Annotated in this window: 100 protein-coding genes, 22 tRNA genes and 5 pseudogenes (2 of these 127 running past the window's edge); 67 read left to right on the top strand and 60 right to left on the bottom strand. The window is 43.4% G+C overall.

The annotated features are described in order from the left end of the window. Nucleotides 1-315, bottom strand: the beginning of a protein-coding gene (locus tag AM1_RS37445) for a sensor histidine kinase (RefSeq protein ID WP_012160983.1). Its footprint begins 1,260 nt before the window's first position; only the first 315 of its 1,575 coding nucleotides appear in the window; it begins with the start codon at nt 313-315; the stop codon falls past the left edge of the window. Between the two features lie 45 nt (nt 316-360). Between AM1_RS37445 and AM1_RS01250 the strand changes: the two genes are divergently transcribed. The 35 genes from AM1_RS01250 (at nt 361) to AM1_RS01420 (ending at nt 15,272) form a co-directional block, all read left to right on the top strand. Continuing rightward, on the top strand, nt 361-729 hold the full coding sequence (locus AM1_RS01250; RefSeq protein ID WP_041658596.1) for a hypothetical protein: 369 nt from the start codon (nt 361-363) through the stop codon (nt 727-729). A 77-nt stretch (nt 730-806) separates the two neighbouring features. Next, a complete protein-coding gene (locus tag AM1_RS01255; RefSeq protein ID WP_012160984.1) occupies nt 807-1,325 on the top strand; it encodes an HNH endonuclease in 519 nt (172 codons plus the stop codon). Nucleotides 1,326-1,383: 58 nt separating this feature from the next. Next, nucleotides 1,384-1,767, top strand: a complete 384-nt coding sequence (locus tag AM1_RS01260) for an alr0857 family protein (RefSeq protein ID WP_012160985.1) — start codon at nt 1,384-1,386, stop codon at nt 1,765-1,767. A 203-nt stretch (nt 1,768-1,970) separates the two neighbouring features. Further along, entirely contained in the window at nt 1,971-2,711 is a 741-nt protein-coding gene (locus tag AM1_RS01265; RefSeq protein ID WP_012160986.1) for a hypothetical protein, read from the top strand. Between the two features lie 313 nt (nt 2,712-3,024). Next, nucleotides 3,025-3,099 (top strand) — tRNA-Asp (locus tag AM1_RS01270). An 85-nt stretch (nt 3,100-3,184) separates the two neighbouring features. Next, nucleotides 3,185-3,260, top strand: a tRNA-Cys gene (locus AM1_RS01275). A gap of 6 nt (nt 3,261-3,266) precedes the next feature. Next, nucleotides 3,267-3,337 (top strand) — tRNA-Trp (locus AM1_RS01280). 33 nt (nt 3,338-3,370) lie between these two features. Further along, a tRNA-Glu gene (locus AM1_RS01285) sits at nt 3,371-3,447 on the top strand. A 5-nt stretch (nt 3,448-3,452) separates the two neighbouring features. Next, nucleotides 3,453-3,537 (top strand) — tRNA-Tyr (locus AM1_RS01290). Between the two features lie 53 nt (nt 3,538-3,590). Next, nucleotides 3,591-3,676, top strand: a tRNA-Ser gene (locus AM1_RS01295). Between the two features lie 4 nt (nt 3,677-3,680). Beyond that, nucleotides 3,681-3,754, top strand: a tRNA-Arg gene (locus AM1_RS01300). Nucleotides 3,755-3,781: 27 nt separating this feature from the next. Beyond that, a tRNA-Phe gene (locus AM1_RS01305) sits at nt 3,782-3,854 on the top strand. A gap of 6 nt (nt 3,855-3,860) precedes the next feature. Continuing rightward, nucleotides 3,861-3,936: transfer RNA gene (locus AM1_RS01310), tRNA-Asn, on the top strand. Nucleotides 3,937-3,942: 6 nt separating this feature from the next. Next, nucleotides 3,943-4,014: transfer RNA gene (locus AM1_RS01315), tRNA-Gln, on the top strand. An 11-nt stretch (nt 4,015-4,025) separates the two neighbouring features. Next, nucleotides 4,026-4,097, top strand: a tRNA-Gln gene (locus AM1_RS01320). Between the two features lie 56 nt (nt 4,098-4,153). Then, a tRNA-Leu gene (locus AM1_RS01325) sits at nt 4,154-4,227 on the top strand. A gap of 81 nt (nt 4,228-4,308) precedes the next feature. Beyond that, nucleotides 4,309-4,382, top strand: a tRNA-Leu gene (locus AM1_RS01330). A 37-nt stretch (nt 4,383-4,419) separates the two neighbouring features. Continuing rightward, a tRNA-Leu gene (locus tag AM1_RS01335) sits at nt 4,420-4,493 on the top strand. A gap of 4 nt (nt 4,494-4,497) precedes the next feature. Then, a tRNA-Leu gene (locus AM1_RS01340) sits at nt 4,498-4,575 on the top strand. Nucleotides 4,576-4,580: 5 nt separating this feature from the next. Then, nucleotides 4,581-4,654: transfer RNA gene (locus AM1_RS01345), tRNA-Pro, on the top strand. Nucleotides 4,655-5,179: 525 nt separating this feature from the next. Next, nucleotides 5,180-5,252, top strand: a tRNA-Lys gene (locus AM1_RS01355). Between the two features lie 304 nt (nt 5,253-5,556). Further along, a complete protein-coding gene (locus tag AM1_RS01360; protein WP_012160989.1) occupies nt 5,557-6,177 on the top strand; it encodes a hypothetical protein in 621 nt (206 codons plus the stop codon). Nucleotides 6,178-6,420: 243 nt separating this feature from the next. Continuing rightward, nucleotides 6,421-7,722 (top strand): RNA ligase family protein, encoded by a 1,302-nt coding sequence (locus AM1_RS01365; RefSeq protein ID WP_012160990.1) that lies wholly within the window; start codon nt 6,421-6,423, stop codon nt 7,720-7,722. A gap of 110 nt (nt 7,723-7,832) precedes the next feature. Continuing rightward, nucleotides 7,833-8,255, top strand: coding sequence for a hypothetical protein (locus AM1_RS01370; RefSeq protein ID WP_041658601.1), 423 nt, complete (start codon nt 7,833-7,835; stop codon nt 8,253-8,255). 101 nt (nt 8,256-8,356) lie between these two features. Beyond that, nucleotides 8,357-8,433 (top strand) — tRNA-Met (locus tag AM1_RS40760). Between the two features lie 8 nt (nt 8,434-8,441). Further along, nucleotides 8,442-8,514 (top strand) — tRNA-Thr (locus AM1_RS01375). 65 nt (nt 8,515-8,579) lie between these two features. Continuing rightward, entirely contained in the window at nt 8,580-9,095 is a 516-nt protein-coding gene (locus AM1_RS01380; protein ID WP_012160993.1) for an O-acetyl-ADP-ribose deacetylase, read from the top strand. A gap of 224 nt (nt 9,096-9,319) precedes the next feature. Next, a tRNA-Val gene (locus tag AM1_RS01385) sits at nt 9,320-9,393 on the top strand. Nucleotides 9,394-9,493: 100 nt separating this feature from the next. After that, nucleotides 9,494-9,569, top strand: a tRNA-Arg gene (locus tag AM1_RS01390). A 105-nt stretch (nt 9,570-9,674) separates the two neighbouring features. Beyond that, nucleotides 9,675-9,752 (top strand) — tRNA-His (locus AM1_RS01395). 1,209 nt (nt 9,753-10,961) lie between these two features. Then, nucleotides 10,962-11,309 carry a hypothetical protein gene (locus AM1_RS01400; RefSeq protein WP_049783673.1) on the top strand — a complete coding sequence of 116 codons (348 nt, stop codon included), beginning with the start codon at nt 10,962-10,964 and terminating at the stop codon, nt 11,307-11,309. A 65-nt stretch (nt 11,310-11,374) separates the two neighbouring features. After that, nucleotides 11,375-11,575: a hypothetical protein gene (locus tag AM1_RS01405; protein WP_041660705.1), complete on the top strand. Its 201-nt coding sequence runs from the start codon at nt 11,375-11,377 to the stop codon at nt 11,573-11,575. A gap of 452 nt (nt 11,576-12,027) precedes the next feature. Beyond that, nucleotides 12,028-12,768 (top strand): hypothetical protein, encoded by a 741-nt coding sequence (locus AM1_RS01410; protein WP_012160997.1) that lies wholly within the window; start codon nt 12,028-12,030, stop codon nt 12,766-12,768. 38 nt (nt 12,769-12,806) lie between these two features. Next, entirely contained in the window at nt 12,807-13,487 is a 681-nt protein-coding gene (nfi, locus tag AM1_RS01415) for a deoxyribonuclease V (protein WP_012160998.1), read from the top strand. 357 nt (nt 13,488-13,844) lie between these two features. Next, complete coding sequence (locus tag AM1_RS01420; RefSeq protein WP_012160999.1) at nt 13,845-15,272, top strand: vWA domain-containing protein; 1,428 nt, start codon at nt 13,845-13,847, stop codon at nt 15,270-15,272. Between the two features lie 114 nt (nt 15,273-15,386). On the opposite strand, the gene AM1_RS01425 is transcribed toward AM1_RS01420, so the two are convergent. Beyond that, the gene (locus AM1_RS01425) at nt 15,387-15,956 is read right to left on the bottom strand and encodes a Uma2 family endonuclease (protein ID WP_012161000.1); all 570 of its coding nucleotides are present in this window, start codon (nt 15,954-15,956) and stop codon (nt 15,387-15,389) included. An 84-nt stretch (nt 15,957-16,040) separates the two neighbouring features. On the opposite strand from AM1_RS01425, the gene AM1_RS01430 reads away from it, so the two are divergent. From AM1_RS01430 to AM1_RS01440, 3 genes are all read left to right on the top strand, one after another. Then, a complete protein-coding gene (locus AM1_RS01430; RefSeq protein WP_012161001.1) occupies nt 16,041-16,886 on the top strand; it encodes a hypothetical protein in 846 nt (281 codons plus the stop codon). Next, nucleotides 16,879-17,514, top strand: coding sequence for a HesA/MoeB/ThiF family protein (locus tag AM1_RS01435; RefSeq protein ID WP_012161002.1), 636 nt, complete (start codon nt 16,879-16,881; stop codon nt 17,512-17,514). The genes AM1_RS01430 and AM1_RS01435 overlap by 8 nt, the downstream gene beginning before the upstream one ends. Before the next feature lie 155 nt (nt 17,515-17,669). Next, nucleotides 17,670-18,746 carry a beta-N-acetylglucosaminidase domain-containing protein gene (locus AM1_RS01440; protein WP_012161003.1) on the top strand — a complete coding sequence of 359 codons (1,077 nt, stop codon included), beginning with the start codon at nt 17,670-17,672 and terminating at the stop codon, nt 18,744-18,746. Nucleotides 18,747-18,872: 126 nt separating this feature from the next. Here AM1_RS01440 and ppk2 read toward each other — a convergent pair whose 3' ends face one another. Together ppk2 and AM1_RS01450 are read right to left on the bottom strand one after the other, a co-directional pair. After that, nucleotides 18,873-19,832, bottom strand: coding sequence for a polyphosphate kinase 2 (gene ppk2 / locus AM1_RS01445; protein ID WP_012161004.1), 960 nt, complete (start codon nt 19,830-19,832; stop codon nt 18,873-18,875). A gap of 141 nt (nt 19,833-19,973) precedes the next feature. Next, nucleotides 19,974-22,148: a glutamine synthetase III family protein gene (locus AM1_RS01450; RefSeq protein WP_012161005.1), complete on the bottom strand. Its 2,175-nt coding sequence runs from the start codon at nt 22,146-22,148 to the stop codon at nt 19,974-19,976. Between the two features lie 475 nt (nt 22,149-22,623). Here AM1_RS01450 and AM1_RS01455 point away from each other — a divergent pair, with 475 nt between their 5' ends. Continuing rightward, entirely contained in the window at nt 22,624-23,553 is a 930-nt protein-coding gene (locus tag AM1_RS01455) for an FTR1 family iron permease (protein ID WP_012161007.1), read from the top strand. On the opposite strand, the gene AM1_RS01460 is transcribed toward AM1_RS01455, so the two are convergent. Continuing rightward, the gene (locus tag AM1_RS01460; protein ID WP_238549137.1) at nt 23,548-24,330 is read right to left on the bottom strand and encodes a M23 family metallopeptidase; all 783 of its coding nucleotides are present in this window, start codon (nt 24,328-24,330) and stop codon (nt 23,548-23,550) included. The two genes, AM1_RS01455 and AM1_RS01460, sit on opposite strands and share 6 nt — an antisense overlap. A 1,163-nt stretch (nt 24,331-25,493) precedes the next feature. Between AM1_RS01460 and AM1_RS01470 the strand changes: the two genes are divergently transcribed. The 7 genes and pseudogenes from AM1_RS01470 to AM1_RS01495 all read left to right on the top strand — a co-directional run bounded on the left by AM1_RS01470 (nt 25,494) and on the right by AM1_RS01495 (nt 30,644). After that, the gene (locus AM1_RS01470) at nt 25,494-27,395 is read left to right on the top strand and encodes an SUMF1/EgtB/PvdO family nonheme iron enzyme (RefSeq protein WP_012161010.1); all 1,902 of its coding nucleotides are present in this window, start codon (nt 25,494-25,496) and stop codon (nt 27,393-27,395) included. 71 nt (nt 27,396-27,466) lie between these two features. Then, on the top strand, nt 27,467-27,805 hold the full coding sequence (gene avd, locus AM1_RS01475) for a diversity-generating retroelement protein Avd (protein ID WP_012161011.1): 339 nt from the start codon (nt 27,467-27,469) through the stop codon (nt 27,803-27,805). A 4-nt stretch (nt 27,806-27,809) separates the two neighbouring features. After that, on the top strand, nt 27,810-28,031 hold the full coding sequence (locus tag AM1_RS01480; protein WP_012161012.1) for a hypothetical protein: 222 nt from the start codon (nt 27,810-27,812) through the stop codon (nt 28,029-28,031). 59 nt (nt 28,032-28,090) lie between these two features. Further along, nucleotides 28,091-29,020: an IS5-like element ISAcma6 family transposase gene (locus AM1_RS01485; protein WP_012161013.1), complete on the top strand. Its 930-nt coding sequence runs from the start codon at nt 28,091-28,093 to the stop codon at nt 29,018-29,020. A 55-nt stretch (nt 29,021-29,075) separates the two neighbouring features. Further along, nucleotides 29,076-29,936 (top strand): annotated as a pseudogene (locus AM1_RS42970) (RNA-directed DNA polymerase); the annotation flags it as partial. After that, complete coding sequence (locus AM1_RS44190; protein ID WP_148215647.1) at nt 29,875-30,102, top strand: formylglycine-generating enzyme family protein; 228 nt, start codon at nt 29,875-29,877, stop codon at nt 30,100-30,102. The pseudogene AM1_RS42970 and the gene AM1_RS44190, both read left to right, overlap by 62 nt. A gap of 152 nt (nt 30,103-30,254) precedes the next feature. Further along, on the top strand, nt 30,255-30,644 hold the full coding sequence (locus AM1_RS01495; RefSeq protein WP_012161015.1) for a Pepco domain-containing protein: 390 nt from the start codon (nt 30,255-30,257) through the stop codon (nt 30,642-30,644). Nucleotides 30,645-30,898: 254 nt separating this feature from the next. Here the strand turns inward: AM1_RS01495 and AM1_RS01500 are convergent, their stop codons facing one another. The 5 genes and pseudogenes from AM1_RS01500 to AM1_RS39550 form a co-directional block, all read right to left on the bottom strand. After that, on the bottom strand, nt 30,899-31,738 hold the full coding sequence (locus AM1_RS01500) for a hypothetical protein (RefSeq protein ID WP_012161016.1): 840 nt from the start codon (nt 31,736-31,738) through the stop codon (nt 30,899-30,901). A gap of 124 nt (nt 31,739-31,862) precedes the next feature. Next, on the bottom strand, nt 31,863-32,429 hold the full coding sequence (locus AM1_RS01505; protein WP_012161017.1) for a hypothetical protein: 567 nt from the start codon (nt 32,427-32,429) through the stop codon (nt 31,863-31,865). Nucleotides 32,430-32,561: 132 nt separating this feature from the next. Further along, nucleotides 32,562-32,822, bottom strand: coding sequence for a MoaD/ThiS family protein (locus tag AM1_RS01510; RefSeq protein ID WP_041658633.1), 261 nt, complete (start codon nt 32,820-32,822; stop codon nt 32,562-32,564). 2 nt (nt 32,823-32,824) lie between these two features. After that, entirely contained in the window at nt 32,825-33,553 is a 729-nt protein-coding gene (cysH, locus tag AM1_RS01515; RefSeq protein WP_012161019.1) for a phosphoadenosine phosphosulfate reductase, read from the bottom strand. A gap of 243 nt (nt 33,554-33,796) precedes the next feature. Beyond that, nucleotides 33,797-34,231: pseudogene (locus AM1_RS39550) on the bottom strand (transposase); the annotation flags it as partial. Between AM1_RS39550 and AM1_RS01530 the strand changes: the two are divergent. Continuing rightward, a protein-coding gene (locus AM1_RS01530; RefSeq protein WP_076611737.1) for an IS630-like element ISAcma25 family transposase occupies nt 34,232-35,105 on the top strand; the annotation gives its coding sequence in 2 pieces (ribosomal slippage) (nt 34,232-34,561 and nt 34,563-35,105; 873 coding nt in all). Between the two features lie 13 nt (nt 35,106-35,118). On the opposite strand, the pseudogene AM1_RS01535 reads toward AM1_RS01530, so the two are convergent. From AM1_RS01535 to AM1_RS01545, 3 genes and pseudogenes are all read right to left on the bottom strand, one after another. After that, nucleotides 35,119-35,851: pseudogene (locus AM1_RS01535) on the bottom strand (IS630-like element ISAcma32 family transposase); the annotation flags it as partial. Between the two features lie 106 nt (nt 35,852-35,957). After that, nucleotides 35,958-37,652: a DUF3352 domain-containing protein gene (locus AM1_RS01540; RefSeq protein WP_012161025.1), complete on the bottom strand. Its 1,695-nt coding sequence runs from the start codon at nt 37,650-37,652 to the stop codon at nt 35,958-35,960. Between the two features lie 229 nt (nt 37,653-37,881). Continuing rightward, nucleotides 37,882-38,085 carry a DUF2811 domain-containing protein gene (locus tag AM1_RS01545; RefSeq protein WP_012161026.1) on the bottom strand — a complete coding sequence of 68 codons (204 nt, stop codon included), beginning with the start codon at nt 38,083-38,085 and terminating at the stop codon, nt 37,882-37,884. 555 nt (nt 38,086-38,640) lie between these two features. On the opposite strand from AM1_RS01545, the gene AM1_RS01550 reads away from it, so the two are divergent. After that, a complete protein-coding gene (locus AM1_RS01550) occupies nt 38,641-39,750 on the top strand; it encodes a PstS family phosphate ABC transporter substrate-binding protein (protein WP_148215648.1) in 1,110 nt (369 codons plus the stop codon). 9 nt (nt 39,751-39,759) lie between these two features. On the opposite strand, the gene AM1_RS01555 is transcribed toward AM1_RS01550, so the two are convergent. From AM1_RS01555 to gntT, 3 genes are all read right to left on the bottom strand, one after another. Further along, on the bottom strand, nt 39,760-40,857 hold the full coding sequence (locus AM1_RS01555; RefSeq protein WP_012161029.1) for a calcium/sodium antiporter: 1,098 nt from the start codon (nt 40,855-40,857) through the stop codon (nt 39,760-39,762). A 315-nt stretch (nt 40,858-41,172) separates the two neighbouring features. Then, nucleotides 41,173-41,970 carry a phytanoyl-CoA dioxygenase family protein gene (locus tag AM1_RS01560; protein WP_012161030.1) on the bottom strand — a complete coding sequence of 266 codons (798 nt, stop codon included), beginning with the start codon at nt 41,968-41,970 and terminating at the stop codon, nt 41,173-41,175. Between the two features lie 570 nt (nt 41,971-42,540). Then, complete coding sequence (gene gntT / locus AM1_RS01565) at nt 42,541-43,890, bottom strand: guanitoxin biosynthesis MATE family efflux transporter GntT (protein WP_012161031.1); 1,350 nt, start codon at nt 43,888-43,890, stop codon at nt 42,541-42,543. A 380-nt stretch (nt 43,891-44,270) separates the two neighbouring features. Between gntT and AM1_RS01570 the strand changes: the two genes are divergently transcribed. Further along, a complete protein-coding gene (locus AM1_RS01570; RefSeq protein WP_012161033.1) occupies nt 44,271-46,454 on the top strand; it encodes a PhoX family protein in 2,184 nt (727 codons plus the stop codon). 70 nt (nt 46,455-46,524) lie between these two features. Here the strand turns inward: AM1_RS01570 and glsA are convergent, their stop codons facing one another. From glsA to AM1_RS01690, 27 genes and pseudogenes are all read right to left on the bottom strand, one after another. After that, nucleotides 46,525-47,490 carry a glutaminase A gene (glsA, locus tag AM1_RS01575; protein WP_012161034.1) on the bottom strand — a complete coding sequence of 322 codons (966 nt, stop codon included), beginning with the start codon at nt 47,488-47,490 and terminating at the stop codon, nt 46,525-46,527. 350 nt (nt 47,491-47,840) lie between these two features. Continuing rightward, nucleotides 47,841-48,671, bottom strand: a complete 831-nt coding sequence (locus AM1_RS01580) for a class I SAM-dependent methyltransferase (RefSeq protein ID WP_041658654.1) — start codon at nt 48,669-48,671, stop codon at nt 47,841-47,843. A gap of 60 nt (nt 48,672-48,731) precedes the next feature. Further along, entirely contained in the window at nt 48,732-49,523 is a 792-nt protein-coding gene (locus AM1_RS01585; RefSeq protein ID WP_012161036.1) for a class I SAM-dependent methyltransferase, read from the bottom strand. 16 nt (nt 49,524-49,539) lie between these two features. Next, entirely contained in the window at nt 49,540-49,989 is a 450-nt protein-coding gene (locus AM1_RS01590) for a hypothetical protein (RefSeq protein ID WP_012161037.1), read from the bottom strand. 560 nt (nt 49,990-50,549) lie between these two features. Further along, a pseudogene (locus tag AM1_RS40775) lies at nt 50,550-50,681 on the bottom strand (IS1 family transposase); the annotation flags it as partial. A gap of 407 nt (nt 50,682-51,088) precedes the next feature. Continuing rightward, nucleotides 51,089-51,523: pseudogene (tnpA, locus tag AM1_RS01595) on the bottom strand (IS200/IS605 family transposase). 203 nt (nt 51,524-51,726) lie between these two features. Further along, nucleotides 51,727-52,671 carry a class I SAM-dependent methyltransferase gene (locus tag AM1_RS01600; protein ID WP_012161038.1) on the bottom strand — a complete coding sequence of 315 codons (945 nt, stop codon included), beginning with the start codon at nt 52,669-52,671 and terminating at the stop codon, nt 51,727-51,729. A gap of 455 nt (nt 52,672-53,126) precedes the next feature. Beyond that, the gene (locus tag AM1_RS01605) at nt 53,127-54,074 is read right to left on the bottom strand and encodes a phytanoyl-CoA dioxygenase family protein (RefSeq protein WP_012161039.1); all 948 of its coding nucleotides are present in this window, start codon (nt 54,072-54,074) and stop codon (nt 53,127-53,129) included. Nucleotides 54,075-55,012: 938 nt separating this feature from the next. Continuing rightward, nucleotides 55,013-55,879, bottom strand: coding sequence for a glycosyltransferase family 2 protein (locus tag AM1_RS01610; RefSeq protein ID WP_012161041.1), 867 nt, complete (start codon nt 55,877-55,879; stop codon nt 55,013-55,015). Nucleotides 55,880-55,884: 5 nt separating this feature from the next. Then, entirely contained in the window at nt 55,885-56,448 is a 564-nt protein-coding gene (locus AM1_RS38365; RefSeq protein WP_071819922.1) for an LbetaH domain-containing protein, read from the bottom strand. A 102-nt stretch (nt 56,449-56,550) separates the two neighbouring features. Next, nucleotides 56,551-56,964, bottom strand: a complete 414-nt coding sequence (locus AM1_RS01615; protein ID WP_083776677.1) for a class I SAM-dependent methyltransferase — start codon at nt 56,962-56,964, stop codon at nt 56,551-56,553. Nucleotides 56,965-56,981: 17 nt separating this feature from the next. Continuing rightward, nucleotides 56,982-57,446 (bottom strand): class I SAM-dependent methyltransferase, encoded by a 465-nt coding sequence (locus AM1_RS01620; protein ID WP_148215649.1) that lies wholly within the window; start codon nt 57,444-57,446, stop codon nt 56,982-56,984. Between the two features lie 203 nt (nt 57,447-57,649). Beyond that, a complete protein-coding gene (locus AM1_RS01625) occupies nt 57,650-58,855 on the bottom strand; it encodes a glycosyltransferase (protein ID WP_012161044.1) in 1,206 nt (401 codons plus the stop codon). A 42-nt stretch (nt 58,856-58,897) separates the two neighbouring features. Continuing rightward, entirely contained in the window at nt 58,898-60,667 is a 1,770-nt protein-coding gene (locus AM1_RS01630) for an asparagine synthetase B family protein (RefSeq protein ID WP_071819923.1), read from the bottom strand. Nucleotides 60,668-60,672: 5 nt separating this feature from the next. Further along, nucleotides 60,673-61,794 carry a glycosyltransferase family 4 protein gene (locus AM1_RS01635; protein ID WP_187152917.1) on the bottom strand — a complete coding sequence of 374 codons (1,122 nt, stop codon included), beginning with the start codon at nt 61,792-61,794 and terminating at the stop codon, nt 60,673-60,675. 66 nt (nt 61,795-61,860) lie between these two features. Then, a complete protein-coding gene (locus AM1_RS01640) occupies nt 61,861-62,799 on the bottom strand; it encodes a glycosyltransferase family 4 protein (protein ID WP_041658685.1) in 939 nt (312 codons plus the stop codon). 1 nt (nt 62,800) lies between these two features. Further along, nucleotides 62,801-63,049 (bottom strand): hypothetical protein, encoded by a 249-nt coding sequence (locus AM1_RS41965; protein WP_041658687.1) that lies wholly within the window; start codon nt 63,047-63,049, stop codon nt 62,801-62,803. Next, entirely contained in the window at nt 63,046-64,059 is a 1,014-nt protein-coding gene (locus AM1_RS01650; RefSeq protein ID WP_012161049.1) for a CgeB family protein, read from the bottom strand. The genes AM1_RS41965 and AM1_RS01650 overlap by 4 nt, the downstream gene beginning before the upstream one ends. Before the next feature lie 6 nt (nt 64,060-64,065). After that, on the bottom strand, nt 64,066-65,628 hold the full coding sequence (locus AM1_RS01655) for a hypothetical protein (RefSeq protein WP_012161050.1): 1,563 nt from the start codon (nt 65,626-65,628) through the stop codon (nt 64,066-64,068). A gap of 16 nt (nt 65,629-65,644) precedes the next feature. Then, a complete protein-coding gene (locus AM1_RS01660; RefSeq protein WP_012161051.1) occupies nt 65,645-66,811 on the bottom strand; it encodes a glycosyltransferase family 4 protein in 1,167 nt (388 codons plus the stop codon). Nucleotides 66,812-66,851: 40 nt separating this feature from the next. Beyond that, nucleotides 66,852-67,694: a sulfotransferase family 2 domain-containing protein gene (locus tag AM1_RS01665; RefSeq protein ID WP_012161052.1), complete on the bottom strand. Its 843-nt coding sequence runs from the start codon at nt 67,692-67,694 to the stop codon at nt 66,852-66,854. Between the two features lie 121 nt (nt 67,695-67,815). Further along, nucleotides 67,816-69,612, bottom strand: a complete 1,797-nt coding sequence (locus tag AM1_RS01670; protein ID WP_012161053.1) for an ABC transporter ATP-binding protein — start codon at nt 69,610-69,612, stop codon at nt 67,816-67,818. A gap of 157 nt (nt 69,613-69,769) precedes the next feature. After that, nucleotides 69,770-71,071, bottom strand: coding sequence for a WcaI family glycosyltransferase (locus tag AM1_RS01675; RefSeq protein WP_041658691.1), 1,302 nt, complete (start codon nt 71,069-71,071; stop codon nt 69,770-69,772). A gap of 546 nt (nt 71,072-71,617) precedes the next feature. Then, nucleotides 71,618-72,790, bottom strand: a complete 1,173-nt coding sequence (locus AM1_RS01680) for a nucleotidyltransferase domain-containing protein (RefSeq protein ID WP_012161055.1) — start codon at nt 72,788-72,790, stop codon at nt 71,618-71,620. Nucleotides 72,791-72,840: 50 nt separating this feature from the next. Further along, nucleotides 72,841-73,725 carry a hypothetical protein gene (locus tag AM1_RS01685; protein ID WP_012161056.1) on the bottom strand — a complete coding sequence of 295 codons (885 nt, stop codon included), beginning with the start codon at nt 73,723-73,725 and terminating at the stop codon, nt 72,841-72,843. A gap of 81 nt (nt 73,726-73,806) precedes the next feature. After that, on the bottom strand, nt 73,807-73,971 hold the full coding sequence (locus AM1_RS41970) for a hypothetical protein (RefSeq protein WP_012161057.1): 165 nt from the start codon (nt 73,969-73,971) through the stop codon (nt 73,807-73,809). 200 nt (nt 73,972-74,171) lie between these two features. Beyond that, the gene (locus AM1_RS01690; RefSeq protein ID WP_049783675.1) at nt 74,172-76,349 is read right to left on the bottom strand and encodes a GumC family protein; all 2,178 of its coding nucleotides are present in this window, start codon (nt 76,347-76,349) and stop codon (nt 74,172-74,174) included. 1,807 nt (nt 76,350-78,156) lie between these two features. Between AM1_RS01690 and AM1_RS01695 the strand changes: the two genes are divergently transcribed. Both AM1_RS01695 and AM1_RS01700 read left to right on the top strand, forming a co-directional pair. Continuing rightward, entirely contained in the window at nt 78,157-79,128 is a 972-nt protein-coding gene (locus tag AM1_RS01695; RefSeq protein ID WP_012161060.1) for an NAD-dependent epimerase, read from the top strand. Nucleotides 79,129-79,504: 376 nt separating this feature from the next. Then, a complete protein-coding gene (locus tag AM1_RS01700) occupies nt 79,505-79,876 on the top strand; it encodes a response regulator transcription factor (protein ID WP_012161061.1) in 372 nt (123 codons plus the stop codon). Nucleotides 79,877-79,880: 4 nt separating this feature from the next. Here AM1_RS01700 and AM1_RS01705 read toward each other — a convergent pair whose 3' ends face one another. The 3 genes from AM1_RS01705 to AM1_RS01715 form a co-directional block, all read right to left on the bottom strand. Continuing rightward, nucleotides 79,881-82,061 (bottom strand): PAS domain S-box protein, encoded by a 2,181-nt coding sequence (locus AM1_RS01705; RefSeq protein ID WP_012161062.1) that lies wholly within the window; start codon nt 82,059-82,061, stop codon nt 79,881-79,883. Between the two features lie 141 nt (nt 82,062-82,202). After that, nucleotides 82,203-82,643 (bottom strand): PIN domain-containing protein, encoded by a 441-nt coding sequence (locus AM1_RS01710; protein ID WP_202947641.1) that lies wholly within the window; start codon nt 82,641-82,643, stop codon nt 82,203-82,205. A 23-nt stretch (nt 82,644-82,666) separates the two neighbouring features. Continuing rightward, a complete protein-coding gene (locus AM1_RS01715; protein WP_041658694.1) occupies nt 82,667-83,068 on the bottom strand; it encodes a hypothetical protein in 402 nt (133 codons plus the stop codon). A gap of 198 nt (nt 83,069-83,266) precedes the next feature. Between AM1_RS01715 and AM1_RS01720 the strand changes: the two genes are divergently transcribed. From AM1_RS01720 to AM1_RS42815, 3 genes are all read left to right on the top strand, one after another. Beyond that, nucleotides 83,267-83,845 carry a hypothetical protein gene (locus tag AM1_RS01720; protein ID WP_012161065.1) on the top strand — a complete coding sequence of 193 codons (579 nt, stop codon included), beginning with the start codon at nt 83,267-83,269 and terminating at the stop codon, nt 83,843-83,845. Nucleotides 83,846-83,914: 69 nt separating this feature from the next. Then, a complete protein-coding gene (locus AM1_RS01725; RefSeq protein WP_012161066.1) occupies nt 83,915-85,096 on the top strand; it encodes a GNAT family N-acetyltransferase in 1,182 nt (393 codons plus the stop codon). 275 nt (nt 85,097-85,371) lie between these two features. After that, a complete protein-coding gene (locus tag AM1_RS42815) occupies nt 85,372-85,515 on the top strand; it encodes an SEC-C metal-binding domain-containing protein (protein ID WP_012161067.1) in 144 nt (47 codons plus the stop codon). Between the two features lie 25 nt (nt 85,516-85,540). On the opposite strand, the gene AM1_RS01730 is transcribed toward AM1_RS42815, so the two are convergent. From AM1_RS01730 to AM1_RS01765, 8 genes are all read right to left on the bottom strand, one after another. Continuing rightward, nucleotides 85,541-86,602 carry an acyl-CoA dehydrogenase family protein gene (locus AM1_RS01730; protein ID WP_012161068.1) on the bottom strand — a complete coding sequence of 354 codons (1,062 nt, stop codon included), beginning with the start codon at nt 86,600-86,602 and terminating at the stop codon, nt 85,541-85,543. Between the two features lie 91 nt (nt 86,603-86,693). Further along, entirely contained in the window at nt 86,694-89,396 is a 2,703-nt protein-coding gene (clpB, locus tag AM1_RS01735) for an ATP-dependent chaperone ClpB (RefSeq protein WP_012161069.1), read from the bottom strand. Between the two features lie 158 nt (nt 89,397-89,554). Next, nucleotides 89,555-90,118 carry a dTDP-4-dehydrorhamnose 3,5-epimerase gene (rfbC, locus tag AM1_RS01740; protein ID WP_012161070.1) on the bottom strand — a complete coding sequence of 188 codons (564 nt, stop codon included), beginning with the start codon at nt 90,116-90,118 and terminating at the stop codon, nt 89,555-89,557. After that, nucleotides 90,115-90,996 carry a glucose-1-phosphate thymidylyltransferase RfbA gene (rfbA, locus tag AM1_RS01745; protein WP_012161071.1) on the bottom strand — a complete coding sequence of 294 codons (882 nt, stop codon included), beginning with the start codon at nt 90,994-90,996 and terminating at the stop codon, nt 90,115-90,117. The genes rfbC and rfbA overlap by 4 nt, the downstream gene beginning before the upstream one ends. 89 nt (nt 90,997-91,085) lie before the next feature. Beyond that, nucleotides 91,086-92,153 carry a dTDP-glucose 4,6-dehydratase gene (gene rfbB / locus AM1_RS01750; protein ID WP_012161072.1) on the bottom strand — a complete coding sequence of 356 codons (1,068 nt, stop codon included), beginning with the start codon at nt 92,151-92,153 and terminating at the stop codon, nt 91,086-91,088. A gap of 42 nt (nt 92,154-92,195) precedes the next feature. Next, on the bottom strand, nt 92,196-92,813 hold the full coding sequence (gene cysC, locus AM1_RS01755; RefSeq protein WP_012161073.1) for an adenylyl-sulfate kinase: 618 nt from the start codon (nt 92,811-92,813) through the stop codon (nt 92,196-92,198). Between the two features lie 14 nt (nt 92,814-92,827). After that, nucleotides 92,828-95,056 (bottom strand): GumC family protein, encoded by a 2,229-nt coding sequence (locus AM1_RS01760; protein ID WP_148215650.1) that lies wholly within the window; start codon nt 95,054-95,056, stop codon nt 92,828-92,830. Between the two features lie 221 nt (nt 95,057-95,277). Beyond that, a complete protein-coding gene (locus tag AM1_RS01765) occupies nt 95,278-96,195 on the bottom strand; it encodes a DNA-methyltransferase (protein ID WP_049783813.1) in 918 nt (305 codons plus the stop codon). Nucleotides 96,196-96,321: 126 nt separating this feature from the next. Between AM1_RS01765 and pyrE the strand changes: the two genes are divergently transcribed. The 6 genes from pyrE to AM1_RS01790 all read left to right on the top strand — a co-directional run bounded on the left by pyrE (nt 96,322) and on the right by AM1_RS01790 (nt 101,143). After that, nucleotides 96,322-96,840 (top strand): orotate phosphoribosyltransferase, encoded by a 519-nt coding sequence (gene pyrE, locus AM1_RS01770; protein WP_041658699.1) that lies wholly within the window; start codon nt 96,322-96,324, stop codon nt 96,838-96,840. A 40-nt stretch (nt 96,841-96,880) separates the two neighbouring features. Continuing rightward, nucleotides 96,881-97,057 carry a hypothetical protein gene (locus AM1_RS41975; RefSeq protein WP_012161077.1) on the top strand — a complete coding sequence of 59 codons (177 nt, stop codon included), beginning with the start codon at nt 96,881-96,883 and terminating at the stop codon, nt 97,055-97,057. Continuing rightward, nucleotides 96,999-97,814: a DNA/RNA non-specific endonuclease gene (locus AM1_RS01775; protein ID WP_012161078.1), complete on the top strand. Its 816-nt coding sequence runs from the start codon at nt 96,999-97,001 to the stop codon at nt 97,812-97,814. Before AM1_RS41975 ends, AM1_RS01775 begins: the two co-directional genes overlap by 59 nt. Before the next feature lie 170 nt (nt 97,815-97,984). Beyond that, the gene (gene lysA, locus AM1_RS01780; RefSeq protein WP_012161079.1) at nt 97,985-99,367 is read left to right on the top strand and encodes a diaminopimelate decarboxylase; all 1,383 of its coding nucleotides are present in this window, start codon (nt 97,985-97,987) and stop codon (nt 99,365-99,367) included. A 112-nt stretch (nt 99,368-99,479) separates the two neighbouring features. Then, complete coding sequence (gene cdaA / locus AM1_RS01785) at nt 99,480-100,394, top strand: diadenylate cyclase CdaA (protein WP_012161080.1); 915 nt, start codon at nt 99,480-99,482, stop codon at nt 100,392-100,394. Beyond that, nucleotides 100,391-101,143 (top strand): isoprenyl transferase, encoded by a 753-nt coding sequence (locus AM1_RS01790; protein ID WP_010473380.1) that lies wholly within the window; start codon nt 100,391-100,393, stop codon nt 101,141-101,143. Before cdaA ends, AM1_RS01790 begins: the two co-directional genes overlap by 4 nt. Nucleotides 101,144-101,313: 170 nt before the next feature. Here the strand turns inward: AM1_RS01790 and AM1_RS01795 are convergent, their stop codons facing one another. The 5 genes from AM1_RS01795 to AM1_RS01815 form a co-directional block, all read right to left on the bottom strand. Next, the gene (locus AM1_RS01795) at nt 101,314-101,595 is read right to left on the bottom strand and encodes a DUF3143 domain-containing protein (RefSeq protein WP_010473382.1); all 282 of its coding nucleotides are present in this window, start codon (nt 101,593-101,595) and stop codon (nt 101,314-101,316) included. A gap of 337 nt (nt 101,596-101,932) precedes the next feature. Further along, a complete protein-coding gene (locus AM1_RS01800; RefSeq protein ID WP_148215651.1) occupies nt 101,933-102,370 on the bottom strand; it encodes a J domain-containing protein in 438 nt (145 codons plus the stop codon). A gap of 190 nt (nt 102,371-102,560) precedes the next feature. Further along, a complete protein-coding gene (locus AM1_RS01805; protein WP_010473386.1) occupies nt 102,561-103,781 on the bottom strand; it encodes a type II secretion system F family protein in 1,221 nt (406 codons plus the stop codon). Nucleotides 103,782-103,838: 57 nt separating this feature from the next. Next, the gene (locus AM1_RS01810; RefSeq protein WP_012161082.1) at nt 103,839-104,960 is read right to left on the bottom strand and encodes a type IV pilus twitching motility protein PilT; all 1,122 of its coding nucleotides are present in this window, start codon (nt 104,958-104,960) and stop codon (nt 103,839-103,841) included. 78 nt (nt 104,961-105,038) lie between these two features. Continuing rightward, nucleotides 105,039-107,045 (bottom strand): GspE/PulE family protein, encoded by a 2,007-nt coding sequence (locus AM1_RS01815; protein ID WP_012161083.1) that lies wholly within the window; start codon nt 107,043-107,045, stop codon nt 105,039-105,041. Between the two features lie 620 nt (nt 107,046-107,665). Here AM1_RS01815 and grpE point away from each other — a divergent pair. From grpE to rsgA, 5 genes are all read left to right on the top strand, one after another. Continuing rightward, nucleotides 107,666-108,454, top strand: coding sequence for a nucleotide exchange factor GrpE (grpE, locus tag AM1_RS01820; RefSeq protein ID WP_012161085.1), 789 nt, complete (start codon nt 107,666-107,668; stop codon nt 108,452-108,454). Nucleotides 108,455-108,617: 163 nt separating this feature from the next. After that, on the top strand, nt 108,618-110,606 hold the full coding sequence (gene dnaK / locus AM1_RS01825; protein ID WP_012161086.1) for a molecular chaperone DnaK: 1,989 nt from the start codon (nt 108,618-108,620) through the stop codon (nt 110,604-110,606). Nucleotides 110,607-110,655: 49 nt separating this feature from the next. Next, the gene (gene dnaJ, locus AM1_RS01830; RefSeq protein WP_012161087.1) at nt 110,656-111,780 is read left to right on the top strand and encodes a molecular chaperone DnaJ; all 1,125 of its coding nucleotides are present in this window, start codon (nt 110,656-110,658) and stop codon (nt 111,778-111,780) included. Further along, the gene (locus AM1_RS01835; RefSeq protein WP_041658726.1) at nt 111,777-112,037 is read left to right on the top strand and encodes a sulfurtransferase TusA family protein; all 261 of its coding nucleotides are present in this window, start codon (nt 111,777-111,779) and stop codon (nt 112,035-112,037) included. The genes dnaJ and AM1_RS01835 overlap by 4 nt, the downstream gene beginning before the upstream one ends. Then, nucleotides 112,034-113,119 carry a small ribosomal subunit biogenesis GTPase RsgA gene (gene rsgA / locus AM1_RS01840; protein WP_012161089.1) on the top strand — a complete coding sequence of 362 codons (1,086 nt, stop codon included), beginning with the start codon at nt 112,034-112,036 and terminating at the stop codon, nt 113,117-113,119. Before AM1_RS01835 ends, rsgA begins: the two co-directional genes overlap by 4 nt. Nucleotides 113,120-113,129: 10 nt before the next feature. Here the strand turns inward: rsgA and AM1_RS01845 are convergent, their stop codons facing one another. Beyond that, nucleotides 113,130-113,687: an SRPBCC family protein gene (locus AM1_RS01845; RefSeq protein ID WP_012161090.1), complete on the bottom strand. Its 558-nt coding sequence runs from the start codon at nt 113,685-113,687 to the stop codon at nt 113,130-113,132. Between the two features lie 145 nt (nt 113,688-113,832). Between AM1_RS01845 and AM1_RS01850 the strand changes: the two genes are divergently transcribed. Together AM1_RS01850 and psb32 are read left to right on the top strand one after the other, a co-directional pair. Beyond that, on the top strand, nt 113,833-114,534 hold the full coding sequence (locus AM1_RS01850) for an HAD family hydrolase (RefSeq protein ID WP_012161091.1): 702 nt from the start codon (nt 113,833-113,835) through the stop codon (nt 114,532-114,534). A gap of 198 nt (nt 114,535-114,732) precedes the next feature. Beyond that, nucleotides 114,733-115,343, top strand: the 5' portion of a protein-coding gene (gene psb32, locus AM1_RS01855; protein ID WP_012161092.1) for a photosystem II repair protein Psb32. It continues 109 nt past the right edge of the window; only the first 611 of its 720 coding nucleotides appear in the window; it begins with the start codon at nt 114,733-114,735; the stop codon falls past the right edge of the window.

The raw sequence follows: 115,343 nt of genomic DNA on the forward strand, positions 1-115,343 counted from the left end.
GGAAGCTTCATCGACAATGGCAACAAAGGAACTACCTTCGGTTTGCATGACTTGGGTAACGGCGGGTAAGTCGTCGGCCTGTTCTAAAGGCAAGGTCGGTAGCGGAGCCATTACGGATTGGACGGGGGTGATGGACAAATCAAGTTGGGTGGCTAGGGTGGTTACTAGGGTGCGATCGCAAACCACCCCCACAGGAATTTGATCTTCAACCACCACTAAGTAGTTGGCTTCCGCTTGATATAAAATTGCCACCGCATCTGCTACAGAAGTATCTGGCTGAGTGACTAAAGGCTCACGAATCATCACTTGCTTCATTGGAATACGTCAATACCATGTGCCATCTAGCTTTGTCTAAATGCGATGCCAAAGGCAATCCGCATCGATACTAGCGTGAATCACAAGGCCAAGGCTTCCTTTTCTCCACCAAAAATAGAAAATTTTGCCAAAACCCTTGACGAAGCCAAAAACCTGTGCGAGATTTGGTACTACAAACGTAGTATTTCATCCGCTTTGGATCGAAACCTTCAAATGAAACGCAGACAAACCTCAGCCAACCTCCATCGTCCGTCGCAACGACCCGTTGTTGACGTAGCGATGCAATTTGGCTTTGAGGCCTTGACAAGAATAGTCTGCAGTCTCTCCGAAGGCAAAAATTGGGAAACCATTTTAGGTGGACTATATCCAGATCCAATCATCCAGAGCGGCAGGTGCGCCCAGGCACCGACATAACAGCAAGCCTTACCCAAACTTTGCTGAACCCCCGCTCTGACACCCAGAGCGGGGGTTCTTTTATTGAGGAGTGATCCATGACCGTTATCCAACCTATTCTCCAAAACACCGTGGTCGTCTTTTCTAAGGCCTACTTGCCGTTGGCCCGGATCAATATCAAGCGGGCCATTGTGCTTCTGATCACGGGTCAAGCGGAATCTCTCGATTTTGGCAATACCCAGGTATGGGAAGTGCGATCGCCCAATCAAGTCTTGCGGGTATCAGAGCATATCCGCTTGTTGATGGGCAACCCAGAGCGGATGTGGAAAATACCTCCCGTTAACCGCCGCGAGGTCCTCAAACGCGATCAGCACCGCTGCCAATACTGCGGTAGCCATCGCCGACTGACGTTGGATCACGTGATTCCCCGATCAAAAGGGGGATTGCACACTTGGGATAACGTGGTTGCTGCCTGTGAGCCTTGTAATTCCACCAAAAGCGACCGAACGCCCACCCAAGCAGGGATGACGTTACAGTCCAAACCCAAGGCACCGATCCATCCGGCTGTGGCCTTTGCCGACCAGTTTTGGAAAAGCCAAGAAAACCTAACCCATTAAGGGCTGGGCCGTCCCAGTTCTCCGACTTTAACTCAGAAATTTTTGGAGACAGTCCACCATGCTGAAACTGATCTATACCGAATTGGGACTGCATATGGAATATGTAGGGGATTCCCTAGAAACCGTTGTGTCTCAACATGTTGTGCTTACCGTTCGTACTAGCCAAACCCTCCATTTAGAACTGGGGCAGGCCTCATTCTTACTCCCAGTGTTGACCCCTGGCTTAGGGGCTTTAGAAACGGCACTTCGCCAATATGACCAAACCCTAGAAATCACTCGTGTGGATGCGGAATATGTCGAAGTTTGCCTCGCTGGGACCTGGATAGCCCAAACGGCCCAAGCCCATGAGGGGATGTTCTTAGCCGCCTATGACTATGAGACTGAGTTAATTCTTCGTCGTCTCTGGCAAGCTTCTGATCAGGCCCTAACCTCTGTTGTTTAGTAAGCAAGTGCAAAACTCATAACAGTTTTGCACTTGTCCCCATTCCCTAATTTCAGGAAGAGGGTTCCAAATCCTTTTGGAAATATTTAAAAAGGTTATTACGGCTCTTCTTGCTAAATTCAATACCTGGAATTTCTGCAATTAGTGCATATAGAAGAAAGCATAAATCTTGTAAGCCTTCTAGTCATTCTCTATCAACTGATATGCGTCGAATTATTGGACTTGCAATTCTAGAAGATGAAGTAATTATTACTTCTGGATTACAGCCTCCTCTGCATCGAGAGCGATCGTTCTATTCTCACCAAGGGACTAGCTACTGGTCTTACTTTCGTGCAGTTGTGAAGCGACCTCGCCTGCCAGGTTTATTCCTGCTCTCTCCTAGAATAGTGGCCGTCAGCGACATCCGTTATCACGATTCTCCCTTCAGCCACCTATCTCTAGAAACGTCCTCATCACTCACTACTATTGATCCTGGCATCATCATTACAGCTGGCTGTGGTGTGGATATTGGCCAAGAACAGCGTACTTTATTCCTGGTTATATGTAGGAATCGGATTAAATTTTTTATCCACTTCTGTGGAGGTCTATTTCACCCGATCACCCTAGAACTAAAACAACGGGGGAAGTCTCTGGCTGGTCGATTGAGGAATCTCTTACAGGAACTCCATTTCTCAGAGTTACCAACTTCCCTCTCTCTCTCTTCCAACTTTAATTGGTCTCAGCAAGAGCTATCGAGACTTGAGCGTAGTTGGAAGAAACCTATCTCACAGGAGGTTCATATTGTGAATGCTCAAATGGACAACCACCTTCAAGAAATATCGAAGGATATTTCTGAAGACTTTAATTTCGTGATCCATCAAAATTACTACACTGTTTATGAGCAGGGATTGCAAGTACTTTGCACTGATACATCCTTGACTCAGCTCATAAGAATCGCGAGTTGAAGATAGATTTCCCTCTTTTTTCCTATAGTTCTTTACTGCCAGAGTTACTCCTTTTCCTGGGTAATTGCCGTATTGAATTAAGTGCCATTACTTTTACCTTGATATTTGTGATTTAGATATCCAAATCATTCTTTGTTGAAGTGTCTAGCACCACGAAATAAGTATTTCAGTTCATTTTGAAAAAGACAAAAAAACTTGTAGTATGCTCTTGACATTTTTGTAGTATATTTGTAGTATTAATGTAGTGCAGTTGAAACGAGCTTCTACAGCCAATCAACTTCTGAACCTTGAAAACTGAATATTTGCCACATTTGGGGGTGTAGCTCAGTCGGTCTAGAGCAGTCGCCTGTCGAGCGAAAGGTCGCGGGTTCAAATCCCGTCTCCCCCGTATAGTCTCGTGGACGATTAGATAAGTCGCTTTGGTTCTCAGTCAAGGAGAAGCGGGTGCAACTCCCGTCGAGACTTCTTTACCTGTCCAGGTCGCCAAGGGGTCGAAGGCGTCGGTCTGCAAAATCGATATCGTGGGTTCAACTCCCACCCTGGACTCCAACCCTTGCGGGGATGGTGTAATGGCAACACCTCAGTCTCCAAAGCTGATGTTCTGGGTTCAAATCCTAGTCTCCGCGTTTCCTGAATCCAACGGTTCAGGCAAATACCAAAGTGGTGTACGCAAATGGTTTAAGCGACTTGATTTTCAACCAAGTGATTGCGGGTTCAAATCCCGTCACCACTCCCAAACATAGGTCGGCTCGCCTACTGGCGTGGGCAACTGCCTGTAAAGCAGCCGCTTAATGCGTTGCAGGTTCAATTCCTGCCCGGCCTACCAATCTGTATTACAAGTTGGCAGTTTGTAGTATTTATCACTCAGCAATAGCTTTTGGAGAGGTGGCTGAGTGGGGAAAAGCGCTCCCCTGCTAAGGGAGTACGGTTTCTGACCGTTGCAGGTTCAAATCCTGTCCTCTCCGTTTTGAGAACGTGGTGTAACTGGATAACATCTCAGGCTACGAACTTGAAGATTGAGGGTTCAAGTCCTTCCGTTCTCGCTTTAGACAACCTATAGGTTGTCTTATCCCCCGGTAGCTCAGAGGTAGTAGCGCTTGTCTGAAGAGCAAGAGGTCGCCAGCTCAAAACTGGTTCGGGGGGCTTTGTTGCCCTGTAGCTCAGTGGTAGTAGCGGTCGCCTGTTAAGCGAACGGTCGCAGGTTCAATCCCTGCCGGGGCAGCCAATTCTTTGCCGAGTGGACGAATAGCAAGTCGCCTGACTCTGAATCAGGAGGTTGTAGGTGCGAATCCTACCTCGGCATCTGTCTGACCTTGTCCTGTGGTGTAACTGGCAACATTTCGCTCTTTGAAAGCGAAGTCCTAGGTTCGAATCCTGGCGGGACAGTTGGAGGCCGTTGAAACAAAACCTATCGCCTGGGTCTATTCACGCCTCCTTTTCCTACTCCTGTGGCGCAATTGGCAGACGCAACTGTCTTAAACACAGTTTGTTGTGGGTTCGACTCCCACCAGGAGTATAGGAGTTTAGAGTTCAGAATTGAGGTACTTCCTAAAGAGGAGCTTCACTGACAGAGTTACATCTTGAAAGTCGCTTTTTTACTCCTGTAGCCCAATGGGAAGAGGCGCTGGTTTCAAACTCCAGAGGTTGTGGGTTCGACTCCCACCAGGAGTACTGGATTCAACTAAAAAAACTCCGAACTCTTTTATTCACTCCTGTAGCCCAACTGGAAGAGGCGCTGGTCTTAGAAACCAGAGGTTGTGGGTTCGACTCCCACCAGGAGTATTGTGCTCCCGTGGCGAAATTGGCAAACGCCTCTGTTTGAGAGACAGAGTTTTTACAGGTTCAACTCCTGTCGGGAGTACCAGGTATCCGGGTGTAGCGCAGTTTGGTAGCGCGCCTGGTTTGGGACCAGGATGTCGCAGGTTCAAATCCTGCCACTCGGACTGAGCCCCTAACTGATCGTGGAGGGGCCTTCCTCTCCATCGATCAGTTAGGGACTAAAAATAACTGTTAGCTTTTGATTTTTCTTGGATCTGCCATCGAAAGCACGGTTTCCCTTCTTCTCCAGGTTCGGGATATTCATAAATTTGAGTCAAGAAAAAACAAGAGCCAATAGCTCTTAAATGGGCCGGAATAATTTGAGTTGGGATCTCTAGCTGCCTACGAAACTGAAGAGACTTCAGGCGTGTAAAACTTCCATTTAGATGAAAGTCAATACGTACAGGTTCAGTATCCACAAGTACTTTTCTTTTCACCATTTAATAAGATGTTCCTGATGACTCAAAGCCTTCAATTCGATTATATCTATCGGAAAAAGAAAAATATTGAAGTTCAATATTTCTAAATGCAAGGTTGGTAAAATTTATGGGCCGTTGGCAGAGCGGATATGCAGCCGCCTTTTAAGCGGATAGATCTAGGTAGCTCCTTCGGAGCCGCTTCGCGTACATCCCCTAGGCGGCCCACTTCTCGGGTTGTTAGCTCAGTTGGTAGAGCAGCCGCCTCTTAAGCGGAAGCGCGTAGGTTCGAAGCCTACACAGCCCATCATCCCCATCGAGATGAGTATTCCTGATTGCTGATATTTCATTGAGACTATGTGTAAAAGGAGATATAAGATGACTAAATTAATTTTGAGAATTCAAGAGGTGGACATAAGCTTGGAACCCACACATCAGGATTCCGTCACAGGAAAATGCCAGAAATAAGGATTTTCGCTTTCCAATTTATGGCTGCATATAGCAACTGATTTCAGCTTGTCCAATATTTTACTGATACGGGCAATACTTCTAATAAGGCTTCAATCATCTGATCCTCTATCCGTTAATTCATATTTCTCTGATCCATATCTATGAAGATCAAAACAATTTCCATCTTGGCATTGCTGATGATTGGAATGACGGTTAATATGCCGAGCATCGCCCAGTATTCTAGAACAAGATATGGTGTGGACGTTGAACTATATACCTTCGTTGATTCTTATAATCCAAGGCAAAATCAAGAATCTGGTGATATCGAAATAAAAATCACGAATAAAACAGATAAGAAAATCGAGTTGCCAAGCCAATATGATGGTTCTGCTATTAGCTTATTTGCTCTTCAAGAGACTGAAGACCCCCGAGCTAGAGTAATGGATCAACATCTAATCGTAAGGAATGCTACCAGCCGCCCGAAAAAAAAGTTTTTGTCTCCAGGGGAAACCTACTCATATGGCAAGCTGCCTTTAAACAGGATATTCGATAAAGAAATAATCGGAAGTGAAGGGAAGTACTATTGGAACTGGCTTTTACATGCTCCGCCAAAGGCAACACCCATCTATGACAATAAATGGGAGTTTGAGGCAGATAAATTGGTTGATACAGTCGTTCTTTGGGCAGAAGTCAAGATTGGCGATCAAATTACACGATCTACCCCGAAAATCATCAGTATTCAGAATCAAGAGTTCAATGAACCTGAAGTAGAAGCTGATTAATAGACTATTTCCTTTTGCTCCTAGAAAAACCCATAAATATCATAATCTTCCTGGTTATTTCGACACCTTCTGCTGTCAATTTTTACTTAAAGAGACTGAAATTTTTATCTAGTTCAGGATAGTTTTTTTATCAAATCGTGGATTTAGGATAGTTCAAATCTACGTATTTTATATTCCTCACCGGAGTGAATATATCGTTACTTCCAAGTTTTCGTTCATATTGCAAGTCAAAGGAGGTGTGAAATGACTGTCATTGTGATGGAAGTGATTAAGGTTGCGCGGCATCCCAATGCTGACTCGCTTAATGTGTACGAGATGCAAGTACCTGGCCACCCTTCTGTGCAGGTGATAGGAAATTTGGAGCGGATTTATGGGGTTGGTGAACATGTCCTGGTTGCCCAGGTCAATTCTGTTCTCAAAGACGGCACCAAAATCAAAGCAACCAAATTGCGTGGCATCATCTCCTACGGGATGGCACTGGAGAAAACGGAATTACCGGTTGGTGAAGATGTATCTCAAACCTATTGCCAGCAGTCCGTTGTGCAGTCGGTACAAATGCAGCGATGGCCCAGTGTGGAACTCCTGCATAATGTTCGTCGGAGTTTAATGGCCCTGGAAGCCACTCCAATGGTAACCTATCGAGCAAAAATCAAACTGGATGGAACCAATGCCGGGGTGCAAATCTTCTCAGATGGCCGCGTGGCAGCCCAAAGCCGTTCCCAAATCATCACACCTGATGATGACAATATGGGATTTGCCCAATGGGTCAGTCAACAGATGGATTACTTTGCTCCGTTGGCGGGTCACGAACACATCACAATCTTTGGAGAATGGTGTGGTCGGGGGATTCAGAAGCGGACTTCTATTTCCAAAATCGATCGCAGAATCTTTACGGTGTTTGCGGTCCAGTATGGCGGAGTAGAAAATGAAGTCGCCAAGCTGGAAATCGATCCAGATAAGATATCCCAGCTACTCCCATCTCACCCGGACATTTTTGTCCTGCCGTTTATGGGAGAGCCATTGACCTTGGATTTTGGCAACCGAGACCAATTGGAATCCGTCGCCAATGCCATCAACCAGCTCGTCTCCGAAGTTGAGCAAATTGACCCTTGGGTTAAAGCCACTTTCGGGATTGAAGGGTTGGGAGAAGGGTTGGTTCTCTATCCCCAAACCCAAACTCGAGTTGATCGACTGACATACCCTGAGCTGATGTTTAAGGCGAAAGGCGAAAAGCATCAGGTAGTCAAAACCAAACAGCCCGTGCAGCTAGACCCTGAATTCGTTAAGAGTATTGATGAATTTGTAGCGTTGATGGTAACTCCTGCTCGACTGGAGCAAGGGTTATCTGAGAGCTGCCAGGGGCCATTGGAGATGAAGCAGTTGGGGGGCTTCCTGAAGTGGCTAGCTCAGGATGTGCAAAAAGAAAGCGAAGCTGAATTAGAAGCAGCCAAACTTTCTTGGAAGGATGTCAATAAAGCGGTTACCCATTCTGGGAAGTCTTGGTTTCGCGATCGCATCCTCTCCCTCACTGACATTGCGCAGTAAATGGGTGGTCACTGTTCGCTTCTGTGGGAGTTTAACAGTGGCCACCGCCCAACCTCGATTGCCTGGTGAACACCAGCTCAGAATTGCTTGCGAGTCAAAATGGAAGTCTTATGGTCAAATCCAGTACGAGTTCAATCGCCCAAGAATTTTGTGATTGCACGCTACCTAAATCAGCGTGGACTCATAAAGCTCACCTACGGGTCGGACTCTGGCATCTGATGAGCTACTCTCCACCAACGGCGTTGAATCTAATGCGGGAGCGAATTCAAAGGTACAACATTGTCTGCGGTGTAGTGAATTCTGAGACATCGGGCTATCACGAAACCATCACACAGTTTTATCTGAAAGTGATTGTTTACTTCCTTGAACAGCACGATGTTTCCCAATCTATCGACCAACTGGCTGAGTCTTTGATACAGGCTTGGGGCAATCGCAATCTCCCCTTGAGTTACTACTCCAAGGATCGGTTGATGTCGAAGGAGGCCAGGCAACATTGGGTGGAGCCAGATTTGGCTCGAATGCCTGGAGCATAAGTTCAGAGGTGATGAGTTGCGATCGCAACTCATCACCCATACCCTGAAACAACTCCAAAATTTGCAACCACTCAAGAACAATGCAGTATCCCAACCCTCATAGCGGAGATGGAGCAAGAGGGGCTCGGCAGTTTCATACGCTGCACATCCGTGAGTGCAACTCTCACCTCCGCTACCAAATCTTGAGCTGGTGTAGCTCAATGGCCAGAGCAATTGTCCTGTAAACAATAGGCTGCAGGTTCGACTCCTGTCACCAGCTTGTCCCATTATTTAGGTACAGAACGATGATTCTTCTCACTAGGCGATTCCGAAAGGAGCGAATCCATGGATACCCGAACCGAAATAGTCCAAACTGATATCACAACCCTAAAGGTAGATGCAATCGTCAATGCGGCGAATGAGTCCTTACTCGGCGGGGGTGGCGTCGACGGAGCGATTCATCGTACAGCCGGCCCCCAACTCCTAGCAGAATGCCGAACCCTTAAAGGCTGTAAAACGGGCCATGCCAAACTCACAAAAGGATATCAACTTCCAGCTAAGTATGTCATTCACACTGTTGGTCCGATTTGGCGAGGCGGGGGAGCCAATGAAGCGATTTTATTGCAAGCCTGCTATCAACGCAGTTTAGCGTTAGCCGTTGACAATGGGATTCAAACCATAGCCTTTCCTGCCATTAGTTGCGGAGTCTATGGATATCCGATAGATCAAGCCTGTCAAATCGCCTTTGAAACGACCCTCAATTTCTTGCAGATGAATCAATCCATAACCCAGGTTATCTTTGCCTGCTTTGGCGACTTGATTTATCACACCTACCTAAAAATAGGGGAGCAGGTGAATTAATAGGTGCAAAATTAGTAAGGTCCACAAAACTTAGGTGCATAAAACCTAACGGATATAAACTCTTGCTGATATGGTGTGCCAGCATGAGAGGCTTCCAACCTCTTGATGCGAAGAGACGCTTTGCGAACAAATCTCGTTATCCGCTTTGGGCGAGTGTGATGTAGCAGTAGCATCTGGCGGTGCCAACGCCAGCGCGTGAGTGCGAATCTCACCACTCGCTTTGTGGTCCTGTAACTCAGCCTGGGAGAGTGCCTTTCTTACAAAAAGGTGGCCGTAGGTTCGAATCCTACCGGGACCATCAGTGGGGGATAGCTCTGGTGAGCGGCTTCGCCTTATAAGCGAGGGGACCAGATTAGTCTAGACGGCTGGGATCATAACCCAGATCCCCTACCAAACCTGGGAGTGTCGCCTAAGGGATGGGGCACCGATCTTCTAAATCGGTCTGTGTAGGTTCGAATCCTACCACTCCTGCCAAATGAGTCTGTAGCTTAATTAGAAAGCATCAGCCTTGCAAGCAGAAAGATGTCAGTATCTCCTATCGGAGACGCTATGCGCACAAATCTGAACAGAATCAACTATGTTGGCCGAATCCAAAGCGGACGAGGAGCTAGATTGTGATCCTAGTGTTAGCGGGTTCAAGTCCCGTCGGCCACCCCAATTCACACCTTATGGAAGGTGCCGCCGAATGGTCGGCAACTGGTCTTGAAAATCAGGGTACGGTTCGCTGTAGGGGTTCGATTCCTCCACCTTCCTTTCTCTTCCCATATGGTGTTGTCGAAGAGCGGATAAAGATTAGCTCTATACCAAGAATTCCACCAGAAGGGTTCGGTCCGCTGTAGGGGTAATTCCTTAGGAAATGCTATGCGAGCGCTTAGTGAGGATTATTTTGGTCCAGCTCTACTCAATGACGGGATGTCTTAAAATTTTGCAATGCCCTAAAAGCTTTGGAAAAAAAGTGTTTTAGGAGGCTTATGATAGGCAATTTATCCCTAGACTGACCAACTCTCAAGAACCCGTAGAATCTATGTCCGCAGGACTTACAGCGATAGGGGTGAATGTTAAAAAGTAAAAGCACCTTTTCATGGAATCCTCTAAGGCGAGAATGTATGAGATAACGGCTCTTACATCTGCGACAACTTTTAGCCACGGCTTTTACTTTGCTTCCTAGGACTGAGCTTTATCTACAGATATCCTGGCCTATTTCAATAAAAAATGTAGTGATTTTTGAGACAATCTTGCATGTTTAATCGATGATTTTTTGATTCAATCATATTGTTTAAACTCACTAATAAGTTTTATATATATAGGTCGATTTATTTTTTTAGAATTTTAAATACGGTCAGAGACCCCAGAGGTTCAGTTTCCACTGAAAATTAATTTCTCTCTTATCGATATATATTTCGCCTTTACTAGAGGCTTAAAACCAGTTCGAATAAATAGTAAATAAGCAAAACTCGTATTAAATATTACTTCACTTGAAGCCTGAAAACTCTGTCTGGCATGGCTTACAGACACATTTAACTGCAAGGCTTCAGATCAGGAAAATTATCCGATTGAACACACTAAAACTCATGTGGATGAAGCATTCTCAAGGAAATACTCCCAGGTGAATATGCCCATTCAGAAAGGTAATATAATCACAGCTTGCAGCATATACTACAAGCATGCTACAACTAATTTAACGCGCGTTTGCAAGGGTTAAAACGATGAGTGATAAAGGTACATCTGAAGTCATTTACTAGCAGAAAGGTTCGTATATCTGCCTCTCTGTATGCACTAAGGGCTTCTATTTAATTAAATCCCTCCTCTCTCTAGCATTCACAAGCTTTATTAACTGAAACGTTGGCAATACCACATCTCAATAAGATGAAAAATACCGTCATCGCAATGTATCGACCAACGGGGCCTGAAGAATTGAAGTTGCTCAAAGATGCTAATTTTCGTCGCTGGCCGCCAAGGCTACCGGAGCAACCCATCTTTTATCCAGTCACAAACGAGCAATACGCGATTGATATTGCCACCCGATGGAATATCAAAGCGAGTGGAGTTGGGTACGTCACTCGGTTCAGCGTCAAAAAATCTTTTATGGACAACTATGACATCCAGAAAGTTGGGGGTGCCCACCACACAGAATGGTGGATTCCCGCAGAAAAACTAGAAGAGCTGAACGACAATATCGTCGGCGAAATTGAGGTGATTGGGGAGTATCGCTAACCTCAGTCCATAGCTCTGGTCTCAACAACAATAGAACTCCATACATCATGATTCAGGAGGTCAAAATGGTGCATATTCGGTTTGAAGGGCGATCTTATGATATCGCTGAACAACATTTAGGAATTCAAGGGGGGATGGGTGACCGCATCATTAAAGCGCATGTAGCCCGCCACCTAGAAGTCCCCGTTAACCGTCTCGATACCTACGTGGTTGATCATCGTCCAAATGGAGATGTGATTGTCCGCCCCGAGGCCGTTTACGGATAAATAACTCCCGTGCCCCAATCGAGAAAGCTTACACACGAATAACGGTCCTAAGGTAGCAATGTGCGAGCGATCGCACTAGCGAAGCATCCAATATCTCTCGCAGATAGAAGATGCGGGCCCACTGCCAAGGTTGATTTGGTAAGAGCGGCCGTAAGTTGATGAACTGCTTTCTAAACTTGCACGGAAGTATTGTTATTGCCCAAAACTCGCGTTCGCACCCTAACGAAAAAAGCATACATACTCGCCAAATGGTAAGGCACTTGATTTGTAGATCAAGCACATACAGGTTCAACTCCTGTGTATGACACAACCGCTTTCTTGACTTGTGCGAAGCGCTATTTTTAACGCAATAGCGTTCTGGATTTCTGGTATTGGCAACGTTCGTTCCCCTCCACTCCCCATTTCTGAGGGGAGTGTCGCCAAAACATTTACAGATTATCTAGAACCACACTATGAGCGAACATCGATTAAGCGAAATCACCATTGAACGACCTCGTGGGGGAATGAGGCGTAGCCTCAGAAAGGTCAAGGGAGCAAGAAAACAGTTAGATCGCCTCACTGAAGTGGCTACCGAGGATGGGTTACTCAGCCCGTATCTCATCAAACCGAGAGGTAAAACAAAGTGGCTTTCAGATCATTTGGGACCGCTGCGGCGATTTTTAAAGTCCCATGTGGGTCAACCCTGGGATGACGTTTACAGCAAACTCTGTCGACGGCTTAAAACCAACACCATGGCGGGACAACATGTACTAAGCCATGTATGGGACTTTGTTGAACTCCATGTTGAAATCATGGATGGTGTGCTGTACCACAAACCCTACTGGGGCTCTTTTCAGCCTTTAGACTATCGTTGTTATCGGGACAAATTCTATGTGCATCCTGAGACTAGAATTCTATGTGCAGTTGAAAAGAAACCTCGTAAGCGACAGCGACAAAGGCCGCCATCCGATAGGGTTGTTATCGATGCCTATCATGAATATCAGCAACTAAACGAGCTTTGGTATCTGATTACCTATGAGGACTTTCCCCCTTTCCCTGTGATGACCGTGAGAGATGTGCTGCGGGGCGAAATCCCTCGGCAGACTCGATATGGCAATATCAATACCCGTTATGCAGTCAAGAAAAAACAGTGTAACAAGAAGGAGATCCGATTTATTTTAAGTCAGATTAAAGCAGTTAAACCTACCTCCTGAGAGGGGTTGAAAGTCCTAGCTCTCTGTAGGAGATTGTTATGCCCCACAAACATCACTTTAACCAGATGAAAAATCCTGAATCGGCCTTTGCCCTTCAGGAAAAACTGCGGCACCAAGTCATCCGAGAGGACGATTTTGGTCCCCTTGAAACGGTGGCAGGAGTGGATGTTGGATTTGAGGATAAGGATCAAATTGCCTGTGCTGTAGTTGCAGTACTGAGACTATCTGATCTCAAGGTGCAGGAATCTGTGGCGATTCGTCTTCCGGTTACCTTCCCCTATGTACCGGGATTGCTAGCATTCCGAGAGGTTCCTATCGTCATGGAAGCCTTGGCAAGTCTGAAAACTCGGCCTGGACTCCTAATCTGTGATGGCAATGGCACCATCCATCCTCGTCGGTGTGGATTTGCTTGCCATTTAGGAATTGTTAGTGGACTGCCGTCTATCGGAGTAGCCAAAACTCCTTTCATTGGGGAATTTCAACCTCTAGCCGATGATCGTGGGGCATGGCAGCCGATCACAGATGGGGGAGAGGTTATTGGGGCAGCCCTGCGGACACAAACAAAGGTTAAACCTATCTTTGTGTCCATTGGCCATCGCATTAGTTTGCAAAGTGCTATTGATTTGGTGCTCCAATGCGCTCCCGCATATCGTTTACCTGAAACCACTCGCCAAGCCGATCAGTTATCCAAGGGCAATGCCCAACCTGTCATCTTATAAACAATCCGCACCCCAACAAGAAAAGCTTACATACTTGGTTGAGTCCTTACTTTATAGGGAGGGCTGCAGGTTCAAATCCTGCTTTGCTTCGCGCAAAAATGCTTTTCATACTTGTGTGGATTTTTCAATTGGATATCGTGCTCTTCACCAGGTCGATGTCCTTCATTTTTTACTAATGGCAGTATTGCCGCACCCAAACAGAGGGAGCTTACATACTCTCAATGGCCTGTTTCGCCTATCTCCATAGGCGAAACAGGCCGTCGCGAAAGCGAATTGCTTCCTTAACTTGTGCGGTGCATCCATTGGGATGTGCTTTGCGTGCAATCGCTGCCTCCTAACTCAACCCAGGAGGTTTATATGAATACTGCAGAACAGGATTTACGTCTAGAAATGCTGAATAGCTTGCTAACCACCCCTCATCGGAAGTTGGAGCAAGTGGCGGAAACACACCAGTTAATGGTGGAAGTAGACCCGCTATTTTATGGTCATCTAGCGGTTTGGTATCAACGTTATGGTGATGTGCGTGACCACAAGGAGGTTTTCGTCAGTCACCTGTTAACTAGTGGCATGGCGGATCACCGAGGAGCGGGATTTGTCCTGTTGCAAGGACTGCCCCCATACCAGGTGGCCCGCGTCATTGACTTTATGAAGCAGAAGTTGGGCAAGGTCCCTCGATCAACCCGCACTGCAGTTCGCCGTTATCTAACTCGGCGAGAGCAGAATCCAAAGCAGTTTGATCGAGCCGCGTTACGGGCACGAAAAGCCATCAAGCATCTCTATGCGACCCTGCACATTAAGCCGGGAGCTCGGGCTGATGCCATTCTGTTCAAGAATGATCCACCTGATGGATCGCTGGCAAAAGTCCTCAAACAGATTGCAAATGCACCGCACCCAAGTGAACAGGCGCGATTGATTGTGGAGTTTAAGATTCCCTATGCGATCGCAACGGGGTCTATCCAGCAACTCACCCCCACAGTGCTGGCTGCCTTAATTCACAATATGAGTCCCCAAGAGGTGATCAACCACCTTAAGTCCCTAAAAGCACGGGGGGCAATGGACCATGCTGAGATGAAGCAGCTCATCGATGACAAATTGGGAAAGGCCCAAACAGACACCCGAATCTCTGCCTTCAAAGCCCAAGTGGCAGCAGAGGCAGTCGACGTGGATGCGGAAACAACTGCCAAACTGGAAAAGGTCACCGATAAGCAGGTTAAGCGACGTGGAACCATCGGTAAGTCAACAGCATTGCTGGTGGACAAGTCTGGTTCCATGAGCAGTGCGATCGAGGTGGGAAAGCGACTGGCTGCCATGATTTCTGGCATTAGCCAAGCGGATCTATTTGTCTATGCCTTTGATACGATTCCCTACCCAGTCCAGTCCCAAGGCTCAGACCTGAGTGACTGGGAGCGAGCTTTTAAGCTAATCAAAGCTGGGGGCGGTACTAGTTTGGGGTGTGCGTTGGAGGTGATGTGTCAGCACCAGCAAAAGGTTGACCAAATTATTTTGGTTACCGATGAAGGGGGAAATACAACGCCCTATTTTGCTGAAACTTACCAGCGGTATTGTCGGGAATTTGGCCTTTTGCCCAATGTTGTAATTGTGCGAGTGGGCCATGCCTACAAGTTGGTGGAAAACCAGCTTAGACAGCAGCAAGCCCCAGTGGAAACGTTCACGTTCCAAGGAGATTACTATGCACTACCCAATTTGGTACCCTTACTGACTCGCCCTTCTCGACTGGAGTTGCTGATGGAAATCATGGAGACTCCATTGCCCATTCGGTACTAATTGATAGCTAGTTCAGAGAGCGATTGTTGATGTGATCGCTCTCTGAATAACCTTATTAAGGGTTCGATCAAACTAAATAAGTCAAATATTGGCCATGTATTCTAACGTCGGAATTTACTCAACTGCCATTGAAAAACCTGGAAGAATATCCTCACCAGAAAGAGTAGTTGGCAGATCAAGCACCTCTACCTCCTGTCCAAACCGATAAATTTCAACCGTTTGATTTTGTGGATCAATGAGCCAACCTAGCCGAAGACCACTATCCAGATACTCCTGCATCTTGGCCTGCAGCAGCTTTAGCCTATCGCTCTCGGATCGCAACTCAATTACAAAATCTGGACATAAAGGTGGAAACTTCTTCTGTTGATCTTGGGTTAATGTCTCCCAGCGCTCTTGGACAACCCATGCAGCATCGGGAGAACGGTCACCACCCTTCGGTAGCTTGAAAACGGTAGAAGAGCTAAATACTTCCCCTAACCTAGCTTGGTCATTCCATACAACCAGCCTTGCAATGTGCCTTGCTTCGTCTCTACCCCTTTCACCACCAACAAGGGGCATAATGATCAGCTTTCCTTGTGGGCTCCGCTCCATCGCAATATCTTTGTTTGCCATACATAGCTCATAGAACTGCTCATGGGTCAGGCTTGTCGCTATTGGCTCTAGGTTGAGAAGAATCGTAGTCATGGAGAGTCTCTCAGCATTCGTCTTCTAGCTTCCATGTTGGCATTTATCCAAGGGCATCTCCATTCCATCTGCAGGAGCTTAGCAATGGTCAATATCCATTCTTTACTAAATCACTTAACTATCCAGGAAGCAGAACTTCTCAACCAGCAGTTTCTAGCACCTTGTGTTCGCAATGGTCATATCCGCACCAAGCTTTCAAACTTGGTTTACACCTTCAGACCTATCCCCCATGATTTTCAAGGCTGGGGTATCTTTCAACCAGTGGATAGAACCCATGTAAGGGTCAATAGAATGGCAGATCTCCCCCAAATCGAAGCCTATCTGCACCCTTTACCGACCCTCCGGTTGATACTGGTCCGATTGCTGCAGGGCCAAACCTGGTTAGCTTTTCCCCTCAATGTCAGCGATATGACTCAACGATGGGGATGGGCCAAACCCGTTCCGATTCATCTGGTAACGGAAGGATCGGCATTTGATGTTGTGATCGCACGCCCAAACACCCAAACTTGGTGGTTTGACACCCTCGACCGTCGAGCCAACCCCCAACCCTCGGAGTTTCTCAGACAAGCCTTTCAGCAACATACACCCCCTGAGCAGCTCCGCTTCAAAGGCCTAACGCCAGAAATGCGCATGGCCTATGAGCTAGCCACTCAGCCATTAGGTGAATTTTCTCAAGCCGAACGCGATCAAAGGCGACTAGCGAAAGCCCTCAAAGTGGGAGGAGGCACCCTCCAACACTTCTCTAATCAGGAGGAGTACTGGCGAGTGGAGTGGACAACGGCGGAGGGCCAACCACAGATCAGTGCGATCGCAAAATCGGACCTCACCGTATTGAGTTCAGGTATTTGTCTCAGCGGACGCGATCTCGATTTTGATCTGGAATCTCTTGTCGGGGTGATTGAACAGGAGGAAGAAGATTGGTATGACTGAACAATTTTTTCATGAGCAGCTATATCGATCTACCCAACAGATGGCGATGCTCCGAGATTATCCGGTGACCGTATGTGGCGCAGGTGCACTAGGGGCCAACTTAGTGGAAACCCTGGCCCGCTCCGGCTACGGAAAACTTAAAGTGATTGACTGCGATCGCATCGAGACTCGCAACCTTTCTACCCAGCCCTACTATCGATCTGATGTCGGGGCCTATAAAGGCAAGATCCTAGCCAATATGCTGTATCGAGCTCTGGGAACTACGGTGGACGTGATTCCCAAGCAGCTCACCGCCGCCAATACCCAGTCACTATTACGGGGGAGTTCTTTGGTTATTGATACCTTCGATAACAGTGTTTCTCGCCAAGCGGTTAAAGACTATTGTTTAGAGCAGGATATTCCTTGCCTCCATGCTGGATTGGCTGCGGAGTATGCAGAAGTGGTTTGGGAGCCGGAGTATCAAGTGCCATCGGCAACCCATGATGATATCTGCGACTATCCCCTAGCGCGGAATTTGGTGTTGTTGACCGTTGCGATCGCAAGTGAAACCATCACTCGATTCATCACGGAAGGTCGTCAACAAAGCTGTACGATTACCCTTCGAGACTTTGTGATTCACACCAGTTGATAGTTGCAAAATCTCTGTCAGGGATTGTCATGACACAATTAGACTGAAAATCTTCTAGAAATTCTGAGTGCAATAGTGTAATCTCTTTTTCTGAACGCTTTGAACTCTCTTCATCAAGAACCCAAGTTAACGTTGCGATGGGCTCGGCAATCACTATGGACATCCAGCAATCATGGGGATATGGCGTTATTGAAGGCTTCTTTGGTAAGCCTTGGCCTTGGCAAGCCCGATTAGATTACGCCAGTTTTCTCAAACAAAATGGATATCAGTTCTATATCTATGCCCCTAAAGCCGATCCCTATTTACGGATTCGATGGCAGGACGTTTGGCCAGAGACCACCTATGCAGAACTGAAACAGCTCGGGGAACGGTATCGCCAAGCGGGTATCGCCTGGGGAATTGGCATCAATTTGTATGAAATCTTCTTTAATTACGATCAGCAAACGATTGAGCAGCTAAATACCAAAATTCGATATCTCAATCAGCTTCAGCCGGATATTTTGGCGATTTTGTTTGATGATATGCGAGGAGATTGCGATCGCATTGCCCAGATTCAAGCTGAAATTACCCACCGAATTACTGAACTGAGTACAGCCAAGACCTTTATTATGTGTCCGACCTACTACAGCAGCAGTCGAATTCTGGATCAATTATTTGGAGAACGCCCCGACGACTACTTAGAAACCTTGGGGCAGTTAATCGATCCACAGTTGCATATTTTTTGGACAGGGCCAGAGATTTGCTCAAACAGCTATCCCCTGGAACACCTGCAAGAGGTCAGCCAAAAGCTGGGGCGAAAACCCTTTATCTGGGATAACTACCCGGTCAATGATAGTGCCAACATGTGTAACCATCTGCATCTCAGGGCTTTTGAAAATCGGCCCTTTCAAATGGCCGACTGGATTTCAGGACATGCAGTTAATCCTATGAATCAAGCCTACCTTTCTCAAATTCCGTTGCGAACTCTGCACTTAAGCTATCAACAACAAAACGATTATGATCCACCGCAAGCCATGCAGGAAGCCGCTACGTCCCTCTGTGGCCCTACACTGGCCAAGAGTCTGATAGATCATCTCAGTCTATTGCAAGACCAGGGTTTAGAGCAGATGGGGCCAACCCAAAAAGCAGAGTTAATGACCCAATACCAACCCATGGGCACTAAATTCTCACAAGAAATTGTGGGGTGGTTACAAGGAGACTATCCCTTCTCCACAGACTGTCTCACGATGTGATCATCAAACCTGAAGGTTTCCTCAATCGAAGTCTATCGGTAATCGCTTTTTGCCCAAAGAATATAGACTACGCTCGTGAAAGTAGAGATTCTAGACCGCATTTTTTAACCCCTCACCCTGACACTATCAGTAGAGCTGGGGAACGAAAAACTGTTCGTTAAGAGGTGGACGGACATAATCTGTCGGAGCTTTCTTTCGGGGTGGCAACTCCATCGGTTCGGGTGTCATATCTTCGTAAGGAATCTTACTCAAGAAATGGCTAATGCAGTTGAGACGAGCCCGCTTTTTGTCATCCGCTTCCACCGTGAACCAAGGAGCCTCAGGAATATTCGTATGGGCGAACATATTGTCTTTGGCCTGGGAATATTCAGCCCAGCGATCGCGGGACTCTAGATCCATGGGACTCAGCTTCCAGCGGCGGGCTGGATCCGTCGTCCGAGTCTGAAAGCGCCGCTCTTGCTCCTCATCACTGACGGAAAACCAATACTTCAGCAGAATGATGCCGGAGCGAACCAGCATCTGTTCAAATTCAGGGCAAGTCTGCAGGAATTCCTCATACTGGTCGTCGGTGCAAAACCCCATTACATGTTCAACGCCAGCTCGGTTGTACCAGCTGCGATCAAAACAAACAATCTCTCCGGCTGCTGGTAGGTGAGCCACATAGCGCTGAAAATACCATTCTGTCTTTTCGCGATCGCTGGGGGTTCCCAAGGCAACCACCCGACAACCGCGAGGATTGAGGGGTTCGGTAATTCGCTTAATGGTGCCGCCCTTACCCGCCGCATCTCGACCTTCAAACACAATGACGATGCGAGTCCCCGTATTTTTAACCCAGTACTGCATTTTGACCAGTTCAAGCTGGAGACGGGCCAGTTCTTTTTCATACTTCTTTTTGGACAGTTTGGAACTGCCCTCTGATTCCGAGATATGGTGAAAGATTTTGCGCTCCGAGGAGAGTTGACGGCTTGCTTTCTGCTTTTTACTCAGTTTATTTTTCTTCTTTATTTTGGGTGGCTTATCCTGTTGGACCTCAGCCTTTTCAGGTGGGGAATTAGGGGAAGCATTTTGCTTCTTTTTTGATGACATTGCTCAAATCCTTCTAGGTTGGATAGCACCCAACATCTATCCTAGCCTTAGCTCTTCAGTAGAGTGGCTTAAGTGCGCTCTGAACAAGAAACTCACTTGAGATTCTTCAAGTGAGTTTCTTATGGTTATTCGCCAGTGGGGTTACTTAATGAACAGCATTTCTTGATAGGTGGGCAAGGGCCAGAAACTATCCGCAATTTCACCTTCTAACGCATCTGCATAGGAACGAACCTCATCCATGAGGGGACGAATGGTTTTGGCACAATACATCATCTGCTCTTCTGTCGAACTAAAGTCATGGGGTTCCATCGCTGCAGATAATTTGCTAGTGACGGCTGCCATCGAATTGGTAAGTTCTGCAATTGTCTTGGCACTGTCCTTATGACAATCGATGCCCAGATCCGACAGGCTGGAGATGGTTGAGGACAACTTGGATAAGTACTCAACCGCTGCTGGATAAATAATGGTTTTGGCCATATTCGTGACCAGCTTTGCTTCCACCTCAATGGAGAGAATGTATTGTTCAGCATAGACTTCAAAGCGGCTTTCCAACTCAACGGGGGTTAAGACACCCGTTTTTTGGAAGAGGTCTTCAATGAATTCTGCTTTGAGATAGGGTAAAGCATCGGCAGTGGTGGGTAAGTTGGCGAGTCCCCGCTCTTCAACGGCCATCTTGTGCCATTCGTCGGAATAGCCATTGCCGCCAAAGACGACTGAACCATGGGTTTCCATCACTTCTTTGAGTACAGTCAAAATGGCTGTATTCAGTTCGAGTCCCTTCGATAACTCACTTTCTAGGCGATTGCCGATCCATTCCAAGGAATCTGCCAGCATGGTATTGAGGACAATCAAGGGACCGGAGACCGATTGGCTGGACCCTACCGCTCGAAATTCAAACCGATTGCCCGTAAAAGCGAAGGGAGAGGTCCGGTTCCGATCGCCTGCGTCTTTGGTCAGGGGAGGCAGGACGTCGATGCCTAAATCCATCACCCCTTTGTGCTTGGAATCCGTGACCGAGCCATTTTTGATTTGCTCAAAGACTTCTTCGAGTTGGGTGCCCAAGTAAACGGACATGATTGCTGGGGGCGCTTCATTGGCACCGAGGCGATGGTCGTTGCTAGCGGTTGCGATCGCAGCTCGCATCAAAGGACCATATTTGTGCACACCCCGAATCACTGCCCCACAGAAGATCAAGAACTGAGCATTCTCATTGGGGGAATCGCCTGGATCTAGCAGGTTGCCTTGGGTGGCGTTGCCCACGGACCAGTTCACATGCTTACCCGACCCGTTAATCCCCGCAAAGGGCTTTTCGTGGAGCAAGCAAATAAACCCATGTTTTTTAGCCGTATGCTTAAGGACCGTCATAATCAACTGCTGATGGTCACTAGCCACATTGGCCGCTTCAAAGAAGGGGGCAATTTCAAATTGTCCCGGAGCCACCTCGTTATGGCGGGTTTTGGCAGGAATGCCGAGTTTATAGAGGGTTTCCTCCACATCCTGCATAAACACCTGAACCCGTTCTGGAATGGCCCCAAAGTAATGATCGTCAAATTCCTGGCCCTTGGCCGGAGCTTTGCCGAATAGGGTGCGCCCCGCTAGCATCAAATCGGGTCTCTGGCTGGCAAAGTTGGAATCGATTAGGAAATATTCTTGCTCAGCCCCACAGCTAGAGTTGACATGGGCAATCTCCGTATGGCCCAACAACTTCAGAACTTTGTTCGCAGCTTTATCCATGGCGGCGATGGAGCGCAACAAGGGGACTTTCTTATCTAACGCTTCCCCAGTCCAGGAAACAAATACGGTGGGAATACACAGGGTGGCTCCATTGTCCGTTTCCATAATATAGGCGGGACTAGTGACATCCCAGCCCGTATAGCCCCGAGCTTCAAAGGTGTCCCGAATACCACCATTGGGGAAGGAAGACCCATCCGGTTCCCCCTGGACGAGCACCTTGCCAGAGAATTCTGAAATAACATTGCCATCCCCTTGAACGGAAATAAAGCCATCATGCTTTTCTGCCGTCAGGTTGGTCATGGGATAAAACACATGGGCGTAGTAGAGAGCCCCTTTGGCAAGTGCCCAATCTCTCATGGCCGTCGCCACGGCATCCGCCACGGACGGGTCTAGCTTTTCCCCCGTGGTAATAGTCTTTTTAATCGATTTGAAGACGGCTTTCGGCAGGCTCGCCTGCATTTTACTTAAGTTAAAGACGTTCTCAGCCCAAATTTTCTCCAGGGATTCAGGAGGCTTGGGTGGCATCAATTCCCGATTGGTAATTTGGTGAACAGCTAGGACTCGGGCTTCATTTCCACTCATGGTGATTCCTCAGGACTCGAACTTCCTGATGGTACGCAAATTTATTCCTTAAAATGGATAGAACGGATACCGAAATACAAACTGACCTGTATCTCACCTTCTATAGGGCAGATTAGACCAGTGAGTAAAAACCTTAAAACTCTTTGAGAGAAGGAATAATGGCGTTACTCAAATCAAAAAAATCCCCTGGTATTAATAGAAAAATAGCTTTAATAAAATTTAACCTATCGTTCTCAACACGCTGAGTTTGTAAATTCAGCAACGCCATTCGAAGTTGGAGTAATCCAAGCCTAGACCTGAATTGCTTTCATTACTGACATGTAATCCAGACCTCTGCTGTGTTCAAAACTACAGAACGCCAGGATCCATTTCGCTTTTCTATAAATAAATTTTTTTCCCAGTGCAGGGGAATTGCTAAACTGGATCTTATTAGGAATCTCTCTCAACAAAATAATTCACTTTAAAATTGAACTTTATGGATATCTCTGCTGCATTACCCACCTTTGTTATCACCCTCCGAGAAGGCGTTGAAGCAGCTCTAGTGGTGGGTATTGTTCTGGCTTGCTTGCAAAAATCGGGAAAAAGTTATCTCAATACCTGGGTTTACCTGGGAATTTTAGCGGGTTTAGTGGGGAGTGTACTTACGGGCTTTCTTTTGAACTGGACCCTTAACTGGGTAACCGTGAGTAACGCCACCTTTGAACCCATTATTGAGCCATTACTGAAAAGTGGCTTATGCCTAACGGCCATTGTCATGTTGAGCTGGATGCTGATCTGGATGACTCAGCAAGCGCGCTCCCTCAAGTCAGAAATCGAAGGCTCATTGATTTCCGCGTTGCAAAAGAATGGCAAGTCTGCGGGATGGGGGGTGTTTATGCTGATTTTAATTGCGGTTCTTCGAGAGGGATTTGAAACCGTCCTGTTTATCTTTACCAATTTGCAGCAAGGAACTGCGGGTAGCGTGGGTGCGATCGCAGGTTTGATCGGAGCCACTGGCATTGGCTTTGGTCTGTTCAAATTCGGGGTCAGAATTAATATCCGCCGCTTTTTCCAGGTGATGGGGATCTTCTTGCTACTGATTGTCTCTGGGTTGGTCGTTTCCGTTTGCAAGAATCTGGATGCCGCCGCCTTTGCTTGGGAACAAATGGCCATTTCTCCCACAAATCTATGTTTTGCCCAGGATTCGTGCCTCCTGGGTCCCCAATTGTGGGATACAAGCAGGGTCCTGTCCGATCATCAATTTCCAGGGTTACTGTTTAAGGCCCTATTGGGTTACCGCGATCAGATTTACTTGGGGCAAGCCGTTGCCTATGGCACGTTCCTCTTCTCCGTCGGCACCCTGTACCTGAGGAGTCTACAACCTCAAGCGGTGGCTCCTACCCCTTCCAAAACCACTGCTTTATGAAGCCTGACGAACGCTGGCGAAAGGAGTGTTATGGCACTTAGAGACTATTTCAAACGGCAAGGTTTGGCCAAAGCCAGATTCACTAATACTATGGACTTCGACATGTAAGTGGGGAGCCGAACTCCAACCCGAATTGCCGCTGTAGCCAATGAGGTCCCCCGTTCTCACCCAATCATTCAACTTGATTGGGATTTTCTTTTTAAAGTTCTGCTGCAAATGAATGTAGGCTGAACGGACTCCATTACTATGTTCTAGCCAAATAAAGTTAAACTTCTCCGCATTTCTACGTCTTCCCCCTTTATCGGGATATTTATCTCGCAAGCCAATCACTCGCCCACCCTGCATGGCATAAACGGGCATGCCAATGGGTACACCAAAGTCATAGGCATATTTCATCCGGCCTTGATGAGTATTGCCTCGGGTTCCTTGACTGAGAAACCCTTTGCCTTGAAGGGGGTGACAATAGCCTTTCATGGCTGTACTAGGCAGATCCGTCAGGGGATGAGTTCCTCGACGATTATCAAACCACTGCTTAACCCCTAACCGATTGAGAAGAAGACTGGGCATGCTAGTGGGGGGATCTGGGAAAGCCCCTCCTTCTGGCATGGATGGAGCGGGTCGAACTGACAATAGGGAGCAACCCGAGCCTAAACCACAAGCCAACGACAAACTCACTAAGGTGGCCGTTTGCTTCAGCCCCTTAGAAATTGGATTTCGAATCGATTGCTTTTGGTGGGTTTTTATAGGAAAATCGCACAAATTCTGTCTATTACTCAATAATTTATAGAAATATTGATAACAATCAGCTTGAAATCCATTTTTCTCTTTCTTTATACGAAAAAAATGATTTTCTGGGGAAATATAATCTGGATAACTCTTATTTCTAAGCTTATTTGAGTGAAGAATAATAGAATTGAATATTGAGGTTAAAGAGGAAAATTCTCTTACCCAGCAAGGAATCTTCTCAACAGGCATATTACTTGAACACACTTTTTAGGCTGACCAACTCTAAAATTGATCAAGATAATAATGTAGTAGCATTGAATACATTCACGCGAATAAAATTTATTCTTTAAATATTGATTGATTGTTTTTATATTAGGAAATGTTAATCATATTTTATTGTTTATAGCCTTGATTCAGGATAGCTATTACACCTTTATAGGAATAAAATAGATTTTGATTTTATCGGTAATTCCTTATTTGATAAGAGGTTGCTGGTGATTTTGTCCCTGCTCGATCCCTAGAGATTTGGAAAGATTCTGAAACGCATTATCCAGTTTGAGAATCTCTCTCTTAGAATCAAAGTCTGGGATAAGCAAGAAGCTGTATGGCTTACAGAAAAGGAGGTACAGCCAAGTTCTCCTTGCTTTAGAATTTTTTTTGACAGAGAAAACCTGTTTTGTCCTGAAAGATGAGAACAGTTTAAAAATCATTAATGCTCTTAAACCCTGCGAAATATAAATTTCTAAATTTGCGATTTTGATTTCAGGGGATTTCGTCTCTAAATACTATAAGCAAGGAAAAAATATGTCTGGTCCAATTAGACTCTGAGTGATGGCCGAAGAAGAGACTGAATTAGAGGCGAATACCGAAAGTCTCGCTACTCTTTATACTGGGTCTACTTTTCGCCAAGGCGGTTCCTGAGCTGCCAAGCAGCTATTGTCCATTACCCGAAAGTGAGTATCAGTTGATATTGTGGCGTTCAAGAAATCTGATCAGGGTGTGTAAGCCTAACCCTTGTCGTTTTGTGAGTGCGGGAAGACTGAACAGTTGGGAGATAGGGATTTGGCTAGCTGAATGCGCTTAGAAAAGGATCTTGGGGCCTTTTCTCATCAGAGGTGCTTTTTTGCAGATGTGGGCTGCTTGATATTGCTTGGGGGAGAAACCCGTTAAAAATATATGCGACATTAGAGAACAGTTGGAAGTTCTGCTAGGTAATGGGTAAAAACTGGGCAATTGCCATTGGGATTAACGATTATCAAAATATGCGTCCGCTGAAATTTGCCCGAAAAGACGCGGAGGCGGTGTGCCAGTTTTTTCAGGAGTCCTTGCATTTCGATAAGGTAGATTTGTTTGCCAAAGGGGCAGAGCCTGTCCGCTATGAAGATGGTCCTCCCATTCAAGCTGACCCTACTGTCGGCAATTTAGATACGTTTTTTGATGTCCGGTTTGAACACCCATTTCTAGAGCCAGGAGATAACCTGTGGTTTTTCTTTGCTGGGCATGGCAAACGCCACAAGGGGCGAGATTATTTGATGCCGATTGATGGCAGCCCCCGTCGTGTTGAAAGGATGGGTATTGCCATTGATTATATTGCTGAGCGACTGCGACGTAGTGGGGCGGATAATGTGATTTTGATGATTGACGCCTGCCGAGGCGAGGATGATCGGGATGGGGGTGAAGGGGTGGGTCGGCAACAGCAGAAAGGGATTATTACTCTGTTTGCCTGTAGCCCCAATGAGCTGTCCTATGAAATTGAGGAGATAGAGCAAGGGGCGTTTACCCATACGCTGCTTGCCGGACTCCAGATCCAGGGGGCGGGTAATTGCGCGACGGTGGAACGTTTGAGCCAATACCTGAGGGCGCAGGTGCCCGAGGTTAACCGTCGGTATAATAAACCTGCTCAGACGCCATATACTCGGATAGAACCTGAATCGAAGCTGCATTTTATTTTGCTGCCGGGGCAAGCCACGCTGCAAGATGTAGCCACAATGAAAATTGATGCCCTGGTAGCTGAGACGGAAAATGATTTGGATGGGGCTGAGCATCTGTGGACTCGGGTGTTAGCAGCTTCTCAGGCAGACTTTCAAGCGATTAAGGGATTACAGCGAATTGCGGTCAAACGGGCAACGGGCCAGTCCCTTAGATCGACACCGACTCCAAGTCCAGAGACGCTAACCACTGGGGCTGATAACTCTTCCCGAGAACCTGCGAGTAATCTTCCGCCAGAATCGAAGGACAACCTGGCTGACAACAAACCGTCTAAACCTCAACCCTCAAGGGTGACGTTTTCGGTGGTCAAGGTGAATGCCCAAGGCGAGGTGATTGAGCAGCAAGAGCAACAGACAGAACAAAGCTTGGTAATGTTGCCGGGAGAAGTCCCCCTATCTCTGGTTCACATTCCCCAGGGGAAGTTTTGGATGGGTGCCCAGAAGAATGAAATAGATGCTCAAGATACTGAATACCCTAGGCATCAGGTATCGGTGCCCTCTTTTTGGATGGGGCAATATCCGGTAACACAACGACAGTGGCAAGCGATTGCGGGGCTGAGCAAAGTCAAGGTGGATCTGGATCCAGACTGTTCCAATTTCAAAGGAGAGGCTTTACCTGTGGAGAAGGTGTCTTGGTATCAGGCCGTTGAATTTTGTGAGCGCCTATCACGACATTCCGGCCAAGACTATCGGTTACCGACTGAGGCAGAGTGGGAATATGCCTGTCGAGCGGGTACCGAAACCCCTTTTTATTGTGGGGAAACTATTACAACAGATCAAGCCAATTACTGTGGTGATGCCACCTATGGGAACGGTCCAAAAGGGCAGTATAGATCGAAAACCATAGCCGTCGGTTCATCTGCTGCCAATGCCTTTGGCTTATTTGCCATGCATGGCAATGTCTGGGAATGGTGTCTGGATCATTGGCATGAGGATTATACAAACGCTCCTACCGATGGGACTGCTTGGTTAAGTGAAAATGATAATCATTATCGTCTGCTGCGGGGCGGTTCCTGGGGCAACTCTCCGAGGAGCTGCCGCTCGGCCTCGCGCCTCAGGCTCAGGCCCGACTCCCAGAACGACTGCGTCGGTTTCCGTGTCGTGTGTGTTTCGGCGAGGGCCTTCTAGCCCTTTACCCTCTTTCCCTTTTGCCCTTTGATCGAATTATTTTTTAAATTATCCTAATAAATAAAATCTTTATGGAAGATCTACCCGTTATTCAAAAGACATACGATTGTATTCGCTGGTATGTACCGATTCTGAGTAAATTGCCTCGCCATCATCGCTATACCTTGGGAGATCGTATGATTTCTAGCTTATATGACCTCCTGGAAGGATTGATTACAGCCCGATATTCCCGCAATAAGCTGCCCCTGCTAGAAACCCTCAATAGCAAGCTAGATATTCTGCGGTATCAAACCCGTCTGATGCAAGACTTTGAACTGATATCCGGCCAGCGGTATGAAAATGCCAGCCTCTTCCTCCACGAGATTGGTTTAGACCTGGGGGGCTGGATTAAGCAACAGCGGAGGCGGTAGCACTATGCGGCGGGTCGGCAACTTGTGGCCCCAAATCATTGCCTTTCAGAATTTGATTCAAGCGGCGCGGCAGGCTCAAAAAGGCAAGCGATATCGAGCCAATGTTCTGCAATTCAACCATCACCTAGAAACTGAACTGTTCACGATTCAGTCTGAACTAGCCACGCAAACCTACACCCCAGGCCCCTATCGAACCTTTGAAATCTTTGAGGGCGTTGTTGCATGAATAGGTGCTGCGGATTAGGCGCGGGCTAGAGTTTATGTACCACCAAAAACCGCTAGCCCATGAGTTACCAAATCCGCAACTGGTCCGAGTATAACGCTGGTCTCAAACAGCGGGGAAGTGTGACCTTCTGGCTCGAACAATCAGCTATCGTTCATTGGCTAGAAACCACACCGAGACAAAAGCGGGGAGCCTCTCTGACCTATAGCGATACAGCAATCTCCACCTTCGAGACCGTCAAATGTATCTATGGTTTAGCAGGGCGTCAAACCGAAGGATTTCTAAATTCATTGTTTGAGTTGATGGGAATTGAGCTTCCCGTTTGTGACCACAGCACCGTCTCTCGGCGGAAAGGTCAGCTATCGATTTCATTGCCCGTTATACCTAAGCAAGGTGCCATTCACGTCGTTATCGATAGCACAGGGGTCAAAGTCTATGGTGAAGGAGAGTGGAAAACCAGGCAACATGGTGTGAGCAAACGTCGGACGTGGCGTAAACTTCACTTGAGTGTTGATGAGTCCACTGGAGAAATTCTCACGGGTGTCGTGACAACCAATGACGTTCAGGATGGTGAAGTGTTTGAAGATCTCCTTGAAGGCATCGACGATGAGATTGAACAGGTCTCTGCTGACGGAGCCTATGACCAAAGTCATTGCTATGATGCCCTCATGGAGCGCAATGCCACAGCTGCAATTCCCCCAAGGAAGAATGCCAAAATTTGGCAACATGGAAACTGCAATGCTCCACCCCATCCACGAGATCAAAATCTCAGAGCCATCCGAAAACAGGGACGAAAGAGGTGGAAAAAACAAGCCCACTATCATCGGCGGTCTCTAGCTGAAACGACGATGTTTCGCTTCAAAACTATCTTTGGGGGTCAGGTACGTTCCCGTAACTTTGATAATCAAGCCACAGAGTTACTCCTGCAGTGTGCGGCACTCAATCGAATGATTCAGATCGCCAAACCCGAGACTGTTTGGGTTGAAGCTTAAGAATAACGAGGAGAGGCAATTCATCTAGCCTTTACGCGATTCATGCAACAAAGCCATCTTTGAGCCTAAATTGCGGTTGATATCGGCGGCCCCCTATCGGGACCGAGTCGTTCACCATGCCCTTTGCAATGTTATTATTCCGGTGTTTGAACCGACGCTTATTAGCGATTCCTATGCCAATCGGTGGGGATATGGCACCCATCGAGCCGTGCAGCGGTTTACGCAGTTTGCTCGCTCCAGCCGATATGTATTGCAGTGCGATATTCGCAAATATTTCCCCTCCATTGATCATGGCCTGCTGAAGGCTGGCCTACGCCGCAAAATCAAGTGTCCAAAAACCCTCTGGCTGATTGACCAAATCATCGATCACAGCAATCCCCAAGCAACAGTCCTTGAATATTTCCCCGGTGATGATTTACTCACTCCCCTTGCCCATCGCCGAGGGCTACCTATTGGCAACCTAACCAGTCAGTTTTTTGCCAATGTCTATCTGAATGGGTTCGATCACTTTGTCAAAGAGCAGTTGAAAACCAAAAAATACGTCAGATATGTGGATGACTTTGCCCTGTTCGATGACAGCCGTGAACAGTTAGTTCAAGCTCGCCAAGCTATCGAAGCCTATTTAAACCAACTCCGACTCAAAATTCATCCGATCAAAAGCCAAATCGTCGCCACCCACCATGGCGTCGCTTTTTTGGGATTTCGGATTTTCCCCGCTCATATTCGCGTCCAGAATGCCAATATCCGCAGGAGCCGTAAAAGATTACGAAAACTACAAAAAGCCTATGCACAAGGTGAAATTAGTGCCACGATGATCGATCAATCGATTCAAAGTTGGGTTGCCCACCTTAGCCATGCTGATACTTGGCAACTGCGACAACGGATATTTGCTGACCTTGTGTTTGCAAGGCAGTAGAGATGGGCTAGACACAACCGTGCTGCGGGGCGGTTCCTGGAACAACAATCCGAGGAACTGCCGCTCGGCCACGCGCAACAGGAACAAACCCGACAACCAGAACAACAACGTCGGTTTCCGTGTCGTGTGTGTTTCGGCGAGTACTCTCCGTACCAGAACTGAGTGATGGGAATCCCTCGGGCGTGTGCTAGAAGAGTCCAGGTCTAGTCCAGAGATGCGGGTAACGGCATCCAAAAATCAAACCGGGCTGAATAGCTTCGTAAGCCATATGCTGAGCAGTTATTCAGCCCAAGCCAGACAACTTATGTGGGGAATTTTATGTCAGACACAATTGAACTTTGGGTGGTAGCGGAAGCCGAATCTGAAGTGGACGTGGACACTGGAAATCGTGGTGATGGAAGTCGTGACGCTGAATTCACCGGACCAAGTTTTGGTGAAAAGGTAGATCGGGCAACTCAGAAATTGATTTCCCTAACTCGCAAACGAGTACCTGTGGATGTAGCCATGCTCAAAAAACAAATGAATGGCATGATGCAAGTGGTGGATGAGCTATTTATCCAATCAGAAATTCAAACCAAAATGCAGCTGGATGAAGTAGAGCTAAAAGTTGAAATTAACGCAGAAGGTCAACTTAGTCTCGTAGGGAATGGCGGTAAGCTGGGGAATACAGGCGGAATCACCTTGAAATTTAGCCGTCCTAAGTCCTAGATACGACCTAACACTAACCAATGGCAACCCCCTGGGCGATCACCATGAGGATTACCCCTACGACCATTTCCAGTTTGTCAAACTAGGTGCGAAGTTACTTTTTAGTTATCCTGCAATTTTTATCAGTAGTTTAGTCGGCGGGTACAATCCTGCCTAAAACAATCTTTGGGACACTCAAAAGAAAAGCGATGGCCTTCGTTTTATCAAAAGCCATCGCCATCAGTCAACGCCAACACAACCTGGAGAACCTCAACCTAACGCCACATCTCGCGCCAAGCCCCCACAACATTAAAACCATTGCCTACGGGCTTAATTTTCAAAGAACCATAGTTGAAATGGTTACAGACGGGTCCAAAAACACTGCCACAAATATCACTCGCTCCCGCTCCTTTTAGGGATCGAGTCCCCAAATGACTATAGGTTGATTGCCCCCATTGACCATTTCCAAACCAAGTTGTGAAGTAACGCTTGGGGGCGTAACTTCCCTGTGGACCAACCTTTAAGACACATCGTAGTCCTCTACCTTGGCGACCTTTTGGCGGCGCAATTAAATCTGCAACCCGATATTGATCAAAAAACTTACCGCAGGTGCGCGCCCGACGTAAGGGTTGATATTGAGTCGTTCGCACCTGTATCCATTCTTCATTCCAGGCTCCAGTTACTTGGATTCGACTGGGAGAGATCATCCTGACCCGTAGGTTGCCGGGAAAATTATTCTTAAAATGTTCGCCATTACCATAGATGTCCGACGCATAGCCCCGCATTAAGCGACGATTTCCAAACGCATGGCCAACGTGACGATAGGATTTTCCATTCCAATTCCCTTCGCCATACCAAGCAATTTTGGGAAGTCGTCGAGATCCACGTCTGACGGTAGAGACCTTCACACAACGGATTCCTCGACCTCTCTGCCGATTTAAAGACCGGACCACAAAGGTTTTGAGATGGCGACCGCAGGAAAATTTCTGGGTTTTGAGGGGGCGCTGGCTAAAGGTGCGCTGGTGAAGGGTTTGCGCATTGATAGCGGGTGCCATAGAAAGGGCCAAAACCCCACCTAAAGCGAGCGACTTCAGTTGATTAATCTTTGCAGACATGACCTGACTCCTGTACATAGTGAAAGGGAAAAGCTCCCTACACTCGTCTATAGGTTGGAGTCCGATTGATTATGCAGTGATTAAAGCAAAAGACTTCGTTTTCTTCAGATCCTAATAGGCCAAATTAAATGGCTGGCAGAGGTTCTGGCTGTTCTTGACCCGCCCCAAATCCTATCGCCCCACTCGAATAAGTCGTACCAAAATTCTGAACGAGTTGATTAACCTGACTCAAGGCTGACCGAAAATCGCGATCTTGCAGCGAAGACAGGGGATGAAGAAAGGTAGCAAAGACAATGCCATTACTGACTGCATACCGACCATCCAAAGCGGTGTGGAAATTGGCAAGCAGCATATTATCCCGCTGTTCTGGGGTGATCTCCGCTGCCTTTTTGATGGGAGCCAGAATTCGCATCCGATCATGCTGCGCACTAGTCAGTATGAGCATGGTTCGCCCGTCATACTTAAAGCTAATCTGCCCTTGCTCAACTTGAACATCGGAGGCTTCATCCCGCAGAATCGTTTCCAGCTGCTCAATGGTGGTCGATCCTGCTGTGGGACTTTCGGATTGAATGGCTTTGGGAAGGAGCTGAGCCTGAACTGCATTGAGCTTTGTCTGCGGCAGGAGTTCGGTCTGAGCCCTCGCCCAAGTCAAGGAGGCGATCGCTCCCACAAACAGAACTAATAGAGACATCCTTTTCATGACAGCACCCTGACCAGCTAACTGCTTTAGCATAAACATCTAAAGTGAGAATTCCCTGAATCCAGCCTCAACGCAACGGGTGGGGCTTAGTCTTTGGATCCTGAGTCGTAAGCTAGCGGTCTATCACCCCCCACTCACAGGGGGAATTAACACCACTTCATCGCCAGGTTGTAAAGGCGTATCCCCAGAGACAAAGTCCAAATTGACGCCAAAATGGGTCACAGACTGTAAGGACGCCAGTTCGGGATATTGCTCCCAAAAATATTGACCGACGTGGGCCACGATTGAGCCATCTGGAAATTCGAGTTCTAACTCTGGGGAACCCACTACCTCCTGATAAGCGGCAAACAGCTTGACGGTTACTTTAATGTTGGGAGCAGACATTCTTAAGCATGCATTCCGCATTCTGTACGGGCTTTTCCTCGCCAACGACCGGCCCGCTCTTCTTCACCAGGCTTCGTCATGGTGGTTAAAGGCTCATCGCCGATACTGGCATAACCCTGATCATAAAGGGGGTTATACAACACCTGATTGTTGACCAGATAGTTCCACACATCTTTGTAAGACCAGTTGGCTAGGGGATTCACTTTTAAGCGCCCGTCTCGATCGCATTCAAAAATCGGCATCTTTGCTCGGGTAGAAGACTGATCTCGTCGCCTGCCCGTAATCCAGGTGGCGACCTGAAGCTGTTCGAGTCCTCGCCGCAACGGTTCAACTTTGGTTAGTTGATGAAATTGTTCTAAATCCGTTTCCCAGAGCTGCTCACCATAGTGTTGAGCAAATTCAGCACGGGACGTCACACCTTGGGGGCGAAAAATTTGCAAATCTACCCCGTAATGGGCCTGAGCGTCGTTGGCCAGTTTTAGGGTTTCTGGAAAATGGTGCAGGGTATCCAAAAACAAGACCGGAATGGAAGGATTGGGATTGAGGTCTTTGTAAAGCAGGTCCATAATCACCATGCCACTCGCCCCAAATGCGGTGCTCTGGATCAGCCCCTCAGGTAGATTCTCTAAACACCACGTCAAAATACTTTTGGGATGAGCCTTATCCAACTGCTGATTCAGCTGATCAATATCAACTGTCTGCTGCTTGGGGGTCTCGATGCATGGATCCATAGTGCCAATGCCAACCTATTTCAAATTCGGTACGAACATTCTAACTGCTTATTCCCCGAATCTCCACCGGATAACCGTAGTATAAAGTTCGGTCCCGTTGAGTTGGACACAGCTTAGGGGGTTGGCGAAGGCCAATGGTGTAACCAATTTGACAGTTTTCTTAGCCAGAGTATGGTCACACACTCTTCTCTATCAGCAAATGCCTGCAATGCTGCAGGCATTTGCTCCCTTCCCGCCATAAGATTATGGAACAAGTGAAAATATAAAATTCAGGCTGTTTTGAACTTGTTCAGCCGATAGAAACTGGTTAGCAGCAAAGAACTCATGGAGCTGTTGTTTGATCTGTGTCAGGGTCGTTCCAAGAGGGAGATGGTGCAGACATCGTAAGCGTAGTAAGTGAATCACATATTCAACCAAGTTCAACTTGGGAGAGTAGGACGGCAAATATAAAAACTCAACTTGAATCGATTGGGTGAGCCCCATCTGCTCTAGATGGATAGCGAGTTGGGAGCGCATCTTGCCCTTATGGGTCGGATTGTTATCGAGAATAAGGCACAGTTGAGTGTAGCCCAGCTCAACGCTATCCAGACATAGGTCTGCAAAGTACTCAGAGATATAGCAGTCGCCATATTGAGAAGGACTTAAACTAGAGAAGTATTTTATTCCTTCTCCTGTGTGATGCCCAAAATTTATAGTTACGACCTACGTTGCAAAGTGATAGATGCGATTGAGCTAGATGGGATGCGCCCTTCTGAGGCTAGTGAGCTGTTCGATATCAGTCGTAACACCATTAACCAATGGCAACACCTCAAGGCGGAAACGGGTGATTTGCATCCCAAGCCAGTCCATCATCCTGGCCATAGCCATAAAATCACTGACTGGGACAAGTTTCGAGCGTTTGCCCACAAGCATCGTCATAAAACCCAAGCTCAGATGGCTCAACTATGGGATGGAGAGATTAGTGATCGAACCATCTCAAGAGCCCTCCAGAAAATCGGATTTACTCGAAAAAAAAACATATGGGTACCGAGAACGAGATAAGCACAAACGGGCAGCGTTCATCAAACGTCTGAGTACCGTGGACCCAGACGATATCGTCTATGCGGATGAGTCGGGCATGGATCATCGAGACGAGTATGACTATGCTTATGGCCCCAAAGGTGAGCGGGTTTATGCTTTGAAGACTGGGCGTAGAAGCGGCCGAGTCAATATGATTGCGGCGTTGAGAGCAAAGCAGTTGATGGCACCGTTCACGATCGAAGGAGCTTGCAATCGGACTGTGTTTGAACTTTGGCTAGAGCGTTGCTTGATACCCGTGCTCAAGCCTGGGCAGAAGCTGGTGATAGATAATGCCACTTTTCACAAGGGAGGACAAATACAGGAATTAGTGGAAAAAGCAGGATGTGAGGTTTGGTATTTACCGCCTTATTCCCCTGACTTGAACAAGATTGAGCGGTCTTGGTCTTGGATTAAAAGTCGCATCCGTCACCAATTAGAACATTTTGGATCTCTCAGAGAAGCAATGGAACATGTTCTACATCTAGTGTCCTGAATAGAATGGCGACTGCTATATCTTCTGTTTTAGCCTGTGGGCTCAGAGCGAAATACTCTTCGCCACTGTGGGCATCGACGCACAGTAACCCATTGAGCTTGTTGCGAGCCCGCTCATTACTCTTGACCTGTGGACGAGTGTTGCGTTCTGCCCAGCCATAGAACAACCTAGGACGCTCAGACACCGCAAATTCGTCAAAGAACAAGATGCGCTCATCCGATTGTCGTGATTGCAGTTTTTTTAACAGCCGCCACCCACTCTTTCTGGGCGTTCAGGTCAGCATTCGCATAGTCACGATGGGCGCGTTGGTAAGATAACCCCAACTCTGATAGCAATTCGTAGATACGCGAATCTTTCAGCTGCACCTCGAAACGCTGCTCAATCACAACGGCTAAAATTGCACCTGTCCACATATTGCGGTCAATACCATAGTCTGTCGGACGTTGCGTCAGAACCATCTCTTTGAGTTGTTGTTGTTCCTCTGGGCTCAACCGACTAGGTTTTTGATGTCGAATGGATTGGACCAAGCCCTGGAGTCCACCATCGAGATATTTGTCCATCCAACGCGTTAACGTATCATAGCTACACCCCACTTGTTCGCTCACTTGGGTACGACTGTGTCCTTCATTCAGCAATTTGATCGCGGTCAAGCGCTGTCGAATGTAGTGTTGTTGATTGCGGTAGTAGAATTTCTGCCACTCATCCGCATCAAAAGGCTTGTCCAGAAAGGCTTGTGTTCGATTCAATGTGACTATTTGCTCTTTTCCCCATTTTACAGCGGGAAGGGAGTAATCCTAACGGACTTGTCCCGATGCCCCTCAAAGCATCTCTGTTTTCTACAGAGTAGGCCCGCTAAAAGCGGAAATACCACTGACTATGCTGGACTTCAGACGTTTCGCCATAGCTACTGATGGATACCGACCGGAGTTTACTCAGGAGGGTTTGAGCATTACTTTCCAGCTTAGAAATAACGGGTAGATTCTTTTTCAGAATGGGCTTCATCACAGGCCAATCTATATATAAGAACCCTTGATTGGGCTGATCGAAGGGTGCGATCGCATCTTGAAACGACCGCTGATTAGTCAAGGCATCACTGCCAGCATCCAGGGCTAACCCTAGAGCCTCGGGTGAGCTGGCCAAGATCTTTTGGTTATCAATATTGGCGTAGGCCCCTGTCACTTCCGTCTTGAAGGTGAGGTTGCTACCGCGAGTATCATCGATTTCTTGAGAGACCAAACGGGTCCAGGCATAGACCTTGCGACCGGCTAGCTCAAACGGACTTGTGCCTAGATCCTGTTCCGTTGCTAGCTCATTTAAATGAGTCGCCAACTGCTTGTTTTTATCGCTATTGGTCTGCTCATAGGCAAAAAGCCAATCTGCTTCTGAATTCGCCTGAGCCGACAAGACAGGCGACAAGGAATCCGGCAACAGTGCCCAAGCATAGTCCCCATCGACCCAAGGGAAAATTTTGCTGGTGAGGTTGAGGCCGTGGGTTTTCCCCCAAGTGCCGAGAGTTTGATTCACCCAAGATTTGAGATTGGGATAGCCTTGCAAATCCTGGTTGATTTGAGACCATAGGGTGCCTAAATTCGATCCAGAGACCACAAACGGACTATTGCCGGGGAAATAACTAAGGGCCGCCATCGGCTCTTGCTGGGTTGTCTTAACGGCGGGTAGGTCTCGTCCGGCCTTGGCAACCAAAGCGGTCTCAGCCAACAGCCCCTGCCGAGATTCACCAAAGGCAATCCCCAAGCTGCGATAGGTGGGTGGGGTGGTGGCCGCTTGACCAGAAATGGCCGGAAGCAGCTTTTCTAAATCCAGATAGGCCATCCCAGACTGTTGTTTTTGAGTCAGGGATGCGATCGCAGTTTTGTACTCGGACCGTTTCGCCAACTGCGTGGCCGGTTTTTTAGACGAATCAACCGCCTGCTCTAAAACCTGACGCTGATTGGCAATTAAGACAAAGCGATCATCCAACTTAGCGGTGGTCAAATATCGAACCGGCTTCAACAATCCTGGTAGACGAGCAGACGTAGCCACATTGGGCGACATATCCGCCGAAATCAGATCGACCCCAGCATACCGTTCAAAATTTATCGTCTGGCCGTCCGTGGCCTGCTGCTGCCAAATCCGCTCCAAGAAGGCATCTGCATCCCGATTATTTCGGGTTTTAACCGCCAGCAAATATCCAGGCTGCCCTTTCTCCAAACTGGTCAAGGCGAAGGTCATTTCGTCACTCACCCAGGGGCGAATATCCTTTTGATAATCGATGCCCCCAGTGGCCAGCAAAGTCGCAGGTAAATCCGTTAGTTGGGAAGAGGCTCCTGCTGACTCATTTCCAGCCATCTTTAATGGGCTCCCCGTCAACGAAACCATTAAAGACGTTGTATCAGGCATAAAATGGGCCGATTCAGGGCCTAACTCAGGCTCTGGCTGAGGCGGGGCCAATTCAGGTTCAGGCTCAAGGGCCCAGACGGGTCCGCTCCAAATCAGCAGGGCAAGAACACTGGCTAGTAACTGAAGAAAAACAGAACGAAGTTTTACCATAGAGTGCGAAAGTCAGGCTCATAAAGACCAGATATTGCAGTGGGGCTGAGAAAAACCCACAGAAGCTATTTGACCGTATCAGCCCCATTATTTCAGCAAACTGCACCTGAACAAGTTAAGCAATCTAAAATCTACAAGTCACGGCATCTATTCCCCATCAGGCCTTCTTGCCACGTTCCACCGAGGGGGCTTTAGCCAACCCGTTCCATCACGGCATCCGTGCCATCCCCTAACCCGCTGAGCGCTGAAACAGCGTATCTAAATAAACCCGAGCCGCACGACGATCCCCTTCGCCATTTTGCAATAGAAACAATGATAAAGCCGCTGAGAAGACTCGATCCTGGTCCCAATCAGGATGAGACTCTAAATATCCTTTGAGGGTAATATGCAGTTCCTCAGGAATTTCAGCAAGGATGCTAATAGTTGCATTCATAGTTATCAATTTTGACAATACAGTTCGAATTGATCATTATTTGCGTGCACGAACCCTGCCCCCCAATACTGAGAGCACTCAAATAACTTAGGCCGATTTATTTTGCGCTATGTGGGGGTGGGGTTGTCAATGGTTAAGGGCCAGATAAATTCTTAAGAAAAAATGAAGTTGACAACGAGATATTAGGGGTTACAGAGCTTTTTCGTTACATAGATACATATTTTCCTGGGGAAATCTCATTCATATCTCAAAATCCCCAAAAGATTCTCAAGGGCTTTGAGTCTCATCCATCTCCTGTGGAAAACATCGGAAAAACTGTGGAAAACTGTGGAAAAACTTGTGGAAAGCTTGGGGATAACCTGGGGAAAGATAATTATTCGAGAAAATTATATTTTTTTACTTTCAAGTCACCATTTGACGATTTTTCTGGCCATCATACAGACCCAAGCAACATTAGGATCTTTTAAGCAAGCTAAATAAGAAATAATGTCTGGCCCTAGAAAAATCCTTGGGTAGGAATGGGATAATAAACACCAGCCTCTTCCGTTATCCAAGTTGCCCATTCCCCTGCAATCCATTCTTGAGATTGCCCTGGATATTGTTATGAACCCTCTGAAGCGTCCCCAGCAAAATAGAGATCTGGTCCTCCCAGGCATTATTGCAGTGGGGCTAGTCTGGTCCGTCGGCCTTTTGGGCTTTGGGGTTTGGCAAAACCTGCAAACCCCACAACTGCGAAGGGAACAGCCTAACAATCCCCCCGTCAAAGCCGTTTCGAAGAATTCAACCTTCGCTCAGGTGAATCCCGTTCCTTCAGGTCGATTTAGATACAGCGGTAGCCCTAACTGGTCCTCTATCCGGCTAGTCGTTGACTCAGCGGTGCAATCCGAAAGGCGAGAGTATCAACTGAGCTATGTGCAACCCAAGGATAAACCGGCCAATTCCACAACCGCTATAGACCTTCTAATCCAAGACCAATTGGATTTTGTTCAATCTGACCGTCCCCTCCGTCCCAATGAGATCAAGCAAGCCCAAACCAAAGGGTTAAAGCTCCAACAAATCCCCGTCGCCACAGACGGGATTGCCATCGCCGTACACCCCAGCCTGTCCATCCCGGGCCTGACCCTCCAAGAACTATCAGATATCTACCGAGGGAAGATCACCAACTGGCAGCAAGTGGGTGGTCCCAACTTAGCCATTCAACCCTTTTCCCTCTCGGTCGGCTCAGTCGGAAGCGTGGATATCTTTCTAAATAAGGTGATGGAAGGCCAGTCATTTAGTCAAACCCTAGACTACTTCCCCAACCTGACAGCTGCCCTGAGAAAGTTAGCCCAGAACCCAGGCGGAATCCTCTTTGGTTCCTCGGCAGAGATCGTTCCCCAATGCACCGTCAAGCCGGTCCCCATTGGTAAAGACGCCCAGGAATGGGTTGCCCCTTATCAAGCCCCCTACGTCTTATCTGAAGATTGCCCAAACCAACGAAATCGAATTAACAGCCCTGCCTTCTTAAACCAGCAATATCCCCTCACCCACCCCCTCTACGTCATCTATGCCAAAGGGGGTGAACCTGCAGGAGAAGCCTACACTCAACTCTTGCTCAGCAACCAGGGCCAAGAATTATTGCTGAAAGCTGGCTTTGCTCAGCTCTCTGCCAACCCGCAGCAATAGGCATTAACCCTAGACTTTTTTGCTTCGCTGGTGTCGAACCGTTCGGAAGGTAATAATCGCAAAGGTAATAATCGTCAACGGAGCGATAAACGTACTGATAACGGTGGTCAATACGCTAATGCCCTCATGGTGCATGGTATCCAATACCAGATAGCTGTTATAGGCCATGTAATAGATCAAAAATAAGATTCCTTCCCACCGAGAAATCACATTGCCCGTGGCAAAAATGGGAAGACAGGCCACTGCTGCAGCAATCATAATGGGGATATCAAAGGAGCGAACCGTGTTGGTCACGGCGATACCACCTGGAGCAAGCATACTAGCCAATCCTAAGGCCGTTAAAATATTGAAAATATTACTGCCAATCACATTACCAACGGCAATATCTCGCTCTCCTCGAAAACTCGCCACAATGGACGTGGCTAACTCAGGCAAAGACGTCCCCACTGAAATAATGGTTAAACCAATAACGAGTTCAGAAATCCCGAATCTCTGAGCAATGCTAACTGAACCATTTACCAAGGAATTGGAGCCTGACACGAGTAAAATCGCGCCCACTACGACATACCCTAGATTGGCCAATAAGCTGGGTCCTGAGAACTGGATCGGCTTACCGTATTCATTGGCATATTCCGCTTGAACTTCTTCGTTATGTTCTCGCCGACCTTGATAAATCAAAAAGAGGGTGTAGATAATCCCGCCTAGACATAAGATCACGCCATCCGACCGCCCCAGGTTGCCATCCCAGCTAAAAAGCCACATCAAGCCGGAGACCCCAATCATAATGGGGACATCTAGACGGACCAACTGCTGGGCTACCAATAGTGGGGTAATTAGAGATGAAAGACCTAGGATCAGCAGAATATTAAAGATATTACTGCCAATCACATTTCCCAAGGAGATGTCACCTTGGCCAATGATGCTGGATTTGACACTAACGGCCATTTCAGGCGCGCTGGTGCCATAGGCCACAATAGTTAGGCCAATGATCAACGGAGACAGACCCACCATCGTTGCTAAGCGAGACGCACCTCGAACTAAGGCTTCCGCCCCAACAACTAACAGCACTAAACCGCCAACAATAGCAGCGATAGCCGTTACGATCATGGTTGTTCCCTAGATAAGATGGCAAAGTTGCACACATAATCGCGATTGTAGCGAAATCAGAATGCACGAGATAGCTGAGTCCCCTCTTCTCTAAGTCAATCAACCTTTCAAACAACCCAAAACCTGTGCTGATGAAAAGACCTTTGGCATTTCAGATAGGATGGCTCAAACCTTCTACATTCTGCACTAAATATATCCATTGGCAAAAAAGTTTATGCCACCCTGGAAAGTGAGCCAGATAAATATGTCAGAAAATAATAGTCCCTATGCTTGAATGGCCGCTCAACTGCTCAATTCACACGCTTTAGAGGACCACTACTGCCACTCCAGAATCTGACTAATTTCCCGTCGAGACAAACGATGTTTAAGACGGTTAATGGGGTTACGTCCTCGATAGGATTGGACAAATTCTGCCTGGGGCTGTCCCTGTTTCGCAACCTTTAGAAAAGGGGGGGCGATACCCGGATCATAATCATTTGTGGACATGTACTCAATGACATAAGCCCAGCGGATGCCTTCTGTCGTGTTGGGAGTTGTTTTATGCAGAGTTAAAGATGAAAACAGGACGATATCTCCGACCTCTGCCGTAATAAAGGTGGGTGATTCAGGCTCCCCTTGATAAACCATATGGTCATTGATTTTTCGATGGGGCAGTAGCTGGTGATGGCTCCCAGGAACTAGCCAAAGACCACCATTTTCAATAGTCATCGAGGTAAGCGCTACCCAAAGTTGATAGTGGGTCTGCTTAAAGCCGTTATAGGCATTGTCTTGGTGCCAGGGGAAAGTTTTTGCGCCTGGCCCTTTGGCAACCGCTTGATCCCATCTCACCCAGAAGTCTGAACCGATAAATGGGTAGAGGAAATTGACAATTTTAGGCTGAGAAACAAATTTTTGAATCGATTCATTATGACGATAGAGGTTGGCATAGAACCTCAGAGTGCCTTTGGTTAGACATTGATCTAAACATTGACGGCTCTGGGGAGATTCGATTTGCTCAATAAGGGTCGCCATCTCTTGGGGAGAGAAGAAATTCTTGATGACAACGTATCCCTGCTGCCTAAAGGTCTGTTGAAGGGACATGGAAGGAGTCGTTGGGGGTATCGCTAATTCCATATGTTCAATCTGTAGTGAGACCAGTCTAGTCGGTGAAGTAGAACAATAGCCCCATCTCTATAAACTTCAAAGTCAGGTTGAAGCGACTATGGGTGGTGAGGCCTCTAATAATCATTCCCATCCCCGAGGGCTATCCTATCTCGCTTCATATCAAGATTTATGTTCTAAAGGCCAGAGATTAGCTAGATTGACATCAATAATTGACCACCGAAAACGGACTAAGTTTAGAGACACTACAGCAATGGTTTTACAATTCAGATCAGATATTCCATTCTTTTGAGGCCTTCGATGCAATTTAATGAATAGCGAAAGAAAATACTAGGCTATTCTTAATTCCAAAAATCTATGCAATTGATACAAAGTATGCATACAAAGACTGTTTTCTTTTATTCTTTATTCACAGTATTTTGTTAAATAGGATACAGTCGATTTTTAATAGACATGGTACGTTGAGGAGCAATCTAAGAATTTATATTTTCCATAATTCTAATCCCTCGGCGAAGTCGCTGAGGGATTTTTGTACTCTATTATTTTTGCTAATTTTTCAATATTTTTTAAGCCGAGAACACTTTAGGTTTGGCTTAGAGAAGATTGAAAGTTCTGTTGATTTTTCAAAATCTGTAAGGAAAGAGAAAGCGTCAGGGTAGCCATGTAAACCGTGAGGGAGGTCCACAGCAGATGATTACTTTGGTAATACCAACCCGCGATCGCAATCGGTGCATAGCCAATTCCCAGCGCCGTCAACGCAGAATTTCGAAGAATAGCGCCCTCTTTGAGACCAATAAAATATCCTTCTAATACGAAGGCTACCGCTGTTAAACTCAGTAGCGGTACCAACCAGATCACATAGGTATGGATGGAATAGCTGACTTCTGTATGGCTGGTCAATAGTCCAAACACCGTCACTGGAAACAGAACGGAAAGAACTGCAAAAGGCAGGGAGATTAGCAGTCCATGAACAATCGAGGTATAGAGAATTGGCATCATCAATTCTGACTCCCCTTTGCCCTTAAAGTTGCCAACGAGGGTCTGAGTCGTGAGCCCAACACCATTCACCGTGAACTGGCTTAAAAAGGCGATTTGGAGCATCAAACCATTTTCCGCCAGGATAGTTGTGCCCAAGGTGGTGCTCAAGTTGGTGAAAATGGCATAGGCCGAAATTAAGGCCACAAAGCGAATTAGGATATTCCCCTTGAGCAGCAGGGTGGATTTGAAGGCAGCGACATCCCAGACCTGTTTTAAGGCAGCAGGCACCCGAGCCCATTCGATGCTGGAGACCACTGCGACTAAAGCTACTCCCAGGGCTAAATATTGGCTAAGGGCTGTTGCGAGTCCTGCCCCCATGCTGTCCCAACCCCAGCGGTTAATCATCAAATAGTCCAGGAGGACATTGGAACCGTTACCAACCAGTGAAATAATTAGGACAATCCGGTTCATTTCCCGCCCCAAGAACCAGCCAATCAGCACAAAGTTAAGCAATACGGCGGGGGCTCCCCAGATGCGGGCATTGAAGTAATCGAGCCCTGCGGCTTCAATTTCTGGAGAACCGGATAAGACCGCAAACCCCAGACGTTGCAAGGGATATTGCAGGATAAGGATGAGGATGGCTACTGCGATCGCAACCATGCTGCTGCGCAATCCAGCCAACAGAACCTCTTGATGGTTCTTCTCACCTTCCGCTTGGGCTGTAATAGCGTTGGTACTATTTCTAAAGAACTTGAGGATGCGGTAGAGGTAATCGAAGAGAACGCTACCCAAGATCACCCCAGCTAGGTGGCGAATATCGTCGAGATGTCCCAGGAAGGCCGTATCAAACAAACCCGCCAGGGGCACCATCATATTCGATAGGGCACTCACAACCGCGAGCTGATAAAAGCGAGGGAGAAAACTTCTATAGTGAGCCGGGATTGATAAGCCCATACTTACCTTTTCTAGCATCCTCAATATGGACCTCTATCTGCATCTCTAAAGAATATTCAACAGAGAAGGGAATCCCTACATTGGCCAACCCAAAAGATAGAGTTTAGTTTAGTTAAATCACTCCAGACCGATCAAGAATTGGGCTTAAAATGACTACCCAATATTTTTCTAGGTTAGGTGCAGATAAGTAACTGATAACATAGTTTTTCTAGGTTCTTGAATAAGCTTATTTGTGACTTAATCTGAAGTTTGCCTACTATTAACCTTCCTCCTCAGCAGCAAAAGTTGATCTGCTAATTCTTCAGTATTTGGGTAAATTCATTACCTTTTCTTAAATTAATCACGATAGCCTTAGTCTTAGGCTCATCACCCCATTCTTTATGTCTATCAGCCGCAGAAACTTCTTGTTATTTATGGGCGCAGCAACCACCATGGTGACCTGCAATGCCTCCGCAAATAGACCCTACCGTTCGTCCACAGCTACAGAAGCAACGATTTCCTTCAAACCCGTTCGGGTCCCTATTCCCCTGGACATTGAAGGGCTATCCCCAGAACAGCAAAAGCAAGCCTACAGTACCTATCAGGTCATTGATGATTTGGTCCTGCCGGAAGGCTATGTCTATGAAACCATTGCCGCTTGGGGAGACCCGGTTGGCGATTCTCGGTTTGGCTACAATAATGACTTTGTCTCTTTTGTAGAGACAGCACCAAACTCAGGTTATCTATCGATCAACTTCGAATATATTAGCGGTAAAACCTGGATGCAGACCTATGAGCAGGTTTTAGGCAAGTCTCTCCCGTTTGATCAAGTTCGAGCCGCTATGGGACAGGAGAAAATTGATGCTTTTGGCCTACCCGCAGACGATCCCCTCAAGCAACAAATTGAAGCGATTGCCAAGGAGGGGCTGATTGATCAAGGTATTGGGGTGATCGCAATCCAATCGAAGCAAGGTAAATGGATGCGCCAGTCTTCTGCACAAGATCGACGAATTACTGGAATTTCCGGTTTGGAAGATGGTCACTATTTAAAGGCAACCGGACCCGGAGTGGCGGTGTTTACAAAGCCCAAGAAGCGGGGCTACGACGATAATTTGGGCAGCCGCATTATTGGCACCTTCCAAAATTGTGCGGGTGGGACCACCCCTTGGGGGACCATCTTGAGCGCCGAAGAAAACTTCCAAGACCAAGTCCCCGAACCCGTGATGGCGGATGGCTCCTCTTTTCCCCCTTCCCATACCCCGTTTGAACTGACGGAAGATAAGGTGGATGGTCGGGGAAATCCCTTTGGTCTGGCTGGGAATAAATATGGCTGGATGGTAGAAGTCGATCCGAGTAATCCCAAGAACTATGGCATCAAGCATACTTGGCTAGGGCGGTATCGCCATGAAGCTGTTGCAGTGAATGCTATGGAAGGTCAGCCTTTGGCCGTGTATTCGGGATGCGATCGCAGGGGCGGTCATCTCTATAAATTCGTCAGCACCGGCAAAGTTAAAAACCCCACGGACAAAGCCAACTCCAAACTCCTGGAGAAAGGCATGCTGTACGGTGCCCAATTGAATGCCGATGGTACGGGTCAATGGATTCCCCTGAAAACCAGCACTCCCATTAACCCCATCCTCCCCAGTCAGGTTCTAGGCGAACCTGACTCTAGCCTGGTTACTTTGCCCAACCCCGATCGTCAGGAAGGCGGCTACATCGACGTCACTAGCGATCAAGACGCCATATCCTTCCAGCAAACCTTTAAAACCTTGGGCGATCTCTACGAAGGCAGCGCCAACGAACGCCAAGGGGCGATCCTGGTTGATGCTCACTATGCAGCCAATGCGGCTGGAATTACTTGCTTAGCCAGACCCGAAGACACCACCTTTGATCCAGAACAGAAGGCGCTTTTTGTGGCCTTTACTTCCGGTGGGCCTGGGGGAGATGGCGGTCCCGACCAACAAATCTTTCAAGGCCCCAATGGAGAAGCGCCTTACGAATATGGGTGGATTATGAAAATCATGGAGGCAGACGATAATCCAGCCGCCATGCAGTTCCGGTGGGTGATGGTTGCCGTAGGTGGAGAACCCGCCCAGGATGGCCTTGGGTTTGCCAATCCAGACAACCTAGAAATCGATGCTCAAGGCAACCTGTGGATGGTAACGGACATGTCCACCAGTAAGCACAATCTGGCCATTCCCAATCGTAGTGGTGTTGATCCATCCAAACTACGGGGCATTTTTGGTAATAATACAGCCTGGTACCTACCCTTGATGGGTACCCACGCGGGTAAGGCCTTTCCTTTTGCGATGGGTCCGATGGATAGTGAGCTTTGTGGGTTATGTCTACACCCGAACCAAAAAGCTCTCTTTTTAACGGCCCAACATCCAGGTGAAGCAGGCGGTATCCGGCAAAAAATGGCGTCTGAAACCCGAGAAATTGCCATACTGACCACAGATGGTCAGGCATTTCTGCAGGCTAGGGAGGTGCCCATCGGTTCCAATTGGCCGGAAAAAAAAGCAACGGACCCGCCTAAACCTGCTTTGGTTGCTATCTATCGTTCGGATGGCAAAGTCTTGATTTAATCATTCCATACGTAAACTGGATACATCGGTTCCAACGTCTATTGAAAATAGCTGCTTGTGGACGAAGCGGTTAATTTGAGTCCATTGCTGCTTGTAAACCACATCCACCCATCGACAAATCGAACAGGTGCAACCCTAGTTTTTGAGAAAGTGCTTCTAGAACTCGACGGCCCCGAATGCTATTCCCATATTCATCCAGCAGAGGAGAAAATACGGCAATGCCTGCTCGGTTGGGGACCACGGCCATAATCCCTCCAGAAACGCCACTCTTTGCAGGTAAACCGACTTTATAGGCCCATTCCCCGGCAAAGTCATACATGCCGCAGGTGTACATGACGCTAAGAATATCTTTGACATAGCCGGATTCGACGGCCCGTTCTTGGGTGATGGGATTAATCCCTTTATGGGCTAGAGTGGCTGCCATCACGGCTAAGTCATGGCAATTGACCAATACTGAACATTGCTGAAAATAGAGATCTAGGGCTTCATCGATATTCTTGTCGATCATACCGAAATTGAGCATTAAGTGGGCAATAGCTCGGTTACGATGCCCGGTATCCCGCTCGGACATAAATACGGGCATATCAATAAAGACTTCATGGCCCACATAGCGGCGAAACATCTCCAACAATCGGTTGAGGCGGTCGGTAGGGCCATTGCCTCGAATCAAGCTGGTTGTGGCGATCGCTCCCGCGTTAATCATGGGATTGTCGGGTCGCTTGGAGTCTTCGTCTAGGCGAATCAGAGAATTGAAGGGATCTCCGGTGGGTTCAACCCCTACTTTTGCGAGTAAGGCGTCCTGGCCATGATCGGCAAGGGCCATACCATAGACAAAGACCTTGGAAATGGATTGGATGGTAAAGGTTTGCTGACAATTCCCCACTTGGAAGGTTTGACCATCGGTGGTGACGATAGAAATGGCAAACCAATTGGGATCGGCTTTACACAGTTCTGGAATATAGCAGGCCAGTTGTCCAGCATCTTGCTGATGGTAGGTTTGATGAAAGGATTCGAGAAGGACTTGTAACTCCGACATTGATTCCCCTACTAAGTCTGGAGCTATTGTCGCAAATATTGCGGGGTGCGATCACATCAGTGAGGTCATTGGCGCAAATTCGGTTTCTCTGATTTGTCGAGTTTTAACGGGTCGGGCAGGATTGTCTTGTATAAATGGTCATAGGGGCTAGAGACCTGCCTGCAATATTACCAAGACACAGTACTGAACCTTGACCCATCGTAACCCCTGGCCCGACTATGGTTTTCGCCCTCACCCAGGATCGTGACTCCAGGCGTATGGAAGACAGTTATAAGGACAAATCGGGGGCTTGCTAGTCATGCAAGCCCGTTCCTAGATAAATAAACTATGCTTCTATATGAAATACCTCATTATTGGTGTACATAAGTCAGATCATTAAGCGCGGTATTTTGCTGGTCTAGATTGGAAGAGTATCTTGGCTTATAGGCTTCAATGCAAATGCTAAAGTATGGCCAACGGATGAGGGGTGTAACTAGCCAATCAATATATTGCGGTAGTAGTCTCAATGGCAAAACTAATATCCATGCAAGCATAGGATTTATTCGGGACAATAACCTCAATAGATAGGTGATTTTTTGGCTAGTAAAGCCACTACAAAAAGAAGTTTTCTCAAGAACTAGGCCAGCTTGCTGACAAAGTTCATCTAACATGGCTTCAGTATATCCACGTCTAACATGTCCTCCATCTTCAATCGTTGAGAATGGCCCCATATCCCCAGATGTGATAGGAAGATAATGAAGGTATGGAGTCGTGAGTAGAAGCCGTCCGCCAGGTTTTAAGCAATTGGAAATATCCCTTAAGAGTTTTTTATCATCAATGATATGTTCGACATTTTCAAAGCATATTGCATAATCAAAAATGCCAATCAAGTCCTTTCGAGTATCAAGATGGCGAACATCTTGCACCTCAAATTTTGCAGAACTTACATCACAAATCTTTGCTCTTAGATCTGCAGTTGTCTGATTGCGTTCATCCCAGCTTAATCCAAGAGTAGTAAATCCACGACGGGCTGCACCGATGGAAAATGCCCCATTACCGCAACCGATATCGATTAGTTTTTCATCATTTCGTGATTCTGGTAAATGGCTTTTTAGCCAGCGCCATCTGTCAAGCACCAAAGTATCACCATGAATCAATGTTGCTCCAAATCCAAATATTTTTACAAGCAATGACTTATCCATTTAAAATTCTCAAAAACATTCAATATTGAATCAATGAGATCAATGTAAGAGCTATTCACGTCAAATTTCTTTTTTTAGAAAAATAAATAGATTATTTTTCAAATAAAATGGGAGAAAACTATCAATAATTTTCATAATAAAAAAAAGGAAACTATTGTTAAAGAAATATGCAGGTTCAGAATTAAAATAATAAGTATAATTTTCATATTTATCGTCTGGGAATAGTATATCTATTTTTCTAGCAGAATTCATCCTATACATAGTTGGGAAAACATCTATTTCATTTCTCAAAGGTTGTACATACTTAAGAATTTGCTCATGCCAAGAGTTTCTTATTAGTTGAATCAAAATATAAACATAGTTATATTTATTTGGAGTCCTAGCACATATCCAACCTCCTGCCTTAAGAATGCGAGTAAACTCCTGGGCAATTTCATTTTCATTTTCAATATGTTCAAAAGTAAAATCTGATATTATTAGGTCAAACGAATTATCGTCAAACGGAAGCTTTTCGCCAATCTTTATTACTACTTTTTCATCTACTGTTGGATTATCATATATTGCTTCATCTATATCACAACCGACAATTTTTTTAACTTTCCCTTGTAAATCATGAAGTGATTTTCGATAAGGACAAGAATAATCTTCTTTCCAGGAGCCTCTGCCAGCACCAAAGTCAAGCACTACCATTGAATTATTCAACAGAGAGTTTATCCTTGAGTAAAACTCAACTGTTCCATCAACTGAGGTATAACCGCTTATATTAAATTCTGGATAATGGTTCCCAATTATTTTTGAACGCCTGCTAGCAGCTCTAGTTCGACATTGAGTGATTATATTTGTTTTACGCATAATCGCTAAAAAAAAATTAAGTTCTCATGAAATCATTTACCTTTCCGCCCCTTCTTTTTGTATCTCCTAAGAATTGCCAACAATCGTAACCTTTAAGAATTTCTGTGGGAACAGCTTTAGGCTCTATTTTTTTCAATAAAGCCTGCCCATAACAATCTACAGTAAAATCACAAAAAAACTCAAAGTCATAGCTCCATAACTTTTCAATTAATTTCTTATCTGAGTCTGAAAGAACTAAATCTTTATTTTCTAGATTCTTATTTAGGTGCTGTAAATTAAAATCTAAACCAATTGATGATTTTAGGTAAGAACAATATTGATAAAGCCTTTCAAAAACACCTAGAGAATCACCAATAAATTCTCCATTAGGGTTAATAAAAGCGTAAGACTGGTAAGGAAGTAAGTTTAGATCGCTTAGCCTCATAGCAAACTCGCTAAAACTATCAATATTTCTTTTAAGAAGCATATCTCACTCTGGATATATACGACAATGAAATAGATAATGTCTATAAATAGATAGTGACCATTCATATGGATTACGGATAATCCCAAACTTAAAATATTGCGAAAAAATTGTTTTAGGAAGTAACAATGAAGCTTGATAGAGTGTTGTATGAGGCCTATGCAAAAAATCATAGAATGGATATCTGTATGCAAAATCCCCAATTCTTCTGATCATCTTAAATAAAAGACTTTGTTCAATTGGTCGAATTTCTTTTGTTAAAGCTCTACGAATACTTGTTCCACCTGTCTTAGGATTATGTACAAAAATAAATCTTTTTTTGGTTGATAAATTCATCGCTAGCAACTTTCTGTTAACGTTAATAACCTTATAAAAGAAATTATAAAGTAAAGACAATTACGACTCACAATACATTCTGCAGAGCTGAACTAGTTTTTTCCCAGGGCTAATTCATTCTAAAAAATATCCATCATCATTTCTAACGATTGCTCACAGTGCCGTTTTGCTTGAGCCATATTGGTAAATGCATACTCTCGGTAAAGATTGCAAAATTAGGTCGTGCATCAAAAAAGTGTGGGAAAGGTGGCTAAATCTTGCCATTCCCAAGGATGCTCCGTCAGTCCAGCTCGTTATGCAGCCGTATTCTTGAATCGAGAGTGGTGCCAGATCCAGTTGAAAACCAGCGTCACACTGCGCTCATTGAATCGACGACCACAGTCCTTGCAAAGGACCACTTAAGCTGTCTACAGTGTTTTAGTTCCGTTCTAAACTACACTATGGCTGCTCTGAAAATGATATGGCATAAACATCAGCAGTCACTACTTAGGGCTTGCTGAAAAAGTCGGAAGCAACTTGCAATCCTTATAACCGCGTGATTTCTTTAAATTATACAAACAACTTAGTGCAAGGCAAAATTGCTCGAAACGTCGCAAAATCGTTAATTGGCCTTGCACATGAGAATGTTTTGACAAGCAAAAACAACCATACATTGATAATTTTGACTTTTTAAGCAAGCCCTACTTAACTTAACGACTCTGCACTGAAAGTACAGAGGTTATTTATCGACTGAAAGTCCGGTTCCTCTCAGGACTAAAGTCCTGATTCACTCCAGCATGAACGTATCTAAATCGTTATTAGACACGAGACGGTGATGCTCCAAATATTCTTCCACCATCTGTTCACTGATATTACCCGTACTCCAGGCCCCATAGCCTATCGCCCACAAATGTTTCCCCCAATATCGCTTCTCTCACTCTCGATACTCTTGCTGAAGGCGTCTTGATGTTCGTCCTTTCAGACACTTGACGATGTCACTGATCGATTTTGACGGAGGATATTCAATCAGCATATGAACATGATCTTTACTAACTACCCCTTTTAATATGCGGATATCCTCTGCATCACATATCTGGATAAGCAATTCTCGGCATCGTTTTTGCACTTCCCCTTTGAGCACTTGATAGCGATACTTAGTCACCCACACGATATGAACTGTTAAACGGGTGACGGTATGATTCCCACGACGATTCTCGACCATACACTCCTTGATGCTGCTTCTCTATCCTGCATTAGAGGTGTGTAGCAACTAAAGTCTCGCACTGAAAGTGCGTAGTTTTGGACTAGCGTGTTTAGGATAATAAAAAGTGCCACATAGAACATCTAGGAAGGGGATAAAATTTAATTAGGTGGCTTATTTGATAATAATTATTTAAGTTAATATCGATAAAATTCAGTTTTGGTTTAAGTAATTACTTTCAAGTAAGTTGAACTAGGGAAATGGAATTGTTCTTGCTTATTTAAAGAATCATAGGAGTTTAAGCCTTCATCATTAGATGCTGGCTTATATTTAGTCAAGAATTGAGCAAGAACTGTAGGACATGAATAATGCAACATTGACAGTGAAGCACAAATTTTAAACCTATTATTACCAACAAGAAATGCATGAAGTAAAACTGATTCATGCTGAAAAAAAAGAGCTGAGTCTAGAATATTCCTATCATAATCATAGGGAAATTTAATATCATGGAAATGAACCCATGCTCCTTTCTTTAATCTGGGTAGCATTTCTAGAATAATACGACTAACTTCACCAGAAGGACCAAGAGTATGAGTAGAATCAACAAAGAAAAGAACATCACTATCAAGTTTTTCGATATTGATAGGACAATATGATTGAGCCTTTTCATTAATCAATGTAATTCTCCCTTGCCTCTCAATTTCGCGTAAATAATTATTTGGATATGGTTCAACACAAATAATTTCAGGAGCATAGCAAGCATAATTTGCTGCCTTAAGGCAAACAGCAGTTGAAACACCACATCCAATTTGAAATATTTGCTTAGGTTGATGCTTTGAGATAAAGGCAAATAAAAAATCTGCCTCAATAGGTCCAAATCCTACTTTATTATTTATTTTAGAAGCCTCACTATGAATATTATTACAATTTAAAAAATCAATTAATTGAGTATTAAAACAATCAGATACAAATGCTATTTGTTCTTGTGTGTCTATCCCATTCACCTCAATCATCGAATATGGAATTTTCCAATAGTTAGACTTTTTTAATTCATTAATATTAGGTATTTCAGAATAAAAATGATGCGGTAGTATATCGAAACCTAAATTTTGACCTAACTCAAATAAATTTCTTAATGTTTTTTTTCCAGCATCTTTCAATTTACCCATTATTTATCTCCGGTTAATATTTTGCTGCCTATAAATATAAGAGAAAGTAAAATCCATAAAATTGTCTACTTTAACAAAATAGCTCTCTGCAATCGCCTAATCACTTTAATCTGAGGTGCTATTTGCTTCGTAATAATTAATTTTGAGCTATACATGGTAGAATTATTTTTTTATCTAAAATAATAATAAAAACAAACACAATCATAAGGAACTTGGATATAGCTAAACCAGCAAATCTGTGCTTTGCATAAGTATAAAGAATAAATTTAGTCAATAATATATGTCAGGATAATATTCAAACTAATCTAATAATCCATTGCTCACACAAAGGTGATTTAAGTCAGAATAGCTACTGTGTTGGTTTCTATTCCTAGATTTATATCTAATCACAAGGCATATTATCAAATATGTAAACTAAGAGTTTTTTAAGACTTTAGATCTCGAACTCACTCAACTCAACTATAATCCTCGCGCCTCATTGACCAAGCTCGATCAATATTCGTCAAAATATTTTTTGAATATAACAAATAAACTATAATATTATAAAAAAAATCATTATATTTATAAGCAGAGTATATGTTAGGATTCAAAGTTGGCTTTGGGTTTTTATGATCGTATATTGAAAATAGTTTTCTTTTTTCAGTATTCTTTGCTCTTAGTTTTTTAGGATAAAAATGCGAAGTAAATGACTTTCTACTCTTAGAACTATCCTCACATAATAAAGCACCATGGATTAGATACGAATGCCAAAGGAGTATATCTCCTTTCTGCAAACTCATTATTTTCTTTTGTGCTTGTAATTTATTTGAGACGTCAGTTACAGCGTTTAAATAATCATTATGTTGAGAATATTTTTTTCGATCAATTAATCCGTACTTATGAGAGCCAGGTATTACAAAGAAAGGCCCACTATCTTCATAAATATTTTCTAATGCATACCAGACTCCAATAAGATTTCCAGGTGGATCTGTATCTAAATACCAAGAATCTTGATGTTCAATTGTACCTGTTGATTGGTCAAAAAACATATTTTGCCATGAAATATGCTCTTTTTCATCTGTCAAATTAGTCAAAGCTTGTGAAATGCAATTATCATAAATACATTCTTGTATCTTTAAACTAAACCTACTAAAAAATGCTAGACGACTTGCATCTTTCATTGACTCTTGGATAAAACCATATTGATTTAGTTTAGGGCGCATACATACATGCGTAGACTGGGAAAAATACACAAATAATAAATTTCGTTTTATTGAATCAAGTTCTTCAATAAATGAATCAATAATATTATGACTAAGAACATTTTTGATTACTACATATCCAAATTCATCAAAATACTCTTTTATTTCTTTTCTCTGACTTAAGGTAAATTTTCTTATTTTATTATTGCTTGATATTTGCATTCTAAAACCTCATTTTTTATTAAAATATAAGCTGATAATAAATCAATCTATAAAATTCTTGCTTTTCTACGCATTGAAACTACAAAGTTTACTGATTGATTGTAAGTGTTTCTTTTCTAGATTAAAGTTCTTGTTCACTTCAGCATGAACGTATCTACATAGCAGTTTGATACTAGATGATAATGCTTCAAATATTCTTCCAGTGATATTACTCGTGCTCCAGGCTAGGTAACCAATGACCCATGAAGGTTTCCCCCAATATCATTTCTCTAACACTCAATACTCTTGATAAAGATATCTTGATACTCGCTCTTACAACCTCTTGTTTATGTCACTGAGCAATTTCTATGGGGGATACTCCTTCAGCATGTGAACTGACCTCCACTTTTAATATGCAGATATCCTCTACTTCGTATATTCAAATAGTTAATTATCAGTATTATAATTAACTATCAGTATTATTTTTTTACTCCGCATTCGAGCATTTGATAGCATTATTAGGCGGCCTTGACTAGACCTCTTGCATAATTCAGCTATCGATATGTTACTTGACTAAAAAAAATCAGAGCAGATCTCAGCATTTATTGAGTAAGTAGCACATCATGAAACAAATATTGCAAGAGGTCTACTATATTAATTGTTAACTGGGTGGTGGTATGATTTTCCCGACGACTCTCGATTCTAGACTCTTAATGCTACCTCTCCATCCTGTATTAAAGATGTTTAGCAACTAAAGTCTTGTACAGTAAAGTGCGTAGTTTTTGGCTAGTGTGCTTAGGATAATAAAATGCTTATTGTAGAAAAACTAAATGTAAATAATGCTAAAAAAAGTTACATTGACTAGATATTTTAAGACTGGCTATATCTGTTTGATTTTAGCTATTACTAAAAGTTCCTTAAAAAATCTTCAGAAAGAAATTATTCTACTAAAATTAGAATTATTTAGTTATTGATTTATTCATGTTTAGTTCATTAACCTTAAGAAGAATAATATATTCATAAAAACATTGAAGTAGCGCATAGGTGAAACCAGATCTACCATCTAGAAATCCACATTTAAAAAAATATAAAATAATAAATTTAATTAATGGCCTTGCTGGCAACTTATAAAAAATTTTTTTTTGGTAAAATCGCCTAACTTGTTTACTTTCGGAGAAGATAGCTTTAGATAGACTAATTCCTTCTTTGTTTAACTGACTTTCATAAATTTCTCTTGACTCAAATGAGCTATATTTGTTATGCCGATTTATCCAGTGGTTAATACCTTTACTGAAAGGGTAATGATCAAGGTATCCAGTAAGTTCACCTGTCTGACCATCAACGATGGTAACAGGATTTATAAGTCTTTCAAAGTGAATTTTATCTGGTTGAAAGAGTCGTATATAAAAACGTGTATTTTGAACATGTTTTAACCAAGTTCCTTGAAAAAAATCTCTACGCTGTATTCTGTAAGCAACAAAAGGTATATTAACTTCAACTTTTACTGAAATTCCAATTTCCTCAGCCAATTCAGCTGTTACTCGCTCGTCTGCATCAATTTGGAGAACCCATTGGTATTGAAATGAAATATTTCTAAGCCCCCAGTTTCGATATTCAGACTCATTACCTCCAAACAAAATATTGTGGGAGAAAGAAGGATTCTTTATTACATTTGCCCCATATTCATTGGCAATAGCTACTGTCTTATCTGATGAGTATGCGTCATAAACATAAATATCATCTGACCAAGTGACTGATTCCAAACAACCAGATAGATCTTTTTCCTCATTTTTGGTTAAGATTAAAATTGATACTGGAATTTTCATATGTTTTAATTTTGTGCTGAATTTTTGCGCTTTTTTAGAGGCTTACAGGGATTACCAACACAAACAGTCCAATCAGGCATATTTTTCGTCACTACTGATCTAGCTCCAATAACAGCACCTTCTCCAATAGCAACTCCTGGGCAGATAAAGCTTTCACTACAAACCCATGTGTGGCTTGAGATTTCAATTGGCAAAGCACATAATTGCATATTTTGACTTTCATAATCACGTGTGCCAGTACATAGGGTAGTTCCTTGAGAGATAATTACTTTGTTTCCAAGATAAATTTTAGCTATTGAATAACAATTAACATATTCTCCCAAACAAGCATGGTCAGACATCTGTAAATTCCAAGGAGCCCAAATTTTTACAGAAGGATAAACATGGCAGTTATTTCCTATCTTTGCTCCAAAACATCTTAATAAAAAGGATCTCCAACTATGTGACATACGTGGAGAAAACCTAAATAACAAAATATATACAATATTCCAGATAAGTCGATAAATACGATTTAATAATGAAAAGCTTGCTTGGTTATAGGGATCTTGTACTTGCAATATAGATGACATAATGCAACACTATTGAATACAACACTGATTTAATTTGGAGAGGAAATAAACCTTTAATCGATTTATTTTTTGCACAAAATATAAATTCTATCTTCATCGTCTTTACTGCTCAAAGTTATCACCGCTCAAAAACCATTTAGAAATTATTTTTAGATTGAATAATTTATATACACCCCGAATATCAGTACCTAAGACTTTCTTTAAATCAAATACTTCAGAGGTTTTTTTTCTTATTCTAAGGACCTTGGATACAACATTCCGAACCAAAACTTTCCATAGTGTAGGCGAGATTGATTTTATCGGTACCAAACCATCAATTGATTCAAGTGTATTCAGCAAAGTTTTATGAGAAAAATGGCTAATATGAGAATGTGGTATCCATTTTGGGAAAGCAGGTTCAAGAGGGTTTACCATATGACTATTAAAATTATCGGGCATTATTAAGAGATAGCCACCAGATCTAACATATTCAGCCATCTTCGAAATAAATTTCTTCGGATTTTCAATATGCTCGATAACTTCAAATGAGGTTACTAAATCAAATCCTTTCTTATGAAGGTTCGATAGCTGAAAGTTGTATTAATGACATTCTGATGTAACACCTCGCATGCATAGGTAGATTCTTCTCTAGATAATTCGACACCTGAAACCTTTATTTTACTATAACGTTTGACTAGCTTTTCTAGCAGAAGACCATAACCAGTTCCAACGTCAAGTAATGAATCAATTTTAGTTATATCTAAAAGCGTTTCTAGCGCAATTAGGTTGACTTTAGAATTAACAATTTGGCCTTGTAGATGTCTATTACTACCAAAATTATCCTCATAATAAGCTTTTAAATCATGTTCAGATAAAATCTTACTTGAAAACTTAAATTTGCAGTCATTGCACTTGACCACTGGTATTTCAGGAAATTGAATATAATCTTCCAAGTTACTTGACTGACAAAGTGAGCATTTACTCCGAGCAATTAAATTTCTTGATAGAGTTTTATTCATTTCAATATTAAAGTCTAAACAATATTTTAAATTAAAAACTATTCTTTATTTTTAAGAAATTCAAGAAAAAATTTTATTTATACAAATATCTAAATTTTCTTGGTACCAAAATTATTGAAATTTAGTCTTTAATTTTAGTTTTTACATAAACATAAAGACTAAAATAGGTTACAAAAAAATAATTATCAGAGAATCAGTAAAAATTAATTCATGGAGAGAGAATTTTTCTTTTTATGGACATCAAATACTGTATTTTCCAAAATATCAACTAGATTGAGGGCTGCACGATTTACTTGAAATCTTTTAGTAAAACAATTTTCAGCATTTATACTCATTAAATCTTGTTGTGAAGAAAGAAGCTCAATCCATCTTTTAAAAAGTTTAACAGTGCCTTCAAATGTATCTTCTTCAACAAAACCTGCTTGATCTGCAACGATTTCACGCCAAATATTGACCTTATTTGAAATGAGTACAGGTAGTCGACAGGCTAAGGCTTCGGCAACTACAATACCAAAATTTTCTTGATGGGAAGGAAGAATAAAGACTTCTGCTGTTCTAAAAGCTCCCCACTTTAGATCTCCTTGTAGCATTCCAGTCCAGGTAATATTCTGCTCAATACCGAGCTGTTTAGCAAGACTCTGCAAGTTCGATTGCCAACCTGTCTGATCCGGTCCAGCAATCACTAAATGTAAGTTTGGATCGGTTTGGGCAATTTGTGAAAATGCTTTGATAAGTATGTCACAGCCTTTTTTCGGATGAATACGACTAAGAAAGAGAACGATTCGTTTGGAGCGAAGTTCTGGAAATCGTTCAAGATAGTACTGTATTTGTCGATAAGCATCTTCAGGAGGGGAAGCAGTTCCATAGTTAACGACAATTTCATTGCATTGATAGAGTTCAAAGGATTGTCGGGCTAAAATTTTTTCTGTTTCACTGGTAAAGAATACTGCCTTTGCATCTCGGAGTATACGATATTCAGCCCAAGGCCAATACAACCATTTTTTGAGATGTTTTAGCGGATAAGCATGTTTAAACCAAGGGTCCAACATGCCGTGGGTGAACACAAAGTATGGTGGAGTAGTTTTCTGATTTTGTTCAAGCCATTTCAATGCTCGCCAAACTCCAAACCCAGAATACTGCCAAATTCCCCTTACAATAATGCAATCATAGAGATGGGCATTTAGTTTGAGCCAAGGTACAAGATGTTTTGAATATCGATATGACGTGTAAGATGGCCCCAAAGCATGTAATTTCAGTGGAAAGTCTTTAACATACTGGGTTGGTGCGTCTAGGCTAGCGACTTCAACGGAATGTCCAAGCTCTTCTAAACAACGTCCTGATTGCTTAAGATTCTCAATTGGCCCCCCACCAGCTGGGTTAATTGAAGAAATTACATTCAGAATTTTCATATTTAAGTTTAACTATTGAGCTGCTCTTTAGTGAACCTATAATCAACCCAAGTTTGATGTGATGAGTGGTAAATTATTCTGATATAACAAAGAATCTATATTCCTTTCTTTGTTTAATATTTGTGTTGGTATGGGATTAACCTCGTTAAATATTGACAAGATAACTTCAGACTGTAATTTTTCCATATGTTTTCCTGTCAATGATACATTTTTGAGCGACATCTTCGATCTCATTATCCACCTAGGCAATAAGTCTTGGCATGCAATTTCCAGCAAAGATCGATCCCAGGACATTAGATAGAATGCTTCTGGAATTCTTAGTAAAAGTTCAAGAAGTCGATGGTCAAATAACGGTAGTTTTGTTTCTATCCCAACTATTCGTTCCATTTGATCAATGTCCCGCAATAGAAACGGCTCTACATATCCAAACAAATCGTTCCAAAAGATTCTTGGTAAAAATTGTGTAAGTCGACACGATGGGGGCTTTGGCCAATCAAGAGCCTGTAAATTGGTCGTTTTTAACTCTGCATTAGTGGCAAGGCGATGGCCTGCCAAGAGGAGATGCCACGCATCTAACCAAGGAGCATCTTCAGCCATAGAAAATAAACGGGAATTCATTACCTGCATAACCTTTGGCCACAATTCAAAAACTCTTAATCTGGCAAGTCGTGCCATCAAAACTAATCCACTTAGGTGAACTCCTAATGCTTTTTGACTTTCAAAACCAAACATTATCGTTTGGACACCTGATCGCTTTAATGCATTTCCAATCACACAACTATGAGCAGCTTGGAAACTTGGTAATTCTAGAGTCTTAATAGCCTTAGTAAAAAATTCGATATATTCTTTACTACTGATATAAATTTCTTGATGAAATGCTCCGATGTGGTTTGCAAAATCCGTAATACCATTTTTTGGTATAGAAGAGTCTTGGATATGTACTGAGAATGTTTTAATTGGCTTAGAACTATGCTGAGCAGCAAGAGCTGCAACGATTTTGGAGCTGGAATCGTTCGTGAGCAAGCAATTAATAGGTCTATCACTGGAAATATGTTCTTGAATTACTCGCTCAAGTTCTTGCCGAATCAGCTTCACCGCATCACGACGTCGTTTGATAGGTAAAGGAGTCCAATCTGGTCGGGGAGACGGGGGCCACCAACGCAAAAAAGTTGGCGAAGAGTCAGGTCCAATTCTCATAAGGGTTCCAGGAGGAAGAGGGTAAATCCCCTCACCTAATTCACCTTCCATTGGATAGTATCCAAAACTAAGATAATGGCTAACACAGGAAGGTGCTAGTTTAAGCTTATCCTGGAATAATTGACGTACATTAGAAGAAAAACACAGCTTCGTGTCTTGTTTTTGCCACCAAAGAGATTTAACACCAAGGCGATCTCGAGCCAGTAGCAACTGTCTAGTCTCAGTATCGTAGAAAGCAAAGGCAAAGACTCCTCTCAGGTCAACTAAGAGTGAAGTATTTCGTTGAGCTAAGCCTTCAACCAGAGTTTCAACATCACTATTTCCCTTCCAGATCTGATTCCGAAGTCCTCGACGAATTTCTAAATGATTATTGATGTGTCCACTAAAGACAAGTACATACCGACCACAATGGGACCGAATAGGCTGAGATGCAACATCGTTCTGTTGATTTGATAAGTTTCGACTGTATTGAAGCCAGCAGTAGCGATCTTGACTAGTCCAAGAAGATTCTCCAGGAATCCTACTCTTGTATGATGAATTCTTACATGATGAATAAGTTAAAGGTGATGAATGGACTTCTTCCTCTATAGATAAACAACCCGTAATCTCAGACATACGTTTTAACCTACTGCAATTCTTATTGCATCTTGGTAACATCGTTCATATTCAAGTAAAGAATGCTCAAGCGAGAAACGTCCTGCATGGTTGATCCTTTCTTTTTTCTTAGCCTCTTTTAAATCAGAAGGTATTGTTAAAACTTCTTGCAGCACATCGGCAGCTTGTTTAGCCCAATTCAATTGCTCATCTTCAGAATCAGGGTAGGTAGAGATGTAATTTGCAACATCTCCACCGACTTCAGTCATAGGTTGAGCATTCGTTGTAAGAACTGGACATCCGCAAGATAAAGCTTCTAACACTGGCCAACCAAAACCTTCAAATAAGGAAGGAAAAACAAGAGCTTCGGCTAGACTATACAAGGATTGCAATTGATTAAATGAAACATTCTGAAGAAAAATTACCTTTGCACTCAACTGTGGATGATTATTGAGCCAAGCTAATAATTCTCTCGTAGGCTTACTAACCATTACCAAATAAATTTCTGGTTCCTTAAAAGCCAACTGCTCAAATATTTGTAAAACACCTAATCGATTTTTATACCAGTTGCTGCCTATGTGTAAAATAAACTTTTTCCCTTCGCCACCTGTCCACAACCCCTTAAGCTCTGACCAAGAATTATGTGAAGGGAATGGCGTAAAAGGACTATTCAAAGGATTATAAACGACTTTTGAAAGCTCTGCAGGTGCTGGCAAAAAACGATGTAAATCAGTTTGAGTTGCATTTGATACTGAAACAAAACATTTCCCTTGCGAAAATCCCCAGCGAATCAGTTGCTGATACAAACGTCCCGTAAAACTAGGTTTATGGTGCAAAATTTCTCCCAATGAACCTCGTAATGCTAAGAAGTCATGACAATGGATAACATGGGGGCGGTTTTTGATAAAAGGTACCCATATGCCTAAAGCTTGGTCGCTTAACACCATCAAACTATTTGGTGGTAAATTTCTTTTACACCAGAGGATCAATAGAGGAAAAATCAGATATTGATCAATATAACCCAACCACTTAAATAAGAACGGAACTGGTTTCCCTAAGGCTCCTACTATAACGGGAGGTTTCCAATATTCAACTGTATGGCCTCTCTTCTCCATTCCTTCAGCTATAAGAGCAGAAAACTTCAACATACTTTTGCCATAATTGCTGTAGAGAGAGTAATGGATTAATAGGATAATATGCAACGGTTGAGTCATTTAGTTTATTGAATCTATCGATTCTGCTAAAGCCTGCGCTGCTGATTCAATTGAATAATTTCGCAAAAAACTATCAGCCCATGTAAAATCCCGGTGAAATTTTAGTAATACTTCTATTTCCTTTGCTAGACATTTAGCATCTCCCACAGGAATAATTCGCACTCGTTTAAAAATTTTGAAATCGGCTTGGCATCCTACTGCAGATGAAATAATAACACTACATCCAGCTTGAAGCGCCTCATTAATAACTAATCCCCATGTTTCTCCCATTCGCTGAGAGGGAAGTACAACTATATCTGCAGCTAAATACCAATAATGAAGCTCACTTTGATTAATAAAACCTGGAAAATGACTGCGAACGTTAAGGCTTTCGGAATAATTTGCAGCCAATTTACGTAGTTGAGAATTTAGGGTACCATCTCCAACAAACAAAAATTCAATTTGATTTAAGACATCTGAAGATAGGTGTGATAAGGACTTATAGAGTAAAATTGGATCTTTTTTTTGGATAAACTTCCCAAAAAAAGCAACAATTTTTTTCTCCTTAGGTATACGTAGTTTATAACGTATCTTATCCCTTATTGCCTGTTTATCAGAAGGTAATATCTGTTGTATAGGATTAAAAGTACAATAATGAGCTGGTAAAAGCTGATGCTCTTTTAGGCCATGCGTCAAGTAATGTTTTTTATTAAGTTGTCCTATATACAAACCTCTATCTACTGGCATATACAGAAATCGATATAGTAAAGATCTTAAAGCAGTCTTAAAGAAATGTCTTGAAAAAGCTTCATCTTGTGTTTCTGTTCTTACCCATATTGGAAGCCCCATCCAGATAGATGAAAAATAAGCGATAATATCAAACTTGTAATTAAATGATGTCAATAGAACAGCTTTTGGGTGAATTTTTTTTAGTAGAGCCAATAAGCCCGGAGCATGCAAATCAAAAAAATAGATGAGGAGAATTATTAGAAGCTTTATTGAGTACAAAATATTGATAATCTTCCAATAATGGAATATCCCAAGAAAAATCTACTCCAAACCCACTATCCTGATATCCTCTCACTGAGAAATCACTTGCAAATACTACACAAAACGAATTTGGCCTCAACTGATTAAGTTTCTGATATACAGGCACTCGATACTGAACTGGATGTGTTTCAAAAATCACTAGTTTTGGATTGAAATTCATGACACTATAGATAAGATTTGGCGACAAACATCCTCATTGCCAACCCCTAGTTTCCTAACTTTTTTCATGCCAGCTTCTCTAATCGTTTCTCGCAACTTAGGATTCTGAATAAGATATTTACAAACTTCAATACATTCAGAAATCGAAGACCAAAATACAGCTTCTTTTCCTTCTTCAAATAAGAGCTGATGTTCACTGGTTCTCTCAGCACAGAGCAATCCACCAGAAGCAGGTATTTCTACAGATCTTGTTGTATATGTATCGCGATTAGTTGAGGAGAGGAAGCCTAAGCAGATTGCAGAGTTTTGAATAACATCTGCATATTTTTTCCCAATCGCTGGACCATAGTAATGACTATTAAATTTACTATCATTATAACTGGGGCTTTTATTCCAACCATTTCCCCAAATTTCTAAATCAAGGCCAGCACAGATCATATCAAGAAGAAATTGATCTCGGTTTTCTCCAGATCGATATGTTCCTAAAAAAGAAATGTTAGATAAATTCAATTGACAACCTACAGATGTAGAATGAACTAGCTCATCATAACTCATCCATACTCTTAAGACCTTTTGAGCACCAAATGATTTATATTCAAGTTCATTAACACTACGCATCACAACACATAGATCATAAAAATGAATATTTTTCAATAAAGTTGAAAAACGCAAGCCATCACGAGACCCAGTAGGATCATCGTTATTATATAAAATAATTGGGACGCCAAATCCACGCAAATATTTAAGACATTTTTTTCCAAATATTTCTCCTGAATTGATCCAAATTAAATCAGGTTTAGGCAAATTTGATAAGTTAACATAGAGCCACTTTATTATATAACCCTGAAAAAAATCATAACTAATTTTCCAAGAAATCTTTACCATCCAAGGCAACAAGTGTTTATAAGGATTAAATAAACTCACTGAATTGCCAAGCCTGAGTAAAGTAAGATATCGTCGGTAAGAATTTGAATTAAAATTACTATCTCCAAAATACCAAATTTTACTCATAATTTTTTAGGCTAATTTTAAACTTCTACTGACTGCAACGAGCATTTTACAAAAAATAAGGTACAGAAATATTACCTGCATCCATTCTCTAAAAATAAATATTGATAAATCGACTATTGATCCTACATTAAAAATGGTAAAAAATGAATAAATATTTATTATTGCAACTGGTGAAAATATTGGGTTTTGAGAGCAACTAACATTAGTTATTACAAGTGCATCCAAGAGTATAAAAATTATTATTGACAATATACCTAGAAAAAATAAATATAAAAATCCAAACGCCGCTAGGCTAGTTCCAAAGAAATGACCAATCCAAAACCTACCTAAGAAATATTTATTTCTTGTAATCAAGAAAAAAAGCTGATCACCCCAACTTACACTCAGCGCTTGTTTTTTAAACTCTGAAGAAAAACCTAAAAAACTAAGAAATGGAGCTGGAAAAATAGAGAGCAGTCGATTAATTGAAAATTCTCTAAATTCAATCCGAGATGCATGATCTAATTGATTCCCTAATTTCAATGATATATCTGCAAACTTTAAATTTACAAAACGGCGCAAGAATGGATTGCTAAGATATTTTTCATCATAGCCACTTAGGCGATCAACATCTGTTTTAACCCTATATTGTTCAATGCTTTCTATATCTGATAACTGATCTATTGTTTTAACTAACAATTCCTCTGATGGAATATCTCTGCGCAAGGCTCTTACCATAACCATTGAAGTAGCTAGATTAGAAGCTAGTGGCACTATAAAAATAATGAGAATTAGAATTGAAACAATAACTTTAAATCTAATTTTTATGTATTGATATATCCATAAAAGAAAAACACCAATTCCATAGGTTGCGATGGGTATTGCAAAAGTAGCACGAGAATTTCTTCCTAAAGCAACAATAAAAATCAATACCAAAAACAGAAAGTTGAGCAACCAATCTACTTTAGTAACTTTTTTGCTCTCATTACACAATTGAATTAATAATGCAGTTAAAGGGAAATAAGCAAAATTAATAAAACCTTGTATAAGTTTAATGATGGCTACATCATTTCCTCTATTCAACCAGTAGACTAAAATCATAGAGATCAATCCAAAGAAACTTAATATAGCTATGCTAAAAGTATCTAACTTTTGGAAAATATTTAAATTTCTATCAAGATAGAGGGTAATTTTTTGTCTTATTATTTGGAATAGATTAGTTTGAGTATATATAAAATGAGAAAAAATTAATGTTCCAGTACATAAAACAATATGAAGAAATAGATCTTCAGGAACTTCTAGATCATAGATAATTGGGCGCTGCTCTAATGCAGTTAGCAACAAAGGTCCTAGAGCATAAAGGATGCAATACCCAGTTAAGGCTAGAGAGGAAATTGGAAACTTATACCATTGGTAGGGTTGATAAAGATAAAGAATAAACAAATTACTAACAGCTGCAGCTATAAATGAATAGTTTGCATTAGATGTTTCAGTATTAATAGCTATCTGAGTAAACAAACCTATCCATGGTAAAGCCAATACGAATGGACGAGTTTTACTAAAAAAATAATTAGATCTGATTAATGACATTTTTTAAAAATGGGTACTAGAATGTTTGTAAAAACTTAAACCATTGATCGCCATAACAATCCCAACCTCCAAGCTGTTTAACTCGTTTAAGAGCATTTTTGGATAATTTTTCCCGTAGGTCTGGGCAATCTGATAATAATTGGAGCTTATCGGTAATTGCCTGGGGTTGTCGAATCGGAACGATAAAACCTTCTCGGCCATCTTGGAGTAAATCGCTGACTCCAGCATTTTCTGTAGCAATCACTGGGCAACCACATGCCAATGCTTCCCCCATGACCATAGCTAAACCTTCTTCAATGCTGGGTAAAACGAAAACATGAGATTCACTATAATAGCGAGGTAGTTCTTTATTAGGTATTTTTCCTATAAATGTAACCTGATCTATAGAATATTTTTCTATGAATGGAATAATATTCGAACTAACTGATCCAATGACTACTAACTTTTTATTAGGATGCTTGAAATCATTAAAGGCTTGTAGTAAATCAAGGAAACCTTTTCGAAAACTCACACTGCCTACGAATAGAATACGGAATTCATCTGGTTTTGGTTTTGAAATAGGGTGAAATCGGTCAAGTCGAGCACCATAGGATATTTTACGTACTTTATCAGGGGATACCCTTTGTTCTATAAAACTTTGACGCACAAATTCTGAAGGCACAGTGATATAGTTTGCTGATTCATATTCTGCCTCTTCTTTATCAATAACTCTTGGATCAATTCCCTTATAAGGTACATTCCATCTTGTATGCTCTTCTCTCAAAATCTCATCCTGATAACGGATATGTGAAGAACCGCGATCGCAGATATAATAACCTCCTAATCGTTGGGCTTTGAGGCCAGAAACTAAGCCAGAACCAGATAAAGCAATTAAGGTAGTGAATTCCTTGACATGTTTTGAAACATAAAGGTCCAAAGTTTGATGGGCTTGCCAAGCCCACTCACGATTTAACCAGTTCCACCGATCAAGTTTTATTCGTCCCCTAGCCATATAAGGCATTTGCACCCAGGGAAAACTATGTATTTTTTCAATTGGTATTCCAGTCTCATCGCGTAACTTAGAAAGAGGATAACCTGTAAAAATAGCTGATAATAAATTAAAACGCTCCAATTGCCGGGCCAAATGGAAATGATGAAATCGCCCAATTGTAGTCTGAACAATACTAAAATCAGATATGCTCATACATAAATTAACTTATTAGTTTGATTTGCTTAGATATATTTCAAGAAACTCTCTTAAAAAAGCCTGACGAAATTTCTTCATACCCTTTTGGAAAACATGATTTTGAATTTTCAAAAGAAAAATTATCAGTCTGATAGCCTAATTCATAAAAGTCTCTAGAAAAGATTCTATTTATTTTAAGAACAATTTCATTGCTATTTAGAATTTCATACCAGAATGAATCTTTAGATAGTGAATTAGGATAAGTTTCCCAAGCAAATTGATCAACAGGAAGTGTAATATATTGAATAAAACTCTTGAGAGCATCATTTAAGTATTCATACTGCAAGATATAGTCAGATGAAATTCCTGAAAAATTAGTATCTAGAAATTCTACTTGCAAGTTAAAATGCGATATCATGCTATGTCTACATTTTCCCAAAAGAGTATCACTTCCAATTTCTCCATAGCTCCTTATATTTTCTATCTCAGTAATAAACTTGTCAAATAAAATAGATGCCTCGCTTTTATCCCTATAGTTTTTCTTACACCAATGATGAAAAAGTGATAAAGTTCTAGAAAAAGGGTTTCTAATTACAGCAAACTTATCTGCATTTTTAAAGAATTCAATTGAACTCAATCGTAATGAAACCATCTCTTGTAAGGTGCAATGGCCCATATAAAGTGGATAGTCATACATACCCATTTTCGGAGAAAAGTTCAGACTATGGCGATTTGAACGTTGAGAGAAAAATCTCCCAACGTTGCCGATAAGATTACGTTGGACTAGCTTATTATTTCTCTTGTTTGATAAATCAAAAATATTTAAAGCACTAGTTACACTTTTACCTGCGTTTTTAGGAATATGGATAAATACAAGGTTTAATTCTTCACTTATAGCCATAAGACATAATATTTTTGTTGATCTAATAATATTGACTGACTCAAAATATTCTTAACATTTAGAAAATATTATTTCTACTTTTCACTAGAACCAATAGATAACATAAGAGAAGCTTTACTTTTTAGTTAGTTTTAGCCAAAGAACGAAATGTATGTGAATTTTCTAAAAGAGAATTATAGGTGCCATTATCAACCAACTTACCGAAAGAAAATTCATAAATTAGATCACATTTTTCTACTGTTGAAAGACGGTGAGCAATCATAATAATCGTTAAATTATCATTACCTGATAATAATGTACTAATAAATTCTCTCTCAGTCTTATTATCAAGAGCACTAGTTGCCTCATCTAACAATAAAACTCGTGCTCCCTTATACAAAGCCCTAGCAATTCCTATTCTTTGTCGCTGTCCTCCACTTAGGCCTATGCCCCTTTCACCAATAGTTTCAAAATATCCAAGCGCTTGATCCTCTATAAAGTTACTAACTTGTGCCTTTTGAGCTGATTCCTTAACTCTTAACAGATCTATCTCCTGCATAGGAACCCCAAATGCTATGTTTTCGGCAAAACTAGCATCACTTAAATAGATATACTGAGGAACATGGGCAATATAATGTCGCCAAGCCTTCATCAAATCAATATCTTCAGATGCATTGTATCCATCCAAAATCAAGCCACCCTTAGAAGGCTTCAACAATCCCATAATCAGATCAACAATAGTACTCTTACCGCTACCCGTTGGTCCAACAAAACCAACCCGACTCCCGATCGGAATCCTTAGATTTAGATCCTTGATTACCCAATCTCCAGCACTTTGGTATCGAAACCAAACGTCCCTCAGCTCAATATTTTTCTCAAGAATTAAATCTTCACTTTTTGTAGAAATAAGTGAGTCTAAATTTTCCCTATGCTGGGTTCCTTCTAAATAGGGCAGCAGACGCTCTATAGATGAGGAGTTGGATTTGATGGATGCCAACGCCACAAATACATTTTGCAGCGGTTGTAAGATTTTGTAAGCTCCAAGCGTAAAGGAACCCAAGACAGGAATGATATTGCTAATATTTTTACCTTGAAGTACTAGAATAAATACTAATCCTGAAATCAATAAAATTGTGATTCCTTCAATTAAATATCTTGGAATTTGAGCCTTAAAATTAATTCTTGCGACCGCTTGACGAGATATATTTACGGACTGACTATAGTCATTTAAGAAAACACTCTGGCTATCATCCAACAAAATATCTCGAATCCCACCCAGACTTTCTTGCAAAGTCTTAATCGACCGTTGGTGACTTTCAATTCTTTCTTTTCCTTCCCTATAAAATGTTCCTCTAGTTAAGCGATAGATAATAATATAACTGCTGCCGAGAATAAATGTCGCAAATAGGGTTATATGTGGTGAGATCAAAACTAAAGTTAGTCCCAAACTTAAAACAATTAATGAACTTAAAATTATATTTAGTCCTGATAGAATAACAGTTCTAACTTGATTAACGTCTTCTGTTAAGCGAGTGATAACCTCACTACTATTATGAGTTATATGCCATATATAAGGTCGCTTTAGCAGATTATCAAAACTACTTATAGATAGATCAGCAGCAATATTTGCCGTTAGCTTTTGTTGAACCCATATTGTGTAAATCCTAACAACCGTGCTAAATACGACAATAACGAGAAAAATTATTCCCATGCCAAGAATAATATTATTTTCATGCATTCTAGACAACCCAGAGAAACCAATAGGCAAACTCTCAATTATTTTTTTAGGATTCAGAACAGCTTGCAGAAATGGATAAAGAGAGCCTAAACTTCCAATCTCTAAAAAAGAGGATAGGATACTCAATGCCAGAAAAAATAGTAACTCAAGACGGCGATTTTTACTGAGATAAGGCAATAAAGAAAAAGCAGAAAAATTCATCAAGATTACTGCCTATACAGAGATACAAACGACAGAAATTTAGTTCTCAAAACCAAGTATTATCACTAAAAAATAGGCGTTACCAAAAAATCTTTATGTCAGAGTTATTTTTACCACCAGTAAATGGTTGGATTTGATGTGAATTCACAAATAAACACTAAGCGGTAATTGTCTTTTGAGCCTCAGAGTCTAAATCTTGATTTACTAGCTTTCCAGTGAAAATAAGTTTTCGCAATTTGCTCTCAAACTGACTCAATACCTGCTCTCGGTCCCAATGGGATAAAGCATATTTTCGACCCTCACTACCTAACTTTTGTCTTTTTTGATGATGATTTGCCAAATCAGCTATTGCCTTAGTCAACTCTTGGACCTCTTCTGGAGGAACGGCAACACCACAGGTTTGTACAATATTAAATACTTGAGTACCAGGATAGGCCGTTGCAATAACAGGCCTTCCAGAGGCTAACATCGCTTTTAGCTTTGAAGGTAAAACCAAGTCTCCAACACCTGATGCTTGAGGAAGCAAATGAATATCAGCCATATTTAACAACGCATTGAAACGTTCTGATGGCTGTAAATCTAAGAAATAAATGTTTGACAAACAACGGGCTTGCTCAACCAGCACCCTTTTCATTGGACCTTGTCCAGCAATTACAAATACGATCTTTTCAGTGCATTCAAGAATTCGAGCAGCTTCTATAAGGATACTTATTCCTTGCTTAGCACCTAAGTTACCAGAATAGAGGCATACAATCTTGTCTTCTGATATACCTAATTGTGCACGGTACTCATTTGTTTCATTTATAGGATGGATCGCATTACAATCTACCCAGTTTGGGAAGTATACACACTTATCTAGCTTTACTCCTTTCTGATAGAGCCGCAAGCTCATTTGAGCACTGATGGTTGAAACAACCTGTACTTTCTGCATTAACCAGTTTTCAATAGATCCCACTAATACAGTTAATCGAGGAAAGCTTGGCAATAAACCCAGAGAGAAACCTGCATCAATTTCAAAGTCTTGTACATGTAGCCAAACTTTAAACTGAAATATTTTTGATGCAATCAAAACTGCTGGTAAACAAAAGATCGGAGGTTCTACCAAGAAGATGATGCTCTCAACTCCAGATATCTTTTTTTTGAAAATCAGCCAAATAAACTGTATTGCACTTGAAATTGCAAAAGAAAACAAGTGCAATATGCGATTAATACCGGAAAGTTTTTTAGGCAACCAAACTGGACAACGATGGACCGAGACCAAGCCATAGTGATTACACGAGTAACGCCAGCCAGAAAACCCTGGACTTAATTCCCAACTAGGGTAATAAGGGGGGGCACATACAACATCAACATCATAACCCTCATTTACCAGCCAATTCGCCATCTCGGTATTATACTTTCCAATTCCAATCAACTCAGGGAAATAGTTCAGACTGTAAATCAAAATATGTGGCTTCATGATTAATAATTAAGACAATTGAAGGGGAAATAATCACAAAAAAAAGAGAATCAGAAAAGATTCTCTGACATGATCATTTAATTTAAAAATCTAATTCTCTCAAGTCTTATTGCTTGCCACTTCAGATATTTGCACAAGCAAGGCTTGTAAATACAAGCCTATTTTATATTTACTTTAGATGAGCTTGATCAAGCTACAACCCACCTTTCTAAAGCGCAATAAACCTAAAGAAAAGACTTAAAAAGAACATCGGCTTATATCAAACAATATTCAGACTGCTGAGCTAAAATGATATTTAAAAAAATAATCTAATATTATTTCAGAAAAATATTACTCAAGAAAAGCTATATAGAAGACAAGCTAACTATGAAAAGTAGGCTTACAAATTTTTGTCTAACAGTTTCTACTAGAATTTAAATTCTTCGAAATATATAGTTTTAGACTAGGACTAGCATTGAATAACTATATTTTATTTTTATGGGTTTAAATTTAATTCAATCTTACTTATCTCACGAAAAATTATAGCTGTAGATCAAGCAATAATCTTTATTTTGAGAAAGGCATCGTCATAACTTTAGCTCGGTAGAAGTTATCAAACAAGTAGTACCAAACAAAGTCAAATAAAACCTTCTGCTTATAGTAAAAGCTTTCAAGCATCTGCATCTTCATAAATTGAAAGCGGATTTTCATGCTAAACGTGCGTCTAGATACAGGACTATTTTTTAAGCTCAGATCAATTTGACCAATCAAATCAGATATAATTTGATCAGTCAAAATCATATTTTCAATTGAGTCGGATAAATCAATATCAAAGTAGCTTTTACATAGAGCTAGGCCTAGTAGTAATCTACGCCTGCATCGAAGTTCCTGAGACAGCTTCAATACATCAGGCCAGTTAAGAGTCGGGTTATTATCAACTAAATTAGCTACATCATAAATCGCTTGAAACTTTTTCCATCCATCTTGAGAGTTATGGATACACAGAACGTTGAGTAAATCCTCAGTTTTTAGGCTTTGGTAGTATTGCTGTTGTAGCTTTATTTTCAACAATCGATCAGAAAAAATTTCAAAGGATTCGGGACAGTATTTTGAAATATTCTGGTGTAAATCAATAAATACATTGCAGTCTTGCTTCCTTTTCCCAAAAGATATTTCATGAGCAATAAAATCATAGTGAAAATTCTTAATTATCTTGTAGAGAATCGAATAATTCCATCCTTGGTTTACATAAGGAGAACGATAATTAAGACTAATCAGTAGATTTACACAACGTTTAAAGTCTTTTCTTGAAACTAAAAAATCTAAGTCACAGAACTGTCTAGCATGAGTACCTCCGTAAGCAATCTGCGCAAGTGTTGGCCCTTTGAAAGGGATCACATCAATATCATGGGTTTCAAACAGGTTCAATAACTGTTTAAGTTCTTCCACATGTAAAGTATTTTTTAAAGTGATTTCACAAGAATACTTTCTAAGGCTAGCAAGCAGATAATCTGGAATATTTTTATGAGTATGTTGCTTAAGACATTGGTATACGGGTGGTATTACTTTATGGAACTTAGTTAACCTCAAAAAATGGTGCCAATCAATACTATGATGATCTAGTATCGCATTAATTTTAAAATACCTAGTTTGTGATTTTAATTGAAGACAGGATAAAAGCAGCTTTTGCTCATTAGAGAATTCAGTAGAACTTCTTTTTTTCAGTTTTATATAAATCACAAAACGATAGCAATATCAATTTCAATATACAAATAATCTAAAGATACTTACTAACAAAGAGGCATTAATCTTCGATGATATCCTTGTTCATGAATCTGGATTTTCTCAACGGTTTTTGATATTGAATTTAGATCGAGAGGTCTTGTAAGTAAATAGACTGGTACCTTCTTAAGCAGGGCCGTACATTGCTCAAAGTGAAGCTTCACAAACTGAGGATGAATTAGTTCCTTAGTTGCTCGAGAATTTTTTAAAATCTCTAGAAATGCTTGCTGTGGATTAAGCTTGATAATAGAAAATTCCTTCCCTTGATTAAGGACATAGATACTTGATAAGGGTAGGGCAGGAAATTCTTTTTGAGGAAGAAGGTGAACCTTCTTAGAAGAGTAGCCGTATATTGATTTAAGCTTATCAGGCTGATGTCCCATTGCAATAGCGGAATCAGGCCATAACTTGATCCGGGGGATGCTGGGTAGAACAGTTGGAAAATCGGAAGCAAATTGAATGGCTAATACATCGTCAGTAATTACCGAGCAATCATGATGATGGAATGCTTCTGCCAAAGTGGACTTGCCAGCCTTCGAATGACCTAAAAATGCAGTAGCAGCATTTTGTAATACAACACAGCTTCCATGCAAAACAAGCTGACCTTGTTGGCGAAGAAGAATAGTAAAAATTGGCCCATAGAGTATGGATCGAACTAAACCGATTTCGACATTAGCAAAAGGCTCAATGACTATTTCTTGTCCTTTATACACAAGGAAACGAAGAATGTTCGATATTCTACCTCGAAAACAGAAGCCAGCATCATGCTTATGATGGTATGTTGCTAATTTATCAATCTTTAGTACTACATCTGGGCGTCCATCTGCTTCAACAAGCTCAGGCAAGTAAATATCTGACTGAATACAGAAACCAAACACCGAATAGACTGGCATATCAAGTTTATTGATATAGTTAATAGCTTGATATTAAAGAGGAAAGAACTAATTTCTTCCCTCTTTAATGGTAAATTCTGCCTAACCGTCATCAAGTTCCGGAGCAATTACAGCTGCAGATTCAAAATCATCATCAACTTCTTCAAATTGTTCTTCAAACTCCCTAGCTTCATCATCAAATTCTTGTGTGATACCTACTAAAGAACCAAAGGCAGTCAACTTAGGTGTTGAAAATTTCCGTTTCATAATTCAAAAGCTCCAAATAGCGTGTGGATTAGTTAAGGCATGTTCAACGAGAATGAATTAAGTTTAGTAATTCGCAATCTATCGAAAAATTTATATCAAAAATAAATTCACAAAATAGCCCTTAATAATTACAATATAGTTACTCATGATCACTTTAAGAAAAATCAAAAAAATACTGTAGATAACAAACAAGATGATTCTTATTTTGAAATAACTTGCTTTAATAAATTTCTCTTTATTGCAGTCTTCTCTTGATTAGAGTTGTGACCATATCGCGAATAATAAGAATAAAGCTCATTCTTATTAAGAATTCCGTTAATAACCGTTCCCAAAACACTCAAATTTGAATGAATCAATAGCTCATGGGCTTTCTGAGCATACTCACGCTCTAAATGACCTGGGCGAGCAACTAATAGGATGCCATCAACTACTTTGCCAATAATAAGGGGATCAGCAACAGAAACCAGAGGTGGTGCATCAATAAGGATGTAGTCATAATGTTCTATTTGAACCTGTACAAAATTAGCAAATTGTTCAGATTCCAACATCGGTAGTGGATTGGATGAAATCCTTCCTGCAGTAATAATCTCTAAATTATCTGCAACCTTATGAGTTGGCAATTCTTGATGATAATTAAAATGTTTATTCAATAATATATGCGTTAAGCCTTCTTGATTCCCTAATTCCCAGATTTGATGTTGAGAGGCTAAGCGAATATCAGCATCAATCAATAAAACTCGATGGTTCATTTGAGCCAAAGAAACCGCTAAATTAGCACAAGTCGTACTTTTACCCTCTTGGTTTATGGCACTAGTCATCATTAATACTCTAGGAGAATGTTCCAAACCATGGAATTTCAAGCTAGATTGGAGCATTCTGTAAGCTTCACTTAAGTGAGAAGCAGGGTCGGACAAAGTTGGTAGTTTTAGGGATTCCGCTTCACTTTCGTCAAACAAAGGAATTTCACCTAACACTCGATAAGGGTAAACTTGTCTAATTTCATCTTTGGATTTTAGCTTTCGATCTATTCGTTCTAGAACATAGACTACCCCTGATGCCAAAAGTATACCTGCTAATCCGCCTCGCATCGCTGCTGAGATAAAAGTGGTTTTAGATGGTTCCGGATCAGTCGCACTTTCTAAAATACTCACAGTCAAGGGAGACTGATTTTCAGTAACTTTCAACTCTTGAATTTGTTCAAGCAAATTTCGATAGGTAGAAGCAGATGCTTTTGCAGTTCTCTCTAGCTCATTCTGACGTTGTTCTAATTGAGGCAAATTTCGTGCTTGCTGACGATAACTAGACAATTGTTGTCTCAATTTCAACTGTTGCTTAGACAACCCATTACGCCTAATATCCAGCTGGATAAGTTGGGAGCGCAAATCATCTTCTTGATTCGAGTCAAAATTTAACTGGGCATCAGACTGAGCAAATTTTTCTATTTTTTGGCTTAGCAATTGCTTTAATTGAGCCTGCCTCTCCAATAATTCCAAAACAGCGGGATGATCTTCTCTAAAGTTTGATTTTGCTTCCGCTAGGTCTTTGTCTATCTCCTCAAGGCTAGTTGATATATTCTTGTGGGCAGTTGAAATTCCTAATATTGCTTGCTGTGGATTCACTTTTAGCATATTTTGCAGACTTAGCTGCTGAGTTTGCACCTCTACTAACTCCCTATCGATTTCATCTAGGGCTGTCTGGAGTTGAGAAAGGTTAGTTGCGTTAGCAGATTTAGCAATCTCTAGATCGGCAATCTGATAGGTTTCCTTAAATTTGCGCAATGCTGTTTCTGCAGAGTTAACGCGCTGCTTAACTTGAGGCAGTTGTTTTTCAATAAACGAAATTGCTGATTGGGTAGATGCTTGTTTCGACTTAGGAGTATTGTCAACATATTGCTGCATCAGCAAGTTAACAATATTTTTGGGAAATTCGCGATTATAACTTTTGAATCGAATCTGGACTACGTTAGTCTCATCAAATTGAGAAATATCTAACCCAGATTTAATTTGCTCTACGCTAGGCCGGGAGAACAGACCTTGACTTTCAATGGCCAAAGCAAGCATACTAAGCCGTCTGGGACTTTTCATAGTAAGGATTTCAGTGTCTAGTGACCTTTGCCAACGTAAACTAGATTGTTGCCGACTTTCATCATCGACTGCAGAATCTAGACCAATTAATTTTGAGCTCCGTTGACTTTCCTCAAATTTCAGTTGCCCAACCGCTTCATAAATAGGTTTCTCTTGAAAAGCTTGCAGCAACGCAAGTGATAAAACGGTCAAAAAAGTAAATCCCGCAGGCAAACCTCGTCTCTTCAGCATCAACCAATAATTTGACAAATCAGACTGTTCAGAGGATTGAACAATATTTAACGGTTGATTCATGAGTGGATACCAGTAACCAGATTAGACAAAAGACCGTTCAAAAACGAAATACAAATAAAAGGATTAAGGGTTAATGACTCACTTAAAAAAACAGAATAAATTTATCACCTACTTTTCAAGTGGGTCTGTAGCTCAAAAGCTTGGGTGATCCTCAAAGTACTCTTAAGCTATTCACAAATAAATTCAAGAATTATGTCTAAACCGCTTCATTAGATAACCTGGATTTCTGGACTGTCTTAAGGTAAATTCACTTACTGATGGATTACCTCGAGGATAGCCTACACCTACAACCCGCCTCCAGATATCATTTGGAGGAGTGGAAACTCGGTAGGTACGATCATTTTTGTATATGTAATACCATTTAACATCTTGACATTCTTCACACCAAAAAGCCTCTAACCAGTGGTTTCGTAAGACAACTTCAGAGTGAGTTTCTAGAATCCTTCGTGTAGCTTGTTTACCCATCCCATGTTGCTTAAGATGAGAAGTCTGGTTGGAATAAATTGAAAACTTTTGGCTGGCGCTATCCAAGTAGCACTTATGTATTGGGCAGTATATCGCTCTGCGCTTTGAGCGATTCCGATTGTGATCGCACCTTCTCCCCAAATTCGGCCTCCTTTGCACGTAAATAAATCATTCGCGGCATCACAAGGTTCGTGTTTTGAGGCTGAGATCGAAAGCGACCATCGAAGACCCAGAAACAGTAATCTAAAAAATTATTCAGTTAAATCCAATTTCCATCGTTTGGAGAACAGCTATCCCAAACCAAGTAGGATTAAGCTTTAATATATGCAACCGCATCCTTATTTGTTAAAGAAGCGAAAGCCTTAGCTCATTTATCAAGAGATTCTAAAAATAAAGCTGCTCAATTACTATACGAATGTCAGTCATATTTCCCCCTATGAATCGTTAAGCTAACAATGGTCATAGTCTTGGACAAGAAAGGCAAGCAAAAACAAATATCGTCAGTTCAAATACACAAACACTCAAACAGAAATTAATTTTTGCAAAATTTTATCTTGCCCAATTTTATTATTTCAGCTGAAAGCATAACATGTATTTTTTATTTAGAAGTCACATTAAGTCATGTATCTAGTAATTTAAAGTCACCAAGTAAAAACCGCTGAAAACTTAATATTTTTCTCAAATTAAGTCATATAAATGTAATTCATACTACTGTCTATATTACTTATATGACATTAACTCTCATTCTTACAGATCACCGACGCTAATGATTGTGATCTCTGATACCTTTATTTTAACTTTGTGTTATTTCAGTTCTAGAACTCAACAACCATGCAATCGACAGCTCCAAAATATCCTAAAACTAGTCGATAATTCTTCCAAAACATATTCTCTATCTACAAATAAATAACAACCTCATCCACTTCCAAGAAAAAGCCTCCTATGAGTGGCCAAGGTGTTGTTTCTGTTATTAAAACACATGGATTTATTCCTTGGCTAGACTAAAAAATCTCGATTTCCAATCACTTATCACAGGATATTTCAGCACTTTTTTAATGACTCCCCCCATCACAGGTGATTAATTGATTTTTCTTATCCATTCCATCAACTTATGGTCTATCCAGTGATAAAAGATCTCATCTATCTTAAGCAGTCAGCCACTTCAATCACATAGCTTCTGGATGTATTCTTGCAGAGCCCCTGAGTTATACTCATTGTTCGAGGTATATTCAACTCTAGCGACAGAAAACCAGCATCCATGCCTTGCCAGTATGGTTATGAGAAGAGTAATAGACCTCTCCTGTAAGGGAACTATGAAGTTAGTGAATGGAGATAATTAACCATGCGAGTTCTGGTTACAGGTGCCGCCGGTTTTATTGGTTACCATCTATCTCAACGCCTTTTGCTAGATAGAGCACAGGTATTTGGAATCGACAATCTCAATAACTATTATGCTGTCGATCTCAAAAAATCACGACTCGCCCAATTAGAGCCCAATCAGAATTTCCAGTTCCAATGTCTAGATCTCAGCGATCGCAACGGTATGGAAACCCTGTTTGAGAGCAATACCTTTGATGGTGTAATTCATTTAGCTGCTCAGGCTGGGGTTCGCTATTCTCTAGACAACCCTCATGCCTATGTAGACAGTAATCTGGTGGGCTTCCTTCATATCCTTGAGGGCTGTCGCCAAAGCAACATATCTCATCTGGTTTATGCGTCCTCTAGCTCAGTCTATGGTGCCAATAAAAAAGTCCCTTTTTCCGTAGAAGATAATGTGGACCATCCCGTTTCTTTATATGCCGCCACCAAGAAATCGAATGAGTTAATGGCCCATTCCTATAGCCATCTATATCAAATACCGATCACCGGACTGCGATTTTTTACGGTATATGGTCCCTGGGGACGGCCAGATATGGCCTATTTCAAGTTTGTGGATGCCATAGCAAATAACAAATCCATCGATGTCTACAACCACGGAAAAATGCAGCGAGATTTTACCTATATCGATGATGTCGTCGAAGGTATTGTCCGAGTTCTCCATCAGCCTCCAAACCCAGACACCACAACCCCTCCCTACAAGCTCTACAACATTGGCAATAACCAACCCGTAACCCTGATGCGCTTTATCGAAGTAATTGAAACCGCCATGGGTAAAACGGCGGACAAGAACTTTTTACCCATGCAACCGGGGGATGTCCCAGCAACCTATGCAGACGTAGATGCCTTAATGAATGACGTGGGCTTTCAACCCAAAACCCCAATTGAAGATGGGATTCAAAAATTTGTAACTTGGTATCGCAGCTATTATCAATAGCTCATTTCAAACCTGTGTTTTCTTCCATCTCTGCCTAAAACTTCAGCAAAGCTTGTGGATTGCCTTCATCAGAATCAAGGTGGAATCCGATGTTAGCAACGTTTTTGTCCTAAAAACGAATGGGTGGAACGTCAACCTATTTCGTTTCTAATCTAAATCACAGAATTCCATCAGGGTAACCTCAGTCTCTTTGATTAGATTAGTGAATATCAAGGGTACTTCAATCCCCTTACAAACCAAACTCACCATCGTTATCTATACGCACCTATCGATAGCAGCTGACTATCCCTTATCGGATACTCCTAGGTCGAGCTATAGATTCTAAGGGTTAGAAACGCGCTGGTAATTTCCACCAAAACAAAACACCTTTAAAACCATGACCCCCCACATATTGCTGGTTGAAGATGAAGTTAGAATTGCTCAGCTCGTTGAACTGGAATTATCCGATGCAGGGTATCAAGTCAATATTGCCCATGATGGCCAAGTCGGCTTAGAACTTGCCCAGGCCATCCAACCAGATGCCATCGTTCTGGATTGGACCCTGCCAAATTTGACAGGTTTAGAAATATGTCAGCAACTTCGGGCAACCGGGAATGCAGTTCCGATTGTGTTTGCGACCGCCATGGATGATCAACCCCATCGTCAAGCGGCTATGGCCGCAGGTGCCAATGCCTATGTTGTCAAACCCTACAGTATTAGCGATTTGATGGAGACCCTGACTGCTCAGCTTCCCAGCGCTGCCGCTTAAATTCCTAGGGAGAATTAACTGTTGGTAAAGACACGGTAACGGTAGTGCCACTAGCAGCTGAAGATTGGATTACTAATTCGCCACCATGGGTCTCCACAATCCGCTTGGTAATTGCCAGTCCCAACCCATTTCCAGATGACTTGGTGGTAAAAAACGGCTTCGTTAATTGGGGAAGCACATCTGCGGGAATCGGATCTCCCCCATTATTGACTTCAATCTTGACTTGATCTTGTAGCGCTACAATCTGAAGCTGCCAAATAATGGGTTCACCTTCGGGAACCGCTTCACAGGCATTGCTAACTAAATTGATAAAGACTTGCTTCAGTTTATCGATATCAGCGTCTACCCATGCCGACTCATCAGCAGGCATCAGCTGAATCGGGCGATCTGCTGCACTGGGCATTTCTTGTAAGGTCGGCAGCATATCGGCAAACAACTGATTCAGCTCAACGGCTGTTGTGTCTAACTTTTGCTGTTTGGCATAGAGCAAAATTTCATTCAGGAGTCGTTGCAACCGTTCTGACTCCTCTAAGGCCAACTGCAACCGTAGTTTAGCCCGGTCGGGTAAGTCCATGCGCTGGAACGAATTCAATCCCATCAAGACTGTTGTTAGAGGATTACGGACTTCATGGACAATCATGGCGGCCAGTTCCCCAATTTCCGCCAGTCGCTCTCGATCCTTTTCCGCTTGTCGTCGCTCTGTAATATCTCGCGCTAGGGCTAGGAGTAACTGTTCTTCTCCCGCTTCAAATAACCCTAACCGAACTTCGACGGGAAACTGACTGCCGTCTTTGCGCTGATGAGTGCCAATAAAGGTGAGAGGATCTTTCGGCAGCAGTCGTTGCCATAAATTCACAAAATCGTCGTCTGACAAACTTTTTTGAATATCTGGTACACGACACCCTAATAATTCATCCCGGGTATACCCCAAGTTGGCACAGGCTTGCTGGTTCACATCCACAAACTGCCCCTGCTCATTAACCACATAAATGGCATCGACCGCTTGGTCCACCAACATCCGAAATCGCTCTTCGCTGGCCTCTAGGGCAATTTCAGCCTCTTTGCGTTCGGTAATGTCATTAATGACGGAGAGGATGCAGTCCTGGTCATTGACCTTCAGCTGTTCGGAAGAATAGAGAACCGTCTTTTCTTTGCCGTTGCGATCGCACAATCGATACTCATAATTTCGAATAATGCCATCCTTGAGAATGGCCTGAATCATCTGCATTCGATCCGCTGGATCGGCCCATAGATCCAGTTCTAAACTGGTCCGACCTAATACCTCTGAAGCGGTCAACCCAAATAAATCCAAAAAGCTGTCATTCACTTCAACCAGACAACCATCCTCAAGAGTACTCATGGTGATGGGGTTGGGGCTAGCTCGGAATGCTTTGGAAAATTTCTCTTCTGATAGTCTGAGGTCAGATTCAGCCTGCTGCCGGGATGCGATCGCATCGCGAATCTGATTAAACATCTGCTCGAAGGTTTGAATCACATCCCCCAATTCATCATCCGGTGGATTCTGGGTGGACTCAAACTCTGGCGGTGAACTGCCGGGTGGTGTCGCTAAGAAGGTCCCCGCCTGAAGCAAATCTTTCCGCAGCTGCAAAATGGGCGCAATCACAAAGGACTGCAAAACAATCATGGTTGCTAAGGACACAAACAAGGAAATAATGACCACCAGGCCAATGATCCGCCAAATAAACTGATTGAGTTCGTTTTGGACATTGCTAGCATCATGGCGAACAATTAGCACATATTTATCGAGCAAGGGCATGGGCCAGGTGGCATCGTATCGTTGTAGGGCTCGATTGAGATATGTTTCTTCGGAACGCCGAGTAGCCTGCTCAAAGGTAAGCTCAGGTTGTTCACCAAACTCCCCAACTTTGGTGCCATCAGTCCGAAATAGAATCCCACCGGTGACGGCTGGATTTTCCTCGATCACTACAAGTTTGTCTAGGACCGTTTGATCGGTGATTTCATTTTCCTCGTTTGCCAGTAACCCTGTGGCTTTAGCAGCTGAGATCTCTGTCAGGTGCTTAAGTAGCTCAGCTTCACGTCGGTAAACGGAAGGGATAAGAATCACGGCTTCAATTGCAATAATGCTCAGAAATACCCATAGCTCGATTCGGCGCGAGAGTCGGGCTTGAAAAAGTTGGGTAAAAGGATAAAACCGCAAGGGCACTACAACGCTCAGCTAACACTGATCCCCATTATCCCTGTAAGGGGGATGGGTTTTATGAGTATCGGGCATTAACCTGCAAGAATCGCTCCAATCCAAACTCATTCACCCTAAGCCCTCCCAAACAACTATTCAATAGACACTCTAAGGATTTAGAGAAATGTCTTCCCAATCTTCTGCTGGCGTGTATCTGGCAATGTGCCTAACATTTTTGGTAACAACCATGGAGGGTAGTGAGTTCTCTTGAGCAATCACAATAGATGTAGCAGCCAATATGACATCTGCATCTAATGCTTCATTACTTGCTGTTTGTTGTCCAGTTTGTCTAGCCCAAGCCCACAGCTGACTTGCTTTCCTCATTATTTCTGTTGAGATCGGGATGTAAGCCAAGTTGAGAGATCCATCCAATTGACAAAACTCATCTAAGCGCTGCACACTTTTCGGCCTATCTAACCTTATTAGTTCGCGGCGAACTTCATAATAGGCAATTTCTGGAATGGCAATGATATGACCGATTTGAACTGCCTTTTTTAGCCACTGGCTTAATATCACATGCTCTTGATTGGGATTTGTAAGCTGACTCAATGGACTACTGTCCAAGACAAAGATCATGAACCAAATATTTCTGCAACCAAAGCTGATGATTCATACATCTCTTGCTCATCGAATCGCTCGTGCCATGAAGCAAACAAATCATCTAGAGCTGAGATTGTAGCCTTAACTTTCTCATTGCTATCGATTATTTCCTGCATTGCTTGAAGATATACCTTTAATCTCTGAAGATCTTCTGAGGATAAAAATTCAGCATATCTGTCTCTAAAGCTTTTTAAGCAACTAGTGATTTCTACTATAGCTTTTGCATGTTCTTCAGGATTAGTGATTTGAGAATATGCTTGAGCACGCTCTCCCATCGAGTGCCATTCTGAATCAGCCATGTTTCTGATGTCATCTGGGATGCCAGTAAACACTAAAGAGTCAGTAAAAGTATTCGAAGCCAGTTCGACAACCATAGAAAATAGAATTTTCGTACTCTGTTCCCATCTTTACATACCTATTCAGATCCTCACATCATGTTGATGCCTGAGTTCAAAGACTTCTCCTGAAAGGTTTTCCAACAACATGAAATTAACCTTCGAATCCACTTGAGGGTGGAGTGTTCAGATTTAGTCTAAGGAGGGCATAAATAGTGAAGTGTTAGAGGAGAAGTGATGTCTCACTTAAATATCAAGCGGATAGTTGTTGGTTGTATAGGTGCGATCGCAACCACAATCACCCTATACACAACCCCCGTATCAGCCAACGAACTCACCAAAGTGTTAGTAGATACACCGCTGAAACTGCAGTTAAAGAACTTGGATAGTAGCTGGAAACGGCTGAGTTTGAACCAAGATTCGTTGGGACCTGCCATGCTGTTTGGGATGTCTGGCTTATTCCAATCTGCTTTAAGAACCAATATTTACTACACCCAAGGCCAAACCGTCATGCTGGGTAAACAAAAGTACCTTGTGGTTTATCGTCCAGAAGGCAGTAGCTTGAAGTTGACAGAATTGATCAGAGACAGTCGCAATTCTGCCCTTGAATCTTTAGTTAAAGAACTCACCCCTGATACAGGGTTGGTGCTATCTCTGATTAATCTTGCGAACATCCAGAGTCTCCAGGATATTCACCCCTTCAATCTCCAACAAGAAATTAGGGAATCAAAACAAGCTAAATCCAAGAAATCTGATGCCAATGAGAAATCGATTGCACCTCCCCAACCTATTGCTCCTGTAAATGAGCCCAAATAACAATCAACGGGAAACCGTACCCTAAATGAACTGTTTCTATTACCTTAGAAACAGTTCATTTTTTCGGCTATGGTAACCCAACCCCAACCTCGCTACTCCGTTCAGTGGTTTGAGCAGATTGGACAGATTTCGCAGCAAGCTTGGGATGATTTGGCAGTTCCCCTAAAAACGCCGTTTTTAGAGTGGCACTGGCTCAATAATTTGGAGACGTCTGGCAGTGCGATCGCACGCACAGGATGGTTACCCCAACATCTAACGGTCTGGCAGGATCAGACTCTGGTAGCGGCGGCCCCACTCTATGTCAAAGGCCATAGCTATGGCGAGTTTGTGTTTGATCACCAGTGGGCAGATGTGGCCTACCGCATGGGGATTGAATATTATCCCAAGCTCTTGGGGATGACACCCTTTACCCCTGCAGAGGGCTATCGGTTTTTAATTGCCCCCGATGAAGATGAGGATATGCTGACGGGGCTGATGGTCCAGGTCATCGACGGCTTTTGCGCCCAAAATAATTTATCGGGCTGTCACTTCCTATTTGTTGATCCAGATTGGCAGCCTGTGATTGAACGCAATGGGTTTAAGGCATGGCTCCATCACAGCTATATTTGGCAGAACGAAAACTTTTCAACCTTTGATGATTACCTGGGGGCGTTTAATGCCAATCAGCGCCGCAATATCAAGCGAGAACGCAAAAGCGTTGCCAAAGCAGGACTAGAACTCCGAACCTATCAAGGGGAAGAGATTCCTGACTTTCTCTATGGTCGAATGCACCACTATTACCAAGACACCTGCGACAAGTTTATGTGGGGCAGTAAGTATCTGACTCGACGATTTTTCCTGGATCTGCAATCCACCTATGCGGATCGAGTTATTTTTGTGGCGGCCTATCCAGAGGGGGATATTCAACAGCCTGTAGGCATGTCTTTTTGCTTAACAAAGGGTGAACAGCTTTATGGTCGCTATTGGGGTAGCGATCGGGAGTTTGACTGCTTACATTTTGAGGCTTGCTATTATTCGCCCATTGAATGGGCAGTGGCTCAAGGGATTCAGCGGTTTGATCCGGGGGCCGGGGGCAGGCATAAGAAACGACGGGGTTTTCGGGCAACGCCAAACTACAGTTTGCATCGGTTTTATGAACCTCGTCTTCAACAAATTTTCCATCACTATATTGATGAAATTAATGAGGATGAACAGCGAGAGATTGACTATATCAATCAGGAATTACCCTTCAAGCAGAAAACTGGATCCTGATTCCCTTTGGTGAAAATTGACGCTTCCCACAACCAATTGCTAGTTTGAATAGACTTCGTTATTTCTGAAGGAGGTCCATCATGCAACGTCAACCTCACGGGCAATTTTTTTGACCCAGATAACTCATTAGAACAAAATCGAGACGATTGGGAAGAGGAATTTCTTTGACCTCAATTCTCACTTAGACCAGCTCGATCACCTGCAATACTTTTGAAGTATCCAGCAAACGTCGTCAAGGCTATCCCTCCGAAACCCGCGTTAAGCGGGGACACCGGGTGGTCAATGGCCAGAAAGAATTACAGGAAAAATTAGGCAGAAAAGACCCTTGCCCCTGTGGTTCTGGTCGCAAATTCAAGCATTGCTGTATGCAGAGTGGTCGCTTTGACGGCTCACTCAGAGACTACTATTTCCGAGAGTAGTGAAGCCTGGTCTACAGGCATAAAATCAGGAGCTTGAGCGAACCAACCGGGCCAATGACACTTCCATCACATCCGTCGTTTGCCCAAATACCGAAAAAGCTAACGCTTCCCGATAAACCCGTTGGGCGGGATGGTCCATCAAATTGGCTCCACCCCGCCCACTAATCACAGCCGCATGGGCACAGCGATTCGCCAATTCAATCGCCCAGGCTCTCAGCTGTAGACGTTTGGGCACCGTTAACTCAGGGGTTTGCTGCTCCTGGTAAATTGCCAATCGGCACGACTGTAACTCCTGATCCAATAATTGTCGAGCCGGATCTACAAAGTCTGGTAGCTTCTCATTAGAAAGAATATCCAGTCCAGCCTGAGCACATCCCAAAGCAAAAAAGCTATGGTGCAGGCTATTTTTCTGATCATTGGTATGAATCCAGTCCGGTGGACGTATCACCACAACTGCATCCTGCGGAAGTTGCCAACGGTTCAATCGAACCTTCACCGTCTGGGTAGCCCCCATGGCCGCCAAAGGTAGTGGATCGCTGCAAGTGATTATGCCCCCAGCTTGAGAAACTGTTGCCAAGGGCACTAAACCAAACACCGCTTGTCCATCCGCCAGTTGGGCTCCAACAATAAAGTGCTTAAAACAACCATATCCAGTGACCCAAGGAACTTCACCCGTAATTTCATAACCCGTATCCGTTTCAATAGCCTGCACTGGGGGTGGATTCTGGCGGCGCAGATGAGAAAAACCAATCCCAACCGACACCTTGCCACTACTCAAGTGGGGAAGATATTTTTCCTGCAGCCCCGTATTGGGACTACGAGCAATGAGCGAGGCTGCACTTTGATGTTGGGTTTGTAAAAATGCCAATGCCCCCGAATAGCGACTGACCTGTTCTTGAAACTGGCGAAAGGTCAGCTCATCAAGATCTTGTCCACCCCATTCCTGGGGAACACGCAGCCCCAGCAGTCCCTGATTTCCCAACGCCTTCAGCGCCTGAAATAAAGACTCAGAATGCTGGTCAATCTGCATTGCTTGCGGCGCAATCACTCCTCGCAAAAATGCCTCAGTCTGCTCAAGAAACGTCATTCAATTCGCCATCTGTGCCAGAAAGTCTCTAAAGTCTCTACTCACACCCCCAAGATCCAGAACTGAGCGAAGCCAATCCCAATCCAACGACTTAGGACGCTGCTGGAGCTAGTTCTTCCTCTTCAGACTCCTCTTCTTCAGACTCTTCTGCTTCCGCCATGTCCAAAGTCGCCCGCGGAGCTTCAGAAAAGATCAGCTCATCCTCATCCCAGTCCACCATAATCGTGTCGCCACTAGTAAACGTATTTTCCAAAATTTTGGTGGCAATGGGATTTTCAAGTTCTCGCTGCAAGGCCCGCTTCAAGGGACGAGCACCATAAACCGGGTCATACCCGGCTTCCACAATATGTTCTAATGCTTCATCGGAAAGCTGAATGGCCAACTTCTGTTCCGCTAACAATGCTTCAATTCGCTTCAACTGAATCTTGACAATCGATCCAAGCTGCTCACGATTGAGAGTATGGAACATGGTGATTTCATCGATACGGTTGAGAAACTCGGGACGAAAGTGCGATCGCAACGCCTCCAACACTTTCATCTGCATCTCTAGGTATTGTTCCTCTTCCTCCGTCGCCTCCGTAATATGCTCACTGCCAATATTGCTAGTTAAGACGATAATCGTATTGCAGAAATTGACGGTCCGTCCCTGAGCATCCGTGATTCGGCCATCGTCCAGCACCTGCAGCAGAATATTAAAGATCTCTGGGTGGGCCTTCTCCACTTCATCCAACAGCACCACCGAATAGGGACGTCGCCGCACCATTTCCGAAAGCTGTCCCCCTTCTTCATAGCCCACATAGCCCGGAGAAGCACCTACCAGCCGGGATACAGCGTGCTTTTCCATATATTCAGACATATCAATCCGAATAATGGCGTCTTCCGTGTCAAACAGAAACTGGGCTAAAGCCCGAGCCAGCTCGGTTTTACCCACCCCGGTTGGCCCCAAAAACATAAAGGAACCAATCGGTCGATTCGGGTCTTTCATCCCCGCTCTGGCTCGACGGATAGCCGCCGATACCGCTTCCACGGCATCTTCCTGGCCAATGACCCGTTCATGCAAATGATCTTCTAATTGCAACAGCTTCTGACGTTCTGACTCCAGCAGCCGACTCACTGGAATCCCCGTCCAGTTGGCGACGACCTCGGCAACATCTTCTTCCGTCACTTCTTCTCTTAGAAGAGTGGGGCCCTGGGCTCGAATCGCCAATAGTTTGGCTTCATGCTCTTCCAATTCCTGCTGCAATGTGGCCATACGGCTATAGGTGAGCTGGACGGCTTTTTCGTGGTCAAACTCTCGCTCTGCTTTTTCAATCTCAACCCGAACCTGGGCTTCTTGTTCTTTGAGGCTATTGATTTCCTCTAAAACCTGTTTTTCCGTCTTCCATTGTTCTTCCAAAGACTCACGCTTGGGCAATAGCTCTTCAATCTCTGCCATCACCCGCTGCAAATGATCTTCCGAAGACTCATAAATGCCGCCAATACTGGAGCGTTTTTGCTCCTGTTCTAGAGACATCTTTTCCATCTCTAGCTGCATGACTCGCCGCTCAATTCCCTCTAGTTCGCTGGGTTTTGAGGTCATCTCCATCTTCAGCTTAGCCGCCGCTTCATCCACTAGATCGATGGCCTTATCGGGCAGAAACCGATCGGCAATATAGCGATCTGAAAGAACGGCTGCTGCGACTAAAGCGGAGTCAGTAATTTTGACGTTATGGTGAATTTCGTATCGATCTTTCAACCCTCGCAGGATTGAAATAGCAGAATCAACCGTCGGTTGATCAATATAAACCTGCTGAAACCGTCGCTCTAAAGCCGCATCTTTTTCAATATGCTTGCGATATTCATCAAGAGTGGTTGCTCCAATACAGCGTAATTCCCCTCGTGACAGCATCGGCTTAAGTAAATTGCTGGCATCCATGGAGCTTTGGCCTGACCCTGCTCCCACAACGGTATGGAGTTCATCAATAAATAGAACAATCTGACCATCGGAATGGGTGACTTCCCGCAAGACCGCCTTGAGGCGATCTTCAAACTCACCACGATACTTGGCACCGGCAATTAAGCTGCCCATATCTAGGGTAATCAACTGCCGATTTTTCAAGGATTCTGGCACATCGCCATTCACGATACGCTGAGCGAGACCTTCTGCGATCGCAGTCTTCCCCACCCCCGGTTCGCCAATCAAAACAGGATTATTCTTTAACCGTCGAGACAAAACCTGAATCACTCGCCGAATCTCATCATCCCGACCAATCACCGGATCTAGCTTTCCGGCCTTGGCTCGCTCCGTTAGATCGCGACCATACTTTTCCAGGGCATTATAGCGAGACTCCGACTCTTGATCCGCCACCTTTTGGGTGCCCCGCATCGCCTTGATGGCTTTTTCCAGATCGGTACGGGCAATTCCCTGGTCTCGCAGCAGAGACTGCCCCACCCGAGCATCTTCAGCAAAGGCCAATAAATAGTGGTCAACGGAAATAAACTGATCGCCTCGATCCTGCCGTAGGGCATCTGCCTGATCAAGAAGACGGTCCAAGCCTGGACCTAAGAACAACGCCGTTCCTTCGGCAACCTTAGTCTGTCGCTCAGCAAAGGCCGTTAGCTGTTGCAAAATCTGCTCAAAATCAACTTTAGCCTTGTTTAAAATCTTATTGGCTAATGGCTCTTCCTCTAATAGAGAAATAGTTAAATGCTCAACCTCTAGTTTGTTATTACTAAACCGTCGCGCTACATCTTGAGACTTAACAATCGCCGTCCATACCTTATCAGTAAACTTATCAGGATCAGTAGGTTGCATACAAAAAGGAGACGGCTGGGTCTGAATTTTTTTCAGGACTAGTATAACAAGCTATTCCATTGGATACGGTATGGCCGCAAAGAGTTCACAGACACCATCGTCAGTTCACGATTTCTGTCCCTTCACTTGGGCCTTAATACCCATTCGATCCTCATCCGCTAAACCTGAGACATTGCAAACCGAGGCAAACAATCCATCAGCTCCGACATTTTAGGTAACGCAGCATCTTTCTTCGATAGGATCGGCTGGTCGATGGGCCAGTCTATGGCCAAGGCCGGATCATCCCAAGCCACCCCTTGCTCATCCGTTGGGTCGTAAAAATCACTGCATTTATACATAAAATCTGCCGTCTCGCTTAAGACACAAAAGCCATGGGCAAAACCAGGTGGAACATACATCTGTTTATTGTTTTCACCAGAGAGATACTCCCCAAACCACTGACCAAAATAGGGTGACCCCCGTCGTATATCAACAGCTACATCAAAAACCTCCCCCGCACTGACCCTGACTAATTTCCCTTGGGGAGACTTCAGCTGAAAGTGGAGGCCTCGCAATGTTCCATGGGCAGACCGAGAATGATTGTCTTGAACAAAAATCTCATCAATACCAGATGCTGTATACCGTTGGCGATGATAAGTTTCCAAGAAAAAGCCCCGTTGGTCCGAAAATACACGAGGTTCAATCACTAAAACACCCGGCAAAGGAGTTTCTATCACATTCACAGGGGTTGACCTCCCTCTTCCAGCACTCTCAGGAGATACTCTCCATAACTGTTCTTGCACAAATCTCGACTTAATTCTTTAACTTGAGCAGCTGAGATATATCCCATTCGATAAGCCACCTCTTCCACACAGGCAATCTTCAATCCTTGTCGTTGTTCAATCGTCTCCACAAAAGCAGCCGCTTGCAGCAAACTTTCATGGGTGCCCGTATCTAGCCACGCCACCCCACGACTCATTTTCTCAACTTTTAATTGTCCTTGTTTGAGATATGTTGTATTGACATCCGTTATTTCTAATTCCCCTCTAGGAGAAGGCTTCAAAGTTTTAGCAATATCAACCACTTGGTTGTCATAAAAATAAAGCCCCGTCACTGCGTAATGAGATTTTGGGTGCTGGGGTTTTTCCTCAATATCCGTAACCTGACCTTGTTGATCGAAGGCTAACACCCCGTACCGCTGTGGATCCTTGACCCAATAGCCAAACACAATCCCCCCCTCAGTGAGTCGCGATATTTGCTGAAGTCGCTCTGCTAGTGCCGATCCATAGAAAATATTATCTCCAAGAATCAGAGCAACCGAATCATCACCAATAAAGTCCTGACCAATAATAAAAGCTTGGGCCAAACCTTCAGGTTTAGGTTGTTCTGCATAGGAAAAGGTTAATCCCAGCTGATGACCATCTCCAAATAATCGCTGAAACAACGGTAAATCTTGAGGGGTAGAGATAATCAGAATTTCCCGGATCCCCGCCAACATTAAGGTTGAGAGGGGATAGTAAATCATGGGCTTATCGTATACAGGCATTAGCTGTTTAGATAGCACCCGAGTAATGGGATAAAGCCTAGTACCTGAACCGCCAGCCAGAATAATTCCTTTCATCAGTATTATCTCGGCAATCTATAACTGCAGCGTTCTTTCTTCAAACTATGCCCATCTAACTGGAGATGTATAACATGAGCAAAGCTCTCTTACTGCTGAGTAGCCGTTAATCCCAACCGTTGGCGTTCATACTGGTCGGATGTAACCTGATCACACCATGCCTGATGGTCTAAATACCACTGCACCGTTTTCCTTAATCCAGACTCAATAGTGACTTGCGGAGACCAACCCAGGTGTTGTTTGATTTTAGAAAAATTGATCGCGTACCGTCGATCATGCCCCGGTCGATCTTGCACAAAAGTAATTAAATTTGCATGGGGTCTGTGGGCTGAATGAGGAAGCAGATCATCCAAAATTGCACAGATTTGTTGGACGAGCCAGAGATTCGTTTTTTCCGCGTTCCCGCCAATATTGTAGGTTTCACCCATTTCCCCTTGAGTCAACACCAGATCTATGGCTCGACAGTGATCTTCCACAAAGAGCCAATCTCGAATATTTTGCCCATCTCCATACACAGGCAACGGCTTGCCCTCAATTGCATTCAAGATCATCAAAGGAATTAACTTCTCTGGGAATTGGTAAGGGCCGTAGTTATTGGAACAGTTGGTAATTAACGTTGGCAGATTGTAAGTGTGGAAATAAGATCTCACCAGGTGATCGGAGCTGGCTTTGGAGGCAGAATAAGGGCTATTAGGAGCATAGGCCGTCGATTCCGAGAACGGAGGATCTACAGCCGAGAGGGTCCCAAAGACTTCATCCGTCGAAACATGCAGAAACCGAAAGCTGTTTCGTTCAGCCACAGAGAGGTTCTGCCAGTAGGACCGAACCGTTTCTAATAGGTTGAAAGTGCCAACAATATTCGTTTGAATAAAGGCATCTGGGCCATCAATGGAACGGTCTACATGGGTTTCAGCTGCAAAATTGAGAATCGCCCTAGGACGATACTGAGTTAGCAAGTCTTCAACAAGCTGACGATCACCAATATCCCCTTGAATAAAGATATGGTCTGGATCAGACTTCAGGGAATCTAAAGTAGATAAGTGGCCTGCATAGGTCAACTTATCTAGGTTCAATACCAAGCCTTCATCATTCTGCCGCTTGCGCAAAACATAGTTTGCGCCAATAAAACCGGCTCCCCCCGTAACCAGAATCGTCATGATATTTTGTTTTTTAGTAATTGACTCGTCAATTTACCTTAGCTAAGCAGAGGTGGGTTGAACAATCCCCCGCTCCTGTAAAAATTCAATCACCTGCTGTGCACAAACCTCTAGGGAATCTTCCCCCGTCTTCACGATAATCTCTGGTTCTTCAGGTGGCTCATAGGGAGAAGAAATACCTGTAAAGTTAGGGATTTCTCCCGATCTAGCCTTCTTATATAACCCTTTTACATCTCGCTCTTCACAAACTTCTAGACTAGCTTGGCAATATATTTCAATAAAGTCACCTTCTGGAACCAATTCACGAACACGATCTCGATCAGCCCGAAATGGAGAAATAAATGCCGACAAAACAATGATGCCTGCTTCCGTAAATAGTTTAGCGACTTCACCAATTCGGCGAATATTTTCAACTCGATCTTCACTCGAAAAACCAAGATCTGCACACAAGCCGTGGCGAATATTATCTCCATCGATAACAAAAGTTCGGCAGTTCATCTTAGATAGGGCATCTTCAACGGTGTGAGCCAGCGTCGATTTACCCGCACCAGATAGTCCCGTAAACCAAAGGATAGTACTCAGGTGGCCATTTTGCTCCTGTCGGTTCTGGCGTGTGACGGTAGACTTATGCCAGACAACATTAGAAGATTTCATAATCATAATCAGTGAGGAATTTAGGAGCGCTCTACGGCATTAACATCAGCTTTTTTCTTCTTTTTCTTGGCTTTCGACTGTTTGCCCCCGGAATTCTCTCCATAATAATCTTGAGCATAGTAATAATAATAACTATCTGGCTCGTTTTCAGGTATAACACCATTAATGACAAGTCCTAAAACCTTCTGGCCAGCACGTTCCAATGCATCTTTCGCAGATTGAGCAGAGCCAGTGTCCACCAAGCCTGGACGAGTTACTAAGAGAACACCATCCGTCATTTTACCGAGTAGAAGAGCATCGGCAGCAACCGCTAGCGGTGGAGAATCAATCAGTACGTAATCATAGGCTTGATGAAATTCTTCAAGCAATACAGCCATGTGATGGGAGTCAATTAAAGGCACTGGATTAGGAGGTGTAACCCCTGCCGTCAAAATATCCAGCTGATCATCCTCAGGGCGGATAGCTTCATGCCAATCTTTTTGTTCTACCAAAACATTGCTCAGTCCTAAAGCGTTTGGCAACTCCCAAACCTGGTGTTGAGAAGGGCGTCTCATATCTGCATCGATAACCAATACTCGATGCCCCAGTTCACCCAATGCTAAAGCTAAGTTGGCCACAACGGTTGACTTCCCTTCCTTAGGGATGGAACTGGTGACCACAAAAACCTGCACATGATGATCCGAGCTCAGAAATTTAAGATTAGCCTGAAGCATACGATAGGATTCACTCACGGAAGAGCGAGGAGAATCTCGAACCACCAAATCAGGTGTGGGACGATCCAATCCCTTGCGGGTCATCTTTTCAGCATCTTTCAGTAATGGAATATTTCCTAGAACTGTGTAATCAAAGAGTCCTGTTGCTTCTTGGACTGTCTTAACAGAAGTATCTAAGGCTTCAAGAAGTAATGCGGTCCCTAGTCCTAGCAAACCTCCAAGGAAAAAACCAACAGCCAGATTAAAAGCTTTGCGGGGAGAAACCGGTTCTTTGGGTTCTAAGGCTGCTGCAATAACGCGGACATTACCAATATTCTGATTCTCACTAATCGTAATTTGCTGCAACGCCTTTAATAACTCTTCATAAGTGGTTTGAGCGACAATCCTATCCCGTTCTAGAGCAATTAATTGCTGCTCTAATTTAGGGATTATGCCTTGCCGACGTTTGTTTTCAGCTTGAGTTTGGGCCAGAGATAGAACTTGTTTCTCCAAGCCTAAGCGCTCAACTTCAGCTTCAACCAAAGCATCCGTCAGGGACTGCCGGGATTCTCCTGCTTGCAGATTACGAAGAGGTTGGGGTTGTTTTGTCTCAATAATTTGGCTTGTTTGTTCCCCTAACACCCCTTTCAGAGCAATCCTTTTTTCTTTAAGATCAAGAACGGTGGGGTGGGTAGGTTGAAATACTTTTAAGGCTTCAGCAAGTTCTCGCTCATTCTCTTGGTAATCGGCAAGGGCTTGTTGAACCACCGTCGATTGGCTCAAAGCATTGATGTCTTCTCCTTGCTGAGGAGTCAGTCCCAATTTATTTCTAAGGGCGCGACTTTTGGCCCTGGCATTGATAAGAAGACTTTGCATCTTAGCTGCTTCTTGGTAAAAGTTGCCTTCAACCTCCACAGACACTTTAGCTTCTTCTTCTAAAGCAATAATTCCGTTCGTCTCCTTAAACCGCCGTAAGGATAGATCCAGATTTTTTAGTTTTGCAGCCACCTCTGGAACCTGTTTTTCAATAAACACCCTTGCAGAGGCCGCTTCTGCTCGGTTCGTTTCAATATTGTTCTTGAGATAATCATCCATCAGCCGATTCACAACATCAGCGGACTCCTTAGGGTCAATGCTTTTGTAGGTGACCTTTAGAACATCGGTATCTCTAACGTTAAAAACAGTCAAGGCTTCTATGAAGTCCTTGGTTTCTAGGGGTTGATCCTCATCATCGACTAGCTTCAGTGCAGTAATGGTTTGTCTTAAAATTGGCTCTGAACGAATAATCTCTGCTTCCGTTTGAACCGGACTACTCTTACTAGACAAGGCTTCTAAGCCCCCCAGCCCACCAATTTCCAGGTCAGCAATTGTTGCACCGCCTTGTTTCTTCAACAAAAGCTTACCTTCTGCTTCATAAACAGGCTTTTGCAAAAATGTTGCCAATGCAGTCAGAACAAAAACCGAACCAAATACGGCCGTAGCAGGTATCCATCGACGTCTAAGTATGCGGAAGTAGTTACGGACATCGATGCTTTCATGTGAATACTCATTACTCATTGGCAATATGGGGGTCTTCTCAATTCATTTCAGAGCAAAGGGTTGAGGATAATTTAGCTGTCAGCTATCCAAATGGCAAATTTCTTTGAAGGTTACCATCTCAATTTCCCTAGAATGGAACATTACTTTTGCATTAAATCATTCTTCGGTGAAGATTTGAGAAGTAGAGCTGGATGTCCAATAATTGGCACATACATGGTTTTCCCCACTTCGGTTAAAAATCACTGGTTCCCTTGGGGAATTATTGTATTCCGTTCCCAGAAGATTTCTTGGGCAAATCCTTGAATAGCTGGGTTGGAGTCAGCTAGTTCGATACGCCGTTCGGACAACAAGCAATACTCCTCATCAATTTCTATGCCGATAAATTGTCTTTGCAGTTTTTTAGCCACAACAGACGTTGTGCCACTGCCCAAGAAAGGATCTAGAACAGTATCTCCAGGGTTGCTACTTGCCAGTATGAGCTTTGCAACTAATTTCTCGCTTTTTTGAGTGGGGTGATCAGTATTTTCTGGCATGGACCAAAAAGGTATCGAAATATCAGTCCATAAATTAGACGCAAAGGTATCTCTAAAGTTGCCATTTTCCGTTTGAGACCAATCTTTAGGAGACCCATCTGGACGACGATAGGGTGCTAGTACCCGTCGTCGTTGCTTCACAGCCTGACTATTGAAGGTGTATGAGTTCGAGTTTGTGCAAAACCAAATATCTTCACTCGCATTTTTCCAATTTGAATGGGCGCCTCTCCCTTTCTCGCGCTCCCATGTGATCCGGTTCCGGACCTGAAAATGAGAAGTTGCAACTGTGAAAATTGAAGCCGATGAGAACCAGTCACCACAGATATATATCGAGGCATCAGGACGTAGTAGGGGTTTGAGCTTAGAACAAATATAATCTAACCATTCGGTATAGGCTGCAACAGATTGCTTGGCAAACGTTCGACCATTAAAGACTTTATTCAAGTTATAAGGTGGGTCAAGAATTAACAAGTTGATACTGCCTTGAAGCAGTTTGGGAGCTATATCGAGGCAATCTCCTTGAATCGTAATATCGACCTTCGGTGATGTTTTTGTAATATTTTTGACGAGTTTCAATCTCAATCGCTCACGGTCTGCCGTACTGAGGGTCAATGTACGGTTCATAGGAGCTCTTTTCTTTTGCGTTTGAGGTAGGTCTGACATAATCAGGTGTCTTACCTATATAAGCAGTTCCAAGAGGGAGCCTAGCACCTAAACTAATTAAAGTTAGCTCAATTTCCACGAGTTTTGATGAACAAAGCAGATCTGGCAAAAGCAATTTATGAAACATCCCATATCACAGGTGAGTTTTTACTGCGATCGGGACAAATGAGCCATGAGTATTTTGATAAATATTTATTTGAAGCAAATCCAACTTTGTTGAAGGCCATCGCCGAACATTTAGCCGCCATGATCCCCACTCCTGTGGATGCCTTAGCCGGCTTGGAAATGGGCGGCATTCCGATTGTGGCAATGCTATCTCAAATCAGTGGATATCCATCCCTTTTTGTCAGAAAGAAGGCGAAACCGTACGGTACCTGCAAACTAGCGGAGGGAGGAGAAATTGAAGGAAAACGGCTAGTCATCATTGAAGATGTGGTGACTTCAGGTGGACAGATCAAACTTTCAGCCCAGGACTTACGTTCCCTAGGCGCTACGGTTACGGACGTCATGTGTGTCATTGATCGTGAAGCCGGTGGACAAGCCAATCTAAATGCTGAAGGTTTAACGCTCCATCCCCTATTTACGATGACAGAATTAAAGCAGTAAGCTCAATAGTCCCTTAGCCTCCAATGGCTTACCTTCAAATTTGCTCCTAGAACAAGAACCAGATGCAACCGTTGCTTTCAATTATGGATTGAAAAATAGTGATACGGCTTTTCAGATTACACCCGGTTGGTTGGGCAAGGAAGATTGCGGGCTTGATGATGCGATCGCATCTACCGATCACGATTTTTCTATGTTTTTCAATCTTGACCGGATGTAGTTTCTTCTCAACTTTCCCCCAATCAAAGGTTGACCACTTAGCTCTCGGGAATCCTAGTCAAGCCAGAGTCGTCTTGGCCAACAGTAATAATTATTTGATGGAAAAGCCTCAATTTGCCCTGTCTTACAACCGCAGCAAGGGAATTCCCAACTGGGTGAGTTGGCAGCTTGATCAAACTTGGTTAGGAGACGTCGAACGTCGCAATGATTTTCGAGCGGATCAAGGCTTGCCGCCAAAATGGGAGAAAGTTGACTCAAGAGACTATACCCGGAGTGGCTATGATCGAGGGCATATGGCTCCTTCTGGTGATCGAACTAATTCAGAAGTCAACAATTCTGCAACCTTCGTCATGACCAATATTGTGCCCCAGCGGCCAGATAACAACCGAGGGCCATGGGTTGACCTGGAGAATTACTGTCGAGATTTAGTGGATGAAGGCAAAGAGCTATTCATTATTGCGGGAGGATATGGGAAACGAGCTGCGATCGCAAAAGGAAAAGTCACACCTCCCCAAAGCCTCTGGAAAATCATCGTCGTAATGGATGAGACAACATTAGGTGTAAATGGTATTTCTACCAATACTCCAGTAATTGCCGTTGATATTCCCAATAAGCAGGGGATTAAATCCCATGAATGGCAACGGTACATTGTCACCGTCGACCATTTAGAACATGAAACGGGGTATGACTTCTTGTCTAATATCCCCGACCCCCTTCAAGCTAGATTAGAAAGCCAAAAAGCTGTTTTAAGCACATGAAAGAGCAGGCTGCAAAAGTCATGCTCAGCACTTCCTCATAATCTGTACCCCACACTCCACGCCCACTCTAGACACGGCAATAGAGACATCTGAATATGATAAGATCCTCGGATGGCTCTTACCGAGTTCAATCCTATCCTGGCAAAGTCTAAGCCCATTCCGGTTAGTTTATGGTATCCCTCCAACCACCAGATATCAGCTCATCTACTCCAATCGCGGAGACCTCTCCCAATCAACAAATACTTCCCCTATCTGCCAAAATTGATCAAACAGGACAGATGGTTATTGGTGGATGTTTGGTTACCGATCTCGTTAAGCAATTTGGCTCTCCCCTATACATCGTAGATGAACTCACCCTAAGGACTGCCTGCCAACAGTACCGTCTCTCATTTCAAAAATTCTATCCTGGACCATCTCAAATCCTCTACGCCTCCAAAGCCTGGAGCTGTATGGCTATCTCCGCACTAGTCGCTAATGAGGGCTTAGGACTAGATGTAGTATCGGGTGGTGAACTATACACCGCCCTACAAGCAGGCGTGGATCCTGAAACGATCTATTTTCACGGCAATAACAAATCAGTGCCTGAGCTGGAAATGGCGCTGTCTTGTGGCTGTACCATCATTGCGGATAACTGGCTTGAATTAGAACAACTCACAGAACTCCTCGACACAATCGATGCCTTGCCAAACCCTCCTCGGGTCATGCTCAGAATTACCCCTGGTATTGAATGCCATACTCATGAATATATTCGAACAGGCCATCTAGATAGTAAATTCGGTTTTGACCCGAACCAAATCGATCAGGCCTTGTCCTTCGCTCAAAAAAACCCTCAAATTACTTGGGTTGGCTTTCATGCTCATATCGGGTCTCAAATCTTTGAACTGCAACCTCATCAAGATCTCACCAGTGTGATTGTCGAGTGGTTAGCTAAAGCACAAGCTTTAGGCTTATCCATGAACGAACTCAACATCGGTGGCGGTCTAGGCATTCGTTATGTTGAGTCAGATGACCCACCCAGCATCGCTCAATGGTCAGAAATCGTCTGCAACGGCATTTCACAAGCCTGCCAAACAGCCAATATTCCACTTCCAAAGCTACTCTGCGAACCAGGACGCTCCCTAGTAGGTACATCCTGCATTACAGCTTACACGGTGGGAGCCAAAAAGAACATTCCCGATATCCGCACTTATCTTTCTGTAGATGGTGGAATGTCCGATAATCCCCGCCCCATTACGTACCAATCCGTTTACAGTGCTGCCATTGCCAACCACATGGACTCTTCTGCCACAGAGATCGTCACCGTAGCAGGTAAACATTGTGAATCTGGGGATGTCTTGCTGAAAGATATCCCTCTTCCTCCAAGTCAACCCGGAGATATTCTGGTAGTAATGGGAACAGGAGCATACAATTACAGCATGGCATCCAATTACAATCGAATCTCGCGACCTGCTGCCGTTCTTGTACAAAACGGAGATGCCAATTTAATTCTTAAGAGAGAAACTTATCAAGACCTTATTCGTCAAGATTGTTTGCCAAGACATTTAGAGCCATAGGTTGGTTAAACCTCATAGCGATAACCAAGCTAGCCCTCTATTCTCTAATTATTGCACTAATTACTGATAACGCTAAACTGACATAGGTATACGAGAAGGTTAGGCCAAAGGCATGGACGGGGTTAAGGAATGGCTGATAAACCATGACTGGGTTCAGACCTTTCGTTCCTTAATTGATATCAGCCTCGCTTTAGCTTTAACGTACATGCTGCTCTTAGTCATTGCTGAGCGGCGAACCCTATGGATGGTAAGAGGTGTCGTTTTTCTTGTTCTAGCAACCGTTGCTAGCAAACTATTGCAATTCAATTACCTCAACCAATTACTCACTTTCTTACTCATTGGCTCTGCCGTAGCCATGGCCGTCATCCTGCAATCAGAAGTCCGACGATTTCTGGAGCAATTGGGAAGAGGCGAACTGTTGAAAATGTTACGTCCCGCGCAGCAGGTCACCCAAAATCCAGATAACATCATCGATGAAATTGTTGATGCAATTAAAGAACTCTCCCAAAATCGGACCGGCGCTTTACTCATCATTGAAACTCGAAATATTCCGATTGATGAACGAGACTTTTCAGTACCAGGAATAAAGTTAAGTGCAGAAATTTCTCGGGAGCTCATTCAAACCATTTTTCAAACAACTACCTTGTTGCACGATGGTGCCATATTGATCCGAGGGGACAGGATCGTTTCAGCTGGCGTTATTCTACCTATTTCTGAACAAACCGCTTCTCGCCAATTAGGCACTCGCCACCGTGCAGCGATGGGGATCACAGAACGGGTTGATAATTGTGTCTGTATCGTCGTTTCTGAAGAGACCGGCTCCATCTCCCTAGCTGAACAAGGTATACTGAGACGCCCTTTAACTAGCAGTAAATTGAGAGAATTGTTGGCTGATCGATTAATCTTATCTGTGGATAGAGAAGTTGTCACCCCAAGCTTGAGAAGTTTAGGCAGGAAAATCAGAAAACAAATCTTTTCTTTGCTTTCTCTCATATTCCCATTGCTCAAATCTCGCAAGAATATATGACGTTAAATTCAAGTCTTCCAAAGCAACTCCCTTCAGACCTAGATGTTCAGCGACTACCCAAACATGTCGCCGTCATCATGGATGGTAATGGGCGATGGGCCAAGCAGAGAGGATTACCCCGCATTGTCGGACATCGTCGTGGGGTAGATACCCTGAAGTCACTCCTGCGTTGTTGCAAAGATTGGGGAGTCCAAGCACTCACAGCGTATGCTTTTTCCACAGAGAATTGGGGACGTCCGCTTGATGAAGTGGAATTCTTGATGATGCTATTTGAAAGGGTTTTGCGTCGCGAATTACAAGAGATGATTGATGAAGGCGTACAAATACACTTTGTCGGTGATTTAGAAGCTCTGCCGTTGACGCTACAAACAGAAATACAGCGAGCAATGACTGCGACAAAAGACAATCACACCATCAAATTTATCGTCGCCACTAATTACGGAGGTCGTAGAGAAATTATTCAAGCATGCCGCAATATTGCCTCTAAAGTTCAGCATAATCAAATCAACCTGGATGATATTGATGAAAGCTTATTTGAGCGGCATCTATATACAGCCGGAATTATAGACCCAGACCTGTTAATTCGAACCAGTGGAGAAATGAGAGTCAGTAATTTCCTCTTGTGGCAAATGGCCTATGCGGAACTCTATGTTACCAAGACCCTGTGGCCAGACTTCGATCGAGATGAGTTCCATCAAGCCCTTAAAGACTTCCAAGATAGGCATCGAAGATTTGGTAAAGTCAACTAATCATTTAGTAAGATGCTGCATATTTTGCATAAATTACTGATAAGCCTAAGTAAGCCCAGTTCAGATTAAGTCCATTTTTTAAGGTTCTTCTACTGAAGAAGACAGGTTTTCACTCACGGAAGACTAGGAGTTTTAGCATATCTCAAGCTTAGGCCAAGTGATAATACCCACTAAGGACCAGAAAACACTGCATCCTCAATATCTTGGCGACTTAAAGAGTACTTGAAGGTTCGTTGAATATCGCGTTCAGTGGAAACAGCTGGCACGTATACAACAGACAACTCCTCGATATCTAGCCATATTTCTGCCTTCCACTGATCACGCTCAACACGCCAAAGATGCAAATCCTGAGAATCTTGGTGGCATCCAAGCTGGTGAAGCCATAGCTCAATTTGAGGAAGAGGATGATTATACAGCGGAGTTTTAGGATCTGGTAAACAGGATTCAGTCATTAGCTAACTCTTACAACTTAGACACAAATTGATCGAGAGTATGTCACCTTTGCAAGTATGTAAATTTCGAAAGTAACAGCTTGGCATCTGAGATCAAGGCTAGCAGGAATTACTGAAATGAGTATAAACACTTAGAAATGAAGGTGACATACTCCCAAATTGATCAATAGTTGGGTGCTTAATTATAAAGAAAAACACAAGGCCAATGAAGGAGAGTTGAAGATGCCCATAACTCATCAAACGAGGCTCAATACTAAATCTTCCTAAAACCACATCATCATATGCTAAAAAGCAATAGAGAGAATCGTCTTACAAACTCCTAAAGAAAATTTCAAATTCATATCAGGTAAAGAGTAGCAAGTCCTACAAACATCATTTCTCCACGGGCAAAACCCAACACCACAGCCAAGATTAAACACCCTAAGAAGGTTATACACAAAATTAATAATGCAACAAGCTCGCCAGAAGACAAAGGGCGTTCTTGGATTTGAACCTGTGAAGATGCCAATGGATTATCTGAACTGCGCACCTTCTGCACGGAGGTATATTTGGCAGGCGAAACACCTAAACGATAATCATATGATTTTCTTAGTTCAGGACTACTCAAAACTCTATATGCATCATTAAGTTGTTGAAATTTTTGGATCGCAGTTTCCTTGGGTAAAGCCGTTGTGTCAGGATGGTAAACCTTGCTCTTTCTTCGATAAGCATCATGGATCTCATCACTAGAAGCTCCAGGAGAAAGATCTAGCAACTGGTAGAAATTTGAATCCATCGACATCACTCTAGTTCAAGCTTTTTATAATTCTGTGCTAAAGAATTCAACACTCAAAGAAATTCCTAATACATATTGTAAGCAAGCTCTATCTCTTAGTCGATAGAGCTTGCTTACAATATGTATTAGGAGCTAGCGAAATTTAGCGTAAATCACACTTAAACTGAGTAAACCACTGAATAACCCTTGATTAACCGATTAGATCGAAGATCTTGAACATAGGCAAATACATAGCCACAAGAATGGAACCAACCATACCTCCTAAAACAACGATCATCAAGGGTTCCATCACACTAGTCATGGCTTTAACCGCCTGTTCGACTTCATCTTCATAAAAATCAGCAACCTTCATCAGCATCTTGTCAATCTCTCCTGTTTCTTCCCCAACATTGATCATTTGAGTCGCTAGGAGAGGAAATACTTTTTCTTTTTGCAACGCTAAGCTCAACATGCCACCCCCTTGAATTTCTCGTCGAGCTTCATCAATAGCGTTAGATACAACCTGGTTTCCTGCAGTATCACGAACAATTTCGAGAGAATAGAGAATAGGCACACCCGAACGAGAAAGTGACCCAAAAGTTCGACAAAATCTAGCCACAGCCGTCTTTTGAATCAGATCACCAAACAGAGGCAACTTAAGCATGATTCGATCAATAGTTTCTCTGCCTGCTCGGGTTCGATAGTACTGCCGAAGGGCAAATGTGGATCCAAAAACTACAATGGCAGCTGAAATCCCATAAATCGGTGTTCTCAGAAATTCACTGAGATTCACCATAAATTGAGTAAATGCAGGTAAGTCACCACCTAATTGGCTAAATATGCCGTCAAATACTGGGATAAGGAAAATAACCATTCCCAAAAAGATTGAAACAGCGATAAAACCAACGACAACTGGATATGCTAGCGCTGATCGAATCTGGTTTTTCAAACGCGCTTGATCTTCCAGCAAAGTGGCTAGACGATTGAGAACCTCATCCAAAACACCACCTGTTTCACCTGCTTGAATCATGGCAACATACAGCTGATCGAAAGCAGCAGGGTGGCCCCTCATAGCATCTGATAAGCTAACGCCTTGTTGGACAGCAGCATTGACATCTAGAAGTGCCTTTTTAAGCTTAGGATTCTTACACTGTTCAGACATAACTCCCAAGCCCCTTACCAATGCAACCCCGGCATTGACTAGAGCTGAAAACTGTCTCGAGAACAAAGCTTTATCTTTAACAGTGATGGACTGAAGAAAACTCAGATCCAGCTCAGCATTCATGCTGAAGCCTTGAGATTCCTTTATATCAAGGATCTGTAGCCCTTGGCGTTGGATATTAGAACGAGCTTCTTTTTGAGAGGTTGCGTTTACCCTTTTTTGGCTTGATTTTCCTTGAGAGTCTCGCGCACGGACGACGTAAGTTGGCATAACTCAATTCTCAGCAGTAAATGAAGAAAGAACGAATGTTAGGTTTATACTCAATGCTTATCGCCGATAGGGTGCGGCACCAGAGCCACGTTGATTCCCCATAGGAGCTGCCCCCATAAGGCGTTGCATTTCATCAGGTCGGGAGGTTTTTGATACAGCAGATTCAAAGGAAATCGTACCTGCACGATACAGTTCTGCTAAAACTTTTTCCAACGTTACCATCCCCAACTTTCCACCAGTTTGAATCGCAGAATAGATCTGGGACGTTTTCCCTTCACGAATTAAGTTAGCAATTCCAGGTGTTGATACCATAATTTCTTGGGCCATGACTCGCCCAAACTCGCCTGGTTTTGGGTTCTTTCGTGTCACCAGCGTTTGGCTAAATACAGCGACTAAAGAGTTAGACAATTGCACTCGAACTTGAGTCTGTTGCTCAGGTGGAAAGACATCTACCATTCGATCGACCGTTTGAGCAGCTGAACTGGTATGAAGTGTCCCAAAAACCAAGTGACCTGTTTCTGCTGCAGAGATAGCAAGTTGAATGGTTTCGAGATCCCGCATTTCCCCAACCAGAATAACATCTGGATCTTCACGAAGAGCTGCTCGTAGCGCATTCGCAAAGCTTTTGGTATCTTCACCAACCTGACGTTGATGAATCAAACTTTTAATGGGTTCATAAACAAATTCAATGGGATCTTCCACCGTAAGAATATGCTCAGCCCGAGTTAGATTGATATTGTTAATCATGGAGGCAAGGGTGGTTGTTTTCCCTGAACCGGTAGGCCCCGTAACGAGGACCAACCCCCGTGGTTTTTCCGACATTTCTCGGACAATATTGGGGAGTCCTAATGTTTCGATAGAAGGAATTTTAGAGCTAAGAGCACGCAATGCCGCAGCATAAGTCCCTCGGTCTTTATAGACATTTACCCTAAACCGAGCTAGGCCCCTCACACCATAGGAACAATCTAGTTCCCATGTTTGCTCTAGCTGCTTACGTTGAGTGTTATTCAGCATGCTAAAGATAAGACGCTGACATTGCTCTTGACTGAGCGGATCATAATCAGTAGGAGTTAATTTTCCGTTGATACGAATGTAGGGAGGTAAGCCTACTGAGAGGTGTAAATCGGAGCCTCCCCGTTCAACGACCTCTTCCATCAGATCTTCAATCATGTAGTCCATAAATTGCCTCTTAATAGTCTCAGCTAGCGTAAATTGATTGATTCAGCAAATACAAAAAATATTTCATGGATTCCTGCATTAATCTTGGAATCTTGGTGTCGTGCAATAGGGACAATCCAACCACTCAGGTCTTAAATCTGCATCACAGACTCGACAAGTTAGAGATGTTTTGCGCTTAGCCTTAAGTTCAGCTTCTAAGCCACTATCTGTAAAGGTAACTCGTTCCACTTCAGCGAGAGTAGTATCCCCTTTCTTAACTAGTTCAAGACTGTAAGCTAGAAGGGTTTTCATTCCTTCTTCAACTGCTACTTCTTTAATCCGCTCGGTAGGAGCTCCCTCGGTAATTAGTGTTTGCAGGGTTTCAGTGATTTGCATGACTTCATAGACACCACAACGCCCTTTATAACCAATACCATTACAAGTTGAACAAACCGTTTGCCCAGTAGCTTGAGCGGTTTGAAGTTCATCAGCTGAGAGAGTATTCGCTTTATAGAAGGTAATCTCTGTGCCAGGAGAAGCAGATAACCCAAATCGGCCAAGCTCAGTGGGAGTAGGTTGATAAGGGACTTTACAGTCTGAGCATACTCGCCGAACCAAACGCTGGGCAACAACACCCAATAGGGACGCCGAAACCATAAAAGGCTCAACTTCCATTTCCGCAAGGCGAGCAACTGCACTAGCAGCGTCATTTGTGTGCAAAGTCGTTAGCACAAGGTGTCCTGTTAGCGCTGCCTCAATGGCAGTTTTAGCCGTTTCTTTATCTCGGGTCTCACCCACTAGAATGACGTCTGGATCTTGTCTTAGAAACGCTCTCAAAATTGAGGCAAAGTCCATTCCTTTTTCTCGAATCACCTGGACTTGGGTCAAACCTGGGAGGGTATATTCAATCGGGTCCTCAGCAGTGCTGATGTTGACGCCTGGGTGATTACATTCGGCTAAGGCAGAATAGAGAGTCGTTGTTTTACCAGAACCAGTCGGTCCTGTCACCAAAATTAGTCCAAACGGTCTACTGACCATTTCTCTGACAATGTTTAGACTATCTTCATCTGAAACAAGTTTATCTAATCCCAGTTGAGTCGAGGAGTTATCCAGAATACGAAGTACAATCTTCTCTCCATATCGGCTCGGCAAGGTATTCACTCGAAAGTCAATTTTGCGCCCTTGAAAAAGTCGCCGGATACGACCATCTTGCGGAAGGCGGCGCTCGGCAATATCAAGATCTGAAATGATTTTGAAACGGGAAATAACCGCAGGAATGATCTTTCTTGGCAATGGGTCAAAGGCCTGTTGGAGTACACCGTCTTTACGGAATCGAACACGAAGGTGATCTTCTTGGGGTTCAATATGAATATCAGAGACACCGTTCTGTAAAGCTTTAGCCAGAATTTTGTTAACTAGACCAATGATGGGAGCTGTTTCCGCATCTTGAAGAGCCGCCCCCAAGTCCGTTTCAAGTTCGTCACTAGGGAGATCATCTAAACCTGCGATCGCATCTAAGTCATCATCTAAATCGAACTCGATCGGCTTTTCATTTGCTTTTTGCTCAGCCGCTTGCTGATCGAGATACTTACTAATAAGTTGCTGATAGTCCTCAACCGCAATCACCATGCGTTGCAAGGTTAGATTTTTCTCTCTAAGAATACGCCCTAGATCGTCCAGAGCGCCTAAATTATCTGGATCAACCATTGCCACCAGCAATGTTGCTGGATCCGTTTCTTTATCAAGGGTTAGGGGAACCAGCTGATAGCGTCGACAGAGGTCAAGAGAAATATAATTCTGGATCAATTCTTCGATTTGATCCGTTGGAATTTGGCTTAACTCAAGATCTAAAGAGTCGATGCCATACAGTATTTTTAGTTCAAAAAGTTGTTGTCGTTTATATTGACGTAAAAGTTCTGGTGGTAAAGACTGTCCAGTGAGTCCTTGAAGAATTTCGACAAGTGAACGTCCTGAGCGTCGACTTTCTAGGGTCGCTTCCCGCATTTGGTCTTGGTCAACATAACCTGTTGAAATCAGCTTATTGCCAAAAGGGGAAAAATTGTGCCGAGTAACGAGAGCACGCCGCTGTGAGGAAGAGTTAACCATAGCGATGAAAGCGAAAGACCTAACCGTGGATATGTAAGCTTGAAAATAGACTTCCTTGCCAAGTCGAGGCAATGGCGAGGCTGTTCTCAGCATGCCCACATTTTTTGAGGTTTTTACAATCTTCCTGGGTATCAAGAATTCCATTTCCCTTGACATCAGCAATTTTAGAGTCCAAGTTAGCCAAACTTTAGGCCTCTGATCCAAGGGAGATTCCTAAAACAACTGCTAGAGTATATATAGGTTTAAAATATTCTCAACGTTAATATTCTCAGCCTTTTTCTACCATTAGACCTCATTACTAGCCTTAGTAAGTTTAGATTGTTCAAATTATCGATATTTGATGATTTTCTGGTTCAACTCTCTACTCAGAATTGGAATAGCAATATAAAATCAAGTTGTGGGAACAACTGAAAGGCAGGCTACTATATTGAGGCTTAAATCATCAGCAGTACTAAGGCTCCCAGCCCTTGGGGAGGTTTAATACTCTCATATTTGAGCAGGTCTGAGATACCATACGATTAATTACACTGAAACATGTTCGTTAAAGCTCACAACACATTAAGGTTGTAGAACTGTTAACCAAACTGTTTGTTCATGGAAGTAAAGAAAACAGGAGCATCATGAGCGAAGACGCGAAGCAGCACGAGAATACTGAGGCTAATGATGTAAATTACTCAGATGAATCTTCGCTTCATCAGGAAGAGTCAAACTCAGAGTACGAAGAATTAGTGGTAGACGACTCTGAAGAGTTGCCTTTAGATGCTTTAGAAGAACTAGTTTCATCTGCTTCGTCTGATGACGCCCCCCATACCTCGACTGCCTCACCGGAAGAAACATCTATACCTGAGCAAGAAGACTCATCAGAAGCGCTATCTCAGTTAGCAACGGAAGTTGAGACCTTAAAAAGTCAGTTAGACGAGCGCACGAGTCAGTATGTCCGAATCGCAGCGGATTTCGAGAACTTTCGCAGACGCACGGCGCGAGAGAAAACAGATTTAGAACAACGGGTAAAACGAGAAACGCTCAGTGAGCTTCTTCCCGTTATTGATAGCTTTGATCGGGCCAGATCTCATATCAAACCTCAAACCGATCAAGAAGAGAACATTCATAATAGTTATCAAGGGGTATACAAACAATTAGTGGATTGTTTGAAGCGAATTGGAGTTGCACCCATGCGTTCTAAAGGACAACCCTTTGACCCGAATCTCCACGAAGCTGTAATGCGGGAACCCACTAACGAATTCGAAGAAGGTATGGTTGTTGAAGAATTAGTCAGTGGATACTTATTAGGTGAACAGGTTCTACGGCATGCCATGGTAAAAGTTGCTGCTCCTTTAGAGCAAGAAGAGCCAGAAGCAGTTACTGAGGAAGAAGTAGCTGAGGAAGCCGAAAATGCTGTCTCTGAATAACTTTGCCAGGGTCTGAATCGTTCCCTTCTCACCTGTTTTTTGGGTTAATTTGCAGAAGGTTGATTAAATTCATGGGCAGATGAGGCACCCTACAGTATGAGGAGCATTTTAGAAAGCTCAATACATTTAATCAAGCATAATTGCTGTTTGCTGCGAAAAAGTTATGGGTAAGGTCATTGGTATTGATCTAGGAACAACGAATAGCTGTGTTGCTGTTCTTGAAGGGGGAAAACCGGTCGTTATCCCCAATACTGAAGGGGGCAGAACGACCCCTAGTATTGTCGGTTTTGCTAAATCTGGGGACCGCCTAGTTGGCCAACTTGCCAAACGACAAGCAGTCACCAACGCTGAAAACACCATTTTCAGTATTAAGCGTTTCATTGGCCGTAGATGGCAGGAAACAGAAACGGAAAGATCTCGTGTCGCTTATACCTCTGTACCTGGCAAAGATGAAACCGTTGATGTTCAAATTCGAGGGAAAAACTATACCCCTCAGGAAATTTCAGCAATGGTTTTGCAAAAGCTGAAACAAGATGCTGAAGCCTACTTAGGAGAGGCAGTGTCTCAAGCAGTTATCACAGTTCCTGCTTATTTCAGTGATGCCCAGCGCCAAGCCACAAAGGATGCAGGAACCATCGCTGGATTAGAAGTTCTGCGAATCATCAATGAACCTACCGCAGCCTCTCTATCTTATGGTTTGGAAAAGCAAGAGGAAGACCATAAGATTTTAGTCTTTGACCTAGGAGGGGGTACCTTTGATGTTTCCATCCTTCAACTCGGAGATGGCGTCTTTGAGGTAAAAGCCACTGCTGGCAACAATCACCTCGGTGGGGATGACTTCGATGAATCCATTTTGAAGTGGATGTTAGAAAGTTTTCGCCAAACTGAATCGATTGATCTATCCAAAGACAAGATGGCCCTGCAGCGATTACGGGAAGCAGCAGAAAAAGCCAAGATCGAGCTATCTAGTACCATTACAACCTCCATTAACTTGCCATTCAGCACGGCTGATGAAACAGGTCCCAAACATTTGGAGATGGATTTAACCCGAGCCAAATTTGAAGAGTTAGCTGCTGAACTTGTAACAGGAACGATGGAACCTGTTGAAAGGGCTCTCAAGGATTCAGACTTACAAGCTGAGGACATTGATCGCATCATTTTGGTGGGAGGCTCCACCCGGATTCCTGCAGTCCAAGAAGCCGTCAAACAATACTTTGGCGGTCAAAGTCCGGATCGCTCGGTTAATCCTGACGAATCGATTGCCCTAGGTGCTGCCATTCAAGCTGGTGTGCTGGGTGGGGAAGTTAAGGATCTCTTGCTCCTAGACGTGTCCCCCCTATCGATGGGTATTGAAACTTTGGGAGGGGTATTTACCAAAATCATTGACCGCAATACAACCCTGCCCACCAGCCGTTCACAGAGCTTTTCTACCGCAACAGATGGGCAAACCTGTGTAGAAATCCAGGTTTACCAGGGTGAGCGGGCCATGGTGAAAGATAACAAGTGTCTCGGTCGTTTTGAATTAACCGGCATTCCTCCGGCACCGCGGGGTGTACCGCAAATTGAAGTCACCTTTGATATCGATGCTAATGGCATTCTCAATGTTTCTGCCCAAGATAAAGGCACTGGACGGGAACAAAGTATCCGGATCTCTAATACCGGAGGCTTAAGTAGCTTAGAAGTTGAGCGAATGCGCCAGGAAGCCCAAATCTATGCAGATCAAGATCGGCAGTTGAAAGAAGTTGCCCATCAGAAAAATCAGATTGACAGCATGCTGTATAGCTGCAGTGCCACTTTGAAGGATAATGCGAGCACCGTTTCTCCAGAACTCAAGCAACGGGCCGAACAAGCAGCGGCTGAACTTAAAGTTTTAGCCGACCAGCCTGATGTCACTGCAGAAATGTTGAAGCTTCGCATAGATACCCTCCAGCAGGTACTCTTAGATATTGGGGCTGAAGTTTATCAGCAGTCGGCAACAAACTCACCATCGGCGAATGATGTTTATAATCCGAGTGACGTTTATAATAGTCAACCTAGCACTGTAGTAACGCCTGATCTAGTTTCAGAACCTTCAGCACCGTTGGATGACGACTCCACCATAGTTGGAGATTTTGATGATACGGTTATCACTGACTATGAAGCCGTAGATTAGGGGTTAAGTGCGTTGCCAGCCTAATTAGTGACCTAAGTAAGAACCATATATGGCCCGCGACTACTACGACATTCTAGGTGTTTCCCGCAGCGCCGACCCCGATGAGCTCAAGCGTTCCTATCGACGTTTAGCCCGTAAGTACCATCCCGATGTCAATAAAGAACCAGGGGCCGAAGATAAATTTAAAGAAATCAATAAAGCCTACGAAACCTTGTCCGATCCGCAAATGCGAGGCCGGTATGACCAGTTTGGTGAAGCAGGGGTCAGCTCAGCCGCAGGGGCAGGCTATCAAGACTTTGGCGACTTCGGTGGATTTGCAGATATCTTTGAAACCTTTTTTAGTGGTTTTGGAGGGAGTCCACAATCAGGAAGACGTCGTTCGGGTCCAGCACGGGGCGAGGATCTGCGATTTGATCTCAAGCTCAAGTTTAGAGAAGCCGTGTTTGGTGGAGAACAGCAAATTCGCATTTCTCACCTAGAAAGCTGTAAAACTTGTGAAGGAACTGGGGCAAAACCTGGCACTCGACCCCAAACCTGCAGTACTTGCCAAGGGTCGGGTCAAGTTCGGCGGATGACCCGTACGCCTCTGGGAAATTTTACGCAAGTGTCTGTTTGTCCAACTTGCAACGGTCAAGGGCAAGTGGTAACAGAAAAGTGTGATAGCTGTGGTGGACGTGGGCAAAACCAAGTCAGCAAGAAATTACAAATCAAAATTCCAGCTGGCGTAGATACAGGTACTCGATTGCGGGTCTCCAATGAAGGAGATGCGGGCCAAAAAGGTGGGCCTCCTGGTGATTTGTATGTTTATCTGTTTGTACAAGAAGACTCAGAATTTCGTCGCGATGGCACCAATGTCCTATCTGAGTTTAAGATCAGCTACTTGCAGGCGATTTTAGGTGCCCAACTGCCGGTAAAAACCGTGGATGGAGAAGAGACCATTACGATTCCTGCGGGAACTCAACCAGGCACTGTTTTAACCCTGGAAAATCACGGTGTTCCCCGTTTAGGTAATCCGGTAAGTCGGGGAGACCATTTGATTACGGTCATTATTGATATTCCTAACCGAATCTCCACAGAAGAGCGTGAGTTGTTGGTGCAGCTCGCCAGTATTCGAGCGGAGCAAACTGGGAAAGGCGGAATCGAAGGCTTCCTCGGGGGCATTTTTGGCCGATGACGGAGCCGAGCCCACCGCTTTTGCCAGCATCAGATGACCAAATTGATTTAAGGGGAACACCTTGCCCCCTCAATTTTGTTCGCACAAAGCTACATTTGCAAAAAATGGCTCCTGGATCCTTGTTAGAAGTTTGGTTAGATCCGGGCGAACCCATTGAGCAAGTACCCGATAGCCTCAAAATGGCTGGCTACACAATTGAACAATTAAAGGACTGCTCTGGTTTTTACGCTTTGCAAGTCAGATCAGCTGACCTATGAGTAAGCAAGCACAAGCAGCAACTGATACTCCTTTAACGGGAACGGTGTTAGCTGTTCAGGCCAATTTTTATCAGGTACAGCTTCAGGCCGCACAGAATTTTCCTTCTAGTCAGCTGCTCTGCACTCGTCGCTCTCGCCTCAAAAAGCTGAGGCAGCAGGTCATGGTAGGGGATCAAGTGGTTGTAGAAGAACCGGATTGGTTAGGGCAACGAGGTGCGATCGCAAGTATCCTCCCCCGTCAGTCCCAACTCGCTCGTCCGCCCATTGCCAATGTCAATCAAATCCTATTGATGTTTGCCTTGGCGGAGCCCAAATTAGACCCTCAGCAATTGACCCGCTTTTTAGTCACAGCAGAACAGACCCACCTCCCCATTATTCTTTGTTTCAATAAGCGGGATTTAACCACTTACGCGACGCAAAAAGCCTGGCGCGATCGCATGAAGCGGTGGGGCTATGATCCCATTCTGATCAGTCTCCAAACGGGGGTAGGGTTAAAGGCCCTTGAGCGCCCCCTTAGGGAACACATCACCGTAGCATCAGGGCTATCAGGGGTAGGCAAATCCAGTCTGATCAACCATTTCATCCCAGACATTGACCTGCGAGTGGGGCGTGTCTCGGAGCGATGGGGCCAGGGTCGTCATACCACCCGTCATGTCGAGCTATTTGAGCTCTCTAAGGGGGGCTTTTTAGCGGATACCCCTGGTTTTAACCAGCCCAGCCTAAGCAATATTCTGCCAGCTCAGTTAGGCCAGTGTTTCCCCGAAATCCGACAGCGGCTCTCCCAGGCCCGTTGTCAATTTAAGGATTGCCAACATATGGATGAACCCAACTGTGCCGTTCGAGGTGACTGGGAGCGTTATCCATATTATTTGAACTTGTTGGCAGAGGTGACAGAAGAACATGCCAAGCGACAAATGACAGCCACAACTGAAGCTCGGACGAAGCGTAAGTCCGGCAAGCGGGGCAAAATCAAAAATGAGCCCAAGTTAGAAACGAAGCGGTATCGTCGCCCCTCCCGACGCCAGCTCCAGCAAGATCTCCAAAATATCGATTTAGATCACCTAGAACATTCATCACCTTGATGGGGAACTGCTAGCCACCATAGACCTGGTAAAGCCTTTGACGAATCGCGATTAGATTGCGTGGCAGGTCTTTCCCTAGCTGCATTTCTATCGCTTTCACCGGAATTAAACGGGTTGGGCAGACTTGCAAGGTGTAGGTTAAGGTTGTGCCTGACTGATCTTCATTCTGGGTCATTTCCCAAGAGCCGGCAAAGGCATTGAAGTCACCTTCAACCATTTCAAATTGAATGGCATGGGGGAAATCTTCCACCATATCCAGCACAACCCGGGCCGAGAATTTCAGAAATAACGCATTCTTAACGCCAATTTGTTCAATGCGAATGCTTTCCGGATGAGGGATACGCTCACTTTTAGCCAGATTAGGAATAAAGTCGGCTAGGGCTTCATAGTCAATGAGGACATCCCAGATTTGCTCAGGTGAAAAGGGCAAAGAAATCTGGGCTTGGATTTGTCGATGCCGTTTCTCTAATTTCTGTGTTTCTAAGGTGACAGCAGCCAGCTCTTCTGGGGTAATGTCTGATTCCAACTGTTCATCAGGCGTGTCTACGAGGCTTAAATCAGTTTCCATGCTGTCTTTGCAGGCGGTAGAAGGTTAGTATTAGCATCTCTATTTGAGGACAAGGACCAGTGATAACACGTTACAATACTTAAAATATACCGTTCATAAAGAAAGTATCTGCATTGTTTGGCAATGCTTTGGAAAAGATGAATCGATGCCCCGCTTAATTACAGACTTTGATGGTCCGATTGTTGATGTATCTGAACGGTATTATCAGGTTTATCAGTATTGTCTAACCACTATTTCTAGACCGGGGCAAGCTATAAACCTGCTACCTAAGTCAAAATTCTGGTCTCTAAAACGATCAAGAATCCCTGAGACTCAAATTGGCATCTATTCAGGACTCGATGAATCACAGGCAAAGGACTTTGCCCATTTACGCCGAGTTACTGTTCATACGATGCCCTATTTCAAGCATGATCTGATCATTCCCTGCGCCCTTTCAGCACTACAAAAACTCCAGTCCAGGGGAGTAGAACTCGTGGTGATGACCATGAGACGAACCCGAGAATTAGACTTCGCCCTGTCGAATTATGGTTTAGATGGATTTTTTCGGCCTGAACGACGGTATTGTCTGACCAATGACTATCTAAAGACTCAAGATATTGAAGATAAAACCCTGCTGATGCAAAAGGCGGTGCAGGAACTCCCCCCAGATCAAACATGGATGTTGGGTGACACGGAAGCGGACATTATTGCGGCTCAGTCCCAAAACCTACCTGCGATCGCAGTTTTGTCTGGCATTAGGGATCAAGCCCAACTTTCTGCTTATCATCCAGACTACATATTGGATGATATTGCTGCCGCAACGGACTTAATCCTTGAGCAGATCTTGATGTCCAGTGCTTCTGCTTGAAAAGGACTCACCGTATTTGGGTGGTCTCACTTCCTATTCTCAAGGCCATCAATCACAGACTTAAGCAACTCTTATCAGCTTCATTACAATTGTTGATCCCAGGGCAACGGATCAATAGTATGAATAGAGTGAATTGCTTGCATACACTGCTGCATGCACGGTGGCTCATTGAAATACATTGATTGAAGGTTATCTAGGATGAAAGTTCAACTCAACAAACTATGGGATTGGAAGGGACAACTACAGCGGTGGTTGATTGTTGGCCTGCTTACCCTCCTGGTCGGATTGCCGCTTTGGTCTCCTCCGGCCTTGGCAACCGTTGTTGAGGATATCCCCAATCTTTCCGCAAGTCAGTCGACTTGGTTAGCCGATAAGGCAGAACTTCTGAGTGTCGTTACTGAGCGATCGGTGAATAAAACCCTTAAACAGATATCCCGGCAGACAGGGACAGACGTTAGGGTCATTACCATTCGAGGTCTTAATTATGGTGAGACCGCAGATAGTTTTGCGAACACCTTATTTGAACAGTGGTTCCCTACAGCAGAAGACCAAGCAAACCAAGTCTTGCTAGTTTATGATGCTCGCACCAATGCCCCTGCGATTCTAGTGGGCCAAGAAGCCCAGAAATTGCTTTCTGAAGAAACGGCTCAAAGTATCGCCTTTGATAATCTGCTAATTCCGATTCGTAAAGGGAACTACAACGAGGCCTTTATTGGAGCTGGGGATCGATTTGCAGCTGTGATCAGTGGGCAAGAAGATCCGGGTCCACCTGAAGTTGAAGTCACCGCTTTTGCTGAAAGTAATTTCCG

Origin of the sequence: Acaryochloris marina MBIC11017 (assembly GCF_000018105.1) — a bacterium.
Lineage (GTDB): Bacteria > Cyanobacteriota > Cyanobacteriia > Thermosynechococcales > Thermosynechococcaceae > Acaryochloris > Acaryochloris marina.

Bases quoted from the DNA above. Each gene is read 5' to 3' on its own strand.
- AM1_RS01500 (WP_012161016.1), bottom strand. From the start codon at position 31,738: ATGTCTGCAAAGATTAATCAACTGAAGTCGCTCGCTTTAGGTGGGGTT.
- AM1_RS41965 (WP_041658687.1), bottom strand. From the start codon at position 63,049: ATGAATTTCAATCCAAAACTAGTGATTTTTGAAACACATCCAGTTCAG.
- AM1_RS01265 (WP_012160986.1), top strand. From the start codon at position 1,971: ATGCGTCGAATTATTGGACTTGCAATTCTAGAAGATGAAGTAATTATT.
- AM1_RS01255 (WP_012160984.1), top strand. From the start codon at position 807: ATGACCGTTATCCAACCTATTCTCCAAAACACCGTGGTCGTCTTTTCT.
- glsA (WP_012161034.1), bottom strand. From the start codon at position 47,490: ATGTCGGAGTTACAAGTCCTTCTCGAATCCTTTCATCAAACCTACCAT.
- clpB (WP_012161069.1), bottom strand. From the start codon at position 89,396: ATGCAACCTACTGATCCTGATAAGTTTACTGATAAGGTATGGACGGCG.
- AM1_RS01400 (WP_049783673.1), top strand. From the start codon at position 10,962: ATGAAAAATACCGTCATCGCAATGTATCGACCAACGGGGCCTGAAGAA.
- AM1_RS01790 (WP_010473380.1), top strand. From the start codon at position 100,391: ATGACGTTAAATTCAAGTCTTCCAAAGCAACTCCCTTCAGACCTAGAT.
- AM1_RS01670 (WP_012161053.1), bottom strand. From the start codon at position 69,612: ATGAATTTTTCTGCTTTTTCTTTATTGCCTTATCTCAGTAAAAATCGC.
- gntT (WP_012161031.1), bottom strand. From the start codon at position 43,890: ATGGGCTTATCAATCCCGGCTCACTATAGAAGTTTTCTCCCTCGCTTT.
- AM1_RS01700 (WP_012161061.1), top strand. From the start codon at position 79,505: ATGACCCCCCACATATTGCTGGTTGAAGATGAAGTTAGAATTGCTCAG.
- AM1_RS01650 (WP_012161049.1), bottom strand. From the start codon at position 64,059: ATGAGTAAAATTTGGTATTTTGGAGATAGTAATTTTAATTCAAATTCT.
- AM1_RS01470 (WP_012161010.1), top strand. From the start codon at position 25,494: ATGGGTAAAAACTGGGCAATTGCCATTGGGATTAACGATTATCAAAAT.
- AM1_RS01765 (WP_049783813.1), bottom strand. From the start codon at position 96,195: ATGAACCGTACATTGACCCTCAGTACGGCAGACCGTGAGCGATTGAGA.
- AM1_RS01540 (WP_012161025.1), bottom strand. From the start codon at position 37,652: ATGGTAAAACTTCGTTCTGTTTTTCTTCAGTTACTAGCCAGTGTTCTT.
- AM1_RS01405 (WP_041660705.1), top strand. From the start codon at position 11,375: ATGGTGCATATTCGGTTTGAAGGGCGATCTTATGATATCGCTGAACAA.
- AM1_RS01435 (WP_012161002.1), top strand. From the start codon at position 16,879: ATGACTGAACAATTTTTTCATGAGCAGCTATATCGATCTACCCAACAG.
- AM1_RS01450 (WP_012161005.1), bottom strand. From the start codon at position 22,148: ATGAGTGGAAATGAAGCCCGAGTCCTAGCTGTTCACCAAATTACCAAT.
- AM1_RS01660 (WP_012161051.1), bottom strand. From the start codon at position 66,811: ATGAGCATATCTGATTTTAGTATTGTTCAGACTACAATTGGGCGATTT.
- AM1_RS01845 (WP_012161090.1), bottom strand. From the start codon at position 113,687: ATGGAAACTGATTTAAGCCTCGTAGACACGCCTGATGAACAGTTGGAA.
- AM1_RS01665 (WP_012161052.1), bottom strand. From the start codon at position 67,694: ATGGCTATAAGTGAAGAATTAAACCTTGTATTTATCCATATTCCTAAA.
- AM1_RS01805 (WP_010473386.1), bottom strand. From the start codon at position 103,781: ATGCCAACTTACGTCGTCCGTGCGCGAGACTCTCAAGGAAAATCAAGC.
- pyrE (WP_041658699.1), top strand. From the start codon at position 96,322: ATGAACAAAGCAGATCTGGCAAAAGCAATTTATGAAACATCCCATATC.
- AM1_RS01725 (WP_012161066.1), top strand. From the start codon at position 83,915: ATGGTAACCCAACCCCAACCTCGCTACTCCGTTCAGTGGTTTGAGCAG.
- AM1_RS01480 (WP_012161012.1), top strand. From the start codon at position 27,810: ATGCGGCGGGTCGGCAACTTGTGGCCCCAAATCATTGCCTTTCAGAAT.
- AM1_RS38365 (WP_071819922.1), bottom strand. From the start codon at position 56,448: ATGTCATCTATATTGCAAGTACAAGATCCCTATAACCAAGCAAGCTTT.
- AM1_RS01795 (WP_010473382.1), bottom strand. From the start codon at position 101,595: ATGACTGAATCCTGTTTACCAGATCCTAAAACTCCGCTGTATAATCAT.
- rfbB (WP_012161072.1), bottom strand. From the start codon at position 92,153: ATGACGATTCTGGTTACGGGGGGAGCCGGTTTTATTGGCGCAAACTAT.
- ppk2 (WP_012161004.1), bottom strand. From the start codon at position 19,832: ATGTCATCAAAAAAGAAGCAAAATGCTTCCCCTAATTCCCCACCTGAA.
- nfi (WP_012160998.1), top strand. From the start codon at position 12,807: ATGCCCCACAAACATCACTTTAACCAGATGAAAAATCCTGAATCGGCC.
- AM1_RS01810 (WP_012161082.1), bottom strand. From the start codon at position 104,960: ATGGACTACATGATTGAAGATCTGATGGAAGAGGTCGTTGAACGGGGA.
- AM1_RS01600 (WP_012161038.1), bottom strand. From the start codon at position 52,671: ATGGGTAAATTGAAAGATGCTGGAAAAAAAACATTAAGAAATTTATTT.
- AM1_RS01505 (WP_012161017.1), bottom strand. From the start codon at position 32,429: ATGTCTCTATTAGTTCTGTTTGTGGGAGCGATCGCCTCCTTGACTTGG.
- cysC (WP_012161073.1), bottom strand. From the start codon at position 92,813: ATGATTATGAAATCTTCTAATGTTGTCTGGCATAAGTCTACCGTCACA.
- AM1_RS01630 (WP_071819923.1), bottom strand. From the start codon at position 60,667: ATGTCTGAGATTACGGGTTGTTTATCTATAGAGGAAGAAGTCCATTCA.
- AM1_RS01835 (WP_041658726.1), top strand. From the start codon at position 111,777: ATGACGGAGCCGAGCCCACCGCTTTTGCCAGCATCAGATGACCAAATT.
- AM1_RS01850 (WP_012161091.1), top strand. From the start codon at position 113,833: ATGCCCCGCTTAATTACAGACTTTGATGGTCCGATTGTTGATGTATCT.
- AM1_RS01260 (WP_012160985.1), top strand. From the start codon at position 1,384: ATGCTGAAACTGATCTATACCGAATTGGGACTGCATATGGAATATGTA.
- avd (WP_012161011.1), top strand. From the start codon at position 27,467: ATGGAAGATCTACCCGTTATTCAAAAGACATACGATTGTATTCGCTGG.
- AM1_RS01555 (WP_012161029.1), bottom strand. From the start codon at position 40,857: ATGATCGTAACGGCTATCGCTGCTATTGTTGGCGGTTTAGTGCTGTTA.
- AM1_RS01560 (WP_012161030.1), bottom strand. From the start codon at position 41,970: ATGGAATTAGCGATACCCCCAACGACTCCTTCCATGTCCCTTCAACAG.
- AM1_RS01610 (WP_012161041.1), bottom strand. From the start codon at position 55,879: ATGAAAATTCCAGTATCAATTTTAATCTTAACCAAAAATGAGGAAAAA.
- AM1_RS01585 (WP_012161036.1), bottom strand. From the start codon at position 49,523: ATGCGTAAAACAAATATAATCACTCAATGTCGAACTAGAGCTGCTAGC.
- cysH (WP_012161019.1), bottom strand. From the start codon at position 33,553: ATGGATCCATGCATCGAGACCCCCAAGCAGCAGACAGTTGATATTGAT.
- AM1_RS01545 (WP_012161026.1), bottom strand. From the start codon at position 38,085: ATGAATGCAACTATTAGCATCCTTGCTGAAATTCCTGAGGAACTGCAT.
- AM1_RS01715 (WP_041658694.1), bottom strand. From the start codon at position 83,068: ATGGTTGTCGAACTGGCTTCGAATACTTTTACTGACTCTTTAGTGTTT.
- AM1_RS44190 (WP_148215647.1), top strand. From the start codon at position 29,875: ATGCTGATACTTGGCAACTGCGACAACGGATATTTGCTGACCTTGTGT.
- dnaK (WP_012161086.1), top strand. From the start codon at position 108,618: ATGGGTAAGGTCATTGGTATTGATCTAGGAACAACGAATAGCTGTGTT.
- AM1_RS01365 (WP_012160990.1), top strand. From the start codon at position 6,421: ATGACTGTCATTGTGATGGAAGTGATTAAGGTTGCGCGGCATCCCAAT.
- AM1_RS01800 (WP_148215651.1), bottom strand. From the start codon at position 102,370: ATGGATTCAAATTTCTACCAGTTGCTAGATCTTTCTCCTGGAGCTTCT.
- AM1_RS01690 (WP_049783675.1), bottom strand. From the start codon at position 76,349: ATGAATCAACCGTTAAATATTGTTCAATCCTCTGAACAGTCTGATTTG.
- rsgA (WP_012161089.1), top strand. From the start codon at position 112,034: ATGAGTAAGCAAGCACAAGCAGCAACTGATACTCCTTTAACGGGAACG.
- dnaJ (WP_012161087.1), top strand. From the start codon at position 110,656: ATGGCCCGCGACTACTACGACATTCTAGGTGTTTCCCGCAGCGCCGAC.
- AM1_RS01605 (WP_012161039.1), bottom strand. From the start codon at position 54,074: ATGCAAATATCAAGCAATAATAAAATAAGAAAATTTACCTTAAGTCAG.
- AM1_RS01495 (WP_012161015.1), top strand. From the start codon at position 30,255: ATGTCAGACACAATTGAACTTTGGGTGGTAGCGGAAGCCGAATCTGAA.
- AM1_RS01440 (WP_012161003.1), top strand. From the start codon at position 17,670: ATGGACATCCAGCAATCATGGGGATATGGCGTTATTGAAGGCTTCTTT.
- AM1_RS01370 (WP_041658601.1), top strand. From the start codon at position 7,833: ATGGTCAAATCCAGTACGAGTTCAATCGCCCAAGAATTTTGTGATTGC.
- AM1_RS01760 (WP_148215650.1), bottom strand. From the start codon at position 95,056: ATGAGTAATGAGTATTCACATGAAAGCATCGATGTCCGTAACTACTTC.
- AM1_RS01815 (WP_012161083.1), bottom strand. From the start codon at position 107,045: ATGGTTAACTCTTCCTCACAGCGGCGTGCTCTCGTTACTCGGCACAAT.
- AM1_RS01590 (WP_012161037.1), bottom strand. From the start codon at position 49,989: ATGCTTCTTAAAAGAAATATTGATAGTTTTAGCGAGTTTGCTATGAGG.
- AM1_RS01430 (WP_012161001.1), top strand. From the start codon at position 16,041: ATGGTCAATATCCATTCTTTACTAAATCACTTAACTATCCAGGAAGCA.
- AM1_RS01250 (WP_041658596.1), top strand. From the start codon at position 361: ATGCCAAAGGCAATCCGCATCGATACTAGCGTGAATCACAAGGCCAAG.
- AM1_RS01720 (WP_012161065.1), top strand. From the start codon at position 83,267: ATGTCTCACTTAAATATCAAGCGGATAGTTGTTGGTTGTATAGGTGCG.
- AM1_RS01675 (WP_041658691.1), bottom strand. From the start codon at position 71,071: ATGAAGCCACATATTTTGATTTACAGTCTGAACTATTTCCCTGAGTTG.
- AM1_RS01625 (WP_012161044.1), bottom strand. From the start codon at position 58,855: ATGAAAATTCTGAATGTAATTTCTTCAATTAACCCAGCTGGTGGGGGG.
- AM1_RS01635 (WP_187152917.1), bottom strand. From the start codon at position 61,794: ATGTTGAAGTTTTCTGCTCTTATAGCTGAAGGAATGGAGAAGAGAGGC.
- AM1_RS41970 (WP_012161057.1), bottom strand. From the start codon at position 73,971: ATGAAACGGAAATTTTCAACACCTAAGTTGACTGCCTTTGGTTCTTTA.
- AM1_RS01580 (WP_041658654.1), bottom strand. From the start codon at position 48,671: ATGGATAAGTCATTGCTTGTAAAAATATTTGGATTTGGAGCAACATTG.
- lysA (WP_012161079.1), top strand. From the start codon at position 97,985: ATGGTATCCCTCCAACCACCAGATATCAGCTCATCTACTCCAATCGCG.
- AM1_RS01420 (WP_012160999.1), top strand. From the start codon at position 13,845: ATGAATACTGCAGAACAGGATTTACGTCTAGAAATGCTGAATAGCTTG.
- AM1_RS01655 (WP_012161050.1), bottom strand. From the start codon at position 65,628: ATGTCATTAATCAGATCTAATTATTTTTTTAGTAAAACTCGTCCATTC.
- AM1_RS01360 (WP_012160989.1), top strand. From the start codon at position 5,557: ATGAAGATCAAAACAATTTCCATCTTGGCATTGCTGATGATTGGAATG.
- AM1_RS01570 (WP_012161033.1), top strand. From the start codon at position 44,271: ATGTCTATCAGCCGCAGAAACTTCTTGTTATTTATGGGCGCAGCAACC.
- rfbA (WP_012161071.1), bottom strand. From the start codon at position 90,996: ATGAAAGGAATTATTCTGGCTGGCGGTTCAGGTACTAGGCTTTATCCC.
- AM1_RS01695 (WP_012161060.1), top strand. From the start codon at position 78,157: ATGCGAGTTCTGGTTACAGGTGCCGCCGGTTTTATTGGTTACCATCTA.
- grpE (WP_012161085.1), top strand. From the start codon at position 107,666: ATGAGCGAAGACGCGAAGCAGCACGAGAATACTGAGGCTAATGATGTA.
- AM1_RS01410 (WP_012160997.1), top strand. From the start codon at position 12,028: ATGAGCGAACATCGATTAAGCGAAATCACCATTGAACGACCTCGTGGG.
- AM1_RS01730 (WP_012161068.1), bottom strand. From the start codon at position 86,602: ATGACGTTTCTTGAGCAGACTGAGGCATTTTTGCGAGGAGTGATTGCG.
- AM1_RS01620 (WP_148215649.1), bottom strand. From the start codon at position 57,446: ATGAATAAAACTCTATCAAGAAATTTAATTGCTCGGAGTAAATGCTCA.
- AM1_RS01775 (WP_012161078.1), top strand. From the start codon at position 96,999: ATGCGATCGCATCTACCGATCACGATTTTTCTATGTTTTTCAATCTTG.
- cdaA (WP_012161080.1), top strand. From the start codon at position 99,480: ATGGACGGGGTTAAGGAATGGCTGATAAACCATGACTGGGTTCAGACC.
- AM1_RS01510 (WP_041658633.1), bottom strand. From the start codon at position 32,822: ATGTCTGCTCCCAACATTAAAGTAACCGTCAAGCTGTTTGCCGCTTAT.
- AM1_RS01685 (WP_012161056.1), bottom strand. From the start codon at position 73,725: ATGCCAGTCTATTCGGTGTTTGGTTTCTGTATTCAGTCAGATATTTAC.
- AM1_RS01425 (WP_012161000.1), bottom strand. From the start codon at position 15,956: ATGACTACGATTCTTCTCAACCTAGAGCCAATAGCGACAAGCCTGACC.
- AM1_RS01380 (WP_012160993.1), top strand. From the start codon at position 8,580: ATGGATACCCGAACCGAAATAGTCCAAACTGATATCACAACCCTAAAG.
- AM1_RS01485 (WP_012161013.1), top strand. From the start codon at position 28,091: ATGAGTTACCAAATCCGCAACTGGTCCGAGTATAACGCTGGTCTCAAA.
- AM1_RS01455 (WP_012161007.1), top strand. From the start codon at position 22,624: ATGGATATCTCTGCTGCATTACCCACCTTTGTTATCACCCTCCGAGAA.